Annotated in this window: 92 protein-coding genes, 17 pseudogenes and 1 riboswitch (1 of these 110 running past the window's edge); of the genes and pseudogenes, 57 read left to right on the forward strand and 52 right to left on the reverse strand. The window is 60.7% G+C overall.

The window, feature by feature from the left end; all coding sequences use genetic code 11:
- A partial coding sequence (locus ACZZZP_RS00005; RefSeq protein ID WP_463536172.1) for a glutamine synthetase family protein occupies positions 1-959 on the reverse strand: 959 nt, incomplete at its 3' end.
- Between the two features lie 277 nt (positions 960-1,236).
- Here ACZZZP_RS00005 and ACZZZP_RS00010 point away from each other — a divergent pair.
- The 8 genes and pseudogenes from ACZZZP_RS00010 to ACZZZP_RS00045 all read left to right on the forward strand — a co-directional run bounded on the left by ACZZZP_RS00010 (position 1,237) and on the right by ACZZZP_RS00045 (position 10,536).
- Positions 1,237-1,989, forward strand: coding sequence for a gamma-glutamyl-gamma-aminobutyrate hydrolase family protein (locus ACZZZP_RS00010; protein WP_463384455.1), 753 nt, complete (start codon positions 1,237-1,239; stop codon positions 1,987-1,989).
- Between the two features lie 43 nt (positions 1,990-2,032).
- Positions 2,033-3,391: a glutamine synthetase family protein gene (locus tag ACZZZP_RS00015; protein WP_108098960.1), complete on the forward strand. Its 1,359-nt coding sequence runs from the start codon at positions 2,033-2,035 to the stop codon at positions 3,389-3,391.
- Between the two features lie 54 nt (positions 3,392-3,445).
- Positions 3,446-4,813: an aspartate aminotransferase family protein gene (locus ACZZZP_RS00020; protein WP_463384456.1), complete on the forward strand. Its 1,368-nt coding sequence runs from the start codon at positions 3,446-3,448 to the stop codon at positions 4,811-4,813.
- Between the two features lie 198 nt (positions 4,814-5,011).
- Positions 5,012-6,109, forward strand: a complete 1,098-nt coding sequence (locus ACZZZP_RS00025; protein WP_463384457.1) for an extracellular solute-binding protein — start codon at positions 5,012-5,014, stop codon at positions 6,107-6,109.
- A gap of 302 nt (positions 6,110-6,411) precedes the next feature.
- Positions 6,412-7,461: a polyamine ABC transporter substrate-binding protein gene (locus tag ACZZZP_RS00030; protein WP_122497732.1), complete on the forward strand. Its 1,050-nt coding sequence runs from the start codon at positions 6,412-6,414 to the stop codon at positions 7,459-7,461.
- A 130-nt stretch (positions 7,462-7,591) separates the two neighbouring features.
- Positions 7,592-8,728 (forward strand): annotated as a pseudogene (gene potA, locus ACZZZP_RS00035) (polyamine ABC transporter ATP-binding protein); the annotation flags it as partial.
- Positions 8,729-8,758: 30 nt separating this feature from the next.
- Positions 8,759-9,640 carry an ABC transporter permease subunit gene (locus tag ACZZZP_RS00040; protein ID WP_163016725.1) on the forward strand — a complete coding sequence of 294 codons (882 nt, stop codon included), beginning with the start codon at positions 8,759-8,761 and terminating at the stop codon, positions 9,638-9,640.
- Positions 9,637-10,536: an ABC transporter permease subunit gene (locus ACZZZP_RS00045; RefSeq protein ID WP_463384458.1), complete on the forward strand. Its 900-nt coding sequence runs from the start codon at positions 9,637-9,639 to the stop codon at positions 10,534-10,536. Before ACZZZP_RS00040 ends, ACZZZP_RS00045 begins: the two co-directional genes overlap by 4 nt.
- Before the next feature lie 253 nt (positions 10,537-10,789).
- Here ACZZZP_RS00045 and ACZZZP_RS00050 read toward each other — a convergent pair.
- Positions 10,790-13,265 (reverse strand): annotated as a pseudogene (locus tag ACZZZP_RS00050) (penicillin acylase family protein).
- 47 nt (positions 13,266-13,312) lie between these two features.
- On the opposite strand from ACZZZP_RS00050, the gene ACZZZP_RS00055 reads away from it, so the two are divergent.
- Positions 13,313-14,338, forward strand: a complete 1,026-nt coding sequence (locus ACZZZP_RS00055; RefSeq protein WP_463384460.1) for an AraC family transcriptional regulator — start codon at positions 13,313-13,315, stop codon at positions 14,336-14,338.
- Here ACZZZP_RS00055 and ACZZZP_RS00060 read toward each other — a convergent pair.
- Positions 14,316-14,897 carry a DUF6436 domain-containing protein gene (locus ACZZZP_RS00060; RefSeq protein WP_463384461.1) on the reverse strand — a complete coding sequence of 194 codons (582 nt, stop codon included), beginning with the start codon at positions 14,895-14,897 and terminating at the stop codon, positions 14,316-14,318. The two genes, ACZZZP_RS00055 and ACZZZP_RS00060, sit on opposite strands and share 23 nt — an antisense overlap.
- Before the next feature lie 120 nt (positions 14,898-15,017).
- Between ACZZZP_RS00060 and bipL the strand changes: the two genes are divergently transcribed.
- Positions 15,018-15,947 (forward strand): phospholipase BipL, encoded by a 930-nt coding sequence (bipL, locus tag ACZZZP_RS00065; protein ID WP_463384462.1) that lies wholly within the window; start codon positions 15,018-15,020, stop codon positions 15,945-15,947.
- 10 nt (positions 15,948-15,957) lie between these two features.
- On the opposite strand, the gene ACZZZP_RS00070 is transcribed toward bipL, so the two are convergent.
- Positions 15,958-16,728 (reverse strand): hypothetical protein, encoded by a 771-nt coding sequence (locus ACZZZP_RS00070; RefSeq protein ID WP_463384463.1) that lies wholly within the window; start codon positions 16,726-16,728, stop codon positions 15,958-15,960.
- Between the two features lie 87 nt (positions 16,729-16,815).
- On the opposite strand from ACZZZP_RS00070, the gene ACZZZP_RS00075 reads away from it, so the two are divergent.
- Complete coding sequence (locus ACZZZP_RS00075; protein WP_463384464.1) at positions 16,816-17,442, forward strand: 2OG-Fe(II) oxygenase; 627 nt, start codon at positions 16,816-16,818, stop codon at positions 17,440-17,442.
- A 40-nt stretch (positions 17,443-17,482) separates the two neighbouring features.
- Here ACZZZP_RS00075 and ACZZZP_RS00080 read toward each other — a convergent pair whose 3' ends face one another.
- On the reverse strand, positions 17,483-18,025 hold the full coding sequence (locus ACZZZP_RS00080) for a DUF6160 family protein (RefSeq protein WP_122497658.1): 543 nt from the start codon (positions 18,023-18,025) through the stop codon (positions 17,483-17,485).
- Positions 18,026-18,345: 320 nt separating this feature from the next.
- On the opposite strand from ACZZZP_RS00080, the gene ACZZZP_RS00085 reads away from it, so the two are divergent.
- On the forward strand, positions 18,346-18,813 hold the full coding sequence (locus ACZZZP_RS00085) for a DUF4399 domain-containing protein (RefSeq protein ID WP_463384465.1): 468 nt from the start codon (positions 18,346-18,348) through the stop codon (positions 18,811-18,813).
- A gap of 268 nt (positions 18,814-19,081) precedes the next feature.
- On the opposite strand, the gene serA is transcribed toward ACZZZP_RS00085, so the two are convergent.
- Positions 19,082-20,311, reverse strand: coding sequence for a phosphoglycerate dehydrogenase (serA, locus tag ACZZZP_RS00090; protein ID WP_463384466.1), 1,230 nt, complete (start codon positions 20,309-20,311; stop codon positions 19,082-19,084).
- Between the two features lie 202 nt (positions 20,312-20,513).
- On the opposite strand from serA, the gene ACZZZP_RS00095 reads away from it, so the two are divergent.
- The 4 genes from ACZZZP_RS00095 (at position 20,514) to ACZZZP_RS00110 (ending at position 24,214) form a co-directional block, all read left to right on the forward strand.
- Complete coding sequence (locus tag ACZZZP_RS00095; protein WP_463384467.1) at positions 20,514-21,908, forward strand: FAD-binding oxidoreductase; 1,395 nt, start codon at positions 20,514-20,516, stop codon at positions 21,906-21,908.
- A 99-nt stretch (positions 21,909-22,007) separates the two neighbouring features.
- Positions 22,008-22,673 (forward strand): fumarylacetoacetate hydrolase family protein, encoded by a 666-nt coding sequence (locus ACZZZP_RS00100; protein ID WP_463384468.1) that lies wholly within the window; start codon positions 22,008-22,010, stop codon positions 22,671-22,673.
- A gap of 177 nt (positions 22,674-22,850) precedes the next feature.
- The gene (locus tag ACZZZP_RS00105) at positions 22,851-23,777 is read left to right on the forward strand and encodes an SdiA-regulated domain-containing protein (protein ID WP_463384469.1); all 927 of its coding nucleotides are present in this window, start codon (positions 22,851-22,853) and stop codon (positions 23,775-23,777) included.
- An 89-nt stretch (positions 23,778-23,866) separates the two neighbouring features.
- Positions 23,867-24,214 carry a NirD/YgiW/YdeI family stress tolerance protein gene (locus ACZZZP_RS00110; RefSeq protein ID WP_463384781.1) on the forward strand — a complete coding sequence of 116 codons (348 nt, stop codon included), beginning with the start codon at positions 23,867-23,869 and terminating at the stop codon, positions 24,212-24,214.
- Between the two features lie 72 nt (positions 24,215-24,286).
- Here ACZZZP_RS00110 and ACZZZP_RS00115 read toward each other — a convergent pair whose 3' ends face one another.
- From ACZZZP_RS00115 to ACZZZP_RS00140, 6 genes are all read right to left on the reverse strand, one after another.
- Complete coding sequence (locus ACZZZP_RS00115; RefSeq protein ID WP_463384470.1) at positions 24,287-25,318, reverse strand: histone deacetylase family protein; 1,032 nt, start codon at positions 25,316-25,318, stop codon at positions 24,287-24,289.
- A gap of 147 nt (positions 25,319-25,465) precedes the next feature.
- Entirely contained in the window at positions 25,466-26,512 is a 1,047-nt protein-coding gene (locus tag ACZZZP_RS00120) for an ABC transporter substrate-binding protein (RefSeq protein ID WP_463384471.1), read from the reverse strand.
- A 33-nt stretch (positions 26,513-26,545) separates the two neighbouring features.
- Positions 26,546-27,334, reverse strand: coding sequence for an ABC transporter permease (locus ACZZZP_RS00125; RefSeq protein ID WP_463536173.1), 789 nt, complete (start codon positions 27,332-27,334; stop codon positions 26,546-26,548).
- Positions 27,331-28,245, reverse strand: a complete 915-nt coding sequence (locus tag ACZZZP_RS00130; RefSeq protein ID WP_463536174.1) for an ABC transporter permease — start codon at positions 28,243-28,245, stop codon at positions 27,331-27,333. Before ACZZZP_RS00130 ends, ACZZZP_RS00125 begins: the two co-directional genes overlap by 4 nt.
- Positions 28,242-29,297 (reverse strand): ABC transporter ATP-binding protein, encoded by a 1,056-nt coding sequence (locus ACZZZP_RS00135; protein ID WP_463384472.1) that lies wholly within the window; start codon positions 29,295-29,297, stop codon positions 28,242-28,244. Before ACZZZP_RS00135 ends, ACZZZP_RS00130 begins: the two co-directional genes overlap by 4 nt.
- A 141-nt stretch (positions 29,298-29,438) precedes the next feature.
- Complete coding sequence (locus ACZZZP_RS00140; RefSeq protein WP_463384473.1) at positions 29,439-30,455, reverse strand: AraC family transcriptional regulator; 1,017 nt, start codon at positions 30,453-30,455, stop codon at positions 29,439-29,441.
- A 139-nt stretch (positions 30,456-30,594) separates the two neighbouring features.
- On the opposite strand from ACZZZP_RS00140, the gene ACZZZP_RS00145 reads away from it, so the two are divergent.
- The 3 genes from ACZZZP_RS00145 (at position 30,595) to ACZZZP_RS00155 (ending at position 32,879) form a co-directional block, all read left to right on the forward strand.
- A complete protein-coding gene (locus ACZZZP_RS00145) occupies positions 30,595-31,512 on the forward strand; it encodes an SdiA-regulated domain-containing protein (protein ID WP_463384474.1) in 918 nt (305 codons plus the stop codon).
- A 191-nt stretch (positions 31,513-31,703) separates the two neighbouring features.
- Positions 31,704-32,258 carry a cytochrome b gene (locus ACZZZP_RS00150; RefSeq protein ID WP_463384475.1) on the forward strand — a complete coding sequence of 185 codons (555 nt, stop codon included), beginning with the start codon at positions 31,704-31,706 and terminating at the stop codon, positions 32,256-32,258.
- Between the two features lie 30 nt (positions 32,259-32,288).
- On the forward strand, positions 32,289-32,879 hold the full coding sequence (locus tag ACZZZP_RS00155) for a YceI family protein (protein ID WP_122497631.1): 591 nt from the start codon (positions 32,289-32,291) through the stop codon (positions 32,877-32,879).
- A 196-nt stretch (positions 32,880-33,075) separates the two neighbouring features.
- Here the strand turns inward: ACZZZP_RS00155 and ACZZZP_RS00160 are convergent, their stop codons facing one another.
- The 3 genes from ACZZZP_RS00160 to ahcY all read right to left on the reverse strand — a co-directional run bounded on the left by ACZZZP_RS00160 (position 33,076) and on the right by ahcY (position 37,710).
- Complete coding sequence (locus ACZZZP_RS00160) at positions 33,076-34,995, reverse strand: DEAD/DEAH box helicase (RefSeq protein WP_463384476.1); 1,920 nt, start codon at positions 34,993-34,995, stop codon at positions 33,076-33,078.
- Positions 34,996-35,357: 362 nt separating this feature from the next.
- Complete coding sequence (gene metF, locus ACZZZP_RS00165) at positions 35,358-36,203, reverse strand: methylenetetrahydrofolate reductase [NAD(P)H] (protein WP_463384477.1); 846 nt, start codon at positions 36,201-36,203, stop codon at positions 35,358-35,360.
- 112 nt (positions 36,204-36,315) lie between these two features.
- A complete protein-coding gene (gene ahcY, locus ACZZZP_RS00170; protein ID WP_122497625.1) occupies positions 36,316-37,710 on the reverse strand; it encodes an adenosylhomocysteinase in 1,395 nt (464 codons plus the stop codon).
- Positions 37,711-37,731: 21 nt separating this feature from the next.
- Positions 37,732-37,849, reverse strand: a riboswitch (S-adenosyl-L-homocysteine riboswitch).
- Between the two features lie 178 nt (positions 37,850-38,027).
- Between ahcY and ACZZZP_RS00175 the strand changes: the two genes are divergently transcribed.
- The 3 genes from ACZZZP_RS00175 (at position 38,028) to ACZZZP_RS00185 (ending at position 39,447) form a co-directional block, all read left to right on the forward strand.
- On the forward strand, positions 38,028-38,432 hold the full coding sequence (locus ACZZZP_RS00175) for a hotdog domain-containing protein (protein ID WP_122497623.1): 405 nt from the start codon (positions 38,028-38,030) through the stop codon (positions 38,430-38,432).
- A gap of 104 nt (positions 38,433-38,536) precedes the next feature.
- Positions 38,537-38,923 carry an MAPEG family protein gene (locus tag ACZZZP_RS00180; protein WP_463384478.1) on the forward strand — a complete coding sequence of 129 codons (387 nt, stop codon included), beginning with the start codon at positions 38,537-38,539 and terminating at the stop codon, positions 38,921-38,923.
- Between the two features lie 74 nt (positions 38,924-38,997).
- Positions 38,998-39,447: a cytochrome c gene (locus ACZZZP_RS00185; protein WP_122497619.1), complete on the forward strand. Its 450-nt coding sequence runs from the start codon at positions 38,998-39,000 to the stop codon at positions 39,445-39,447.
- A gap of 6 nt (positions 39,448-39,453) precedes the next feature.
- Here the strand turns inward: ACZZZP_RS00185 and ACZZZP_RS00190 are convergent, their stop codons facing one another.
- The 4 genes from ACZZZP_RS00190 to ACZZZP_RS00205 form a co-directional block, all read right to left on the reverse strand.
- Positions 39,454-39,846 carry a DUF1090 domain-containing protein gene (locus ACZZZP_RS00190; protein ID WP_463536175.1) on the reverse strand — a complete coding sequence of 131 codons (393 nt, stop codon included), beginning with the start codon at positions 39,844-39,846 and terminating at the stop codon, positions 39,454-39,456.
- Between the two features lie 126 nt (positions 39,847-39,972).
- Positions 39,973-41,649, reverse strand: coding sequence for an NAD-dependent DNA ligase LigB (ligB, locus tag ACZZZP_RS00195; RefSeq protein WP_463536176.1), 1,677 nt, complete (start codon positions 41,647-41,649; stop codon positions 39,973-39,975).
- A 393-nt stretch (positions 41,650-42,042) separates the two neighbouring features.
- Positions 42,043-43,233: a methionine adenosyltransferase gene (gene metK / locus ACZZZP_RS00200; RefSeq protein WP_122497613.1), complete on the reverse strand. Its 1,191-nt coding sequence runs from the start codon at positions 43,231-43,233 to the stop codon at positions 42,043-42,045.
- Positions 43,234-43,252: 19 nt separating this feature from the next.
- On the reverse strand, positions 43,253-44,278 hold the full coding sequence (locus tag ACZZZP_RS00205; protein WP_463384480.1) for an ArsR/SmtB family transcription factor: 1,026 nt from the start codon (positions 44,276-44,278) through the stop codon (positions 43,253-43,255).
- 187 nt (positions 44,279-44,465) lie between these two features.
- Between ACZZZP_RS00205 and tkt the strand changes: the two genes are divergently transcribed.
- From tkt to fba, 6 genes are all read left to right on the forward strand, one after another.
- Entirely contained in the window at positions 44,466-46,463 is a 1,998-nt protein-coding gene (tkt, locus tag ACZZZP_RS00210; RefSeq protein ID WP_463384481.1) for a transketolase, read from the forward strand.
- Positions 46,464-46,635: 172 nt separating this feature from the next.
- Entirely contained in the window at positions 46,636-47,709 is a 1,074-nt protein-coding gene (gene epd, locus ACZZZP_RS00215; RefSeq protein WP_463384482.1) for an erythrose-4-phosphate dehydrogenase, read from the forward strand.
- A 49-nt stretch (positions 47,710-47,758) separates the two neighbouring features.
- Entirely contained in the window at positions 47,759-48,907 is a 1,149-nt protein-coding gene (locus ACZZZP_RS00220; protein WP_463536177.1) for a phosphoglycerate kinase, read from the forward strand.
- A 362-nt stretch (positions 48,908-49,269) separates the two neighbouring features.
- Complete coding sequence (locus ACZZZP_RS00225; RefSeq protein ID WP_463384485.1) at positions 49,270-49,473, forward strand: hypothetical protein; 204 nt, start codon at positions 49,270-49,272, stop codon at positions 49,471-49,473.
- A 44-nt stretch (positions 49,474-49,517) separates the two neighbouring features.
- Entirely contained in the window at positions 49,518-49,850 is a 333-nt protein-coding gene (locus ACZZZP_RS00230; RefSeq protein WP_463384486.1) for an MliC family protein, read from the forward strand.
- Positions 49,851-49,956: 106 nt separating this feature from the next.
- A complete protein-coding gene (gene fba, locus ACZZZP_RS00235) occupies positions 49,957-51,021 on the forward strand; it encodes a class II fructose-bisphosphate aldolase (RefSeq protein WP_122451489.1) in 1,065 nt (354 codons plus the stop codon).
- A gap of 136 nt (positions 51,022-51,157) precedes the next feature.
- On the opposite strand, the gene ACZZZP_RS00240 is transcribed toward fba, so the two are convergent.
- Positions 51,158-51,853, reverse strand: coding sequence for a polysaccharide lyase family 7 protein (locus ACZZZP_RS00240; protein WP_463384487.1), 696 nt, complete (start codon positions 51,851-51,853; stop codon positions 51,158-51,160).
- A 264-nt stretch (positions 51,854-52,117) separates the two neighbouring features.
- Between ACZZZP_RS00240 and ACZZZP_RS00245 the strand changes: the two genes are divergently transcribed.
- Entirely contained in the window at positions 52,118-52,624 is a 507-nt protein-coding gene (locus ACZZZP_RS00245) for a M48 metallopeptidase family protein (protein WP_463384488.1), read from the forward strand.
- On the opposite strand, the gene ACZZZP_RS00250 is transcribed toward ACZZZP_RS00245, so the two are convergent.
- Complete coding sequence (locus tag ACZZZP_RS00250) at positions 52,621-52,863, reverse strand: DUF2789 domain-containing protein (RefSeq protein ID WP_122451486.1); 243 nt, start codon at positions 52,861-52,863, stop codon at positions 52,621-52,623. The genes ACZZZP_RS00245 and ACZZZP_RS00250 overlap by 4 nt on opposite strands.
- Positions 52,864-53,139: 276 nt before the next feature.
- On the opposite strand from ACZZZP_RS00250, the gene ACZZZP_RS00255 reads away from it, so the two are divergent.
- Positions 53,140-54,000 (forward strand): HDOD domain-containing protein, encoded by an 861-nt coding sequence (locus tag ACZZZP_RS00255; protein WP_122497593.1) that lies wholly within the window; start codon positions 53,140-53,142, stop codon positions 53,998-54,000.
- A 135-nt stretch (positions 54,001-54,135) separates the two neighbouring features.
- Here ACZZZP_RS00255 and yccS read toward each other — a convergent pair.
- Both yccS and ACZZZP_RS00265 read right to left on the reverse strand, forming a co-directional pair.
- Positions 54,136-56,332, reverse strand: a pseudogene (gene yccS, locus ACZZZP_RS00260) (YccS family putative transporter).
- A 161-nt stretch (positions 56,333-56,493) separates the two neighbouring features.
- On the reverse strand, positions 56,494-57,672 hold the full coding sequence (locus tag ACZZZP_RS00265; RefSeq protein ID WP_463384490.1) for a BaiN/RdsA family NAD(P)/FAD-dependent oxidoreductase: 1,179 nt from the start codon (positions 57,670-57,672) through the stop codon (positions 56,494-56,496).
- A 148-nt stretch (positions 57,673-57,820) separates the two neighbouring features.
- Here ACZZZP_RS00265 and ACZZZP_RS00270 point away from each other — a divergent pair, with 148 nt between their 5' ends.
- Positions 57,821-58,612: a substrate-binding periplasmic protein gene (locus ACZZZP_RS00270; RefSeq protein WP_463536178.1), complete on the forward strand. Its 792-nt coding sequence runs from the start codon at positions 57,821-57,823 to the stop codon at positions 58,610-58,612.
- Here the strand turns inward: ACZZZP_RS00270 and ACZZZP_RS00275 are convergent.
- Positions 58,609-59,845, reverse strand: a pseudogene (locus ACZZZP_RS00275) (GGDEF domain-containing response regulator). The gene ACZZZP_RS00270 and the pseudogene ACZZZP_RS00275 sit on opposite strands and share 4 nt — an antisense overlap.
- A 117-nt stretch (positions 59,846-59,962) precedes the next feature.
- Positions 59,963-61,342: an ATP-dependent RNA helicase DbpA gene (dbpA, locus tag ACZZZP_RS00280; protein ID WP_122497583.1), complete on the reverse strand. Its 1,380-nt coding sequence runs from the start codon at positions 61,340-61,342 to the stop codon at positions 59,963-59,965.
- Positions 61,343-61,564: 222 nt separating this feature from the next.
- Here dbpA and ACZZZP_RS00285 point away from each other — a divergent pair.
- A pseudogene (locus tag ACZZZP_RS00285) lies at positions 61,565-62,814 on the forward strand (HD-GYP domain-containing protein).
- Positions 62,815-62,850: 36 nt separating this feature from the next.
- On the opposite strand, the gene mdtD reads toward ACZZZP_RS00285, so the two are convergent.
- Entirely contained in the window at positions 62,851-64,278 is a 1,428-nt protein-coding gene (gene mdtD, locus ACZZZP_RS00290; protein WP_463384493.1) for a multidrug transporter subunit MdtD, read from the reverse strand.
- A gap of 199 nt (positions 64,279-64,477) precedes the next feature.
- Between mdtD and torT the strand changes: the two genes are divergently transcribed.
- A complete protein-coding gene (gene torT, locus ACZZZP_RS00295) occupies positions 64,478-65,509 on the forward strand; it encodes a TMAO reductase system periplasmic protein TorT (RefSeq protein ID WP_463384494.1) in 1,032 nt (343 codons plus the stop codon).
- Between the two features lie 490 nt (positions 65,510-65,999).
- Here the strand turns inward: torT and betA are convergent, their stop codons facing one another.
- From betA to ACZZZP_RS00330, 7 genes are all read right to left on the reverse strand, one after another.
- A complete protein-coding gene (gene betA, locus ACZZZP_RS00300) occupies positions 66,000-67,682 on the reverse strand; it encodes a choline dehydrogenase (RefSeq protein WP_463384495.1) in 1,683 nt (560 codons plus the stop codon).
- 123 nt (positions 67,683-67,805) lie between these two features.
- Complete coding sequence (betB, locus tag ACZZZP_RS00305; protein ID WP_463384496.1) at positions 67,806-69,278, reverse strand: betaine-aldehyde dehydrogenase; 1,473 nt, start codon at positions 69,276-69,278, stop codon at positions 67,806-67,808.
- 40 nt (positions 69,279-69,318) lie between these two features.
- A complete protein-coding gene (gene betI, locus ACZZZP_RS00310) occupies positions 69,319-69,909 on the reverse strand; it encodes a transcriptional regulator BetI (protein WP_463384497.1) in 591 nt (196 codons plus the stop codon).
- Between the two features lie 199 nt (positions 69,910-70,108).
- Positions 70,109-71,335: a choline ABC transporter ATP-binding protein gene (gene choV, locus ACZZZP_RS00315; protein ID WP_463536179.1), complete on the reverse strand. Its 1,227-nt coding sequence runs from the start codon at positions 71,333-71,335 to the stop codon at positions 70,109-70,111.
- A complete protein-coding gene (choW, locus tag ACZZZP_RS00320) occupies positions 71,332-72,177 on the reverse strand; it encodes a choline ABC transporter permease subunit (protein ID WP_463384499.1) in 846 nt (281 codons plus the stop codon). Before choW ends, choV begins: the two co-directional genes overlap by 4 nt.
- Positions 72,178-72,280: 103 nt before the next feature.
- The gene (locus tag ACZZZP_RS00325; protein ID WP_122497568.1) at positions 72,281-73,222 is read right to left on the reverse strand and encodes a choline ABC transporter substrate-binding protein; all 942 of its coding nucleotides are present in this window, start codon (positions 73,220-73,222) and stop codon (positions 72,281-72,283) included.
- Between the two features lie 299 nt (positions 73,223-73,521).
- Positions 73,522-74,466 carry a choline ABC transporter substrate-binding protein gene (locus ACZZZP_RS00330; protein WP_463384500.1) on the reverse strand — a complete coding sequence of 315 codons (945 nt, stop codon included), beginning with the start codon at positions 74,464-74,466 and terminating at the stop codon, positions 73,522-73,524.
- A 353-nt stretch (positions 74,467-74,819) separates the two neighbouring features.
- Here ACZZZP_RS00330 and ACZZZP_RS00335 point away from each other — a divergent pair, with 353 nt between their 5' ends.
- Together ACZZZP_RS00335 and gbdR are read left to right on the forward strand one after the other, a co-directional pair.
- Positions 74,820-76,196: an L-serine ammonia-lyase gene (locus ACZZZP_RS00335; protein WP_463384501.1), complete on the forward strand. Its 1,377-nt coding sequence runs from the start codon at positions 74,820-74,822 to the stop codon at positions 76,194-76,196.
- Positions 76,197-76,678: 482 nt separating this feature from the next.
- Positions 76,679-77,782, forward strand: coding sequence for a choline metabolism transcriptional regulator GbdR (gene gbdR / locus ACZZZP_RS00340; protein ID WP_122497562.1), 1,104 nt, complete (start codon positions 76,679-76,681; stop codon positions 77,780-77,782).
- A 42-nt stretch (positions 77,783-77,824) separates the two neighbouring features.
- Here the strand turns inward: gbdR and ACZZZP_RS00345 are convergent, their stop codons facing one another.
- On the reverse strand, positions 77,825-79,123 hold the full coding sequence (locus ACZZZP_RS00345; RefSeq protein ID WP_463536180.1) for an NAD(P)/FAD-dependent oxidoreductase: 1,299 nt from the start codon (positions 79,121-79,123) through the stop codon (positions 77,825-77,827).
- Between the two features lie 131 nt (positions 79,124-79,254).
- Between ACZZZP_RS00345 and ACZZZP_RS00350 the strand changes: the two genes are divergently transcribed.
- Positions 79,255-79,608, forward strand: coding sequence for a YkgJ family cysteine cluster protein (locus tag ACZZZP_RS00350; protein ID WP_122497558.1), 354 nt, complete (start codon positions 79,255-79,257; stop codon positions 79,606-79,608).
- 3 nt (positions 79,609-79,611) lie between these two features.
- Here ACZZZP_RS00350 and dadR read toward each other — a convergent pair whose 3' ends face one another.
- Positions 79,612-80,100, reverse strand: coding sequence for a transcriptional regulator DadR (gene dadR / locus ACZZZP_RS00355; protein ID WP_108098017.1), 489 nt, complete (start codon positions 80,098-80,100; stop codon positions 79,612-79,614).
- Between the two features lie 156 nt (positions 80,101-80,256).
- Here dadR and dadA point away from each other — a divergent pair, with 156 nt between their 5' ends.
- The 6 genes from dadA (at position 80,257) to ACZZZP_RS00385 (ending at position 86,525) form a co-directional block, all read left to right on the forward strand.
- Positions 80,257-81,555, forward strand: a complete 1,299-nt coding sequence (dadA, locus tag ACZZZP_RS00360) for a D-amino acid dehydrogenase (protein WP_463384502.1) — start codon at positions 80,257-80,259, stop codon at positions 81,553-81,555.
- Positions 81,530-81,883, forward strand: coding sequence for a RidA family protein (locus ACZZZP_RS00365; protein WP_122497554.1), 354 nt, complete (start codon positions 81,530-81,532; stop codon positions 81,881-81,883). The genes dadA and ACZZZP_RS00365 overlap by 26 nt, the downstream gene beginning before the upstream one ends.
- Before the next feature lie 39 nt (positions 81,884-81,922).
- Positions 81,923-83,011, forward strand: a complete 1,089-nt coding sequence (gene alr, locus ACZZZP_RS00370; RefSeq protein ID WP_463384503.1) for an alanine racemase — start codon at positions 81,923-81,925, stop codon at positions 83,009-83,011.
- A gap of 100 nt (positions 83,012-83,111) precedes the next feature.
- Positions 83,112-83,660, forward strand: a complete 549-nt coding sequence (locus ACZZZP_RS00375) for a cupin domain-containing protein (protein ID WP_122497550.1) — start codon at positions 83,112-83,114, stop codon at positions 83,658-83,660.
- 110 nt (positions 83,661-83,770) lie between these two features.
- The gene (locus ACZZZP_RS00380; protein WP_463384504.1) at positions 83,771-84,199 is read left to right on the forward strand and encodes a c-type cytochrome; all 429 of its coding nucleotides are present in this window, start codon (positions 83,771-83,773) and stop codon (positions 84,197-84,199) included.
- Positions 84,200-84,398: 199 nt separating this feature from the next.
- Positions 84,399-86,525, forward strand: a complete 2,127-nt coding sequence (locus tag ACZZZP_RS00385) for an acetyl-CoA hydrolase/transferase C-terminal domain-containing protein (RefSeq protein ID WP_463536181.1) — start codon at positions 84,399-84,401, stop codon at positions 86,523-86,525.
- A gap of 28 nt (positions 86,526-86,553) precedes the next feature.
- On the opposite strand, the gene ACZZZP_RS00390 is transcribed toward ACZZZP_RS00385, so the two are convergent.
- Both ACZZZP_RS00390 and rep read right to left on the reverse strand, forming a co-directional pair.
- Complete coding sequence (locus tag ACZZZP_RS00390; protein ID WP_463384506.1) at positions 86,554-87,126, reverse strand: xanthine phosphoribosyltransferase; 573 nt, start codon at positions 87,124-87,126, stop codon at positions 86,554-86,556.
- Positions 87,127-87,141: 15 nt separating this feature from the next.
- A complete protein-coding gene (gene rep / locus ACZZZP_RS00395) occupies positions 87,142-89,196 on the reverse strand; it encodes a DNA helicase Rep (RefSeq protein WP_463536182.1) in 2,055 nt (684 codons plus the stop codon).
- 251 nt (positions 89,197-89,447) lie between these two features.
- Here rep and ACZZZP_RS00400 point away from each other — a divergent pair, with 251 nt between their 5' ends.
- Positions 89,448-91,124, forward strand: coding sequence for a putative bifunctional diguanylate cyclase/phosphodiesterase (locus tag ACZZZP_RS00400; RefSeq protein WP_463384507.1), 1,677 nt, complete (start codon positions 89,448-89,450; stop codon positions 91,122-91,124).
- Here ACZZZP_RS00400 and ACZZZP_RS00405 read toward each other — a convergent pair.
- Positions 91,036-92,474: pseudogene (locus ACZZZP_RS00405) on the reverse strand (NorM family multidrug efflux MATE transporter). The gene ACZZZP_RS00400 and the pseudogene ACZZZP_RS00405 overlap by 89 nt on opposite strands.
- A gap of 151 nt (positions 92,475-92,625) precedes the next feature.
- Between ACZZZP_RS00405 and ACZZZP_RS00410 the strand changes: the two are divergent.
- The 3 genes and pseudogenes from ACZZZP_RS00410 (at position 92,626) to ACZZZP_RS00420 (ending at position 95,716) form a co-directional block, all read left to right on the forward strand.
- A pseudogene (locus tag ACZZZP_RS00410) lies at positions 92,626-93,547 on the forward strand (LysR substrate-binding domain-containing protein).
- Between the two features lie 191 nt (positions 93,548-93,738).
- Positions 93,739-94,959, forward strand: a complete 1,221-nt coding sequence (locus tag ACZZZP_RS00415; RefSeq protein WP_463536183.1) for a Cache 3/Cache 2 fusion domain-containing protein — start codon at positions 93,739-93,741, stop codon at positions 94,957-94,959.
- A 151-nt stretch (positions 94,960-95,110) separates the two neighbouring features.
- On the forward strand, positions 95,111-95,716 hold the full coding sequence (locus ACZZZP_RS00420; RefSeq protein WP_463536922.1) for a methyl-accepting chemotaxis protein: 606 nt from the start codon (positions 95,111-95,113) through the stop codon (positions 95,714-95,716).
- A gap of 41 nt (positions 95,717-95,757) precedes the next feature.
- On the opposite strand, the gene ACZZZP_RS00425 is transcribed toward ACZZZP_RS00420, so the two are convergent.
- From ACZZZP_RS00425 to ACZZZP_RS00435, 3 genes and pseudogenes are all read right to left on the reverse strand, one after another.
- On the reverse strand, positions 95,758-95,979 hold the full coding sequence (locus tag ACZZZP_RS00425) for a SymE family type I addiction module toxin (RefSeq protein ID WP_122497534.1): 222 nt from the start codon (positions 95,977-95,979) through the stop codon (positions 95,758-95,760).
- 166 nt (positions 95,980-96,145) lie between these two features.
- A pseudogene (locus ACZZZP_RS00430) lies at positions 96,146-97,644 on the reverse strand (YifB family Mg chelatase-like AAA ATPase).
- A gap of 39 nt (positions 97,645-97,683) precedes the next feature.
- Positions 97,684-97,945, reverse strand: a pseudogene (locus tag ACZZZP_RS00435) (accessory factor UbiK family protein).
- Between the two features lie 406 nt (positions 97,946-98,351).
- Between ACZZZP_RS00435 and glnK the strand changes: the two are divergent.
- The 4 genes and pseudogenes from glnK (at position 98,352) to sutA (ending at position 101,111) form a co-directional block, all read left to right on the forward strand.
- Positions 98,352-98,690, forward strand: a complete 339-nt coding sequence (gene glnK / locus ACZZZP_RS00440) for a P-II family nitrogen regulator (RefSeq protein WP_003457590.1) — start codon at positions 98,352-98,354, stop codon at positions 98,688-98,690.
- Positions 98,691-98,726: 36 nt separating this feature from the next.
- Entirely contained in the window at positions 98,727-100,043 is a 1,317-nt protein-coding gene (locus tag ACZZZP_RS00445) for an ammonium transporter (protein WP_122497528.1), read from the forward strand.
- Positions 100,044-100,248: 205 nt separating this feature from the next.
- Positions 100,249-100,700, forward strand: a pseudogene (locus ACZZZP_RS00450) (secondary thiamine-phosphate synthase enzyme YjbQ).
- A gap of 77 nt (positions 100,701-100,777) precedes the next feature.
- Positions 100,778-101,111 (forward strand): annotated as a pseudogene (sutA, locus tag ACZZZP_RS00455) (transcriptional regulator SutA).
- Positions 101,112-101,366: 255 nt separating this feature from the next.
- On the opposite strand, the pseudogene ACZZZP_RS00460 reads toward sutA, so the two are convergent.
- The 6 genes and pseudogenes from ACZZZP_RS00460 to lptM all read right to left on the reverse strand — a co-directional run bounded on the left by ACZZZP_RS00460 (position 101,367) and on the right by lptM (position 105,916).
- A pseudogene (locus ACZZZP_RS00460) lies at positions 101,367-102,064 on the reverse strand (HAD family hydrolase).
- Positions 102,061-102,957, reverse strand: a complete 897-nt coding sequence (gene xerC / locus ACZZZP_RS00465) for a tyrosine recombinase XerC (RefSeq protein ID WP_122497522.1) — start codon at positions 102,955-102,957, stop codon at positions 102,061-102,063. Before xerC ends, ACZZZP_RS00460 begins: the two are co-directional and overlap by 4 nt.
- 39 nt (positions 102,958-102,996) lie before the next feature.
- Positions 102,997-103,698 carry a DUF484 family protein gene (locus ACZZZP_RS00470; protein WP_122497520.1) on the reverse strand — a complete coding sequence of 234 codons (702 nt, stop codon included), beginning with the start codon at positions 103,696-103,698 and terminating at the stop codon, positions 102,997-102,999.
- Positions 103,695-104,525, reverse strand: coding sequence for a diaminopimelate epimerase (gene dapF / locus ACZZZP_RS00475; RefSeq protein WP_463384513.1), 831 nt, complete (start codon positions 104,523-104,525; stop codon positions 103,695-103,697). The genes ACZZZP_RS00470 and dapF overlap by 4 nt, the downstream gene beginning before the upstream one ends.
- Before the next feature lie 5 nt (positions 104,526-104,530).
- A pseudogene (gene lysA, locus ACZZZP_RS00480) lies at positions 104,531-105,781 on the reverse strand (diaminopimelate decarboxylase).
- Positions 105,782-105,790: 9 nt separating this feature from the next.
- Entirely contained in the window at positions 105,791-105,916 is a 126-nt protein-coding gene (gene lptM, locus ACZZZP_RS00485) for an LPS translocon maturation chaperone LptM (protein ID WP_122449649.1), read from the reverse strand.
- A 159-nt stretch (positions 105,917-106,075) separates the two neighbouring features.
- Between lptM and ACZZZP_RS00490 the strand changes: the two are divergent.
- From ACZZZP_RS00490 to ACZZZP_RS00515, 6 genes and pseudogenes are all read left to right on the forward strand, one after another.
- Positions 106,076-107,115: pseudogene (locus tag ACZZZP_RS00490) on the forward strand (AraC family transcriptional regulator).
- A 62-nt stretch (positions 107,116-107,177) separates the two neighbouring features.
- Positions 107,178-107,511 (forward strand): annotated as a pseudogene (cyaY, locus tag ACZZZP_RS00495) (iron donor protein CyaY).
- A 1-nt stretch (position 107,512) separates the two neighbouring features.
- Positions 107,513-107,734 carry a DUF1289 domain-containing protein gene (locus ACZZZP_RS00500; protein WP_206000663.1) on the forward strand — a complete coding sequence of 74 codons (222 nt, stop codon included), beginning with the start codon at positions 107,513-107,515 and terminating at the stop codon, positions 107,732-107,734.
- A 182-nt stretch (positions 107,735-107,916) separates the two neighbouring features.
- Positions 107,917-108,322 (forward strand): annotated as a pseudogene (rnk, locus tag ACZZZP_RS00505) (nucleoside diphosphate kinase regulator).
- Positions 108,323-108,440: 118 nt separating this feature from the next.
- Complete coding sequence (locus ACZZZP_RS00510; RefSeq protein WP_463536184.1) at positions 108,441-108,875, forward strand: alpha/beta hydrolase family protein; 435 nt, start codon at positions 108,441-108,443, stop codon at positions 108,873-108,875.
- Entirely contained in the window at positions 108,802-109,173 is a 372-nt protein-coding gene (locus tag ACZZZP_RS00515; protein ID WP_463536185.1) for a lipase family protein, read from the forward strand. The genes ACZZZP_RS00510 and ACZZZP_RS00515 overlap by 74 nt, the downstream gene beginning before the upstream one ends.
- 66 nt (positions 109,174-109,239) lie before the next feature.
- Here the strand turns inward: ACZZZP_RS00515 and ACZZZP_RS00520 are convergent.
- From ACZZZP_RS00520 to ACZZZP_RS00535, 4 genes and pseudogenes are all read right to left on the reverse strand, one after another.
- Positions 109,240-112,090 (reverse strand): annotated as a pseudogene (locus ACZZZP_RS00520) (class I adenylate cyclase).
- 136 nt (positions 112,091-112,226) lie between these two features.
- The gene (locus ACZZZP_RS00525) at positions 112,227-112,472 is read right to left on the reverse strand and encodes a TIGR02647 family protein (protein WP_122449656.1); all 246 of its coding nucleotides are present in this window, start codon (positions 112,470-112,472) and stop codon (positions 112,227-112,229) included.
- Between the two features lie 98 nt (positions 112,473-112,570).
- Positions 112,571-113,350, reverse strand: coding sequence for a substrate-binding periplasmic protein (locus tag ACZZZP_RS00530; protein WP_463384517.1), 780 nt, complete (start codon positions 113,348-113,350; stop codon positions 112,571-112,573).
- Between the two features lie 106 nt (positions 113,351-113,456).
- Positions 113,457-113,741 carry a hypothetical protein gene (locus ACZZZP_RS00535; RefSeq protein ID WP_122497502.1) on the reverse strand — a complete coding sequence of 95 codons (285 nt, stop codon included), beginning with the start codon at positions 113,739-113,741 and terminating at the stop codon, positions 113,457-113,459.
- Between the two features lie 144 nt (positions 113,742-113,885).
- Between ACZZZP_RS00535 and ACZZZP_RS00540 the strand changes: the two genes are divergently transcribed.
- Positions 113,886-114,545, forward strand: a complete 660-nt coding sequence (locus tag ACZZZP_RS00540; RefSeq protein ID WP_122497500.1) for a glutathione S-transferase family protein — start codon at positions 113,886-113,888, stop codon at positions 114,543-114,545.
- A 54-nt stretch (positions 114,546-114,599) separates the two neighbouring features.
- On the opposite strand, the gene argH is transcribed toward ACZZZP_RS00540, so the two are convergent.
- A protein-coding gene (gene argH, locus ACZZZP_RS00545) for an argininosuccinate lyase (RefSeq protein WP_463384518.1) crosses the window boundary here: on the reverse strand, positions 114,600-114,830 show its 3' end. Its footprint extends 1,164 nt past the window's final position; 231 of the gene's 1,395 nt are visible here — the last part of the coding sequence; its start codon lies beyond the right edge, outside the window — the gene reads right to left on this strand; the stop codon is at positions 114,600-114,602.

Genomic DNA, 114,830 nt, shown 5'->3' on the forward strand with positions numbered 1-114,830 from the left:
CGGCGGTACGAGTTGACGTTGGGGCAGAGGAACGCCATCGAGGCCGGCATGGTTTCCAGCACACCGCCAATGGCGTGGCGCAGCGCATCGTTCTGTTCCGGGTCATCGCAGGCAAAGATGTTGTTGCCTTCTTTGTCCAGAATCGAAATATGCACATGCAGACCGTTGCCCGCTTGGTTCGGGTACGGCTTGGCCATGAAGGTGGTGTCCATCTCATGGTCATAGGCGATGTTTTTCACCAGACGCTTGAGCAGCAGGGCGTAGTCGCACGCCTTGATGGGATCGGCCACATGGTGGAGGTTGACTTCGAATTGCGCCGGAGCACTTTCCTTGACGATGGCGTCAGCAGGAATGCCCTGCTCTTTAGCGCCTTCGAGGATGTCTTGCAGGCATTCAGCGTACTCGTCCAGGTCATCGATGAGATAAACCTGTGTGGAGTGCGGACGTTTGCCCGACAGCGGCGACAGCGGCGGTTGAGGCCGGCCGTTCACGTTTGCCTGGTCGATCAGATAAAACTCAAGTTCAAACGCGGCGCAAATAGTAAGGCCCAGTTCGTCGAACTTCGCGACCACCTGCCGCAACACTTCTCGTGGATCGGCGAAAAACGGCTCGCCTTCCATTTCATGCATGGTCATCAACAGTTGCGCGGTCGGACGCTTCTGCCAAGGCTCATTACATAGCGTGTTCGGAATGGGGTAACAGATACGGTCGGCATCGCCGATATCCAGACCCAGGCCAGTGCTTTCCACTGTCGAGCCGTTGATATCGAGTGCGAATAAAGAAGCCGGGAGGTTGATGCCGCGTTCGTAAACCTTGTGCAGGCTCGCACGCTCGATGCGCTTGCCGCGCACCACACCATTCATATCTGCAATAAGAAGGTCGACGAACAGGACCTCAGGATGTTCCTTAAGGAACGCGTTCGCTTCGTTAAGCTGAACGGCACGCGGGGGTACCGACATGATGCAACACCTTTATTGTTAAAAATATCAATCATCAGACTGATGGGGTGTGAGTCAATCTTAATCGCCTCAGGCTGTCAATAGTGCCACATTTTGCCCTGAAACGGGGCGCAGTGGCCATTTTTAGGGCGTTTCAGGGCATCTGAACCCCCTTGGCGCCCTTGTCTGGCGCGGCGCTCAGCGAGCCGTGTTAGATTTTTTACATCACTATTGTGTAAAAAAATGAACAAGGCTAAGCTCCGGTTCAAACCCATAACAGCAATAAAACGGGTGTCCCATGTCGCGCCTGCCGTTAATCGGCGTTACCGCCTGCACCAAGCAGGTCGGCCTCCATCCCTACCATATAGCGGGTGACAAATACGTTCGGGCAGTGGCCGTCGGCGCAGGTGGCCTGCCATTGATCATTCCTTCGCTGGCCGATTTGCTCGATTTCGACGCCCTGCTGGAGAGTCTAGACGGCCTGTTGTTCACTGGCTCGCCGTCCAACGTAGAACCCCACCTTTATAGCGGCCCGGCCAGTGCGCCCGGCACGCTCCATGATCCTGAACGCGACGCCACCACGCTGCCCCTGATTCGCGCAGCGGTGGCCGCTGGCGTGCCCGTATTCGGTATTTGCCGCGGGTTTCAGGAAATGAACGTGGCGTTTGGCGGCAGCTTGCACCAGAAGGTTCACGAAACCGGCACCTTCATGGATCACCGCGAGCCGGAAAACGAGCCTGTCGAAATCCAGTATTCACCCAGCCATCCGCTGCATGTGCAGCCGGGCGGCGTGCTCGCCGGCCTTGGTTTGCCAGGCGAGATACGCGTCAATTCCATACATGGTCAGGGCGTTGAACGTCTGGCGCCGGGCCTGCGTGTTGAGGCCCTGGCTCCTGACGGACTGATCGAGTCGGTCTCGGTTGAAGGCGCCAAAAGCTTCGCCCTCGGTGTGCAGTGGCACCCTGAATGGCAAGTGGCCTCGAACCCCGAATACCTCGCCATCTTCCAGGCATTTGGAGATGCCTGCCGCAAGCGGGCGAGTCAACGCTGAGCTTAGCTATAGAGCTAAGTTTTCAATCCCCCCTGAGGTCTTTATGAGTCCCAAACTCGACCAACTCACCAGTTGGCTGAAAGAGCGCAAGATCACCGAAGTTGAGTGCTTTATTAGTGATCTAAGCGGCATTTCGCGCGGCAAGATTGCGCCCACGAACAAGTTCATCGATGAGAAGGGCATGCGCCTGCCTGAGAGCGTATTGCTCCAGACCGTCACCGGCGACTACGTGGAAGACGACATTTATTACGACCTGCTCGACCCGGCTGACATCGATATGATCTGCCGCCCGGACGAAAATGCCGTGTTCCTCGTACCGTGGGCCATCGAGCCTACCGCCCAGGTGATTCACGACACCTACGACAAGCAAGGCAACCCGATCGAGTTGTCGCCGCGCAACATCCTTAAGAAGGTGCTCAAGCTCTACGCCGAGAAGGGCTGGCAGCCTATCGTCGCGCCGGAAATGGAGTTCTACCTGACCAAGCGCAGCGACGACCCGGACTACCCGTTGCAAGCCCCGATTGGCCGTTCCGGCCGCGCCGAGACTGGCCGCCAGTCGTTCTCCATCGACGCCGCCAACGAATTCGATCCGCTGTTCGAAGACGTCTACGACTGGTGCGAATTGCAGGAGCTGGATCTGGACACCCTGATCCACGAAGACGGCACCGCGCAGATGGAAATTAACTTCCGTCACGGCGACGCCCTGCACCTGGCCGACCAGATCATCATCTTCAAACGCACCATGCGTGAAGCCGCGCTCAAACATAATGTGGCCGCCACCTTTATGGCCAAGCCCATGACCGGCGAGCCTGGCAGCGCGATGCACTTGCACCAGAGCATCATCGACATCGCCACCGGCAAGAGCATCTTCTCCAACGAAGACGGCACCATGAGCCAGCTGTTCCTGCACCACATCGGTGGTCTGCAGAAATACATTCCTGAGCTGTTGCCGCTGTTCGCGCCGAACGTGAACTCCTTCCGCCGCTTCCTGCCCGACACCTCGGCGCCGGTAAACGTGGAATGGGGCGAAGAAAACCGCACCGTGGGCCTGCGCGTACCGGATGCGTCGCCGCAAAACCGCCGCGTGGAAAACCGCCTGCCGGGCGCCGACGCCAACCCCTATATCGCCATCGCAGCCAGCTTGCTGTGCGGCTATATCGGCATGGTCGAGCAGCTGAACCCGAGCGCCCAGGTCAAAGGTCGCGGCTACGAACGCCGCAACCTGCGCCTGCCGCTGACCATCGAAGACGCCCTGGAGCGCATGGAAAACTCCAAGACCGTCGAGAAGTACCTGGGCAACAAGTTTGTCAGCGGTTACATCGCCGTGAAGCGTGCCGAGCACGAGAACTTCAAGCGCGTAATCAGCTCGTGGGAACGCGAGTTCCTGCTGCTCTCGGTTTAATCAGAGACTCACCAGGCCCGGCACACGCCGGGCTTGTTTGAATTGAGGTTTGCAATGACCAGCCCGATGAAAAACCCGCAGACACGCGCATGGCAGGCGCTGAGCAACGACCATCACCTGGCGCCGTTCAGCGACTATAAACAGCTGAAAGAAGTGGGCCCGCGCATCATCACCCAGGCCGACGGCGTGTACCTGTGGGACAGCGAAGGCAACAAGATTCTCGACGCCATGGCCGGCCTCTGGTGCGTGGCCATCGGCTACGGCCGCGACGAACTGGCCGAAGCCGCCGCCAAGCAAATGAAGCAGCTGCCGTTCTACAACACCTTCTTCATGACCGCGCACCCGCCGGTGCTGGAACTGGCGAAAACCATCGCCGAGCTGGCGCCGCCGCACATGAATCACGTGTTCTTTACCGGCTCGGGTTCCGAAGGTAACGACACCATGCTGCGTATGGTCCGTCACTACTGGCAGGTGAAGGGCAAGCCGCAGAAAAAAGTCATCATCGGTCGCCTTAATGGCTATCACGGTTCCACCGTGGCCGGCGCCGCGTTGGGCGGTATGCAAGGCATGCACGAGCAGGGCGGCATGCTGCCGGACATCGTGCACATCCCGCAGCCGTACTGGTTTGGCGAGGGCGGTGACATGAGCCCGGCCGAGTTCGGTATCTGGGCCGCCGAGCAACTGGAAGAGAAAATTCTCGAAGTCGGCGAAGACAAGGTGGCGGCGTTTATCGCCGAGCCGATTCAAGGTGCCGGCGGCGTGATTATTCCGCCCGAAACCTACTGGCCGAAGGTGCGCGAAATTCTCGCCAAGTACGACATCCTGTTCGCCGCTGACGAAGTGATTTGTGGCTTCGGCCGCACCGGCGAGTGGTTCGGCAGCGATTACTACGGCAATACGCCCGACCTGATGACCATCGCCAAGGGCCTGACCTCCGGTTACATCCCCATGGGCGGCCTGATCGTCAGCGACAAGGTGGCGCAAGTGATCAACGAAGGCGGTGATTTCAACCACGGCTTTACCTATTCCGGGCACCCGGTGGCAGCCGCCGTGGCGCTGGAAAACCTGCGGATCATTCGCGAAGAAAAGATTCTGGAGAAGGTGCGCGCCGAAACGGCACCGTATTTGCAGAAGCGTTTACGTGAGCTGGCGGATCACCCGCTGGTGGGTGAAGTGCGCGGTCTTGGCATGCTCGGCGCAATCGAGTTGGTGAAGAACAAAAAGACCCGCGAGCGGTTCGAGGGTAAGGGCGTGGGCATGATCTGCCGCGGCCATTGCTTCAACAACGGTCTGATCATGCGCGCTGTGGGCGACACCATGATCATTGCGCCACCGCTGGTAATCAGCAAAGACGAAATCGATGAGCTGGTGACCAAGGCACGTAAGTGCCTGGATCTGACCGCCAGTGCAGTACTCGGCTAAGCAGTAAATGGGCAGGCACGTTCGGGGCGAAATTTCGCTTCGAGTGCGCCGAAAAGTTGTAAACCCGCGCTGGTCCTTGCCAGACTGCACGGTGCGTTGGCCAGGCTCACCGAAGGGTGGCCGCCAAGGGAGCGGATGCAACGTTCCCCTGAGCAAACGCCACTGTTCGGATAACTACATAAAACAGGAGCTGTACGCATGAAAACATTCGGCAAGTCCTTTCTCGCGTTGTCCTTATTGGGAGTGATGGTCGGCGCGGTCCAGGCCGATGACAAAGTGCTGCACGTGTACAACTGGTCCGATTACATCGCACCGGACACCGTGGAAAAATTCACCAAAGAGACTGGCATCAAAGTCGTCTACGACGTGTACGACAGCAACGAAGTGCTCGAAGCCAAATTGCTGGCCGGCAAGTCGGGCTACGACATCGTCGTGCCGTCCAACTCCTTCCTGGCCAAGCAGATCAAAGCCGGCGTTTACCAGCCGCTCGATCGCAGCAAGCTGCCGAACTACAAGAACCTCAACCCCGAGCTGATGAAGACCCTGGAAATCAGCGACCCAGGCAACAAGTTCGCCATTCCTTACCTGTGGGGCACCATCGGTATCGGTTACAACGTCGACAAGGTCAAAGCCATTCTGGGCGACAACGCGCCGGTCGATTCGTGGGACCTGGTGTTCAAGCCAGAGAACATGGCCAAGCTTAAAGAGTGCGGCGTGAGCTTCCTGGATTCGCCGACCGAAATGCTGCCGGCCGCCCTGCATTACCTGGGCTACAAGCCAGATAGCCAGGACCCGAAAGAGCTGGCCGCAGCTGAAGCGCTGTTCCTGAAAGTGCGTCCTTCGACCGCTTACTTCCACTCGTCCAAATACATTTCCGACTTGGCTAACGGCAACATCTGCGTGGCCATCGGCTATTCGGGCGACATCTACCAGGCCAAGTCCCGCGCTGAAGAAGCGAAGAACAAGGTCAACGTTGGCTACAACATTCCGAAGGAAGGCGCTGGCGCATTCTTCGACACCGTGGCCATTCCGAAGGATGCCGCAAACCCGGAAGGCGCTTTGAAGTTCGTCGACTTCCTGCTCAAGCCGGAAATCATTGCTGAAATCAGTGACGAGGTGTCTTACCCGAACGGCAACTCCGCCGCCACGCCGTTGGTGAGCGAAGCCATCCGTAAAGACCCGGGCATTTACCCAAGCGACGACGTGATGAAAAAGCTCTACGCGTTCCCTGACCTGCCGGCCAAGGTTCAGCGTTTGATGACCCGCTCCTGGACCAAAATCAAGTCTGGTAAGTAAGCGAACCAACACCTCTGGCGGTGACAACAAACCGCTGGAGGTGTGTCCGGAACCTGGGCGTCGACGAGGCCCACGGTTCTTCTGAAGATGTATTGCTCAGTAGTTGAAGTGCCGGGCTCTCAGCAGTGGCGTTTACAGTTTTTTGCGCCCCGCGATTGCCGTTTTGCCACCTGCTCACCGTACAAACGGCGCAGATGCGGTAACCCAACTGGCCACCGTTGATGGCCATATTGATCTAACAAAATGAGGATGGACGTGTGCGAACCTCTTTGCGCAAAACCCTGATAAGCGCCGCTGCCCTGATGGGCATCAGTGCCTTGGCCCAGGCCGAGCCGACCGTGCATGTCTACAACTGGACCGACTACATCGGCGAAACCACCCTGGCCGACTTCCAGAAAGCCACCGGGATCAAGCCGGTTTATGACGTGTTCGACTCCAACGAAACCCTCGAAGGCAAGATGCTCGCTGGCCGCACCGGATACGACGTGGTGGTGCCCTCGAACAACTTCCTGTCCAAGCAGATCAAGGCCGGCGTGTTCCAGAAACTCGACCGCAGCCAGCTGCCCAATTTCAGTAACCTGGATCCCAAGCTGCTCAAGCAGCTCGACAAGGTCGATCCGGGCAACGTCTACGCCGTTCCGTACCTGTGGGGCACCAACGGCATTGGCTACAACGTGGAAAAAGTGAAGGCGGTATTGGGCGTCGACCATATCGATTCCTGGGCCACGCTGTTCGAGCCGGAGAACATCAAGAAGCTGAGCCAGTGCGGCGTCGCCTTCCTCGACTCGCCGGATGAAATGTTCCCGGCCATGCTCAATTACATGGGCCTGGATGCCAACAGCACCAACCCTGACGACTACAAAAAGGCCGAAGCCAAACTGCTCGCGGTTCGTCCTTACGTCACCTACTTCCATTCCTCGAAATACATCTCCGACCTGGCCAACGGCAACATCTGCGTCGCCGTGGGTTTCTCCGGTGATGTGTTCCAGGCCGCCGAGCGCGCCAAGGAAGCCGGCAAGGGGGTCGAGATCGCCTACAGCATTCCGAAAGAAGGCGGCAATCTGTGGTTCGACATGCTCGCCATTCCGGCAGATGCCCCGAACCCCAAAGAGGCCCACGCCTTTATCAACTACCTGCTGGACCCGGCCGTAATCTCGCCGATCAGCGAATACGTCGGCTACGCCAACCCCAACAGCAAGGCTGATGCGGTGATGGACCAGGAGCTGCGTAACGACCCTTCGATTTACCCGCCGCAAGAGGTCCTCGACCGCCTGTACGTATCGGTGCCGTTGCCGCAAAAACTGCAACGCGTGGTGACCCGTTCGTGGACCAAGATCAAGTCCGGCAAATAACGACTGAACACATAACGAGTGAAGCGCCTGGCGCTAATAACCCAGTAATCACCTGACAGCAGTCGGGTGACGATGAAAAAAGGCCGGTCCGTAGTGGGCTGGCCCTCAAAATAAAGTTGGGAGTTTTGTAATGGCAGTTGCCTCCGGCGCCTACAAGAAAGCCCTCGAGGGCGACCAGAAACCTAAAGAGGTTTTGGTCAAAATCGATCGGGTGACCAAGAAGTTCGACGAGACGATTGCAGTGGACGATGTGTCCCTGACAATCAACAAGGGCGAGATTTTCGCCCTGCTCGGCGGCTCAGGATCGGGTAAATCCACCTTGCTGCGGATGCTGGCAGGCTTTGAACGCCCAACCGAGGGACGGATTTTCCTCGACGGCCAAGACATCACCGATATGCCGCCCTACGAGCGGCCGATCAACATGATGTTCCAGTCTTACGCGCTGTTCCCGCACATGACCGTGGCGCAGAACATCGCCTTCGGTCTCAAGCAGGACCGCATGTCCAAGGCTGAAATCGACGAGCGCGTGAACGAGATGCTCAAGCTGGTGCACATGACCCAGTACGCCAAGCGCAAGCCGCATCAGCTCTCCGGCGGCCAGCGTCAGCGCGTGGCCCTGGCCCGTTCGCTGGCCAAGAGCCCGAAGCTGCTGCTGCTCGATGAGCCCATGGGCGCACTGGACAAAAAACTGCGTTCGCAAATGCAGCTCGAGCTGGTGGAAATCATCGAACGCGTTGGCGTGACCTGCGTAATGGTGACCCACGACCAGGAAGAGGCCATGACCATGGCCGAACGCATCGCCATCATGCACCTGGGCTGGATCGCGCAAATCGGCAGCCCCATCGACATCTATGAAACGCCCACCAGCCGCATGGTGTGCGAGTTCATCGGCAACGTGAACCTGTTCGAAGGCCACGTGGTGGAAGACATGGAAGGCCACGCCCTGATCGCCAGCCCGGATCTGGAGCGCGCCATCTACGTCGGCCACGGGGTAACCACCTCCGTACAAGACAAACAAATCACCTACGCCATCCGTCCCGAGAAGCTGTTGGTCACCACCGAAATGCCGACCTGCGAATACAACTGGTCGCGCGGCAAGGTGCATGACATCGCCTACCTGGGCGGCCACTCGGTGTTCTACGTCGAGCTGCCGAGCGGCAAGATCGTGCAATCGTTCGTGGCCAACGCGGAACGCCGCGGCGCCCGTCCAACCTGGGGCGACGAGGTGTACGTCTGGTGGGAAGACGATAGCGGGGTCGCGTTACGCCTCATGAAAAGTCGAAAACTAAAAGCGCTGATGCCGACCGGCAGACACGCTGTCATTGGCGTGCCGTTCCTGTGGCTGTTTCTGTTCTTCATGCTGCCGTTCTTCATCGTTCTGAAGATCAGCTTCGCTGAAGCCGACGTCGCCATTCCGCCGTACACCGAGATCTACTCCTTCGTGGAGCAGAAGCTGCAGGTGATCCTCAACCTGGGCAACTACGTGATGCTCACCGAGGACGAGTTGTACATCTCGGCCTACCTCGGCTCGTTGAAGATGGCCTTCATCAGCACCGTGCTCTGCCTGGTAATCGGTTTTCCGATGGCCTACGGCATTGCCCGCGCCAACAAGGACACGCAAACCGTTTTGCTGCTGTTGATCATGATGCCGACCTGGACGGCCATCCTGATCCGCGTGTACGCCTGGATGGGCATTCTCAGCAACAACGGCCTGCTTAACGCGGCGTTGATGGGCATGGGGCTGATTAACGAGCCGCTGCAAATCCTCAACACCAACCTGGCGGTGTACATCGGCGTCGTTTACTCGTACCTGCCGTTCATGGTGCTGCCGCTGTTCGCCAACCTGGTGAAGCACGACCTGTCGTTGCTGGAAGCTGCCTCGGACCTGGGCTCAACCAACCTCAACAACTTCTGGAAAATCACCGTGCCGCTGGCCAAGAACGGCATCATCGCCGGCTGCATGCTGGTGTTCATTCCGGTAGTGGGTGAGTTCGTGATTCCAGAACTGTTGGGCGGCCCGGAAACGCTGATGATCGGTAAGGTGTTGTGGCAAGAGTTCTTCAACAACCGCGACTGGCCGGTGGCCTCTGCCCTGGCGGTGGTGATGCTGGCGATCCTGATCGTGCCGATCATTCTGTTCAACCGTAGCCAAGCCAAAGAACTGGAGGGCAAAGCATGAAGCGCTTCAGTTTCTCGAACATCATGTTGGTGATGGGCCTGTTATTCATCTACATGCCCATGGTGATTCTGGTCATCTACTCCTTCAACGCCTCCAAGCTGGTGACGGTGTGGGGCGGCTGGTCGGTGAAGTGGTACGTCGGTTTGCTCGACAACACCCAACTGATGAACTCCGTGGGCCGCTCGCTGGAAATCGCTTTCTACACCGCGATTTCGGCGGTGGTGCTCGGCACCCTGGCGGCATTCGTGCTGACCCGTATCACCCGCTTCAAGGGTCGCACCTTGTTCGGTGGTCTGGTCACCGCGCCGCTGGTAATGCCCGAGGTGATCACCGGTCTGTCGCTGTTGCTGCTGTTCGTAGCCATGGCGCAGATGATCGGTTGGCCACAAGAGCGCGGCATTCTGACCATCTGGATCGCCCACACCACCTTCTGCGCCTCGTACGTGGCGGTCGTGGTATCGGCGCGCTTGCGTGAGCTGGACATGTCCATCGAAGAGGCGGCCATGGACCTGGGCGCCAGACCGTGGAAAGTGTTCATGCTGATCACCATCCCCATGATCGCGCCGTCGCTGGCAGCGGGCGGCATGATGTCGTTCGCCCTGTCGCTGGATGACCTGGTACTGGCCAGCTTCGTATCGGGCCCGGGTTCCACCACCCTGCCGATGGAAGTGTTCTCGGCTGTGCGTCTGGGTGTGAAGCCAGAGATCAACGCCGTGGCCAGCTTGATTCTGCTGGTGGTGTCGATCTTCACCTTCCTGGTCTGGTTCTTCAGCCGCAAGGCCGAGAAGCGTCGGTTGAAAGCGATTCAGCAAGCCATGGACGAGACCACCGGTGCGGCCAATCTGGCGGGGCCGGATAGCCGTCGGGATCCGTCGCAGAAGCATGCGACTGCTTGATTGGTTGGTTGTGAAAAACGCCCTTCGGGGCGTTTTTTTATTGAGCTAGAAATAGGCGTTGGCTCGGCCCTCACCCCTAGCCCCTCTCCCGCAAGCGGGAGAGGGGAACTCAACCACCGATTTAGCCTATTACGCGGTTAAGCCCCCTCGCCCGCTTGCGGGAGAGGGCGGGGGGTGAGGGCCAGCCCCAACGCAAAACCCACGCCCATAAAAAAAGCCCCGCATCTGCGGGGCTTTTGCCTTCCAGTCTTAGCTACTTAGCCGGCACCAACTTCAACGTCCCTTTGGTATTGGCCGCCACTTCCGACTCTTCAAAATGCTGCGGCACATACCCGCCCTGAATGTAGGTTTGCGCCTGGTCGGAATAGTGCGCATCAAACGCCACGCCGCTTTGCCCAACCGGGTTAATGCCCAGGCTGTGCGCCGCATCGCCAAAGTCGATCAGGCGACGGGTCGAAGGGCCGTACACCACGCCCCACGGCGCCGGGCCGACCGGCGCGGTGAGGTTGTTGGGCACTTCGTGGCTGCCGGGTGCGGCGAACGGGCCGACGTTGAAGAGTTTGTCCAACGGCTTCTGCGCGCCCAGCGGGTGACCGTGGGTGAGGGTGTGCAGCTTGCCCCATTGCCAGTTTTCCGGGTCGTCGCCAGCGGTGGCTTTCAAATGCGCGATGCTCGCCTGCCAGGCCGCTTTTACGGTGTCGGCGCGGGTTTCTTTGGCTGGCGTGGTGCGGTTGTCCCACCACGGCGAATTCCTCGTCGGCCGCCAGCAGCGGCAACGCCACGTCGAAGGAGCGGGTGGCCAGCAGGTTGGTGAAGAAGGCATCGCCCAATTCGTCGCGCATGGCGCTGTCGGCCAGTTGGTAAATCAGTTGGTTGAAGATCGTCGCGCTCACTGAGTCCAGCGGGTAGTCGCCTTTCCAGGTGCTCAACTGCTCCAGCAGAGGAATTTCCTTGGGGTCGGTGACCACGGTGCGCAACACCGGCAGCAGCGGTTGAAGCACGCGGCTGGCGTAGTCGGTGCCGGTGTCCAGTTGCAGCGCCTGGCTGTTTTCCAGGTTCCACTTCACGCTGTTGTCGGCCAGGTGCGCGTTGAGGCGCGCGCCACGGTCGGCCAGGTTGTAATAGCCCGGCACTTCCATGCCGGTGGGCGATACCGGCTGGAAGTTGGCCGAGACGATGTAACCGCGCGCCGGGTTTTCTTCCTGCGGGTTGGCGCTAAAGGGGTAGAAGCCGTTTTTATCCGCCTCGTGGGTGCTGCCGTCGAGGATGAACGTCGGGTTCACGCCTTCCGGGCGGATGGGCAGTTGCGCGGCGGCCCACCAGCCGATGTCGCCCTTGGCGTTGGCCCACACCAGGTTCAGGCCCGGCGACTGAATTTTCGCCCCGGCGCTGCGCATTTTTTCCACGGTGTTGGCGCGGTTCAGCTCGTAGAAACCTTGCAGCACCGGGTTCTCGGTTTCCAGGAATGCCCACCACATGGCAATCGGCGTTTTGCCGGCTGAGGCGCCCAGGGCGTCGTTGATGATCGGGCCGTGGGGCGACTGGCGCAGGGTGAGTTTGACCGGCGCGGCGTCCTTGACCTTGATCTCTTCTTCGCGGGTTTGCAGGTCGGCCCACTGGCCGTTCACCCACACTTGATTGGGGTTGTCCGGGTTGACCTTCTCGGCGATCAGATCCAGGTCATCGTTCTGGAACATGGTCAGGCTCCAGCCGAAGTCCATGTTGTGGCCCAGCGAGGCAAACGGGTTCAGCGCCTGGTGATGGCCGTACAGCTCAAAGCCCGGGGCCGACAGCTGCGCTTCGTACCACACCGCCGGCACGGCGAAGCGAATATGCGGGTCGCCCGCCAGCAGCGGTTTGCCGCTTTGCGTGCGGCTGCCGGAAATGGTCCAGGCGTTGCTGCCTTCAAACTGCGGCAGGCCGGCATCCACCAGCGCGTCGTGGCTGAGGCGGGCGATGGCGTTGAGGTCTTGCCAGTCGTTGCTCGCCAGTGCGGCCTGGCCGATGGCGCCTTGCGGCTTCCAGTTCAGGTCGAAAATTTTCAGGTAGTCCGGGCCCAGCTCATCGCGCACATAGGTGAGCACCGGTTCGGTCCGGAACGCAGCGGCGAAGCTGTAGGCCATGTAGCCGGCTACGCTCAGAGTGTCTTCGGGCGTGAAGGGACGGGGCTGGATGCCCAACAGGTCAAATTCGATGGGTTTCGGGTGGCTGGCCTGGAACTGGTTGACGCCATCCAGGTACGCCTCCAGCGCTTTGAAGGCCGGCGTGTTGTGGTCGAGCTTGGGCACGAAGGCGTCGGCGTGTTCGCGCAGGCGCAGGGTGCGGAACAGGCGGTCGGTGTCCACCAACTTGGCGCCGAGCACTTCGGCCAGTTCACCACGGGCCAGGCGCCGCAACATTTCCATCTGGAACAAACGGTCCTGGGCATGCACGTAACCCAGGGCGCGGTACATGTCGGCCTCGTTCTGCGCCTTGATATGGGGAACGCCGCGCTCGTCGTAGCGCACGCTGACCGCGCCATCCAGGTGCGCCAGTTGAACCTGGCCATCGCGCATCGGCTGTTTACTGTGGATGTACCAGGTGGCGCCAGCAGCAACGGCGGCTACCACCACGGCAAGGGCGGTCAGGGTGCGTTTCATTGTCGAGTCCTTATTGTTATGCGCAGCGACGGCGGGGCGCGCGTGCTGCATTTTGCGCAGCGTGTTGGGTGGCCGGCATTGACCAAACATTCGAACAGTGAAAATCTGCGGTCAATTCGCTTCTCGCCAGGCCGCCCATGTCCACCACCGCTGCCGTGCTCACCCATTCGCCGACCATGCGCCGCCTGTTGTACGAAGGGCTGATGAGCCTGGGTTGGGACCCGACCGACACCTACCGCCGCGCTTATCAGGGCGTGCCCCTGGCGGCGCCGTCGGTGTCCGGGCGCGAGGAGCACGACAACGCGCCGCTGTTCTGGGAAGCCCTGCAAGACCTCACTGGCGATTGCGATATCGGTCTGCACCTCGCCGAAGTCATGAAGCCACGGCCGTTGGACGTGGTCAGTTACCTGCTGCTGGCCAGCCGCGACTTACGCGAAGCGCTGCACTGCTTTGTGCGCTATCAGCACATTCTGTCCGGCGGTTTTGCCGCGCATTTCGAAGAGCACGGCGACACCGCACGCCTGGTGCTGGACCTCAACTACCGAGGCTTTGGCTCGTTGCGCCAGCAGATCGAATGCTTGGCGCTGCTGCTGATCAAGATGCTCGGCAGCGTCACCGATGAAGAGTTTCGCGTGCTGGGCGTGGAGTTCCGTCATCTCGCGCCACGTCGGCTCAGTGAACACAAACGCCTGTTCGGCCTGACCCCCAACTTTGGCCAGGCCCACGACGCGCTGCTGTTTTCCAGCAACCTGCTCAACCGCCCCTCGCGCAGCGCCAACCCTCGCCTGTTTGCCCTGCTTAGCCAGCAGGCTGAATTGGAATTGCAGGAACTGGGCGAGAACCAATTGCTCAACCGGGTGCGTTACTGGCTGCACGTGCATGTGGGCCAGCCGCTGTGCACCCTGCTCAATTGCGCCGAAGCGCTGCACCTGAGCGCGGGCGCCTTGCAGCGCGCCTTGGCGCAGCAAAACAGCAGCTTTCGCGAACTGCACGAAGAAGTCCGGCGCCAGCACGCCATGCAACTGCTGGAAGCGGGCCAGCCGATTCGGGAAGTGGCGCGCGCCTGTGGCTTCGCCGAGTTGTCGCCGTTCTACCGCGCCTTTCGCCGCTGGCAGGGCATGACGCCGCAGGCGTATCAGCTCAGGGCGCGGCCGCCGGCGTAGCCCATTGGCAGAAGCAGCCCACCGCCAGCGTGTGCGTGGCGTTTACGGCGCGGCCTTGGGCCAGTGCTTCCAGAATTGGCTCGATAAAGCTGTTGCTGGAGGTGCAGGTGGCGCCTTCGCTGTAGGGGCCGAAGTAGGCGAGGTTGCCGTTTTTATCCCAGATGCCCACCGCTGGGCTGGCCGGCAAATGTTCGGCGCCGGGGAAGGCAGTGAGCGGTTGCAGGGCGCTAAGGGTGTCTGGCAGTTGGCCGCTGCTGCCGGGTTTTTGCACGGCATAAAAGGCCACGCCTTGTGGCCCGAAGCGCGCCAGCAGCTCGGCCAGATGCTGCTGGTTGCCGACGTTGCAGGGGCAGGCGGGGTCCCAGAAATGCACGACGCGGATCGGCCCCGGCCCGGCCAATTGCGCGGGTAGCTGCAGCGGGTCGCCGGAGAACAGCGCGGTGGTTTCGGCGAACGGGCGAATGTAGCGCGCTTCATACCACCAGAAGGCGCTGAGCATGGCGCCCAGCCAGACAATGGCAAGCAAGGTGGCGAGTACGGCTTTTCGGCTGGGGCGCATGGCAAATCGTTCGGTGGCGGGTTGCTAGCTTGCCACGGAAGGCTGCGGGGCTGAAACTTCCCAGCCGTTGCGGCGCCGTTTGTTGGGCCGCCCGTTTTCCTCGACATCCACGGATGCCCCATGTCAGAACCCGTTCAGCCCGATTCCCTGCGCGCCCAATTGCACCCCTTGGCCGCGGCGCATGCCGAGCCGCCAGAGGCGCAGGTTTATCGGCAGTTCTATGGGCTGAATATTCCCGGCGCCACCTGCCGCCTCGGCGTGGTGACGGTTCACGATTACGAAGTGGTGACGCAGCTGTGGCTGCCGCCCGCGCCCACCGCCACGCTGGTGCTGCAACACGGCTATTACGACCACATGGGCTTGTATCGCCACGTAATCGCCTGGGCGCTGGGCATGGGCTTCGCCGTGCTGGCCTGCGACTTGCCGGGCCATGGTTTGTCTAGCGGCCCGCGCGCCAGCATTGGCGAGTTCAGCGAGTACCAGGCCGTGTTCAAGGCTGTGCTGGCCGAAGCCGCCAGCCTCGATTTGCCGCAGCCGTGGCACCTATGCGGACAGAGCACGGGCGGGGCGATCATCGTCGACTTTTTGCTGAACGACCCGGTGCGTGCCGAAATCGGTGAAGTGCTGCTGCTGGCGCCGCTGGTGCGCCCGCGTGCGTGGGGCTGGTCGAAGCTCAGCTACCGCGTGCTGCGCCACTTCGTCACCGAAATTCCGCGGCGCTTCAGCCCTAACTCCAATGACGCGGAATTCCTCACCTTTATTCAGGCTGATCCACTGCAACCTCTGAGTTTGCCCACAGCTTGGGTGGGCGCGTTATCGCGCTGGGTGCCGGGTATCGAACGGGCCAAGGTGATTCAGCGGCGCGTGGTGATTGTGCAAGGCGATGCGGACATGACCGTGGACTGGCGTTTCAACCTTGAGGTGCTGCGCAGCAAGTTCAGCGAGGTGACGGTGCTGATGGTGGAAGGCGGGCGGCACCACTTGGCCAATGAAAGCGCGGAGATTCGCCAGCGCTACTTTGCGTTTTTGAGTGAGCAGTTTTCGCGCTGATTGTTGCAGCTCAAATACCCGGATTGGCTGCCGGGTTCGCCACCGCTGCCGGCTGGCCCACCGCCAAGCCTGCGCGCATCGCCTCCAGCGCCGCCTGGTAGTAGGCCTTGCCGTCGGCCGATTCGGCGAACGCCACGAACTCATCCAGCTCCGGGTCGGACAAGCCGCTGTACACGTACAGCAGCGTGTTATCGACGTCGGCGCCAATCTGCTGCATCAACCGCTGGCGCTGGCTTTGCAACATGCCTTGCGCCTGGCCGCCGCCGAGCAGGCCGGGAATCATCTGGCTCAGGCTGTCGGCCGCGACCCCAGCCAGCGCCAAGCTCACTTCGGCGCCCGCTTCCTTGGCCGGCAGCGCCTGGGCCAGGTGGCGAATCAATAAGGCGCGAGTGGCTTCAGCCTGAATGCGCGGAATGCCGTTGGCGTGTTGGGCCAGTTCTTCCGGGCGGGTGGCATCAACTTCGGCCTGAACAATTTTGCGCCCCAGCGGCGACTGGAAAAACGCCAACGCCGGCGCCGGGTTGGGCAGTTTCTCGCGCAGGGTGGCTTCGCCGCGCTGGTCCATCGCCTCGGGGGCGAAGCGCTGGTTGCTGTTGTTGACCAGGGTTTGATAGACGGCGTCCGGCAGGCTGGCGCGGTAGCGTTCCTGTGCGGCTTTCAGGGCCGCGTTGAAGTGCGCGCGTTGTTGCGGCCAGCCGGCGGTTTCATAGAGCTGGCTGTGCTCGTCGGCCAGGCTTGGCAAGGTGCAAAACAACAAGACGAGGGCAAAGAGGGCGCGCATAAAGACTCCTGTCGGGCAGGCCGCTATTTTCAGCGGCATGGCGTGGGCTTGTCGAGGCGCGTGAGCGGCGCTGATAGAATCGCCGGCATGCCCACTCCATCCGAAACGCTTCTGCTCGATCACGCGCTGCTGACCACCCTTGTCGACAACCTCGCCGACCAGGGCTGGTCGCAGCACGACCTGTTTATTCCACAGGCTCTGACCGGCGAACTGGCCGCTGAGTGCCAACAACGTGCCGCCGATGGCCGCCTGGCGCGCGCGGGTGTCGGCCGGGGTGCCGCCACGCAAGTGCGCGAAGGCGTGCGCGGCGACAGCATTCAATGGCTGGAGCCGGGCGAAAGCGTGGCCACCGATGCCTACCTGAGCGTGATGGATCAACTGCGACTGGCGCTGAACCAAGCGCTGTACCTGGGCTTGGACGATTACGAAAGCCACTTCGCGCTGTACCCGCCTGGTGCGTTTTACCAGCGCCATGTCGACCGTTTTCGCGATGACGACCGCCGCACCGTGTCGGCCGTGGTGTACCTGAACGAAGGCTGGCTAGCCGAGCAGGGTGGGGCGTTGCGCATTTACCCCGCCGAGCAGGCCTACGACATCGCACCCCTGGGCGGGCGACTGGTGATTTTCATGTCAGGCGAGTTGCCCCATGAAGTGCTGCCGGCGACGCGGGAGCGGTTGTCGTTGACGGGTTGGTTTCGTCGCCGAGAGGCCTAGCTCCCCGCTGTTTTCGAAGGGCGGCCGGCGTCTGTTGCGATCAGTGCCCCCACACCTTGATCGTGCCGTGCAAATCGGTGATATCGCGCACCTCCAAACTACCCAAACGACTCTCTCCGACGAACATGTCGCTGGCTACGCGCAGGCGGATGCGTTGTGCCGGCAGACCGCTGGCGATCAGTTGCTCGTTGATAGTGGTGAGATCCGGCAGGGTGAATTGCAGCTGCTGCTGGCCGTTGGCGCCGGTCACCACGTCGACCATGAGGGTGGGCTGGTTAACGCCAAAAATTGGCAGCACCAACCCCAACTGCGCCGGGCCCAGGGCAAAGCTGCCGCCTGCACCGTTGGGGCAGTCGCTGGCGGTGACGCAGCCGTTGTCGATTTTCACGTTGCGCAGCGACACGTTGCCACCGGTGTCGCTGAAGCGGATCTGGTTGATGCGCGCCTGCAAGTCGAGGCGAATGCTGATGCCCGCTTGGCCTGCCACGTCGCTCAGGGCGGGATTGTCCAGCGGCTGCAAGTCGGCCAGGCAGGGCGTGGCGAGCAGTAGAGCAAGAGCGGCAGGTGCGATTGTTTTTATCATGGCGGCACTTCCTTGATGGGCGACCGGCAGTCTGGCCAGCGGCTTGGCAAGGCGCCAGCGGCGCGCGCGGGTTCCCGTCGAAGGATGGGCCTGAAAGCCGCGTAAACCGGGCTTTTGCAGGTTATTGCCGGCCAAGCCACACCTTCGATAGGGGCCGGTTCTGGCCGTGTTACCGGCGGTGACTTGGAACGCCCGCCAACGCTGGAGCCGGGCGCTTGAAGCGCGGGCGTTATGCCTGAACCGTCCTACACTCTGGTGGTCATTAAATGAGCAGCTCGGACAACGGGCGGTTTCTTATAAGGATCCAGGAGGGCTCAACCATGCACATGAAGTTGTTCACCCCGGCCGTTCAGGCTGCGCTGTTGATGGCCATGGCGTTGGGCGCCAGTTCCGCCAGCGTGGCCGCCACCACCCCCGAGCCCGCCGTGCCAATTGAAGTGACGCAAACGGCGCAGCTGTACTTTATCGAACCCCATGACGGCGCCACCGTGGATCGCCCCTTCGCGATTAAATTCGGCCTGCGCACCGTGACGGTAACGCCAGGCATGTCGCCGCCGGTAATGAGCGCGCCGGACAACGAAATTCACCTGCTGATCGACGCCCCGCCGGTGTCGTCCAACATGCCGGTGCTGCGCAGCGACCAGGTGCGATTGCTGTCGGAGGACAAAGCCGAGAAATTCATCCTGCCCAGCGGCCCGCACCGCTTGCAGCTGGTACAGACCGACAAGAACGGCGTGCTTGCGCCGCTGCCGGTGGTTTCGCCGGTGATTAATATCACGGTGAAATAGCGCTTATTTGGGAGCGGCTGGGCGGTATTCGGATTAGCTGCGGTGCTGTTTAAGTCAAAAAAGCATCGCGGCTGAAGCCGCTCCCACAGGGATATCTCAGGCAAAAAAAAGGGAGGCCGAAGCCTCCCTTTTCATTACAGCGATCAAGATCGAGCGAGCTAGAGTCGGGCAAGGCGAAATCGGTTTTTTAAGCGGAGTTGGCTGTAGCCAATGAGCATTCAAAAACCGATTTCAACGCAGCCCGGCCGACGCGCAGCCGATCGTTTAGTTAAAACAGAACGCGGCTGCGAATGGTGCCGGTCACGTGCTGAAGTTTTTCCAGCGCCAGGTCCGAGTACTCCGCATCCACGTCAATCACCACATAACCGACCTTGGCGTTGGTTTGCAGGAATTGACCCGAGATGTTGATGCCGTTGTCGGCGAACACCTTGTTGATTTCGCTCATGACACCCGGAACGTTTTCGTGGATGTGCAGCAAACGGTGCTTGCCCGGGTGCGCCGGCAGGGCCACTTCGGGGAAGTTGACCGAAGACACGGACGTACCGTTGTCGCTGTACTTAACCAGCTTCTCTGCCACTTCCAGACCAATGTTGGCCTGGGCTTCGGCGGTGGAACCACCGATGTGCGGCGTGAGAATGACACGGTCCAGGCCACGCAACGGGCTTTCAAACTCTTCGTCGTTGGACTTCGGCTCGACCGGGAACACGTCGATGGCCGCGCCGATCAGGTGTTCGTCTTTGATCGCCTGGGCCAGGTGGTCCAGCTCAACCACGGTGCCGCGTGCGGCGTTGATCAAAATGCCGCCTTTTTTCATCGCGCGGATTTCGGCTTCGCCGATCATCCACTGCGTAGACGGCAGTTCCGGCACGTGCAACGACACGATGTCGGCCATGCCCAGCAGGTCGTGCAACTTGGCAACCTGCGTGGCGTTGCCCAGCGGCAGTTTGGTCACGGTGTCGTAGAAGAACACCTGCATGCCCAGCGCTTCGGCCAGAACCGACAACTGGGTGCCGATGGAACCGTAGCCGACGATACCGAGCTTCTTGCCACGAATTTCGAACGAGTTGGCGGCGGACTTGATCCAGCCACCGCGATGGCACGAGGCGTTTTTCTCGGGAATGCCGCGCAACAGCAGAATTGCCTGAGCCAGTACCAGCTCGGCCACCGAACGGGTGTTGGAGTAGGGGGCGTTGAATACGGCGATACCGCGTTCGCGGGCGGCGTCGAGGTCGACCTGGTTAGTGCCGATGCAGAAGCAACCGACGGCGATCAGCTTCTTGGCATGGTCGAACACCGACTCGGTGACCTGGGTACGCGAGCGGATGCCGATGAAGTGCACGTCGGCGATCTTTTCTTTCAGCTCAGCGTCCGACAGCGCGCCTTTGAGGTACTCGATGTTGCTGTAGCCGGCCGCTTTCAGCGTGTCGACAGCGTTCTGGTGCACACCTTCGAGAAGAAGGAACTTGATCTTGCTCTTGTCGAGAGAGGTCTTGCTCATCTGAGTACCTGTTTGTCCCGGTAGAAAAGTCAGGGAAAGCCAGCGTCGCGGGCAGCCCGTTTCGGCGTCGCGCCGCTGCCGCAAAACCGAGCACAGAGCACGTTTCGCGGGGGGCGTATGCTAGCATGTCTTCCTTTTTACTTGCTCGGTTGCGACCTGAAAGGTTCTCAGGGCGACCATGAATTGCATGAGAGTTCCGTAGATGACCGACGTTGCCCTGATTGAACAACTCAAGACCCTGGTCGAGCCTGGCAAGGTACTTACCGACGCCGATTCGCTGAACGCCTACGGTAAAGACTGGACCAAACACTTCGCCCCTGCGCCTTTGGCCATCGTGTTTCCGAAAACCACCGAGCAGGTTCAGGCGATCGTCCGTTGGGCTAATGAACAGAAGGTTGCGCTGGTGCCATCGGGCGGGCGCACCGGGCTTTCCGCCGCTGCCGTGGCGGCCAATGGCGAAGTGGTCGTGGCGTTCGACTACATGAACCAGGTGCTCAGCTTTAACGAATTCGACCGCACCGCCGTCTGCCAGCCAGGCGTGGTGACCAAGCAATTGCAGATGTTCGCCGAAGAAAAAGGTCTGTACTACCCGGTGGACTTTGCCTCCGCTGGCTCCAGCCAGATTGGCGGCAATATCGGCACCAACGCCGGCGGCATCAAAGTGATTCGCTACGGCATGACCCGCAACTGGGTGGCCGGTTTGAAAGTGGTCACCGGCAAAGGCGACCTGCTGGAGCTGAACAAAGACCTGATCAAAAATGCCACCGGCTACGACTTGCGTCAGCTGTTTATTGGCGCTGAAGGCACGCTGGGTTTTGTCGTCGAAGCCACCATGCGCCTCGACCGCGCGCCGCAGAACCTTACCGCCATGGTGCTGGGAGCCGCCGATTTCGACTCGATCATGCCGGTGCTGCACGCCTTCCAGAACAAGCTCGACCTCACCGCCTTCGAATTCTTCTCCGACAAAGCCCTGGCCAAAATCATGGGCCGTGGCGATGTGCCGGCGCCGTTCGAAACCGAGTGCCCGTTCTATGCGCTGCTGGAATTCGAAGCCACCACCGAAGAAGTCGCCGAAGCGGCGCTCGCCACGTTCGAGCATTGCGTGGAGCAAGGCTGGGTGCTGGACGGCGTGATGAGCCAGAGCGAGCAGCAGCTGCAGAATCTGTGGAAGCTGCGCGAGTACATCTCTGAAACCATCTCTCACTGGACGCCGTACAAGAACGACATCTCCGTGACCGTCGCCCAGGTGCCAGCGTTTTTGCATGACATCGACGCCATCGTTGGCGAGCACTACCCGGATTTCGAAATCGTCTGGTTCGGCCATATCGGCGACGGCAACCTGCACCTGAACATCCTCAAGCCCGACAACCTGAGCAAAGACGAGTTCTTCGCCAAGTGCGCCACGGTGAACAAGTGGGTGTTCGAGATCGTGCAGAAGTACAACGGCTCGATTTCCGCTGAACACGGCGTGGGCATGACCAAGCGCGATTACCTGACCTACAGCCGTTCCGAGGCCGAGATCGGTTACATGAAGGCCATCAAGGCCGCGTTCGACCCGAACGGCATCATGAACCCGGGCAAGATTTTCGCCTTGTAAGCCGCTTTGCTCTCTGTGGGAGAGGCTTCAGCCTCGATGTTTCAAAAGCTCGAGGCTGAAGCCTCTCCTACAGGGATCGCACTTTCTGGAGATTCACTCATGAGCTACCAACACCGCTACCTCGACGGCACCACCATCCATTTCCCCATCGGCAAAGTGGTGTGCGTTGGCCGCAACTACGCCGAGCACGCCAAAGAGCTGAACAACCCGGTGCCCACCGAGCCGCTGCTGTTTATCAAGCCGGGCAGCTGCGTGGTGGAAGCCGAGGGCGGCTTCAGCATTCCGACCGACCGTGGCGGCGTGCATTACGAAGCGGAAATTGCTGTGCTGATCGGCAAGCCGCTGTCGCGTAAACCGAATCAGGAAGAAGTGCTCGACGCCATCTCCGGCTTCGCTCCTGCCCTCGACCTGACGCTGCGTGACGTGCAAGCCAAGCTCAAGGAAAAGGGTTACCCGTGGGAAGTGGCCAAATCGTTCGACGGTGCCTGCGTGCTGGCGCCTTTTGTCAGCAGCGATGCGGTCAGCGATCTGACCGAGATCGGCATTCGTCTGAGCATCAACGGTGAAGTGCGCCAAGACGGCACCAGCGCCTCGATGCTCAACCCGATTATGCCGATCATTGCCCACATTGCCGGGCACTTCAGCTTGCAGCCCGGTGACGTGATTCTCACTGGCACGCCAGCCGGCGTTGGGCCGTTGAACCAAGGTGATGAATTGCTGCTCGAACTGGTCGGCCATTCGAGCGTGACGACCCGCGTTCTGTAAGCGGCGCTGCGTACAAACGCTGTAATTACTAATGGGTGGGATAACCGCGAACGGCTGATGTACAGTTCGGCACTGCCCGCGCCGGCTTTGCGCGGGTTCGCGGTTGTTCACGGATGATCAAACCGTAATCTCCTGCTTTGGCGGCTAGCTTGCTGCTGCAGTAACAGAGAACGTCCCATGCCCACCGCTCGCTCCTTTTCGTTTCGTCGCAACTGGCCCTGGCTGCTGCTCGCCTTTGTGCTGCTCACCGTTGCGGTGCTCACCTACACCCAGCATTGGCTTGGCCAGGTGAAGTACTGGGCGGATGAAGACAACTTCGACCCGGCCGAGCGCGCAGCCAGCATCTGGCTTCCCGGCTACCGCCCGGTGATTCAAGCCAAACCCCTGAAAGACCTCGAGGACGATGAAACCTCGGACCTCACATACAACCCCGACTCCAAAACCCTGTTCACCGTTACCGGCAAAGAGCCGCTGTTGGTGGAACTGAGCCTGGACGGTGAAGTGCTGCGGCGCATTGCCCTGGTTGGTTTTTCCAACCCCGAGGGCGTGGCGATGCTGAGTAACGGCAACATGGCGATCACCGACGAGCGCCGCCGTACGCTGTCGATTTTCAAGCTCGGGCCGGTGGCGCTGGAACTGCGCGCCATCGACACCCGCGAGTTCGACCTGGGCTACGCCGAGTCCGGCAACAAAGGCTTTGAAGGCATCGCCTGGGATCCCGCGCAGAAGCGCCTGCTGCTGGGCAAAGAGCGTTCGCCAACGGCGCTGTTCAGTTGGAGCAGTGACGGCACCGCAGGATTGGCCGGGCAGATGGAGCCGCTGCCTAGCGACCAGCTGTATATGCGCAATATCTCGGCCCTGAGCGTCGATCCGCGCACCGGCCATTCGCTGGTGTTGTCGGCCCAATCCAAGTTGCTGCTGGAAATGGACGAGCACGGTCAGCCGGTCAGCTTTATCAGTTTGTACGGCGGCATGAACGGCCTGCACGACAGCATTCCGCGCGCCGAAGGCGTGGCCATCGATGAGCAGGGCACCATTTATATGGTCAGCGAGCCGAACCTGTTTTACGTGTTCCGCAAAGAGAAACCGGCCGACCCGTCTTAAGCTTCGATTAAGGCGCTATTCAGTTTCAGTTCAGGTGCGCTGCTTAACCTGACCCCGTCATTTACCAGAACGGGATTGTCCTGATGAAACTGAAAACCCAAGCACTCGCCCTGTTGTTTATTCCATTGCTGTCCGGCGCCGCTGTGGCCGCCGGCGGTTACACCGGCCCTGGCGCCACCCAGCAAATCACCAGCGTAGCCGCTGCGCTGGATGCCGCCGACGATGCGCCGGTGGTGCTGCAAGGCCAGATCGTCAAACGCCTGAAAGGTGATCGCTACGAATTCAAAGACGCCAGCGGCACCATCGAAGTGGAAATCGACGATGAAGACTGGCCGCCACAAGCCATCTCCGACAGTGCCAAGGTCAAGCTCACCGGCGAAGTCGAGCGCGATCTGATGAGCCGCGAAGTGGACGTCGATATCGTCGAAGTGATGTAAACACTGCGCCGCAAAAAGCCCGCCCTGGCATTCCACCGGGGCGGGCTTTTTTGTGGCTGACACATCGCGCGCTTAGGCGACGCTCTCGAACCCTTGCAGCACGTTGATGGCGTTGATGCCGATCTCCTCGACCGCGTAGCCGCCCTCCATAACGAACAACGTCTGCAAGCCGAGCTTGCCGACGATCTCGCCCATGCGCAGGTAATCGGGGCTGTCGAGTTTGAACTGCGAAATGGGATCGGACTTGTAGGTGTCCACGCCCAGCGACACCACCAACGCATCCGGCGCGTAGGCCTGAATTTGCCGGCAGGCGTCGGCCAGGGCCAGGCTCCACACCGACCAATCGCTGCCCTCGGCCAGTGGGTAATTGATGTTGAAGCCGCAGCCGACGCCGGCGCCTTTCTCATCGGCGAAACCGAGGAAATAGGGATACTCGAACCGTGGGTCGCCGTGAATCGAGGTGAACAGCACGTCGGCGCGCTCGTAGAAAATATCCTGCGTGCCGTTGCCGTGGTGGTAATCCACGTCCAGCACGGCCACGCGCTTGGCGCCCAGGTCGAGCAAGGCCTGCACGGCAATGGCGGCGTTGTTCAGGTAGCAATAACCGCCCATGTAGTCAGCGGCCGCGTGGTGACCTGGCGGCCGGCACAGGGAAAACACCCCGCGCGCGCCTTTCGCCAGTTCGGCCTGGCCGGTCAGGGCGACATTCGCCGAGCTCAGAATGGCCTGCCACGTACCCGCCGTAATCGGCGCACCGGCATCGAATGAGTAATAGCCCAGGCGACCGTCGATGGCGGTCGGTTCTACCTGACGCAGGCGCCGGGTCGGCCAGGCGATAGGCAGCATGTCGTGCTGGCGGCCGATGGCCTGCCAGTCGCTCCAGGCGTTCTGCAGAAAGCGCACAAAGCCTTCGGTGTGTACTCGACGAATCGGCGCCAAGCCGAAATCCAGCGGCGCGTGTACATCGCCCAGGCCCACGGCTTTGGCGCGGTCGAGCACCATGTCGGCGCGGCTGGGCATCTCAAAACACGGCGTGAACTGGCCGCCGATCAACTCGTACTTGCCGTGGTGCAGGTGATGGTCGTCGCTATAAATCGTCAGCATGGGGGTGCCCTCAGGAGCAGGCCTGTGAAAGAGGGTTTGTCGTTATGGTTTTTCCTGTAGGAGCGGCTTTAGCCGCGATGCTCTTAGATCACGAGCATCGCGGCTAAAGCCGCTCCTACAGGGATCACCGCAGGCGCGGTTTTCGGCTTATTTCTTCAACTTGGTCCACACCTTGGCGCGCAGGGCCAGGGCTTTGGGGGAGCAGAGTTCGAAGGGTTTCAGGCGGTCGAGTTTGTCGGCCGGGGTGTTGATGGCCGGGTCGTCGAACAGTTCTTTGTCCATGAACTTGTCCGAGCCTTCGATGGCGTTGTTGTACTTGGCGAAGTTGGAGGCGGCGGCGATGTTTTCCGGTTTCATCATCCAGTTGATGAAGGCGTGGGCTTCGGCCACGTTGGTGGCGTCCTTGGGAATGGCGAAGTTGTCGATAAACACCCGAATGCCTTCTTTCGGGTACACGTACGTCAGGCTCGCGCGCTGGGCCTGGGCGCGGTGGAAGGCGCCGTTCCATTGCTGGTGCATCGTCACTTCACCGGCGGCCATGCGCTCGATAGTGCCGTCGCTGTTGTACATGGCCAGGGAGGGTTTCTGCTTGAGCAGCAGATCCTGAATTTTCTGCGCGGCTTTTGGGTCTTCGGTGCACTGGTCGATGCCCAGGTAGAACGCAGCCGGCACGAACAATTCTTCAATCGAATTCAACGCCACGACTTTGCCTTTCAGTTCGGGGTCGGGCTCGAAGAAGGGCTTCCAGCTTTCTTCCAGTTTGCCGCCCGGCACCTTGGCGGTGTCGTAGCTGTAACCCGTGGTGCCCCACAGGTACGGCACGCTGTAGTCGTGGCCCGGATCGAAGCTCAGGGTTTTGAAGGTGTCTTTAAGGAGGGCGAGGTTGGTGAGCTTGCTCTTGTCGAACTTCTGCAGCAGGTCTTCCTTGACCATGATTTCGATAAAGCTGTCTGACGGCACCACCACGTCGTACGCGCCGCCGCCGGCCTTGAGTTTGGCCAGCAGGGTTTCGTTGGAGTCGTAGGCGTCGAGCGTGGCCTTGATGCCGGTGTCGGCTTCGAATTTTTTCAGCAGCTCTGGCGGGTAGTAGTCCGACCAGTTGGCGAAGTGCAGCGTGCCGGCGGCCTGAGCCGAGGAGGCGATGCCCATGGCGCATAGCAGGGACAACGCGAGCGAGGTGGTGCGAACGTGCATGGCAAAGCTCCTTGCTGGACTTTTTAGAGAGCGTTAGCGTTTGCGCTGACCCACGTAATACGACAGCGCCACAAACGCGATGGAAATCACCAGGATGATCGACGAGATCGCATTGATCTTCGGCGAGATACCCATGCGAATCGAACTGAAGATGTACACCGGCAACGTGGTGGCGCCGGCACCGGCGACGAAGTAGGTGATGACGAAGTCGTCCATGGAAATGATGAACGCCAGCATCGCCCCGGAAACGATTCCCGGGCTGAGCAGCGGAAAGGTCACTTTCCAGAACGCCTTCCACGGGGAGGCATAGAGGTCGGCAGCGGCTTCGAGCAGGTACGGGTTCATGCCTTCGAGGCGGGCGCGAATCGGCAGATACGCAAACGGAATGCAGAACACCACATGGGCGATGAGGATGGTGAACAGGCTCAGTTTCAACCCGATAAACGAGAAGAACATCAGCGTCGACACCGCCGTGACAATCTCTGGCACCAACAGCGGCAAGCCGAGCACCCCGCTCATTAAGGTTTGCCCACGAAACGCACGACCGCGCATGCCCAAGGCCGCCAATGTCGCTAGCGACGTGGCAATCAAGGTGGCGAGGGTGGCGACGATCAGCGAGTTCTTCGCCGCGCGCACCACCTCCGCATCGTTGGCGACCACGCTGTACCACTTCAGGCTGAAACCGTCCCACAGCGTTGCCGATTGCCCGCCGTTAAAGCTGAGCACCACCAGCACCACAATCGGCAGGTACAGAAAAATAAAAAAGAACCACGCCGCCGGCCGCATGCCCGCGAAGCGCCACAACGGATTGCGCGTATTCATGGATGGCCCCCCGCGCTGCCCGGCTTGAAGCGCACGCTGTACACCAGCATGGCCAGCAGCACGAAACTGAGCAGGGCAAACGACAGTGCAGCGCCGAGCGGCCAGTTATGTGAACTGCCGAATTGCAGCTGAATCAGGTTGCCGATCATCAGGGTTTTGCCGCCCCCGAGTAGCTCGGGAATGATGTAGTTACCCAACGAGGGAATGAACACCAGAATGCCGCCGGCGACGATGCCTGGCATGGCCAGCGGCACGATGATGCGTTTAAGCGCATGGAAGCGATTGGCGCCCAGGTCGAACGCGGCCTCGACCAGGCGCCAGTCCATTTTTTCCAAGCTGGTGTAAATCGGCAGCACCATAAACGGCAGGTACGTGTAGAGCAGGCCGATGATCACGGCGTTGTCGGTGTACAGCAGGCCCAAGCCATGTTGGGTAATGCCCAGGCCTTGCAGCCCTTCATCGACCAGCCCGCCATTGCGCAACAGCAACATCCACGCATAGGCGCGCACCAGCAGGTTGGTCCAGAACGGCACGGTGACCAGAAACAGCAGCAGGTTGCGTTTGCGCTCGGTCTGCAAGGCCAGGTACAGCGCAGTGGGGAAGCCGATCAGCAGGCAACCGGCGGTGGTCAGAATCGACAACCAGAACGAGCGCTGGAAAATTTCCAGGTAGTCGGTGTTGAACACCAACACGTCATCCAGATCGCGCTCGTAGAAGAAATTGCGGTACGCCTCCAGGGAATATTCGCCCCACTTCACCCCGCCGTACTCGCCCGATTGCAGTATCGACACCACAAACATGATGCCCAGCGGCAGCAGCATGAACACCAGCAACGTGAGCATGGCCGGCGTGCTGAGCAGCAGGCGGCGGCCCAGTTGGCGGCGTTCGGCCAACAGCCGTGGCGTACTCATTCGACCAGCACCTTGATGGCGGCGCTGGGCACCTGCACCCGCACCTTGTCGCCGACCTGATAACCGCCAAGTGCGCCGTCGCGGTTCTGCTGGCGCACGCGGAAGCCGCCTTGGCCGGCGACGTCCAGGTGGTACACGGTGTCGGTGCCGACATACACCACGTTCTCGACCTCGCCGAGCAACTGACCGTCGGCGGCCAGGCTCACCCGCTCCGGGCGTATGGCCAGGGTGACCGGGCCGCGATGTTCGGTGAGCGTGCTGAGCAACTGACCGTCGCTCAGCTTCACGCCGTCGTCGCTGGCCTCGGCCGTTAAGAAGTTGGTCTCGCCAATAAAGTCGGCCACGGTGCGGTTGGCCGGTGCTTCATAGATTTCAGTTGGCGTGCCCACCTGCAAGATGCGGCCCTTGCTCATGACCGCGATGCGGTCGGACATGGTCAACGCTTCTTCCTGATCGTGGGTCACGAAAATAAACGTGATGCCGGTTTCGCTCTGCAAACGCTTGAGCTCGATCTGCATGTCTTTGCGCAGCTTCTGGTCCAGCGCCGACAACGACTCATCCAGAAGCAGCACTTTGGGCCGATTGGCCAGAGCGCGGGCCAGGGCGATGCGTTGCTGCTGGCCGCCGGAAAGCTGGTCAGCACGGCGTGCGCCCACATCCGGCAGCTTTACCAGCGACAACATGCGGGTCACGGTTTCGCTGATTTCAGCCTTGCTCAGCCCGCGCATCTCCAAACCGAAGGCGATGTTTTGCGCCACCGTCATGTGGGGAAACAGCGCGTAGCTTTGGAAAACGGTATTCACCGGGCGGCGAAAGGGCGGCAAATCCTGCATGGCTTCGCCGTACAAACGGATGGTGCCGGCGCTGGGTTGTTCGAAGCCGGCGATCAGGCGCAGCAACGTGGTTTTTCCGCAGCCAGAAGGGCCGAGCAGGGTGAAGAATTCGTTGGACTGGATTTCCAGTGAAACCGTATCGAGGGCTTTGACGCCCTGACCAGGGTCGCCGAATTCCATGCTGAGCTGCTCAATGCTGATGGCGCTGGAATTTCCCATAGAGTTCTATAACCCGTTGTTATTGTTGGCTTTTATCGCATACGAAACGGCTGCCAAGCGTGTCTTCGATTCTGTCAGCGTGACCGGCAGGGCAGAACGATAGAAACGGTCAAAAGGGGATAGATGCGGCCAAGTTGGCCGCTAACGTCTATACACGCTAGGCGTCTGCCCACTCCAGCGCAAAAACGCATGGCGAAAACTGGCGGTTTCGCTGTAACCCAATTGCTCGGCGATCAGGTAAATGGGCAGGTCGGTTTGCATCAGCAGTTGGCGCGCCTTGTCGTAGCGCACTTCGTCGAGCAGGCGCTGGTAGCTGGTGTTCATACGCGTGAGGTGGCGGCGCAGGGTACGGGCGCTGCGGTGCAATTGGTTGGCCACCCGTTCCAGGCTGCTGGCTTCACGCATGTTGCTGCTCAGGTGCTGACGAATCTGCTCGAGCACATCCTGACCACTGTCCAGTTGCGCGGCGAGTTTCAGGCATTGCTGCACGCCGTAATGGCAGCTCACCGGGTCGGCCAGCGGCAGCTCGCGGTCGAGCAGGGCGGCGCTAAAGCACAAGGTGTTAACCGGCTCACCAAACTCCACCGGGCAACCAAACAACTGCGTGTAGGAGTGGGCGTGCAGCGGGGGCCGATAGGAGAAATGCACGCTGCGCGGGCGCACCGCTTCGCCCAACAGGTCGCGAATCACGGTGAGCAACGACATCAAACACAGCTCGGTGTTGAACACCGTCAGCTCTGGCGCATAGCGATAACCGCGCGCGACCAGGCGAGCCTCGTCGCCGTCTTCTTCCAGGTGCAATTTGAAATACGTGCCCAGCAGGGTCGGTTGCGCCATCGCCAGGTTTAGCGCGTCGCGCAATGTGCGGCTGGCGAGCATGCTGTAGCCCAGAATGCCGTAGGCCGACACGTGCATACGCAGGCCCATCGAGAGCCCGAGCGCTGGGTCGCGGGTGCATTGAATGGCGTTGGCGAATACGCGCAGCTCTTGCGCGGGGCTGATGAGCTTTTCCGGAGTTTCCAGATCGGCGCTGCTCAGGCCGCTGTCGTGCAGCAAACGCTGGCGAGGGATGCCGGTTTCGCTGAGCTGGCTGACGGCCAGGGCGATGGTGTGAAGGGTTGTGCGTGCGCGGTCTTCGGGAAGTAATGACAAGCCCATATTTCTGCCCTTGATGCTTCTTCTTGTAACGCCAGTGCGGCGAACTGCAACCGGCGTGCACGGTTAAGTTTCAATTCAGCATGGCTGTGCTATTTCTAGCGCCCGTTTTCTGCCCCGCCACCTTTTGCGAGAACCCCCGATGCGTCGTCTGCTGACCTTGAAGTACCTGCTGGGAGCCTTGGTGCTCGGCGCATTGATCGTCCTGGCAGCGGCTGCGCAGGAGTTTCGGCTGTTCGAACGGGCCTGGTTTCAGGTGCAAGAATGGCGCCATGGCGAAGCGTGGCAAGCGCGCTCGCTGTGGCTGCCGGCGTATCGGGTGAGCGTTGAGGCCATGCCCATCAAGGGCCTGGATGACGATGTGTCGGCCCTGACCTACGACCCCGACCGCAACACGCTTTTCACCGTGACCAACCAGCGCTCGGAAATTATCGAACTGTCGCTGGCCGGCGACGTGCTACGGCGCATCCCGCTGCTGGGCTTTGGCGACCCTGAAGCGATCGAATACATCAGCCCTGGCGTGTATGTCATCACCGACGAGCGCCGCCAACGTTTGATCAGCGTGCAGCTGGACGAAACCTCAACGCCAGTACGCGCCGACGACGCCCAGCAGCTCTCCCTCGGGCTGGGTCCCAGTGGCAACAAAGGCTTTGAAGGCCTGGCTTACGACGCCAAAGGCCAGCGCCTATTTGTCGCCAAGGAGCGCGATCCGGTGCGCATCTATGAGGTGCACGGTTTCCCCCACACCAACGTCGACCGCCCCTTCGCCGTGCACGTGGTAGACGATCCGCAACGAGACGCCGGGCTGTTTGTGCGCGACCTGTCGAGTCTGGATTTCGACATGCCCACCGGGCATTTGCTGGCGCTGTCGGATGAGTCGCGGCTGGTGATCGAACTGGACACCGACGGCAAGCCGATCAGCACGTTGTCTTTGTTGCGCGGCCAGAGTGGACTGAAGAAAACCGTGCCGCAGGCGGAGGGCATTGCCAGCGATAACGCGGGCAATCTGTACATCGTCAGCGAGCCAAATCTGTTTTATGTGTTCAAGAAGGAAGAATAAAGGCCGCCGACGCGCCGGGGGTTAACGGGCGAGCAGGGGCGGACTGACGGCCAATTGCTGCCGCTTCGACGCTTGGTTTACACGGCCGCGAACCAATCGTATTTCCCGATATTTCAAAGCAGAATTTTTCGCTTTAACTCGATAGATTAACCGCTAGTCTTAGCCCACTGCTTTTTTAGGGAACCCCTTACGTGCAACTGCGCAACTCCCCTTCCCGTTATGGTCTGGTCAGCATTGTTTTGCACTGGGGCATCGCATTAGCGGTATTTGGATTGTTCGGTTTGGGCCTGTGGATGGTCACGCTCGATTACTACAGCCCCTACAACCACTCCGCCCCGGCGCTGCATAAAAGCATCGGCCTGACCCTGCTGGGTTTGATGATCGTGCGTTTGCTATGGCGCTTTATCAGTCCGGCCCCGGCGACGCTAAGCAGTTACAGCCGCGCCACCCGCTTGGGTGCAAAAGTCGGCCACGGCGCCTTGTACCTGTTGTTGTTTGCCGTGCTGATCGCCGGCTACCTGATTTCCACCGCCGATGGCCGCCCCATCGAGGTGTTCGGTTTGTTCGCTGTGCCCGCCACTTTGACCAGCATTCCTGACCAGGAAGATCTGGCCGGCGCGGTGCACTTGTACCTGGCGTGGGCCTTGGTAATTTTTGCCGGGGTTCACGCGTTAGCAGCTTTAAAGCACCACTTTATTGATCACGATGTAACCCTGACCCGCATGTTTGGCCGTCGCGCCGACTAGCTCTCTCACTGCACAAGAAGGACTTACGCAATGTTCAACGCAACCCTGAAAAAATCCCTGGCCGCTCTGGCACTCGGCACCGCAATGCTCAGCGCTGGGCACGCCATGGCCGACGACTACGCCATCGACAAAACCGGTCAGCACGCGTTCATCGATTTCAAAATCAGCCACCTGGGTTACAGCTACATCTACGGCACGTTCAAAGATTGGGACGGCTCGTTCAGCTTTGATGCCAAGAACCCGGAAGCCAGCAAAATCAACGTAACGCTGAAAACCACCAGCGTTGACACCAACCACGCCGAGCGCGACAAGCACATCCGCACCGCCGACTTCCTCGACGTGTCGAAATTCCCGGAAGCCAAGTTCGTATCCACCTCGGTTAAATCGACTGGCGAAGGCAAGGCCGACGTGACCGGTGACCTGACCCTGCACGGCGTGACCAAGCCGGTTGTGATCAAGGCAACCTTCCTCGGCGAAGGCAAAGACCCATGGGGCGGCTACCGCGCCGGCTTCGAAGGCACCACCACCATCAAGCTGAAAGATTTCGACATCCAGAAAGACCTGGGCCCGAAATCCCAAGAGCTGGAACTGCAGATCTCGTTTGAAGGTGTAAAGAAGTAAGGTTTAACTGCCCATAAAAAACGCCGGCTAATGCCGGCGTTTTTTATGGGCGCAGCTTTTATAAAAGCTCGCGCAGAACCTGTGGGAGCGGCTTTAGCCGCGATGCTTTTTATCACACGCATCGCGCCCAATCGAAATGTCGGCCCCAAACAAAAACACCGGCACAGGGCCGGTGTTTTTGTTGTAACGCTGAGCCTTAGCCTTCGCGGTTACGGGTCAGCAATGCCGGTTTCTCGCCACGATTGCGGCTCGGCAGTTTGTCCAATTGCTCCAGCTGCTCGGGCGTCAAGGTGCGGTCTATTTTCGACTCCTTGTGCACGATCACTGGCTGGTGCTGGGGCTCACGCGGACCACGAACGGCCGGTTCCTGACGCAAGGCGTCGGGGCGGGCGCGCGACTCGTCGCGACGGGGTTGGCCGCCGCTGCGTTGCGGGCGTTTACCTTGGGCATTAGCGCCACCGCCACTGCGTTGGCCTTGCGGTTTTGCCTGCCCCTGCGGACGGGGCGATTGGCCCCGTGGCGGCTGGCCAGCGGCGCGCGGTGCGCTGGGCGCCGCGCCAGCAGCGGCCGGCTTGCGGCCACGGTTCTGCTGACGATTGCCCTGGTTCGGGCTGACGTAGTCGGCGCGGTTACCGAAGTTATCGATTTCGTCGTCGAGAAACTCATCCGGCGCGCGATCCGCTGGCACAGGTGGCACCACCGCCGCAGCGCTGCTGGTGCGTGGCTGACGGGGTTCGTTGCTGCGAGGCTGACCCTGGCGCGGCTGTTGCTGACGGCCCGGGTTGGCTGGCTTGTCGCGGCCCTGGGCGGCGGGTTTGTCTTTGCCGTCCTTGCCTTTGTCTTTACGCCCGCTGCCACGACGATCACCGCCGCCGCCACCGCCTGGTTTGTTCGGATCACGCGGGCCACGGCCACGGTTCTGGCCTTCAGGGCGCTCCCGCACTTCGGGTTTTTCCGCTTCCACGGTGCTGGCATCAAAGCCCATCAGGTCGCCGTCGGCGATTTTCTGCTTGGTCATGCGCTCAATGCCTTTGAGCAATTTCTCTTCATCCGGCGCGACCAGCGAAATGGCCTCACCGCTGCGACCGGCACGGCCGGTACGGCCGATGCGGTGCACGTAATCTTCTTCAACGTTGGGCAGTTCGAAGTTGACCACGTGGGGCAACTGGTCGATGTCCAGACCGCGAGCGGCGATGTCGGTAGCAACCAGCACACGTACGGCGTTGGCTTTGAAATCAGCCAGGGCCTTGGTGCGCGCGTTCTGGCTTTTGTTGCCGTGAATCGCCACAGCCGGCAGGCCGTGTTTGTCGAGGTACTCGGCCAGACGGTTGGCGCCGTGTTTGGTCCGGGTGAACACCAGTACCTGTTCCCACGCGCCGGCGGTGATCAGGTGGGCGAGCAGGGCGCGCTTGTGGTTGGACTGCAGGCGGAACACCCGTTGCTCGATGCGCTCGACCGTGGTGTTGGGCGGCGTCACTTCAATGCGCTCGGGGTTATGCAGCAGCTTGCCGGCGAGGTCGGTGATGTCTTTGGAGAACGTCGCCGAGAACAGCAGGTTCTGACGCTTGGACGGCAAGCGCGCCAGCACCTTTTTCACGTCATGGATAAAGCCCATGTCGAGCATACGGTCGGCTTCGTCGAGCACCAGAATCTCAACGTGCGAGAGGTCGACACTGCCTTGGCTGGCCAGATCGAGCAAGCGACCGGGGCAGGCGACGAGTACGTCGACACCGCGAGCCATGGCTTGCACCTGCGGGTTCATGCCAACGCCGCCGAAGATGCAGGTCGAGACGAATTTCAGATCGCGGGCATACAGCTTGAAGCTGTCGTGCACTTGCGCGGCCAGCTCGCGGGTGGGCGTCAGCACCAGTACGCGCGGCTGTTTCGGGCCGTGGCGGTGCTCGCGGTCCGGATGACCATTGGGGAACAAGCGCTCGAGGATGGGTAAGGCGAAGCCACCGGTTTTGCCGGTGCCCGTCTGGGCGGCAACCATCAGATCGCGACCTTGCAACACGGCGGGAATGGCCCGCTGTTGCACTGGAGTGGGCTCGGTGTAGCCAGCAGCCTCGACGGCGCGGACTAAAGCCTCGGAGAGACCGAGGGAAGCAAAGGACATGAGTAATCCTGTTTAGTGAGGGCGTGGCCCATAGGGGAAATTCTGCCGTGCATGAAACGCGTTGAGGGCGCGTTCCCGTCCGGTCCTGCGGGCCCTCTAGGGGGCCGGCGTCCGGGCGTAGCCAGGGAGCCCGGAGTATATACATCAGTGTACGGCTGCGCACTCCTGGCCGTCGGCCATGCTGCGTTGGAGCGAAATAAAAAATGCTCACGTACTTGAGTACGCTGCGCTTTTTGATTTCACTCCGCCTTGCCTGGCCTTAGTCCAGAAGCGCTCTTAATTCGTGTGCTTCGTGTTTCAGCCGCGCGGAATTGACACTTCAATTCCGCGCTTTGTTCATTTGAAGCGCTGCAAACTTTTGCTTAGCGCGGCAGTTTGAGGTTGTTCCACACGGCCAGGCTCGGTTCTGCCTGGTTCAGGGTGTAGAAGTGCAAGCCCGGTGCGCCACCTTGCAGCAGGCGGTCGCACATTTCTGTGATGACCTGCTCGCCGTACGCCTGAATGCTCTCGATGTCGTCGGCGTAAGCCTCCAGCTGTTTGCGAATCCAGCGTGGAATTTCAGCGCCGCAGGCGTCGGAGAAACGCGCGAGTTTGCTGTAGTTGGTGATCGGCATGATGCCCGGCACGATCGGAATGGTGACGCCCATCTTGCGGACGCGCTCGACGAAGTAGAAGTAGCTGTCGGCGTTGAAGAAGTACTGGGTGATCGCGCTGTCGGCGCCGGCTTTGGCCTTGCGCACGAAGTTGGCGATGTCGTCTTCGAAGTTGCGCGCTTGTGGGTGCATTTCCGGGTAGGCGGCGACTTCGATGTGGAAGTGGCTGCCGGTTTCTTCACGGATAAAGCTGACCAGGTCATTGGCGTGACGCAGCTCGCCGCTGGCCATACCCATGCCCGATGGCAGGTCGCCGCGCAGGGCGACGATGCGTTTGATGCCCGCATCCTGGTATTGCTTGAGCAGGGCGCGCAGTTCGGCCTTGCTGTCGCCCACGCAGGACAGGTGCGGTGCGGTGGGCACCTTCACGTCGCTGTCCAGTTGCAGCACGGTGTTGATCGTGCGGTCGCGGGTCGAACCACCGGCACCGTAGGTGCAGGAGAAGAAATCGGGGTTGTAGCCAGCCAGCACGCGGGCAGTGGCTAACAGTTTTTCATGCCCAGCGTCGGTCTTGGTCGGGAAGAACTCGAAGCTGTAGCGACGTTCTTTGCTCATTTAAAAGTGCTCTCGGAAACGCTGGCGAATGGTCGACAGGCCCGGCTTCCAATGGGAAAGCGCGAACCTGTACTTCGCGGCAAAGCGCCCGCGGATGCGGGCGCCAGGCACATCAGTAGCGGTAGGCGTGTGGCTTGAACGGGCCTTCCTGCGGCACGCCGATGTAGTCGGCTTGCGTTTTGGTCAGCTTGGTCACAACGCCGCCGAAACCCTTGACCATTTCCAGGGCCACTTCTTCGTCGAGTTTCTTCGGCAGCACTTCCACGGTCAGACGCTCGGCTTTTGCAGCGGCCGACAGGTCGGCGTACTTCTGGCCGAACAGGAAGATTTGCGCCAGAACCTGGTTGGCGAACGAGCCGTCCATGATGCGGCTCGGGTGGCCGGTGGCGTTGCCCAGGTTAACCAGGCGGCCTTCGGCGAGCAGAATCAGGTAGTCATCGTTGTGCGGATCGAAGCTGCCAGCGCCGGTGCGGTGAACCTTGTGCACCTGTGGCTTCACTTCTTCCCATGCCCAGTTTTTGCGCATGAAAGCGGTGTCGATCTCGTTGTCGAAGTGACCGATGTTGCAGACCACAGCGCGCTTTTTCAGGGCGGTGAGCATGTTGCTGTCGCAGACGTTGACGTTACCGGTGGTGGTGACGATCAGGTCAATTTTGCCCAGCAGCAGTTTGTCGATGCTAGCGGCGGTGCCGTCGTTGTTGCCATCGATAAACGGCGAAACCACTTCAAAACCGTCCATGCACGCTTGCATGGCGCAGATCGGGTCTACTTCGGTGACCTTGACGATCATGCCTTCCTGACGCAGCGACTGAGCCGAGCCCTTACCTACGTCACCGTAACCGATGACCAGCGCTTGCTTGCCGGACAACAGGTGGTCGGTGCCGCGCTTGATGGCGTCGTTCAGGCTGTGACGGCAACCGTACTTGTTGTCGTTCTTGCTCTTGGTCACCGAGTCGTTGACGTTGATGGCCGGAATTTTCAGCTCGCCCTTGGCCAGCATGTCCAACAGGCGGTGAACGCCGGTGGTGGTTTCTTCGGTCACGCCGTGAATCTTGTCGAGCATGGCCGGGTATTTCTTGTGGATGATTTCGGTCAGGTCGCCGCCGTCGTCGAGAATCATGTTGGCGTCCCACGGCTGGCCATCTTTGAGGATGGTTTGCTCGATGCACCACTCGTACTCTTGCTCGGTTTCACCTTTCCAGGCGAACACCGGAATGCCGGCAGCAGCGATGGCAGCGGCGGCTTGGTCTTGAGTGGAGAAAATGTTGCAGGACGACCAGCGTACTTCGGCACCCAGGGCAACCAGGGTTTCGATCAGCACGGCAGTCTGAATGGTCATGTGGATGCAGCCGATGATCTTCGCGCCTTTGAGCGGCTGCTCGCCGGCGTACTTGTGGCGCAGGCCCATCAGGGCTGGCATTTCGGATTCGGCGATGATGGTTTCGCGACGGCCCCAAGCGGCCAGGGAAATATCGGCGACTTTATAGTCGGTAAAAGCAGCGCTCATGCTGTAACTCCATTCGTGGTGTGCGAATGGGCGCCGTTGATGCGTTTTAACAGCCAGCGAGTGGCTGTTCTCTACGCCCTGCTCGAGCCTGACAGGCCACTTCGCGACGGAAGAACCTGCTGCAGCGCCCCTCGAACAGGTGGCGGGAGCGACCCACAATCCAGGGGGCCGCTTTGAAGCTGGGGGATTATAGCTGCGCCGGCGAGCTTGCCCAAGGCTTTCTGTCGCAATGGGCTATAGCCACTATTAACAGCGTTGTTGCGACAGCCTCGCATCGCTTCTGCCATGCTGCGGGCGTTCTAACACGAGGAGCAGGTATGAACTTCCACACACGCAAATGGGTGAAGCCCGAAGACCTCAACCCCAACGGCACCTTGTTCGGCGGCAGCTTGCTGAAGTGGATCGACGAGGAAGCGGCGATCTACGCGATCATCCAGCTGGGTAGCCAACACGTGGTGACCAAGCTGATTTCGGAAATCAACTTCGTGTCGTCGGCGCGCCAGAGCGACATCATCGAGCTGGGCATCACGGCCACCGCTTTCGGCCGCACGTCGCTGACCATGCGCGCCGAGGTGCGCAACAAGATCACCCGCAAAAGCATCCTGACCATTGACAAGATGGTGTTCGTCAATGTCGATGCCGACGGCAACCCGGCGCCCCATGGCAAAACCGAGATCACCTATATCCGTGACCAGTTCAAGGAAGAGGGCGGTTCGGCCTAAGCCGAGCGATTGACTGATATGCCATTGGCCAGCGCCCGGCTGGTCATGGATTCGGCGCGCGCATCAAGGCAAGCTGCTCGGAACAAAAAAACCGAGGAGTTGCTATGACCGTTGCTTACTGGTGCGTGCTGATTGCGCTGTTTCTTCCCTACCTCTGCACAGGCCTGGCCAAAGGCTTGGGCGGTGGCTTCACACCCAAGCACAACCACGACCCGCGGGCGCTGCAGGCGACCATGAATGGTCCGGCCAAGCGCGCGAACAATGCCCAGCTCAATGGCTTCGAGGTGACGCCGGCATTCGCTGCTGCGGTGATCATCGCCCATCAAATTGGCCATGCCGCGCAGACCACCATCGACCTGCTGGCGATCTGGTTTATCGTCAGCCGCATCCTGTACATCATCTGCTACCTGGCCGACTGGGCGCCGATTCGCTCGCTGATATGGGGCGTTGGTATGGCACTGATCGCGAGCTTTTTCTTCGTCAGCGTCTGACCTCGAAGGTTGGTAATCGCAAGCAAGGCGAGGATACTGGCGGCCGCCGTTGAACAGCCAAAAGTAGCCTCGCCATGATTTCGAAAAAAGCCGCTCTCATTATTTTTGCCTGCCTGGCCATCGCCGCTTGCGGTGGCGTTGACCCTAACTCGCCGCAGGGCAAGCGCCAGGCCATCTTCAAACAGATGCTCAAAACAGGTGAAGACCTGGGCGGCATGTTGCGCGGCAGGGTGCAGTTCGACAGCGAGAAATTCGCTGCCGGCGCGGTAAAGCTCGACGAGTTGTCCAAGCAGCCTTGGCAGTATTTCCCGCAGGTGCAGGAAACCGACAAAAGCAGCGCCAAGCCCGAAGTTTGGGAAAACCAGGCGCGCTTTCAAGAACTAGCGAAAAATCTGGAAGCCGCGACGGCAGCCCTCGTCGTCGCCAGCCGGGATCCGGCACTGGACGCGAAGAAGCTCGACGCGCCCGTACAGGCCGTGGAAGACGCCTGTGAAACCTGCCACAAGGCCTTCCGCAATCACTGAGTGTGACTAGCGCTCCAATTGCTTCTTGGCTTCGTCGAGTTCTTTGCGCGCTTCGGCCAGTTTGTTTTTGCGTGAGTCGATTTTCTCAGGGTCGCCTTTGGCCATGGCCTTTTGCAGATCGCTTTCGCGGCGTTTCACCTCATGCTGAGCGTCCAACACTTTTTGCTCGCGTGATTTCTCCAACTGCTCATCGGTGCAGTTGTTTTTAACCTGGCTCAACGCCGTTTCCAAACCCGCCTGCTGCGCACTGTTGCCGGCGGCTTTGGCGTGTTCAATTTGCTGTTGGATTTCGTCGCGCTTGGCGGCGCAACCGGTCAGGGTTTTAGTGCTTTCTGCAGCCACAGCCGAGGCGGCGAAAAAGACCAAGCGCGGCCGCTGTGACAAGGTGACGTAAGGCATGTAAAGACAACATTGCAACGCTCCGTTGGCAGTGAAAAAGTCGGCGACCGGACGCTTGCCCGAGGTCGCGATAGCCAGAAGTCTATCCGATACAAACCGGTCTGTTGGGGTGGCGGGCTCGGGTCATCAGAAGCCACCCACACCCGCCGCCTGCAATTTTTCCCGAAACGCATGCACCTGCGGATCGCGGAAAAAAGACGTCAGTTGCTGGGCGCGCGTTTTGCCAATGCCGGGCTGGTCGAGCCAATCCCGTTCGCTACGCTGCGCCAGTTCCTCCCAGGTTTCAGCCAGACTCGCTTCGCCCGTCGGCGGCATGCCCAGCGCTTTCAACCAGATTGGCAGCGGCTGCTGCAACGCGCGTTGGAAGCTGCCATACAGGTTGCTGGCGCTGCGTTTACCCAAGCCTGGTAGGCCCGCCAGTTCTGCTTCGCTTAAGTCCAACCAATCGAGCAGCCCGCTAACGCGGTTGGCGTTCATTAATTTTTCCCACGTGCCCGGACCAACGCCCGCCATCGCCAGGCCTTTTTTGCTGCTCAGCCACTCCAGTCGGGCGCGAAACTGGCTGGCGCAGTCTGGTTCCGGCGTCCAGCAACTCAGCAGGTGATAGCGACTCGCCGCAGGTGGGGCGAGTTCTTCACGGGTTTGCGTATGCCAGGTCACACCTTCAAGGCGCGGAATGGTCAGGCCGGCCAAGGCGATGGCCACCTGATCGCCGGGGCGAATATCCAGGCGGCTCCAGCGCCGTAGGGAGCCGACGCTCACGCGACGGATGGTGCGGTCGTCCAACTGCACCGGTTCCAGGTGCAACACGGGGGTGACGCGGCCGGTGCGGCCGACTTTGAACTCCACCCGCCGCACTTCGGCCAACGCCTGGGCGTAGGGGTATTTCCACGCCACCGCGCTTGCCGGCGGCGCGCTTCGCCAGCCCTTGCCGGCGGGCCGGGTTCCCTGGCGGATGACGATGCCATCGCTGGCAAACGGCAGCGGGCTTTGGTACCAGTGCTGGCGCCACTGCTCTATATCGGCGAGGGAATAGGCCGGGTGGGTCAGCTGCACAGTATCGGTAAAGCCCAGGTCAATCAGGCGGTCTAGCCGGGACGGCATATCCAGTGGGCCGTTTGGCAGCTCCCACACGAACAAGCCGATGCGCTGACCGTCTGTATCCGACAGCTGTTTGCGATTGAGCAGCCCCGCCACCGTCGCCCTCGCACCCATGCCGCCGCGCTTAGCTTGCACATGGCCAGCGGCCTGCAAATACAGCTCGCCTTGAACCAGCGTCTGCGCTTCGCTGGCATTCAAGCGGGGTGGGATGGCGGGAATGTGTTGCGCGTGGTCGGTCCAGTCCTGGCCGTTGAGCCCGTCGCCGCGGCTGATAACGCGCTGCAGCTGCCCATCGGCATAGATCAGGGTGACCGCCACGCCGTCGACCTTGGGCTGCACCCAAATATCGCTGCGGTGCTTCAACCATTCGCCAACCGCCTGCGCGTTGGGCAGTTTGTTGAGCCCGGTGTGGGCGACCGGATGCTCAAGCGGTCCCCCTTGAGTCGGCGTGGTCGCCGGTTCGGCCACCTGAATGGCTGAGAAGCAGGTTCGCCAATCCTGAAGTCGCAGGAGTGTTTGGTCGTAAAGCTCATCGGCGACCGTGACGCGGCCCTGGCGGTAATCCTCGTTCCATTGGCCAATCTGGTCGCTAAGGGCGTTGAGTTCAAGGGCGGCGCGCTCCGGTGGCCAGGACGGGCAGGGCGCGGCAGAACACAAGAGAGGAAGGGTGGAGCAAAGCAGTATGGCAATCCGTCGCAACATGGCGAACGTCCTGTTCGGATGAGGGCACCCGGCAGGTTACGGATTGGGGAAATTGTGCCAAGCAGAGCGGGCTGGCGGAGTTGTAGGTTATGGCTGGAAAAGAGTCTGTCGTTGCCGCTTGCGGGGGGGACGTGGTGTTGAGAAAAACCTCCGTCATCCTCGCGAAAGCGGGGATCCAGAATCTTTCGGCGGGCAGAGGACTTGGGACCGCCGACCATTTCACTTCGGTCCGCAAGCCTGGTTTCCCGCCTGCGCGGGAATGACGGTAATTGGGACAGATCCCCCGCCACCTTTGCGGCCATGACGCGTTGCTTGAGGTGGGCTCGAATCCATCCCGTCCTGCACACAAAAAAGCCCCGCACAAGGCGGGGCTTTTTCATTTCACCGAAGCACTCACAAACCGGCGTTAGCGCGCAGTTGTTCGGCCTTGTCGGTTTTTTCCCAGGTGAACGTGGTGAAGGTGTCATCACCGACAGTCAGTTCTTCCGGCGTACGACCGAAGTGGCCATAGGCCGCAGTTGGACGGTACATCGGGTGCAGCAGGTCGAGCATTTTGGTGATGGCGTATGGACGCAGGTCGAACGTGTCGCGCACCAGTTGGATGATCTTCTCTTCACTGACCTTGTTGGTGCCGAAGGTGTTAATCGAAACCGACGTTGGCTGCGCTACGCCGATGGCGTAGGACACCTGAATTTCGCAGCGCTCGGCCAGACCGGCAGCGACGATGTTCTTGGCCACGTAACGACCGGCGTAAGCGGCCGAGCGGTCTACCTTGGATGGGTCTTTACCGGAGAACGCGCCGCCGCCGTGACGGGCCATGCCGCCGTAGGAGTCGACGATGATTTTGCGGCCGGTCAGACCGCAGTCGCCCACTGGGCCGCCGATCACGAAGTTGCCGGTCGGGTTGATGTGGAACTGGGTGTCTTTGTGCAGCCATTCAGCCGGCAGTACGTGCTTGACGATCAGTTCCATCACGCCTTCGCGCAGGTCTTTGTAGCTGACTTCCGGGTTGTGCTGGGTAGACAGAACCACGGCATCCACGGCGACGGGCTTGCCGTTTTCGTAGCGGAAGGTCACTTGCGATTTGGCGTCCGGGCGCAGCCAAGGCAGCAGGCCGGATTTACGCGCTTCAGCCTGACGCTCAACCAGACGGTGGGCGTAGCAGATTGGCGCTGGCATCAGCACGTCGGTGTCGTTGCTGGCGTAGCCGAACATCAGGCCCTGGTCGCCGGCGCCCTGGTCTTCCGGCTTGCTGCGGTCAACGCCCTGGTTAATGTCGGGGGACTGCTTGCCGATGATGTTCATCACGCCGCAAGTGGCGCCGTCGAAGCCGACGTCCGAGCTGGTGTAGCCGATGTCGGTGATGACGTTGCGGACGATTTCTTCCAGGTCGACCCAGGCGTTGGTGGTTACTTCGCCGGCGATGATGGCAACACCGGTTTTCACCAGGGTTTCGCACGCCACGCGAGCGTGTTTGTCCTGGGCGATGATGGCGTCGAGGACGGCATCGGAAATCTGGTCGGCGATTTTGTCTGGATGTCCTTCAGACACGGACTCAGAGGTGAAAAGAGAGTATTCGCTCATCTCGACGGGTTCCTGTTTATCAAGTGTTCGGCAGCGTTGTGGCTGCTGATGGGTCCGGGCTACCAGGGGCGCGCTGAAAATGGCGCACCTGAATCTGGAAACCATTGCGTAAACCAATGTAGAGGCTTTCACCGGGTTCAAGCCCTGCGGCTTGGGCCCAGTGGGCCAGGTCGTCCTGTTCGAAGCCAAGCCAGAGGTCGCCACAGGCCTCACGGGCCCAGCTCTGGTTGTGGCGGCACAACTCGGTAATCAACAAGCTGCCGCCGGGTTTGACCCGCTGCGCCAGTTGCTTCAGCGCGTCGGCCGGGGCGGCCAGGTGGTGCAGCACCATGTTCAACACCACGCAGTCGGCGGTCAGCCGCGCGCTTTCTTCATTTAAGGCATCGGCCAGTTGCAATTCAACGTTGCTCAGGCCGTCTTGCTCACAGCGCACGCGGGCCAGTTCGAGCATGGCGGGGCTGTTGTCCAGCGCCGTAACGCGAGCGAAACGCTTGGCCAGCTCGGGCAGAAAACCACCATCGCCCGGGCCGACTTCCAATGCCGTGGCCTCGCAGTTGAAGCCCAACGCATCGAGCAGGGCGAGCACGCTGTCGCGGTATTGCGGCAGGCCGGCGATCAAGTCCTGCTGGGCCTGGAAGTTCTCGGCCATGCGGCTGAAAAAGTCCTGGCTGGCGGCGGCGCGTTGGCCGTGAACGGCGGCGATGCGGATTTGTACGTCGGCCGGCAGTTCCAGGTTGTCGACTTCATCCAACAACGCGCTGTGCAACAGGCCGCCCAGGCGTTCGGCCGGAGCCAGGGCGCGGCGGTAGAAAATGGCGTTGCCTTCGCGGCGCGTGGCAACCAGCCCGGCCTGGGCCAGCACCTTCAAGTGATGGCTCATGCCGGACTGGCCGGTGGCGAAAATTTGCGCCAGCTCCAGTACGCCAAACGAGTCGTTGCTCAGCGCGCGCAACACGTTCAACCGCAGCGGATCGCCGCCGGCCTTGCACAGGGCGGCCAGCTCATCGGCGGGTTCGAAACGCAGTTGGGGGACGCGCATATTCATAGGGTGCGCAGTCTAGTCGGTCATTTTTTATCCAGCAACACCAATATCAAAAAGTTTTGATATTGCGCGCCGAGGGTCATCGAGGGGACAAAAGCGGCCCGGTTCGACCATCTGTGATTGCCCCGCACTACCGGCCTGGGCGAAAATGGCCGCCTTTTTGTGAACAGCCCTACCCAGGAGATTAGCGATGCCCAGCCGTCGTGAGCGTGCCAATGCCATTCGTGCCCTCAGCATGGATGCCGTGCAGAAAGCCAACAGCGGCCACCCCGGTGCACCGATGGGTATGGCGGACATCGCCGAAGTGCTGTGGCGCGACTACCTCAAGCACAACCCGAGCAACCCCGAATTCGCCGACCGTGACCGTTTTATTCTGTCCAACGGCCACGGCTCGATGCTCATCTATTCGTTGCTGCACCTGACCGGTTACGACCTGTCCATCGACGACCTGAAAAACTTCCGCCAACTGCATAGCCGCACCCCGGGCCACCCGGAATACGGCTACACCCCTGGCGTAGAAACCACCACCGGCCCACTGGGCCAAGGCCTGGCCAACGCCGTGGGTTTTGCCCTGGCGGAGAAAGTGCTGGGCGCGCAGTTCAACCGTCCTGGCCACAACGTCGTCGACCACCACACCTACGTGTTCCTGGGTGACGGTTGCATGATGGAAGGCATTTCCCACGAAGTGAGCTCCCTGGCCGGCACCTTGGGCCTGGGCAAGCTGATCGCCTTTTACGATGACAACGGCATCTCCATCGACGGCGAAGTGGAAGGCTGGTTCACCGATGACACGCCCAAGCGTTTCGAGGCCTACGGCTGGCAAGTGATCCGCAATGTGGACGGCCACGACGCCGAAGAAATCAAGATCGCCATCGACACCGCGCGCAAGAGCGCGCAGCCGACGCTGATCTGCTGCAAAACCGTGATCGGCTTCGGCTCGCCGAACAAGCAAGGTAAGGAAGACTGCCACGGTGCTCCGCTGGGCGCTGACGAAATCGCCCTGACCCGTGCCGCGCTCGGCTGGAACCACGGCGCCTTCGAAGTTCCCGCCGACATCTATGCCGAGTGGGACGCCAAAGCTGCAGGCGCTGCCGCCGAAGCCGAGTGGAACAGCCGTTTCGACGCCTACGCTGCCGCTCACCCGGAACTGGCAAGCGAGCTGAAACGCCGCCTGGCCGGCGACTTGCCTGCCGACTTCGCCGACAAGGCCGTTGCCTATATCAATGAAGTGGCGAGCAAAGGCGAAACCATCGCCAGCCGCAAAGCCAGCCAGAACGCCCTGAATGCATTTGGTCCGCTGCTGCCGGAATTCCTCGGCGGTTCGGCTGACCTCGCCGGCTCCAATCTCACGCTGTGGAAAGGTTGCAAAGGCGTGAGCGCTGAAGACGCCGCCGGCAACTACATGTTCTACGGCGTACGCGAGTTCGGCATGAGCGCCATCATGAATGGCGTGGCCCTGCACGGCGGCTTCGTGCCGTATGGCGCCACCTTCCTGATCTTCATGGAATACGCTCGCAACGCTGTGCGCATGTCGGCGCTGATGAAAAAGCGCGTGCTGTATGTGTTCACCCACGACTCCATCGGTCTGGGTGAAGACGGCCCGACGCACCAGCCAATCGAGCAGCTCACCAGCCTGCGTACCACGCCGAACCTCGACACCTGGCGCCCAGCCGACGCGGTTGAATCGGCCATCGCCTGGAAGCACGCCGTTGAACGCAAAGACGGCCCGAGCGCGCTGATTTTCTCGCGCCAGAACCTGCCGCATCAAAACCGCGACGCCGAGCAACTGGCCAACGCCGAGCGCGGTGGTTATGTGCTGAAAGATTGCGCGGGCGAGCCTGAGCTGATTCTGATCGCCACCGGCTCGGAAGTTGCCCTGGCCGTTCAGGCTTACGACAAGCTCACCGAGCAAGGCCGCAAGGTGCGCGTAGTGTCCATGCCGTGCACCAGCGTGTTCGACGCCCAAGACGCCGGCTACAAGCAGGCCGTGTTGCCGCTGCAAGTGGGCGCGCGTATCGCCATCGAAGCCGCCCACGCGGACTACTGGTACAAGTACGTCGGCCTGGAAGGTCGCGTAATCGGCATGACCAGCTTCGGCGAGTCGGCTCCGGCGCCGGCCTTGTTCGAGCACTTCGGCTTTACCGTGGAGAACATCCTCGAGCAGGCTGGCGAGTTGCTGGAAGGTTAAAAGCCTTAACCTTTACTCCGTCATTCCCGCGCACGCGGCGGTCCGACGATTCGGAATCCAGAATCGTCGATCAGACGGCAATTCTGGATCCCCGCCTGCGCGGGGATGACGGTGCTAGAGGTTAGGACGAATTCGCCGCACCCCCTCCGCTTCACCCGACGTGAGCCTGTCCATGTCCCAACGTCCTTACAAAGTTGCCCTTAACGGTTATGGCCGCATCGGCCGTTGCGTGCTGCGCGCGTTGTATGAGCGTGGCGCCAAGGCCGGTTTTCAGGTGGTGGCGCTGAATGATCTGGCCGATCTGGCCAGCATCGAATACCTCACGCGCTTCGACTCCACTCACGGGCGTTTCCCCGGCGAGGTGCGTATCGAAGGCGATTGCCTGCACGTTAACGGCGACAACCTGCTGGTGCTGCGCAGCGCCACGCCTGAGGGCATCGACTGGAAGGCGCTGGATGTCGACTTGGTGTTGGAATGTTCCGGCGTCTACAACACCCGCGCCGACGGCCAGCGCTTTATCGACGCCGGCGTGCCGCGTGTGTTGTTCTCGCAGCCGATGGCGAGCGAGGCGGATATCGACGCCACCATCGTCTACGGCGTTAACCAGCAGCGCCTGACCGGCCACGAGACGTTGGTTTCCAACGCTTCATGCACCACCAACTGCGGCGTGCCGTTGCTGAAATTGCTGAATGAAGCGGTGGGTCTGGAATATGCATCCATCACCACGATTCACTCGGCCATGAACGACCAACCGGTAATCGACGCTTACCACCACGAAGACTTGCGTCGCACGCGGTCGGCGTTTCAATCGGTGATTCCGGTGTCCACCGGCCTGGCTCGCGGTATCGAGCGTTTGTTGCCGGAACTTGCCGGACGAATTCAGGCCAAAGCCGTGCGAGTGCCGACGGTGAACGTCTCGTGCCTGGACATCACCCTGCAAACTGCGCGTGATACCGATGCACACGAGATCAACCGAGTGCTGCGCCAAGCGGCGGAAAGTGGGCCATTGAAGGGTTTATTGGCCTACACCGAATTGCCGCACGCCAGCTGCGATTTCAACCACGACCCGCATTCCGCGATTGTCGATGGCAGTCAGACCCGCGTTTCCGGCCCACGGCTGGTGAACCTGCTGGCCTGGTTCGACAACGAATGGGGTTTCGCCAATCGCATGCTCGACGTGGCTCAGCATTATCTGGACGTCGCTGCTTCACCTGTTTCTGTTGCACCTGTTTCCAAGCCCCTTTGATCAACCAGCCCGGGAAGGACTGCGCCATGACCACCCTCTTGTACAAAAAATGAGCGATCTGGATCTGAAAGGTAAGCGCGTGCTGATTCGCGAAGACCTTAACGTGCCCGTCAAGGACGGCGTGGTCACCAGCGATGCGCGCATTCTCGCCTCTTTGCCGACCATTAAACTGGCCCTGGAAAAAGGCGCGGCCGTCATGGTGTGCTCCCACCTGGGGCGTCCGACCGAGGGCGAATTCAGCGCCGAGAACAGCCTCAAGCCAGTGGCCGACTACCTGAGCAAGGCCCTGGGCCGCGACGTGCCGTTGGTGGCCGACTACCTCGGTGGCGTTGACGTGGCGCCGGGCGACATCGTGTTGTTCGAGAACGTGCGCTTCAACAAGGGCGAGAAAAAGAACGGTGACGAGCTGGCCCAGCAATACGCCGCCCTGTGCGACGTATTCGTGATGGACGCCTTCGGCACCGCACACCGCGCCGAGGGTTCGACCCACGGCGTAGCCAAGTTCGCCAAAATTGCCGCTGCCGGTCCGCTGCTGGCCGCCGAGCTGGATGCACTGGGCAAAGCCCTGGGCGCGCCGGCCAAGCCGATGGCCGCGATTGTTGCCGGCTCGAAAGTGTCGACCAAACTCGATGTGCTCAACAGCCTGAGCCAGATTTGCGACCAGTTGATCGTCGGCGGCGGCATTGCCAACACCTTCCTCGCCGCTGCCGGTTACCCGGTGGGCAAATCGCTGTACGAACCGGACCTGCTCGACACCGCCAAAGCCATCGCCGCCAAGGTCAGCGTGCCGTTGCCGGTGGATGTCGTGGTCGCCAAGGAATTCGCGCAAACCGCCGAAGCCACCGTTAAAGCCATCAGCGACGTGGCCGACGACGACATGATCCTCGACATCGGCCCGCAAACTGCCGCGCTGTTCGCCGACTTGCTGAAGTCGTCGAAAACCATTCTGTGGAACGGCCCGGTTGGCGTGTTTGAATTCGACCAGTTCGGCCACGGCACCAAGGCGCTGGCCCTGGCGATTGCCGAGAGCCAGGCGTTCTCCATTGCTGGCGGTGGCGACACCCTGGCGGCCATCGACAAATACGGCGTGGGCGAGAAGATCTCCTACATTTCCACTGGCGGCGGTGCGTTCCTCGAATTCGTGGAAGGCAAAGTTCTGCCTGCGGTTGAAGTGCTCGAGCAGCGCGCCAAGGCCTGATGCGAACCATGCGCCTGCTCGCTCCGTTGTCGGTCTGCGCGGTTTTTGGCCTGGTGCTGCAAGGGTTGCAGCAGCTCGCCTGAGCAAAAGGTCACGCCGGATAAACCCGAGCAGACGCAGCAGGCTGGCGAGCCGAGCTGTTATCAAACCAGTTGGTGGGCGGAAACCTCAGCGGTGATCTACCGTCGATTCGACGAAGAGCACCGTCCGCAGCCGGCCCAGGGCGATAATCAGCCGGCGGCAGCGATGGAGGAATGCCCGTAGCGAGCTTGTGAGCGGCCTGAGCCGTTACGTAGGAGCAACTATTTCAACGGCCCAACGGTCATTGCTAATACCCCCTCCCGCGTAAAGGAAGACCCGCCATGAACCGCTACTGCGCCACGCTGTTGTCCGCTTCGTTGTTAGTGCTGTTGACCGGCTGCGCCGGCGGCGGCTCGACCAGTACCTGCGAAGTGTTGAGCCCCGCTCAGATCAGTCTGCCGACCAATCAGAACGATCAACGGGTTGAGGCGCAAAGCACCGGCGAACCACCAATGACTGACAGTCACGAGCAAAACTGCCCCTGACCGAACGAACCCGGGCAAGCAACGCTGGCCCATAAGGAGTGTGGATGAAAGGCGTTATGGGCCGATTGGCCCTCGTATTGCTTGCTGCCAGTGCTGCATTGACCGGCTGTGCCAGCTCGCCATCGGCTGAGCAGTGGACCACCTGGACCTGCGACAGCCAAGCCAAAGTCCAATGGCGTTATGCCGATAGCCAGCAGAAGGCTGTCGACGTGCGCCTGGGCGGCAGTGATGTGGTTTATCAGTTGCAACAGGAACCAGTCGAGACCGGGGCTTTCTATAGCAGCGATGTGCTGGCCTTTCACATAAAAGGACAGGAAGGCCTGCTTTACTGGGTCGCCAACGACGACTTGATTGGCCGGGGCTGCAAAGCCCAGTGAGATTTCACACGGCAAGAGGGCCTAACGCAGCGCCTTCTTCGCCTATACAATGCCCGCAGTTGCAGGCTTGCACGATTAACTAGCGAAACCGGGAGATAGTTAAACCATGGCACTTATCAGCATGCGCCAGATGCTGGACCACGCCGCCGAATTCGGCTACGGCGTTCCAGCTTTCAACGTCAACAACCTGGAACAGATGCGCGCCATCATGGAAGCGGCTGACAAGACCAATTCCCCGGTGATCGTTCAGGCTTCGGCCGGCGCACGGAAATACGCAGGTGCACCGTTTCTGCGTCACCTGATCCTCGCGGCAATCGAAGAGTTTCCGCACATTCCGGTGTGCATGCACCAAGACCACGGCACCAGCCCTGACGTGTGCCAGCGCTCCATTCAACTGGGCTTTAGCTCGGTAATGATGGACGGCTCGCTCGGCGAAGACGGCAAAACCCCAACCGACTACGACTACAACGTACGCGTTACCCAACAGACCGTCGCCATGGCTCACGCCTGCGGCGTGTCGGTTGAAGGCGAGCTGGGCTGCCTGGGTTCGTTGGAAACCGGTATGGCCGGCGAAGAAGACGGCATTGGCGCTGAAGGCATGCTCGACCACAGCCAGATGCTCACCGACCCGGAAGAGGCCGCTGACTTCGTCAAGAAGACTCAGGTCGATGCCTTGGCCATCGCCATCGGCACCAGCCACGGCGCGTACAAGTTCACCAAGCCGCCTACCGGCGACGTATTGGCCATCGACCGCATCAAGGAAATCCACAAACGCATCCCCAACACCCACCTGGTGATGCACGGTTCTTCCTCGGTGCCGCAAGAGTGGCTGGCGATCATCAACCAGTACGGCGGCGACATTAAAGAAACCTACGGCGTGCCGGTTGAAGAAATTGTTGAAGGCATCAAGCACGGCGTGCGCAAGGTCAACATCGACACCGACCTGCGTCTGGCCTCGACCGGCGCCATGCGCCGCCTGATGGCAACCAACCCGAGCGAATTCGACCCACGCAAATTCTTTGGCGAAACCGTCAAAGCCATGCGTGACGTGTGCATCGCCCGTTACGAAGCCTTCGGCACCGCCGGCAACGCCTCGAAGATCAAACCGATCTCCCTCGAAGCGATGTACCAGCGCTACGCCAAAGGTGAGCTGAACGCCAAGGTGAACTGAGTTCGCTGATGCGTTAGCCGCTTGATGAAGAGCCCGCCGTCATGGCGGGCTTTTTTTGTGGGCGGCAATCGCGGCTAAAGCCGCTCCTACAGGAACTGCGCAATACCTGTGGAAGCGGCTTTAGCCGCGATGCTTTTTACTTTTTGGCCGCCACCGCCGGCGCCTCGCCCACGTGATCAATCTTCAACACATAAAACGTCGCCGCGCCGGCCTCGGTTTCGTAGCCGCTGTTGTCTTGGGTATAAACCCCAGCCTTGAAATACAGCGGCTTCGGCGCCCAGGTCGGGTCCAGCTTGGTCGACCACTGCGCGCCGTTCACCGTTACCGACAACGAGCCCTTGGGCGTCAGGTGCAAGGTGTAGGTGAAGCGCTGGTCTAGCTTCACGCCGCTCAGGACGGTGATCACCTGGCCTTCTTCATCGGTCGGCGCGGTGCGAACTTTGGCGACGATGTTGGCGGTCGCGGTTTTGGTCTTGTACTGGAATTCCAGCTTCACCATCGGCTTGGAAATGCCATAGGCGTGAATTTGCCCGATCACCACTTTGCCGGTCGATGGCACTTGGCTGACGGCCACGGCGGCGCGCAGGAAGTTGTCGGCGCTGGGGTAGGTCCAGTTGCGCAGATTGCCGTCGGCATAGGTTTCACGCAGTTCGCTGCGTGGATAGCTGGCGCTTTCAGTCACGGTGCCGTTGACCGGCGCCCAGAAAATTATCGAACCGTTGTCCGACTTGAAGTAGTAGTCCTGATAGCCGCCCACCAGCAGTGGAGTCTGGATGGTGGTGGCCGGAACGCCAACGGGAATGGACAGGTTCCAGGTTGCAAGGTCGATCATCATGTTCTCCGCGGGAGCGGTGGTTTCGGCGCAACTCAACGGTGTTGCGCGGGTGTCCCGCGGCCTGTTTATCGTGCGGCGTGTGGTGCCCTTGAATGCCTTTCGTCGTGCCCGCGCTGCCATGAAAACGACGGCCGTTTCGCTCGCCCGGCACGCAGTGGGGGCAAGTGCTTGATGCGCTTGATCGCGGAGCAAAAAGCTGGCGTTTTGCCGCGCCAGTCGCCTCCGTTAAACTGGCGATCCGCCGCCGACGAACAACCCGCCATGCCGCCGCTCAAATACCTGCAAGCCTACCCGCCCAACCTGCAAGAACAGGTTCGGCAGCTGATCGCCAGCAATCGCTTAGGGGATTATTTGCAGCAGCGGTATCCGGGCAAGCACGCGGTGCAGAGCGACAAGGCGCTGTACAGCTACACGCTGGAACTGAAGCAGGAACATCTGCGCAACGCGCCTGCGATCGACAAGGTGCTGTATGACAACCGCTTGGACCTTACCCACCGTGCGCTCGGTTTGCACACCGCCATTTCGCGGGTGCAAGGCGGCAAGCTCAAAGCCAAAAAAGAGATTCGCGTCGCCTCGCTGTTCAAAGACGCGGCGCCGGAATTTCTACGCATGATCGTGGTGCACGAGCTGGCCCATCTCAAAGAGTCAGACCACAACAAAGCGTTCTACAAGCTCTGCGAATACATGCTGCCGGGCTACCACCAGCTCGAATTCGACTTGCGCGTGTACCTCACCTGGCGCGACCTCGCAGGCCGCGAAGCCAGCTAAGCTTTGTGTTCGTGCAGCAGCACGTTGAGCTGGTCGACGTAAGGCGCCCAATCCGCATCATCACGAATGCCCTCGAGCAAAAACGCTTTCTGCGCGGGGGTCCAGAAACTCGCTTCCGACACTTTTACTTCATCCGGCAGCGGTGAATGGCTGGAGATGAATGCGGCAATTTCCTGAGGCTCGGAGGGCAAGCCCAGTTGTTCGAACAGGGTGGGCAGGCTGTGCACTGGCAATTCCATGAGATGTCCTCTCGTAGCGAAGCGTTGTAAAGGTGGGACTGCCTGGGTCGGGCGCCGGTTCAACCTGCGTTAAGACCATGGGGTAAGCGTTTCTAGGAATCGAGGCTGAAGCCTCTCCTACAGAAATGCGCTGTCTTGTGGGAGAGGCTTCAGCCTCGATGGTTTGGAGTCAGCGGTAGTTGCGAAAAAACACGTCGACTAGACGGGCGGCCAATGGGCAAACCCCGTGATAGCGATTAGCCTGTATTGCCTGAGGTTCGCGCGGAGTAGGGTTTCATGTCGGCAGTGATGATGAGTAGCTACGCCCGCTATCGCCAGGTGGTGACGGAGTTGATGTCTGGCGAAGAACAACTGCCGAGCCTGCCGGCGCTCACCTTGGAAATCCGCAAAGCCCTGCGCAGCCCGGACATCAGTCTGGAGGTGCTGAGCAAACTGGTCAGCCGCGACCCGGCGCTCGCCGCCTTGCTGATCAAATACTCCTCCAGCCCGCTCAACCGCACCCGCCGCGGCCCGAAAACCCTCAAAGACGTGATGCAGGTATTGGGCGTCGGCCAGGTGGACCGCATCACGATGGTCCACAGCATTCAAAGCCTGTTCACCTTGCACAGTGCCGCGCACAAAAAACTGTTTCTCGAAGCCTGGGAACGCCTGATTTTGCAGGCCTGCATCTGCGCGTTTCTGGCCTCACGCGCCAGCCATATCCAACCCGAGCAGGCATTGCTGGCGAGCTTGATGAGTGAGCTAGGCTCGTTGGCGATTTTGTCCGCGTTCAAAGAAGATGCCGTGCCGTCGCGCGAGCTGTACCTGGAGCTGTGCCGCGAGTACAGCAAGTCGCTGGGCATCATCCTGTTGCGCAAGTGGGCGGTAGACGCCGAACTGGTGGAGATCGTGCGCCACAGCGGTGACTGGAGCGAGCGCAGCACGGACTACCACATGGAACTGATCGACTTGGTCAACCTGGCGCGGTATCACCGCCTCAAAGGCTTCGACCACGTCAGCGACCTGCCACCGCTGCAAAGCCTGACTGGCTTTGGCAAGTTGCTGCCGCCCTACAACCAGCTCGACATCAATGGCGGCCTGCAACTGATCAGCGTGCACCGCCAGGAGATCGATGCGCTGGCGGATATGTTGCGGTAACTCACTTTCACCGTCATCCCCGCGAAGGCGGGGATCCAGTATGGCTCTGCAAACACGTCTTTCGAAAATTCCGCGGTTCCCGGCGGACCGACGCCTGCGTGGAAATGACGGTGGCTTGCTGAGTGGGACCGTTAATCAGCCCGGCGCGTTAATGCTCACCGGATCACGCAGCACATGCGCCGCCAAGGTGCGCAACGGGCTCAACTGGCGGCAAATCAACGCCAATTCGCTTTGCACCAACCGCTCACGGTCGTCCATTTCCTCCGGCAATTGCTCCAGCTCTTTGGCCAGGTTTTCCTCGGCATCGCTGTGCACCACCACCGGCGTTTTCTGCGCCAGGTTCTGCGCCACTTCGTCCAGGCTGGCCGCCAGCGTGGCCGCGGCCCTGGCTGATCAGCCCCGGCTCGGCCGCGCCCGGCAGCGGTTCGCCACGGTGCGCGCCCAGGGCCGACAGGTAGCTGAGCAAGGTGTGCGAGAGCACCAGAAAGCGGAAGCCCACGTCGGCTTCCTTACGGAAATGCCCGGGCTCCATCAACATGTTGGCCAGCGTGCTCGACAGCGCCGCGTCGGCGTTGTGGGCGTTGCGGCGCGCCAGGCGATAGGTGAGGTCGTCGCGCTTGCCACCGGCGTACTGCAGCATGATTTGTTGCAGGTAACGGCTGTTGCAAATCAGCGTGTTGGCCACCACCTGGTTCAGGCGTCGGCCCTGCCAGTCCGGCAAGATCAGGAACACCGCCAGGCCGGCGATCAGCGCGCCGAGCAGGGTGTCGACCAGGCGCGGCACGATCAGGCCGTAGCCGTCGCCCACCTGGTTGAAACAGAACATGATCATCAGCGTGATAGCGGCGGTCGAGAGCATGTAGCGCGTGGCCCGGTTGACGAAGAACACCACGCCGGCCACCACCGCGAACATCGCTTGAATCAGCGCGCCGGGGAACAGGTCGAACAGCGCCCAGCCGAGGACCAGGCCGATCACCGTGCCGCCGATCCGCTGCATGAGTTTTTTGCGCGTGGCGCCGTAGTTGGGCTGGCACACGAACAGCGTGGTGAGGATGATCCAGTAACCTTCTTCCGGGTGAATCAGATGCAGCATGCCGTAGCCAACGCTCAGGGCGATCGATAGGCGCAAGGCGTGGCGAAACAGCAAGGACGTGGGCGTGAGTTGCAGGCGGATGCGGCCGATGATGTCTTTGAACGAACGCGGCGATCGGTCGAGCAAACTGCTGTCTTGCTCGTCGGCCAGGGCGTCGGGGTTGTTGGCGTTGCTCAGCAGATTGTTCAGCGTGCCCAGGTTGCTCGCCAGTGCGCGCAGCGAGCGCAACAAGCTGCGCCAGGCCGGGTTGCTTTGGATGCGCAAGTGTTCCAGCGAGGCTTGCAAGTCGGCCAACGCCTGGCTGGAGTGGCCGCCGTAGTCGAAGCTCTGGCGCAACTGAATGGCCTGGCCCAGGCGCTGGCAGGCTTCGCCTTGCTGGCGCAGCAAGCGTTGGCAGCGGAACAGCACGTCACTGTGGAAAAACGCTTCGGCCAGTTCGTTGTACGGGTAGTGCGAAGAACTGGCGCGTTCGTGGATGTCTTGCGCCATGAAGTAGAGCTTCAGGTAGCGGCTGATTTTCTGCCCCGGCCGCGCGCTGTCGACACGGTTCAAAATGATCTCTTTGCTGGCATTCAGCGCCGCCACCACCTTGCCGTTTTGCTTGGCCAGAGCCAGGCGTTTGTCTTCCAGATCCACACCGCGCAGCGGCTCGAACAGCGCCGACTTCAGCTTGAGAAAACGCCCCAGCTCACGGAACAGCACGGCCAGGCTTTGCTGCACCGGCTGATTGGAAAACAGCGCCTGCCACACCACCGACAACAGCCCGTACCAGGCGGCACCGGCCACCAACAGCATGGGTTCATGCCAGAAATTCACCTGGGCGCCGTCGCGCTGATCCACGCCGATCATGGTGTACACCGACAAAATCAGCGTGGCCTGAGCAATACGCGCATAGCGCTCACCCAAGGCGCCGAGCATGGTCAGGCAGAAACTGGCCACCGCCATCGAGGCGGCGAACACCCAGGGCAACGGAAACAGCAACTCCACCGCCACCGAGGCCACGCTAAAACACACCAGGGTCACCAGCAGCGCATTGAGACGGCCCTGCCAGCTGTCGTCGGTTTCAGCCAGGGCGCTGGCGATAACGCCGAGGAACAGCGGAATCAGCTGGTGCATGGCGTCTTGGGTCCAGCACAACGCCATGATGCCGGTGAGGGCGATAAAGGCCCGCACGCTGTAGCTGAATTTGTCCTGCGCCCAGAGACGGCGGAGGGTTTGGCGAATAGTGGACGCTGGCATCGTGGGCAGACAACCTGACTGGCGATACGTTGATTAGAACGGATAAGCCCGGCTGTGCGAACCGCCGTTACGATTTTTTAGCGAAAACGGCAGTGGTCACACAGCGCTGTGGCGCGTGAAGAGTGGTTGGACTCTCGCCACGCCATGAAGTCACGTCGCGCCTAAACGAATTGCGCCGCCGCGTAGGCTGAGGCCCATGCCCACTGAAAATTGAAGCCGCCCAAGTGGCCGGTGACATCCAGCACCTCGCCGATAAAGTACAGCCCCGGCGACTTCAGCGACTCCATAGTTTTTGACGACACCTCTTTGGTGTCGACGCCGCCCAAGGTCACTTCTGCGGTGCGATAACCCTCGGTGCCCGCTGGCACCACTTGCCAGTTGGCCAACTGCTCGGCGATCTCTGCCAGCTCGGCCGGCGTGTATTGCTTCATCGGTTTGGACACGAACCAGTGCTCAGCCAACAGCGTCGCCATCTTCTTGGTAAACAGCTCGCCGAGCAGGGTTTTCAATTCGCTGTTGGGGCGTTCTGCCTGTTGCTCGCTGAGCCAGGTCGGCACGTCGTGGTCGGGCAGCAGGTTGATGCTGATGGCCTGGCCCGGTAGCCAATACGAGGAGATCTGCAAAATCGCCGGCCCGCTGAGGCCGCGATGGGTGAACAGGATATTTTCCCGGAAGCTTTCGTCGTTGCAGCTCACCAGGCAATCCACCGAGGTGCCCGACAGTTCGGTGCAAAGGGTCTTGAGCTGGTCGGTAATGGTGAACGGCACCAGGCCGGCGCGGGTGGGCAGCAGGTTATGACCGAACTGCTTGGCCACTTGGTAGCCGAAGCCGGTGGCGCCCAGCGTAGGAATCGACAAACCGCCCGTGGCGATCACCAGCGAGGTGCACGTCACCGCGCCAAGGCCGGTTTGCAGCAGGTAACCGGCGTCGCTTTTTTCGATTTGCGTGACGGCGGTGTTCAGCTGCAACTGCACGCCGCTCTGGTCGCATTCGCTGAGCAGCATCTCGAGAATGTCGCTGGCCTTGTTATCGCAAAACAGCTGACCGAGTTTTTTCTCGTGGTAAGGCACGCCGTGCTTGCTCACCAGCTCGATAAAATCCCACTGGGTGTAACGCGCCAGGGCCGATTTGCAGAAGTGGGGATTCTGCGAAAGGAAATTCGCAGGCTCCGTGTACAGGTTGGTGAAGTTGCAGCGTCCGCCGCCCGACATCAGGATTTTCTTCCCGGCTTTGTTCGCGTGGTCCAGCAGCAACACCGAACGGCCTCGTCCGGCCGCGTGCAAGGCACACATCAAACCGGCAGCGCCTGCGCCAATAATCACCACGTCCGAACCTTGCACCGCGCACCTCGAAAACAATTGAGCCAACCCACCGGGGCCGCAGTTTAGCGTAAGCGCCGCACAAACTTGGCGTTTGCTCACTGGTGTTGTTGGCGCTGGTCTGACTAAGCTGCTTGTATAAACGGGTCAGACTGAGAAGACGCCAGGCATGAAGTTATTCCCGCGCCTTATGTTGTGGCTGGTTATAGCCTGTAGCGCATCGACGAGCGCCGAGTCGCTGCGCTTGGTGGCCAATACCTGGCCGCCGTTCAACGATGTGAACCTGCTCAATAACGGGTTATCCAGCGACCTGGTGATCACCGCGCTCAAGCGCGCCGGTTACTCCAGTGCCTATTTCCAAGTGCCCTGGGCGCGGGTGCTGTACGGCCTACAAGCGGGCGACTACGACATTGTGCTGAGCGCCTGGTACGACGCCGAGCGGGCCCAGTACGGCGTTTTTTCCGAGCCCTATTTGGTTAACCGCATCCGCTTCTTGCGGCGCAAAGGCAGCGACATCCACTTCAAAGCCTTGAGCGATCTGGCCGACAACAGCATCGCCGTGGTGCGCGGTTATTCGTATCAGCGCGAGTTCGACAACGCCCCGTCGCTGCTCAGGGTGCCGGTGGTGGATTTCGCCATGGGCGCACGCATGCTCGCGGCCGGCCGCGTGCAAATGACCCTCGAAGATGAATTGGTGGCGCGCCACTACTTTCAGCACGAGCTGCGCGGCATCGAAGACCAAGTGGAATTTTTGCCGAAACCGTTAAGCGAAAACGGTTTGCACATTCTGGTGCGCAGCAATCACCCGCACGCGCAAGAGATCGTGACCGGCTTTAATAAAGCCATGCAGGCCATGCGTGAAGACGGCACCTACGCCAAAATTTTCGCCGCTCATGGTTTTGCGGCGGCGAGTGATGCAGTGGGCCCGACCGGGCAAGACCCGGGCGAAATCCTGACCTAGCTGCTGACCGTGCGGCCGCGACCCTGATGCTTGGCCTGGTACAAACGACCGTCGGCGTGATGCAGCAGACTTTCCAGATCCTCGGCCGCGCCCTGGTACACGCCCGCGCTGAAATTCAGCGGCGGTGCGTCGGTGGCATAGCGCAAACCTGCCGCCACCTGGCGCAACTGTTCCAGGGCCACGTGCAACGCCGGCGCGTCCTGGCGGCTGATCAACGCAAACTCCTCGCCGCCCAAACGCCCGAGCAGGGCGTCGGGGGAAGACTTGCAACAAGGCGCGGGCAAACAACACCAACGCCGTATCGCCGCTGGCGTGGCCGTAGTCGTCGTTGATGCTTTTGAATAAATCCAGATCGAGCATCGCCACGCTCAGATCGTGGCCACCGCGTTGCGCCAGCTTGCACATTTGCGTGCCTTGCTCGTAGAAGGCGCGGCGGTTGTAGAGGTTAGTCAGCGAATCGAACAAGGCCGCTTGCTTGAGCGCTTGCATCAGGTCGCGACGTTCCAGGGTCGACATCACGCGGCAGTTGAGTTCTTCCGGGCAAAACGGTTTGCGCAAGAAGTCGTCGGCGCCGTGTTTGATAAACAGCGCGCTGAGCGAGCCTTTGGTGTCTGCCGACAGGCCAAGAATGATCAAGTCGGAACGCTTCATTTTTTGGCGCAGCAACTTCACCAGATCGAAGCCGCTGATACCCGGCATGCTGTGGTCGACCAGCAGCAGGTCGATGTCGGGCTGCTCTTTGAGAATTTGCAGGGCCTGGTTGCCGTCTTGCGCTTCGATGATCTGGTACAGGTGGGACGTGAGAATGCGCCGGATGAAATTGCGCGTGGCCTCGGAGTCTTCAGCCACCAGAATCTTCACCTGGCTGTTGCTCTCCAGACGGTGCAGCAGGCGGAACGCGTATTCGTAGGAGTGCTGACTTTCCTTCAACACGTAGTCGACCACGCCCTTGAGCAACAACTCGTCGCGGCGCTGCTCGTTGTACGAGCCGCTGAGCACGATGCACGGCAGGTTGAAGCCCAGCACCAGGTCGACGATTTCACCGTCCATGGCATCGGGCAAGTTGAGGTCGACGATGGCGGCGAAGAACAGCTCGGCGGAGGTTTCCAGCATCACCTGGGCTTCACCCAGCGAGGCGCAGAACACCGGTTGCAGATTGGCTTCCTGGCGGAACAGGTGCTCCAGGATTTTGAGCACGAGCGGGCTGTCTTCGACGACCAGAATATTCCTCACCTACAACTCCTTGTAATCGCGGTGGCCGGCACCGTACGGCGTGTTCCCGATCGCGGCTAAAGCCGCTCCTACAGAAAACCGATTTCCTGTGGGAGCGGCTTTAGCCGCGATACTTTCTTACAACATTCTTACCCGAATCGACTTGCCCTTGATCTTGCCGCTATTCAAGCGATTCAGCGCCTGGTTTACCACGTTGCGATCCACTGCCACGTAGGCCTGGTAATCAAAAATCGCAATCTTGCCGACCTTGTCACCGGCGATGCCGGCATCGCCTGTCAGCGCGCCGAGAATGTCGCCGGGGCGCACTTTGTCTTTGCGCCCAGCGGCGATGCACAGGGTCACCATCGGCGGTTGCAGCGGGCCGCCGGGTTGCGGTTTCAGGTTGTCGAGCTGGTCCCAGTGCAGCGGCGCTTGCTGGCGGGTTTCGATGGCTTGCGCGCGGTGCCCTTCGGCGGGGGCGACCAGGCTCAAGGCCAGACCTTTTTCGCCGGCGCGACCGGTACGGCCAACGCGGTGAATGTGGATTTCCGAGTCGCGCGCCAGCTCCACGTTGATCACTGCGTCGAGGGCGTCGATGTCCAGACCACGCGCTGCCACGTCTGTGGCCACCAGCACGCTGCAACTGCGGTTGGCAAACATCGCCAGCACCTGATCGCGGTCACGCTGTTCCAAATCGCCGTGCAGGCTCTGCGCCGAAAAGCCCTTGGCGGTGAGGTGATCGACCACTTCCTGACACTGTTGCTTGGTAAAGCAGAACGCCACGCACGATTGCGGACGGAAGTGCGCCAGCAGTTTTGTGACTGCCTGCATGCGTTGGTCCGGATCAATCTCGTAAAAACGCTGCTCAATCTGGCTGTCGGCGTGCAGCGCCTCGGCCTTGACTTGCTGCGGATTGCGCATGAACGCGGCCGACAGTTGCTTAATGCCGGCCGGGTAGGTGGCGGAGAACAGCAGCGTCTGACGCTTGCTCGGGGTCTGACCAATGATGTCGGTGATGGCGTCGTTGAAACCCATGTCGAGCATGCGGTCGGCTTCGTCGAGCACCAGTGTGTTGAGGCCGTCGAGCTTCAACGTGCCTTTACGAAGGTGCTCCTGAATCCGACCCGGCGTGCCGACGATGATGTGCGCGCCGTGCTCCAGCGAGCCGATTTGCGGGCCGAAGGGCACGCCGCCGCACAGCGTCAGCACTTTGATGTTGTCGGCGCTGCGGGCCAGGCGGCGAATTTCTTTGGCCACTTGGTCGGCCAGCTCGCGGGTCGGGCACAGCACCAACGCCTGACAGCCGAAATAACGCGGGTTTAGCGGGTTTAGCAGACCGATACCAAAGGCAGCCGTTTTGCCGCTGCCGGTTTTGGCCTGGGCGATCAGGTCCATGCCCTTGAGAATCACCGGCAGGCTTTGTGCCTGAATCGGCGTCATTTCGGCGTACCCCAGCGACTCGAGGTTGGCCAACATGGCGGCGGACAGGGGCAACGAATTGAACGCGGTGGAAGTCACGGCACAGACCTGCTAAACGGAAATGGCGTGCAGTGTAACAGGGGCGCCGCGCGGCGCGGCATGGGCCGTACCGGCGCGCGACAGACTGCGTTGAAAAACTGCGTTGCAGCCGACGGATTACGGCTAAAGTCTGGCGCAGAACTGGCCATTTGCTGGTATTACTTCTTTGTCGGGCTTGCGCTCATGCATGCCCGTTACCGAAGACCGTTTCCGGGTGCCACCGTGCTGAAACGAATCGCCGTTACCGACCTTTGCCTGGGCATGCACATTCACGAGTTTTGCGGTTCGTGGATGGAGCACCCATTCTGGAAGGCCAAGTTTCTCCTTACCGAAGACAAAGACCTCAAGCGAATCCTCGACAGTGGCATCGAGGAAGTGTGGATCGACGCCTCCAAAGGTCGCGATGTCGCTGACGGCAGCGCTGCGTTAAGCCAGGCGGAGGTGGCGGCTGAAGTGGATAACCTGCTGGTGACTGAAGCCCAGGCGCCGCAGAAGCCGATCAGCGCTTCGCTGGATGACGAAGTCAAACGTGCACAAAAACTATGCGCCCGCTCGAAAAAGCGGTGGTCGCCATGTTCGGCGAAGTACGCATGGGCCAGGCCATTAACGCGGAGCACGTGGCCGAGTTGGTGGAAGAAATCGCCGATTCGGTGGCCCGCCACCCTGACGCCATGATCAGCCTGGCACGCCTGAAGACCTGTGATGAATACACCTACATGCATTCAGTGGCCGTGTGCGCGCTGATGATTGCCCTGGCGCGTCAGCTTGAACTGGCGGAGGAACAGGTTCGCGAGGCGGGCGTCGCCGGTTTGCTGCACGACATCGGCAAAATGATGATCCCCGACGCCATCCTCAACAAACCCGGCAAGCTCACCGACGCCGAATTCATCACCGTGCGCCAACACCCGGAAGCCGGCGTGCGCTTGCTGGGCGTGAACCAGCAAGTGAGTGATGCGGTGATCGACGTGTGCCTGCACCACCACGAAAAAATCGATGGCAGCGGCTACCCGCATCGTTTGAAAGGCGACGAAATCAGCCTGTTCGCCAAGATGGGCGCGGTGTGCGACGTGTATGACGCCATCACCTCCAACCGCCCGTACAAAGCCGGCTGGGACCCCGCCGAATCCATTCGCAAAATGGCCGAGTGGAGCAAAGGGCATTTTGATCAGGCGGTGTTTCAGGCCTTCGTCAAATCGGTCGGCATTTACCCCACCGGTTCGCTGGTGCGCTTGGAAAGCGGGCGGCTGGGGCTGGTTATGGACCAACACCCCACCTCACTGCTGACGCCCCGGGTAAAAGTGTTTTTCTCGGCCAAGTCGAAAACCCCGATCCCTCAGCAAATCGTCGACTTATCCAAGCTGGTCGGCCGGGAAAAGATCGTCGGCCGCGAGGCGCCGGAGGACTGGAACTTCCCCCGGCTGGAAGAATTGTGGAGCGGGCTGCCGACCAAGAACGGCAGTTACTTCGGCTAGGCCCTCAGCGGCGTTGCCTTTAGTTGAGCACCTCATTTAGTCGTGCACCTCAGTTGCGATCCGGTTCGCCTTGCGCCCATCCTCCGGCGATAGCTGCAGAAATATTCCCGCCGCCAGCAGCGTCAACACGCCCACACACAGAAACGTCAGCTGAAACGCACCGAGGACGCTGTCGATTTCGCCCGTGCCGATCTCACTGGTAAACCCGCCCAATAACGCCGCGCCGGAAGCGATGCCAAGGCTGATCGCCAGTTGCACCACCACCGACAGCAGGCTGTTGCCGCTGCTGGTGCTGGCGTCGTCCAGATCAATCAGGGTGACGGTGTTCATGGCCGTGAATTGCATGGAATTCACCGCGCCGAGAAAGCCCAAATGCAGCAACAACAGCGCGTAAGGCGTGTCGGCGCTGACGGTGCCCAGGCTGGCCAACAGGGCGCCGAGCAGCAGGGTGTTGCCGGTGAGCACGGTGCGGTAGCCGAAGCGGTCGATGATGGTTTTTGCCACCGGCTTTACCGCCATCGCCGCCAGGGCCAGGGGAATCATGCTCATGCCTGCCTGGGCGGGCGAATAACCCAGCGCCACTTGCAGCAGCAGCGGCACCAGAAAGGGCAACGAGCCGCTGCCCAGGCGGGCGAACAAATTACCCAGAATGCCGACCGCAAACGTGCGCGTGCGAAACAGCCGGGGCGAGAACAGCGGCTCGTCCACCTGCCCGGCGCGCAGCCAATAAGCGGCCAGACAGGCCAGGCCGCCGAGCAGCAGCACCATCACGCGCATATGCGCCAGGTGCAGCTCACCCAACCCTTCGAGGGCAATGGTGATCAACACCATGGCGCCACCAAACAGGAGAAAACCCAGGGTGTCGAAGCGGCTGCGTTGCGGCCCGCGCAGGTCTGGCATCACGCGGTATACCGCGATGCAGCCGATGATGCCGACCGGAATGTTGATCAGAAAAATCCAATGCCAACTGGCGTACTCCACCAGCCAGCCGCCCAGCGTCGGGCCAATCAGCGGACCCAGCAAACCGGGCAGGGTGATGAAACTCATGATGCGCACCAGTTCCGTGCGCGGGTAGGCGCGCAGCACCACCAAACGCCCGACCGGCATCATCAACGCGCCGCCCAACCCCTGCACGATGCGCGCGCCCACCAACTGCGGAAGGCTGACGCTAAGGGCGCAGAGCAACGAGCCGAGGCTGAATAACAAAATCGCGCCGAAGAAAATCCGCCGTGTGCCGAAGCGATCGGCAATCCAGCCAGAGGCCGGAATCAGCAGCGCCACCGTCAGCATGTAAGCGATGACCACCGACTGCATGCGCAGCGGGTCTTCGAGCAGCTCGCGGGCCATGGCCGGCAGGGCCGTGTTGAGAATGGTGCCGTCCAGGGTCTGCATAAAAAATGCGATGGCGACAATCCAGGGCAGCAAACGGGCAGTGCGGGCATCCAGCGCGGGTTGTACGGGCATAACAGGTCTCGACTTCTGAGCGACACGGGCAACGCTGCACGGACTCTAGGCCCAAGCTTTGCAACTGACCAGCAGCTATGGCGCAAATGGCCTCGGTTCAGACCTGATTTTGCCGCCGGCGGGTTGGCATTATTCAAATGCGACTGCCACGCTTGTACCGGCGTTCCATTGTGCTAATTCACTGGTTAAGGCTTGCCTCATGCGGCTGATGTGTTGCGTAACGATGTGCTTGCTGTTCGCGCTGCCCCTGCGCGCCGAGGAGTGGTTCCCGGTGCCCGTGGTTAGCGATGGGCAACCCGCCAGTTATCGGCCGCAACTCAAAGCCAGCAAGCCGTGGCGTATTTGCGCGATGGTGCCGCAAGGCGTCGGCCGTTACTGGTGGGCGATGTCGTGGGGCTTGTCGCAAGAGGCCAATCGCCAGGGCGTGCGGCTGGGCATTTACGATGCTGGCGGCTATGCAAACGCCACGGTTCAGAGCGGCCAATTCGCCCGCTGCGTTGATCGCGGCGCCGACGCGTACATCATCGGCGCCGTCAGCGACACGGCATTGTGCGGGCAAATCAAAGCGGTCGCCGATCAGGGCGCGCCGGTGATTGACCTGGCCAATCGGCTCGACTGCCCCGGCGTCAGCGCTCATTCGCGGGTGGACTTCGCCACCATGACCGAGGCGGCCGTCGCCTACATGCTGGCCAACAGCAAAGGCCGCGCGATTCGCGTCGGCTGGTTCCCCGGACCGCAAGGCGCGGGCTGGTTGAAAGATGCCGAAGCGGGTTTGCACAAGGCGCTTGAAGGCACCCCGGTTACATTGATTCATGGCGGCTACGGGCCGGCGGATATTTCCGGGCAGGCACCGTTGATTCGCGGCTTGTTGGAGCGCGAGCCCACGCTCGATTACATCGTCGGCAACGCCGAGGCAGCGGCATTTGCCTCGCGCCTGCGGCACAACAGCGGGCCGCGTTATCACTTCGAGACGTTGTCGTTTTATACCAACGAGCGGTTGCTGGAGCCGATTGCACAGGGGCAGGTGCTGGCGGCACCGACCGATTCACCGGTGGTGCAAGCGCGCATTGCGGTGGATATGGCGGTGCGGTTGTTGGAGAAGCAGACGGTGGCGAGATGGGTGAGTCCGCAGATCATCATGTTGGATCGCGATACGGTAGGCGGGCTGGATTTGAGTGTGCTGGTGCCGCCGAATGGGCAGTGGATGATTCGTAGGAATTTGCCGGACTAGTCTGCTCGTCGCCAGCGCCTGGCGATCGCAGTTTTCATTCGTTACCGCGGGTGCTGAACGTTTTGTTTCGCCCCTTACGGGCGAGTCACTTTTCTCAGTCGCCAGAAAAGTAACCAAAAGCGCTCGCCCCGACCTCGGCCCTACGCTGCGCTTCGGGTCCCCTCGCTTCGGTGATGCTCCCGGCGGCGCGCCGCGATGGGCCATCCGTGGCCCACCGCGTCTCGCTCGGCTTCCTGCCTCGCGTCCACCTACGCATCACCTGCGCTCGGCCTTCGCCAACGGGGCGGGAGGATCAAGATCAAAAGCCCGATCAAAAGCGATAGATCACACGCTAAATCAAAAGCATCGCGGCTAAAGCCGCTCCTACAGGTTGTGTAATCTGTGGGAATGACTTCAGTCGCGATGGGTAGGTCAAGATCAACCCAGATCAAAAGCAAAGGCACGTTCCCCTGTGGGAGCGGCTTTAGCCGCGATGCTTTTGACCTTTTGCTCAGCGCAACGGCGTGCCTCTAACCGGCGCCCCATTGGCGACGTAGTAGGGCGCGGTACTGCGTGGCAGCGGCGCGCGACCGCGGATTTTGTCGGCGATTTTCTCCGCGATCATGATGGTCGGCGCGTTGAGATTGCCGGTGGTGATCAGCGGCATGATCGAGGCATCCACCACGCGCAATCCCTGCACGCCATGCACGCGGCCTTCGCCGTCGACTACGGCCATGTCGTCGGTGCCCATCTTGCAGGAGCAGGAGGGATGGAACGCCGTTTCGGCATGCTCGCGCACGAATTGGTCGAGCTGCTCGTCGGTCTGCACCTCGGGGCCAGGGCTGATTTCGCGGCCGCGGAAGGGGTCGAGCGCCGGCTGGTTCATGATTTCGCGGGTGATGCGAATACCGTCGCGGAATTCTTGCCAGTCCTGTTCGGTGGCCATGTAGTTGAACAGGATGCTCGGGTGTTCGCGCGGGTCTTTGGATTTGAGCTGAATACGCCCGCGGCTCGGTGAGCGCATGGAGCCCACGTGCGCCTGGAAGCCGTGCTCTTTAACGCCGTTGCTGCCGTTGTAGTTAATCGCCACGGGCAGGAAGTGGTATTGAATATTCGGCCATTCGAACTCGGCGCGGCTGCGGATAAACCCGCCCGCTTCGAATTGGTTGCTGGCGCCGATGCCTTTGCCCAGGAACAGCCATTTCGCGCCAATCGGCGGCTGGTTCCACCACAGCAACGACGGGTACAGCGACACCGGCTGGGTGCAGGCGTATTGCAGGTACATTTCCAGGTGGTCTTGCAGGTTTTCGCCAACGCCGGGCAGGTCGTGCACCAGGGGAATGCGCAGTTTTTTCAGCAAGGCCGCCGGGCCAACGCCGGAGCGCTGCAAGATTTGCGGTGAGGCGATGGCGCCCGAGCATACGAGCACTTCGCGGCGTGCCATGGCTTCCACGGGAATCGAGCTGGTGCCCTTCATGTACGCTACGCCCACGGCTTGTTTGCCTTCGAACAGCACGCGGTCGGTGAGGGCGTGGGTGACGATGGTCAGGTTTGGCCGACCGCGCGCTTGGTCGAGATAACCGCGCGCCGTGCTGGAGCGCCGGCCTTGTGGTGTGACGGTGCGGTCCATGGGCCCGAAGCCTTCCTGCTGGTAACCGTTGAGGTCTTCGGTGCGCGGGTAACCGGCTTGCACGCCTGCTTCGACCATGGCTTTGAACAGCGGATTATTGCCGGCCTTTGGCGTGGTGACGCTCACCGGGCCGTCGCCGCCGTGGTAGTCGTTGGGGCCGATGTCGCGGGTTTCGGCTTTGCGGAAGTAGGGCAGGCAGTCGAGGTAGCTCCAGTCTTCCAGTCCTGGGTTTTTTGCCCAGCCGTCGTAGTCCATGGCGTTGCCACGGATGTAGCACATGCCGTTGATCAGCGACGAGCCGCCCAGGCCTTTGCCGCGCCCGCATTCCATGCGGCGGTTGTTCATGTGCGGTTCGGGGTCGGTTTCGTACGCCCAGTTGTAGCGCCGGCCTTGCAGCGGAAAGGCTAACGCGGCGGGCATCTGGGTGCGAAAGTCGAGGCGATAGTCCGGGCCGCCCGCTTCGAGTAGCAGCACGGTGACGTCGGCATCTTCGGTCAGGCGCGTGGCCAAGGTGTTACCGGCCGAGCCGGCGCCGACGATGATGTAATCGAATTCTGTGTTCATGATTGGTCCTGAATCAGACGCGGCAAACCGTATGAATGCGGCCTGTGGGAGCGGCTTTAGCCGCGAGTTGTTGACCTTGAAGAGCATCGCGGCTTAAGCCGCTCCCACAGGAAGTTGCAATGCCTAGAACACCGACGTATACCCACCCAACTCCACCTGCACCGATTTAATTCGCGTGTACTGCGCCAGCGTCACCAGGCCGTTTTCGCGCCCAACGCCGGACTGTTTGTAGCCGCCCACCGGCATTTCGGCCGGCGACTCGCCCCAGGTGTTGATCCAGCAAATGCCGGCTTCCAGTTGGTGAATCACGCGGTGGGCGCGGTTGAGGTCCTGGGTGATGATGCCGGCCGCCAGGCCGAACTCGGTGTCGTTGGCGCGGCGGATCACTTCGGCTTCGTCGTCGTACACCAGAATGCTCATCACCGGGCCGAAGATTTCTTCGCGCACGATGCTCATGTCGTCGGTGCAGTCGCTGAATACGGTGGGGGCCACGTAGGCGCCTTTGCCGAATTCGCCTGTGGTCACGCGTTCGCCGCCGATCAATAGACGCGCACCTTCTTCCTTGCCTTTGGCGATGTAGCCGAGCACGTTTTCCATGTGCGCGAAGCTCACCAGCGGACCGAAGTTGGTGCTGTCGTCGGTGGGGTCGCCGAGGCGAATGCGCTGCACGCGCTCCAGCACTTTGGCTTCGAAGCGTGCCTGCAAACTGCGCGGCACGAACACGCGGGTGCCGTTGGTGCACACCTGGCCGGAGCTGTAGAAGTTGGCCATCACGGCGATGTCGGCGGCGCGGTTGAGGTTGGCGTCTTCGAAGATGATCAACGGGCTCTTGCCGCCCAGTTCCATGGTCACTTCTTTAAGCGAAGAACTTGACGCGCTGGCCATGACTTTCTTGCCGGTGTCGGTGCCGCCGGTGAAGGAAATTTTCTCGATGGCCGGGTGTTCGGTGAGCCAGGTGCCGACTTCACGGCCACTGCCGGTGAGTACGTTGAACACGCCATCGGGCAGGCCGGCGGCGGTGTAGATTTCCGCCAGCTTCAGCGTGGTCAGCGAGGTGACTTCGCTGGGTTTGAAAATCATCGCGTTGCCCGCCGCCAGCGCCGGTGCGGATTTCCACAAGGCGATCTGAATCGGGTAGTTCCACGCGCCGATGCCGGCAACTACGCCCAGCGGTTCGCGGCGGGTGTAGACGAACGAGGTTTCGCGCAGCGGAATCTGCTCGCCTTCAATGGCGGGCACCAGGCCGGCGTAGTACTCGAGCACGTCGGCGCCGGTGACGATGTCGACGTAACGGGTTTCCGACAACGCTTTGCCGGTGTCCAGGGTCTCCAGTTCGGCCAGTTCGTCGTTGCGCTCGCGCAGAATGTCCACGGCTTTGCGCAGGATGCGCGAGCGCTGCATGGCGGTCATTGCCGCCCACACTTTCTGCCCCTTCTGCCCGCTCGCCACCGCGCGCTCCACATCTGCCTGCGAAGCCCGTTGCACCTCGGCCAGCACTTCGCCGTTGGCTGGGTTGATGGCCTGGAACGTGGCGCCGCTGGTGGCGTCAACGTAACCGCCGTGGATGTAGAGTTTTTGCAGGGGGAAACGGGCCATGGTGTCCTCGCGAAATTCGGGTGAAGGGAAGGGCGAGCGCTTAGCCCGCCTGCCTGGCCAATTGTTGGTCCAGGTAGTCGAAAGCGATTTGCAGCGCTTGCTGGGTATCGAACGCCTCGCCACTCAGGGCGCCGCGCAACCACAAGCCATCAATCAGTGCCGCCAGCCCACGGGCGGCCAGGCGCGCCTCGTTAACGGGCAATACGCGGCGGAATTCGCAGCAGATATTCGAATACAGACGGTGGTCGTTGATGCGTTGCAGGCGACGCAGCGAAGGCTGGTGCATGCTGCTGGCCCAGAACGCCAACCAGGTTTTCATGGCCGGGCCGTTGACCTGGCTATCGTCGAAGTTGCCTTCAATGATGGTGCGGATGTGGGCGCGCGGGCTGGCGTCTTCCAGCAACGCGCGACGGTCGCGCACCGACAGGCTGAGGGCCGTCATCAGGTGACGCATGGTGGCCTCGAGCAGGCCGTTTTTGTCTTGGAAGTAATGACTGATGATGCCGTTGGACACGCCAGCCAAACGGGCGATCAGTGCGATGCTGGCGTCCATGCCCACTTGGTCCACGGCTTCCAGGGTGGCGTGAATAAGCTGTGAACGGCGGATGGGTTGCATCCCTACTTTGGGCATTGGTGTACTCCTGCATCCAGACGCGACGGGCTTTACAGCAGTCTAGTGAGTTTTTATTGAACGCGGAATCAATAAAAACGACCGGCTGTAGCTGGGAGCGACATAGGGGAGTCGGTGTGGTGTGTTCGCGACATGGGAACGGGACGCCGATTCTGTAGGAGCGGCTTCAGCCGCGATGCTTTCATCAAGAACATCGCGGCTAATCGGATGCCGCCCAGCCATTCCCACAAGAATCTGCGTAGGCGGTTAGCCCAGATTTTTTACCCAACAACGCGTGATACAACTCCGTATCCCCCAACACCCCCACCACCCGATTGGCATCGTGAAGCACCAGTTTGTGCCCGGTCTGGTAGCGGATTTGCAACGCGTCGCGCATGCCGATGTTGGAGTCGACCAAGGTTGGGCGGCGGGTCAGGCTTTCTACGGCATCGCCCGGTGCCCAGTTCTGCAAGGTGATGGCATCGGCGCCTTGGCGAGCGCCCTGGTACATATTGCCTTCGGCCAAGCCGAGCCAGGAATCGTTGCCAGGGTCCAGGCACACTTCGCCGTTTACCCGCGTGCATTTGTCCAGGCTGCGCATCAGGCTGCGACCGCACAGCACGTTGAGCGGGTTGGTGTGGGCGACGAAGGTGCGGACGTATTCGTCGGCCGGGTTGAGTACGATCTCTTCCGGCTTGCTGTATTGGATGATCCGACCGTCTTTCATGATGGCGATGCGGCTACCCAGTTTCAGCGCTTCGTCGAGGTCGTGACTAACGAACACGATGGTTTTGCTCAGCTTGCGTTGCAGTTCCAGCAGCTCGTCTTGCAAGCCTTGGCGAATCAGCGGGTCGAGGGCGGAGAACGGTTCGTCCATCAGCAGAATGTCGGCGTCCATGGCCAGCGCGCGGGCCAGGCCCACACGTTGCTGCATGCCGCCGGAAAGCTCATCCGGGCGCTTGTTGCGCCACTGCGTAAGGCCCACCAGTTCGAGTTTCTCATCCACCAGCTTGGTGCGCTGGGCGCTGGGGCGGCCCTGCATTTCCAGGCCGAAGCTGATGTTCTCGCGCACGGTCAGCCAGGGCATCAGGGCGAACTTCTGAAACACCATGGCGATGCGTTTGGTGCGCATGTCTTTGAGGGTGGCGGGCGAGCAATTGGCGATGTCCACTTCCTGGCCTTCGTGCTCGATCAGCAAGCGGCCACGGCTCACGGTGTTGAGGCCGTTGATGCAGCGCAGCAGGCTGGATTTGCCCGAGCCCGACAAGCCCATCATCACGCAGATTTCCCCGCGCTCGATGTCCAGGCTGGCTTTCTCGACGCCGACCACCAGGCCGGTTTTCTTCAGGATCTGGTCGCGGGTCATGCCCTGGTCAAGCAGCGCCAAGGCTTCCTTGGGGTACTTGGAGAAGATGACGTCGACGTTATCGAAACGAATCATGCTCATTGTTCAACCTTCACTTTCGCTTCGGGTTGTTTGCATACCCGGTCGAGGATGATGGCCAGCAGCACAATGGCCAGGCCGGCTTCGAAGCCGAGTGCGATGTCGGCTGTGTTCAGTGCGTTGACCACCGGTTTGCCCAGGCCATCGGCGCCGACCAGGGCGGCGATCACCACCATCGACAGCGACAGCATGATGCATTGGGTAATGCCCGCCGCGATGCTCGGCATGGCGTACGGCAGTTCGATGCGGGTCAGCAGTTGGCGGCGCGAGCAGCCGAACGCTTTGCCGGCGTCCATTAGCTCGTTAGGCACATCACGAATGCCCAGGTAGGTCAGGCGAATCGGTGCGGCCACCGCGAACACCACGGTGGAAATCAGCCCCGGCACAACGCCCAGGCCGAACAGGGTCAGGGTAGGAATCAGGTACACGAAGGTCGGTACGGTTTGCATCAGATCGAGGATCGGTTGCAGCACCGTGTAAAAGTGCGGGCGGTGCGCGGCCATGATGCCCAGCGGCACGCCAATCAATACGCAGATGAACGTGGCGAACAGCACTTGCGCCAGGGTTTCCATGGTCTCTTGCCAGTAGCCCAGGTTGAGAATCAGCAGAAACGAAAGGATGCAAAACAGGGTCAGGCCCCATTTGCGTTGAATCAGGTGGGTGAGCAAACCGAACAGGCCGATCAATACCAGCGGATTGAAAAAGGTCAGGCCATTGGTCACCCCATGGATCATGAATTCCAGGGCCGAGGCGATGGCATCGAAATACGACGCGCCATGCTGGGTCAGCCACTCTACGAATTCGGCGATTTTCTCGCCCAGAGGGAGTTTTTCAAAAGTCGGCATGGTAGAGATTATCCACGTGGGTCGGGATGGGCACAGGCTGCCGGGCGCGCCATCACGGCTGTGTGCGCGCCCGGTTACTGCTACTGTCTTTGGACGTGAAGGCTTACTTGGCGAGCGCAGCTTTGGCTGCGTCCAGGCCCGGCTTACCGTCGAGGGTGGTAACCCCGGCCAGCCAGGTGTCGAGCACTTGCGGGTTGGCTTTGAGCCAGGCTTTGGCGGCATCGCGGGGTTTCTGGTTTTCGTTGAGCACGGCGTCCATCAGGTTGTTTTCCATCTCCAGGGTGAAGGAGAGGTTGGTCAACAACTTGCCGACGTTGCCGCACTCTTGCACATAGCCTTTGCGCACGTTGGTGAGCACGGTGGCCTGGCCGAAGTTGGGGCCGAAGTACTCATCGCCGCCGGTGAGGTACTTCATCTTGTTGCGGGTGTTCATCGGGTGCGGTTCCCAGCCCAGGAACACCATGAACTCGTTCTTGCGGCTGGAGCGTTTGAGTTGCGAGAGCATGGCCGCTTCGCTGGACTCCACCACCTTGAAGCCCTTCAGGCCGAAGGCGTCTTTGTCGATCATGCTCTGGATCAGACGGTTGCCGTCGTTGCCAGGCTCGATGCCGTAGATTTTGCCGTCGAGCTTGTCTTTGAATTTGGCGATGTCGGAGAAATCTTTCAGGCCCGCCTCGTAGGCGTAGTCCGGTACGGCGAGGGTGTACTTGGCGCCTTCGAGGTTGGCGCGCACGGTTTCCACGGTGCCGGCATCACGGTAGGCCTTGATGTCGTTTTCCATGGTCGGCATCCAGTTGCCGAGGAACACGTCGAGGTCTTTGCCTGCGGCCAGTGATTTGTAGGTCACGGGCACGGAAATCATGGTGGTCTTGGTTTTGTAACCCAGCGACTCCAACACTTCACTGGTCACCGCGGTGGTCACGGTGATGTCGGTCCAGCCCACATCGGAAAAACGCACGGTGCTGCATGACGCAGGCTCGGCAGCGCTAGCCAGCAAGGGCAGGCTAAGCGTGGCGAGCAATAACAAGGGTGTGGACATTTTCATGGACTGACTCCTTTTAAAATTATTGGTTGGCAGTGCAGTACGCGCTTAGCCGCTTGTTGTAGTCCTGCTTATAGGGTCGGCCTCGGGTCGGGCAAGCGCGGGAAAGTCCCGGCATTGGCGCAACGAAGCCTAGCGGTCATGTCGAGAACGATCATGTAGCAGGACAATTCAAACGCCTACAGGGTGGGTCGCAACCAGTGCAGAGGGCGTCGTATCCAGCATTGATCAGGTCGTTTACGACGTTTTGCCCCTGAGCGCGAGCCTGCTTATTGCGAGGTTTTGCGCTCAGGGAATGATGCTCAGGGCGCCAGTTCGAGCTTTTCGCGCACCACCGCCAGTGCGGGTTTGCCGTCGCGCGTGGTCACGCCGTGCAGCCACTTATCGAGCACTTCGGGGTGCGCGTAGAGCCAGTCTTTGGCCGACTGGCGCGGGTTGGCGGTTTTGTTGATGACCTGGTCCATCAGCTCGTTTTCCATGCCCAGGCTGAATTCCAGATTGCTGAGCAAGGTGCCGACGTTCGTGCATTCCTTGCTGAAGTTTTTCCGCGTTAGCGAGTACACGGTGGCGCCGCCGTAGTCGGGGCCGAAGAACTCGTCGCCGCCGTCGAGGTATTTCATTTTCAGGTGGTTGTTCATCGGGTGCGGTTCCCAGCCGAGGAACACGATCCACTGCTGCAAATGCTCGGCGCGGGTCACGCTGGCGAGCATCTTCTGTTCGCTGCTTTCCACCAACTCGAACTGCCCACTGCCGAACGAGTTGCCTTTGATCATTTTCTGAATCAGCGCGTTGCCGTCGTTGCCGGGCTCGATGCCGTAGATTTTGCCGTCGAGTTTTTCGCGGAATTTGCCCAGGTCGGCGAAGCTTTTCAGGCCGCCGTCGTAGACGAACGTCGGCACCGCCAAGGTGTATTTGGCGCCGTGCAAGTTGGCCCGCACGCTCTCGATGCTGCCGGCGTCGAGGAAGGGTTTGATCTCATTTTCCTGGGCCGGCATCCAGTTGCCGAGGAACACGTCGATCTGTTTGGTTTCCAGGTTCTTGAAGGTGTCGGGCACCGACAGGCGCTTGGCATTGGTGGTGTAGCCCAGCGAGCCCAGCAGGTAGCGGCTGACGGCCGTGGTGACGGTAATGTCGGTCCAGCCCACGTCGGCAAAGCGCACCAGTTTGCAGCTTTCCGGTTCAGCGGCAGTGGCCAATACGGGCGTCGCCAGGCAGAGCGCCAGGCAAACAGAGGTCACGAGTTTCATGGGATGCTTTTCCTTAGCTGGACGGGTATTCACTCCAAACTTCCGTGTCTGCCGCGCGGGCGCACACCTGGAAGTCGCCGGTTGCCAAATGGCAGGCCCATACACTCGCAGGAAGCATGCCGGGCGCGGCGACTATGCGCGTGGGACGTGACCGCGGCCACGCTGGAGGTCGCGTTTAGAGTGGCCGAGGTCGCATTCAGCGCGGGGGGTGTCGCTGCCGGTCTCAAGGCAGCGCAGCGGCGACGTTGCTGGGCATGATCAAGTCGGTGTCAGACCCCGCACAGCGCACTAAAAGCCTGATGATCCGCGCAAGTTGGGCGCGCTTGCTGCCCTGTACCGGTTGAGGAAATACCATGGCCATCAGCGTGTTCGACCTATTCAAAATAGGCATCGGCCCCTCCAGCTCTCACACCGTTGGGCCGATGCGCGCCGCCGCCTTGTTTCTGCAAGGCCTGCGCGAACGCGGACAACTGCAACACGTGCGCCGCGTTGAAGTGCGCCTGTATGGCTCGTTGTCGGCCACCGGCGTCGGCCATGGCAGCGACAGCGCCGTCATCATGGGCTTGATGGGCGATTGGCCAGATGCGATCGACCCGGCGGCCATCGCCCCGCGCATGGCGGCGCTGCACGAAAGCGGTTGCCTGCTGCTCGACGGGCATTTCGAAGTGCCGTTCCAGTGGCCGCGCGACATGCTGCTGCTCGACGAAAACCTGCCATATCACCCCAACGCCATGACGCTGATTGCCGAAGGCGAGGGCGGCGAGCTGCACCGCGACACTTATTACTCCGTGGGCGGTGGATTCGTGGTGGACGCCGAGCAGGCTGCCAGCGGCCTGCTGGATCAGGACCACACGGCGCTGCCGTACGATTTCTCCAGTGCCGAAGAACTGCTGCAGTTGTGCAAAACCCACAACCTGCGCGTGTCGGAGCTGATGATGGCCAACGAAAAGGCCTGGCGCAGTGAAGCGGAAATTCGCCAAGGCCTGATGCGCCTGTGGAAGGCCATGTGCGAGTGCGTCAATAACGGCCTCAAGCACGAAGGCATTCTGCCCGGCGGCTTGAACGTGAAACGCCGCGCCGCCAAGTTGCACCGCAGCCTGCAGGAGCTGGGCAAGCCCAACGTGATTGGCTCGACATTGAGCGGCATGGAGTGGGTGAACCTGTTCGCCCTGGCCGTGAACGAAGAAAACGCAGCGGGCGGGCGCATGGTGACCGCGCCTACCAATGGCGCGGCCGGCATCATTCCCGCCGTGCTGCATTACTTCGTGCGCTTCAGCCCGGCGGTGACCGAAGCGGACGTGTGCGATTACTTCCTGGCCGCTGCCGCCATTGGCATTTTGTGCAAAAAGAACGCGTCGATATCCGGCGCTGAAGTCGGCTGCCAGGGCGAAGTGGGTTCAGCGTGCGCCATGGCCGCTGCGGGCTTGGCGGAGATTCTGGGCGCTACGCCAGGCCAGTTGGAAAACGCCGCCGAGATCGGCCTGGAACACAATTTGGGTCTGACCTGCGACCCGGTGGGCGGGCTGGTGCAAGTGCCCTGCATCGAGCGCAACGCCATCGCCGCGGTGAAAGCCATCAACGCCGCGCAAATGGCGCTGCGTGGCGATGGTGAGCACTTCATTTCCCTTGATCGAGTGATCCGCACCATGCGCGACACCGGCGCCGACATGCATGACAAATACAAAGAGACCTCGCGCGGCGGGCTGGCGGTGAGTGCGATTGAGTGCTGAGGTGGCTTTGGCGATCACCGTTTGCAGGAATCGAGGCTAAAGCCTCTCCTACAGAAGCTATGCGGTCCTTGTGGGAGAGGCTTTAGCCTCAAGTTTTTGATCTCGCCGTGAAGCCAGCCGTCTGTGCAAAACGCTGCACACTTTTTGATCGCTGTACTTCCCCCACGCCATGTTTTGGCGCGGTGTAACGGCCAGCGATCTGCCAGCAGTGACAGTTTCCAGGCCCATCGCGAAGGCGCCCGCCTAAGTGCTACGAAACTGCTCAGTCACGCTGGCGCAGACGCCGTGGCTCCCCCGACCCCGTCTCGTTAACCCGCGCTGAATAGAGCCTCAGCGACGTCGTTTTCAGTTTTTTTTGAATGCCCGTTCAATTTAGGCATGGGCTTTGCGTTAGGCCTGCTATAGCTCGAAGGTGTGAACGCACCCGAGTCATAAAAATAAAGAGTCCCGACTGGGGCCACACCTGCGTGAGGAGAACCGTGATGACGCCGTTCAACCAAGGGGCACAACCCCAGAACCGTGCTCCACAATCCATCGGCTTTCTGCTGTTGGACAATTTCACTCTGATTTCCCTGGCCTCGGCTGTGGAACCCCTGCGGATGGCCAACCAGCTTTCGGGCCGCGAGCTGTATCGCTGGACCACCATGACCCTGGACGGCAATCAGGTGTGGGCCAGCGATGGTCTGCAAATTACTCCGGACTGCGCGGCCAGCAAGGCGCCGGCGTTGGATATGGTGATTGTCTGCGGTGGCATCGGCATTCAACGCAGTGTTACCCGCGAACACGTGTTGTGGCTGCAAACCCAGGCGCGCCAGTCGCGCAAGCTCGGTGCCGTGTGCACCGGCAGCTGGGCCCTGGCGTGCGCCGGGCTGCTCGATGGCTTCGATTGCAGCGTGCACTGGGAATGCCTGGCGGCGATGCAGGAGGCTTTCCCCCGTGTGGTCATGAGCACGCGCTTGTTCACCCTCGACCGCAACCGCTTCACCAGCTCGGGCGGCACCGCGCCGTTGGACATGATGCTGCACGTGATATCCCGCGAGCACGGCCGCGAGCTGTCGGCGGCGATTTCGGAAATGTTCGTGTACGAGCGCATCCGCAACGAGCAAGACCACCAGCGCGTGCCGCTCAAGCACATGCTCGGCACCAACCAGCCGAAGCTGCAGGAAATCGTGGTGTTGATGGAGGCGAATCTGGAAGAGCCCATCGACCTCGACGAGCTGGCGGTCTACGTCAACGTCTCCCGTCGTCAGCTTGAGCGCCTGTTCCAGAAGTACCTGCATTGCTCGCCATCGCGCTACTACCTGAAGCTGCGTCTGGTGCGCGCGCGCCAGCTGCTCAAGCAGACGCCGATGTCGATTATCGAAGTGGCTTCCGTGTGCGGGTTTGTATCGACGCCGCACTTCTCCAAGTGCTACCGCGAGTACTTCGGCATTCCGCCGCGTGACGAACGCATGGGCTCCAATACCGCCCAGCAAGTGGCGCTGATGCCGATTCCACAAGCGTTGGTGTTGGCGTCGACGCCGGGTGCGATGTCGGCGCTGAGTCAGGCGCGCAGCGAATCGACCTTCGCCAGCGTGCGCCTGTAACGTCCAGGGCGGGAAACTGGCCGCGTGCTGCGGCCAGTTCGGTTACAGCACTTCTTTCAAGCGATGCCAGAGCATGCCCATGGCCAGCAGCGGCGAGCGCAGGTATTTGCCGCCCGGGAAGGTGACGTGGGGCACGCTGGCGAACAGGTCGAAACCGCGACTTTCCTGACCGGCGATCGCCTCGGCGAGCAGTCGCCCGGCCAGGTGCGTGGCATTCACGCCATGGCCTGAATAGGCCTGGGCATAAAACACGTTTTGCTGGTCTTTGAGTCGGCCAATTTGCGGCAGCCGGTTGGCGCCGATGCCGATCATGCCGCCCCACTGGAAATCGATGTTCACCTTGTCCAGGTGCGGGAACACCTCAAGCATTTTCGGCCGCATATAGGCGGCGATGTCTTTTGGATCCCGCCCGGAGTAATGGCAGGCGCCGCCGAACAGCAAGCGGCGGTCGGCAGACAAACGATAGTAATCCAGCGCCACACGCTGGTCGCAGAGCGCCATGTTCTGCGGGATCAGCGTGCGCGCCTGCGCCGGGCTCAAGGGTTCGGTGGCGATGATGTAGCTGCCCGCTGGCAGCACTTTGCCGCCCAGGCTGCTGTTCAGCCCGTTGAGGTAGGCGTTGCAGGCCAGCACCAGATTGGTCGCGCGCACCTTGCCGCTGGCGGTGTGCACCACCACCTCGTTGCCATAGTCGATACGGGTAACGGCCGAGTGCTCGAACAGCTGCACGCCGAGCGACTGCGCGGCAGCCGCTTCACCGAGCGCCAGGTTGAGCGGATGAAGATGGCCCGAGCCCATGTCGATCAAACCGCCGACGTAGCGACTGGAACCGACCACCTGATGCATGTCGTCGGCTTGCAGCAGACGCAGTTCGTGGCGATAGCCCAGCCCGCGCAATTCGGCGAGGTCGTCGGCGAAGCCTTCGAGGTCGTCGGGTTTGTTGGCGAGGTCGCAGTAGCCCCAGGTGAGGTCGCACTGAATGTTGAAATGCTCGATGCGCCGGCGAACGATTTCCACCGCTTCCAGACCGAGCAACTTCAGTTCGCGCACACCGTCGGCACCGACCACGCCGGCAAAGCGCTCAACGTCATGACCGACGCCTCGAATCAGCTGACCGCCGTTGCGCCCGCTGGCGCCCCAACCCATTTGATTGGCTTCCAGCAGCACGACGCTGAAGCCACGCTCAGCCAGTTCAATGGCCGTGTTCAAACCGGAGAAACCACCGCCGACGACGCACACATCCGCGCGCACTTCGCCGGCCAACGGCGCGAAGCTGAGCTGGCGGTTGGCGGTGGCGGCGTAATAGGAAGGAGCGTGCGTTGGCTGAACGCTGGCGTGCATGTGTGAAATCCTGATTTTTATGTTTGGTAAATTTTACGCAGAATAAGCGGGGCGCTCAGGCAGCGCCAAGGGGCCGCGGGAAAAAACCTTCGTCGATTGTTACCATGCCGGCTCATTCAAGGATTGCCCCGATGAGTTGCAACAACCGCAAGATTGATCACCTGCGCCAACGCATCCCCAGCTTTGCCTGTGTGCCAGGCTGCCACGACTGCTGTGGGCCGGTGACCGCATCGTCGGAAGAAATGTCGCGCTTGCCGGTGAAGTCGGATGCCGAGCATGACGCGGCGCTGGCTGAGTTCAACTGTGTGCACCTCGGACCGCAAGGGTGCGAGGTGTATGAAGAACGGCCGCTGATTTGTCGGCTATTTGGCACCACGCCGCGCCTGCCATGCCCGAACGGTCGCCGCCCGGAGCAATGGATTGATGAGCGCGTGGAGAAGGGCGTGCATCAGTTGATTGCCAGCACGCGCCAGGTGTTGGTTTAAGGCTCAGTCCGGCACCGGCAAGGTCAGGCTTTCCTTCACCTCTTCCATGACGATGTAGCTCTTCGATTCGCGCACGTGGGGCAGCTTCAGAAGGATGTCGCCGAGCAGCTTGCGGTACGACGCCATCTCGGAAATACGCGCTTTCACCAGGTAGTCGAAGTGCCCCGACACCAAGTGGCATTCCAGTACGTGCGGCAGCTTCAGCACGGCCCGTCGGAACTCTTCGAAAGTATCGCCAGATTTGTAGTCCAAACTAATCTCAACGAATACCAACAAGCTGGCCTTGAGGTGTTGCGGATTCAGCCGGGCGTTGTAGCCCATGATGATGCCTTCACGCTCCAGGCGCCGAACCCGCTCGGTGCACGGCGTGGTGGAAAGCCCCACGCGCTCGCCCAGTTCGGTGAAGGACAGACGACCGTCTTCCTGCAGGATTCGTAAAATATTACGGTCGATTTTGTCCAGTTCACGACGGCTCTGGTGCTGGGTCCGCATGGGGAATCCGCCTCTGTAATAACGGGTTTTGCCAAGAATTCTCATCGAATATAGCCAGCAATACAGTGAAATGCACTGGCAACGGCTCAATATACTGCGCGGAATTTCGATCAAGATATCAAACGTCAGCGAGAAATCGCGGCAAGGGAGCAAACCATGCGAGTTCTGGTGTTGGGCAGCGGTGTGATTGGTACGACCAGCGCCTACTATCTGGCCCGTGCCGGCTTCGAAGTGGTGGTTGTGGATCGCCAGGCCGCGCCGGCCATGGAAACCAGCTTCGCCAACGCCGGCCAGGTTTCGCCAGGCTATGCCTCGCCCTGGGCCGCACCGGGCGTTCCCTTGAAAGCCATCAAGTGGCTGCTGCAACGCCACGCCCCGCTGGCCATTAAAGCCACTGCCGATATCGACCAATACCTGTGGATGCTGCAGATGCTGCGCAACTGCACTGCCAGCCGTTATGCCGTGAACAAAGAGCGCATGGTGCGGTTGTCGGAATACAGCCGCGATTGCCTCGATGAACTGCGTGCCGAAACCGGCATCGCCTACGAAGGCCGTAGCCTGGGCACCACCCAACTGTTCCGCACCCAGGCACAGCTCGATAACGCCGCCAAAGACATCGCCGTGCTGGAGCAGTCCGGCGTGCCGTATGAACTGCTGGACCGCGACGGCATTGCCCGCGTTGAACCGGCGCTGGCTGGTGTGACCAATATTCTCGCCGGCGCCCTGCGCCTGCCGAACGACCAGACCGGCGACTGCCAGATGTTCACCACCCGCCTGGCGCAAATGTGCGTGGATCTGGGCGTCGATTTCCGCTTCGGCCAGAGCATTGAAGGCCTCGACCACGCTGGCGACCGCATCAACGGTGTGTGGGTCAACGGCAAGCTGGAAACGGCTGATCGCTACGTACTGGCGCTGGGCAGCTACTCGCCGCAATTGCTCAAGCCGCTGGGCATCAAAGCCCCGGTGTATCCGCTCAAGGGTTACTCGCTGACCGTGCCGATCACCAATGGCGACATGGCACCGACCTCGACCATCCTCGATGAAACCTACAAGGTTGCCATCACCCGTTTCGACAACCGCATCCGCGTGGGTGGCATGGCGGAAATTGCGGGTTTCGACTTGAGCCTGAACCCGCGTCGGCGCGAAACCCTGGAAATGATCGTCAACGATCTGTACCCACAAGGCGGCAACCTGGCCCAGGCCGAGTTCTGGACCGGCCTGCGCCCGACTACGCCGGACGGCACGCCGATCGTGGGCGGCACCTCGTACAAGAACCTGTTCCTCAATACCGGCCACGGCACCCTCGGTTGGACCATGGCCTGTGGCTCTGGTCGTCTGTTGGCTGACTTGATGGCGAAGAAACGCCCGCAAATCAGCGCCGAAGGTCTGGATATCTCCCGTTACGGCCATTCCAAAGAGAGCCACAAACATGCCCATCCAGCGCCTGCACACTGAAACCCGCTACAGCGAAATCGTCATCCACAACGGCACGGTCTACCTGGCCGGCCAACTGGCTGACAGCTATGCAGGCGATGCCGCGCAGCAGACCCGCGAAACGCTTGCCAACATCGACCGTTTGCTCGCCGAGGCGGGTACCGACAAGAGCCGCATTCTGTCGGTGACCATCTACCTCAAAGACATGGCCAGCGGTTATGCCGGCCTCAATGCCGTGTGGGACGCCTGGGTAACGCCGGGCACTGCGCCGGCTCGGGCGTGCGTTGAAGCCAAGCTGTACACCGACGAAGCCTTGGTGGAAATGACCGTTATCGCGGCGCTGCCGTAACACCGTTTCTAGCCCTCGACCTTTAGAAGACTCACTGCCATGCGTCCCGCTCGCGCCCTGATTGACCTCGCTGCCCTGCGTCACAACTACCGCCTTGCCCGTGAACTGACCGGGGCCCGCGCCCTGGCCGTGATCAAGGCAGACGCCTACGGGCATGGCGCCGTGCAGTGCGCGCAGGCGTTGCAAAGCGAGGCCGATGGTTTTGCCGTGGCAGCCATTGAAGAGGCGCTGAGCCTGCGCGCTGCGGGAATTTCCGCGCCGATTTTGTTGCTCGAAGGGTTTTTCGAGGCCGATGAGTTGGCGTTGATCGTCGAGCATGATCTTTGGTGTGTGATTCACGCGCCGTGGCAGTTGGAAGCGCTGGAACGTACGACGCTGCGCAAACCGTTGCAGATTTGGCTGAAGCTTGACTCAGGCATGCACCGCGTTGGCTTCTTTCCCGAGCAGTACCAAGACGCTTACCGCCGCGTGCAAGCGAGCGGCAAGGCGGAAAAAATCGTGCTCATGACGCACTTCTCTCGCGCCGATGAGCTGGAAAATCCGCGCAGCGAGGAGCAAATGGCCGCTTTCGCCCAAGCCCGCGAAGGGCTACAGGCCGATGTCAGCCTGTTTAATTCGCCGGCGATTCTTGGCTGGTCGTCACGTTTTCCCACGCTGCAAAAGACCGACTGGGTTCGTTCCGGCCTGATGCTCTACGGTGCCAGCCCGTTCGAAACTCCGCACGATCACGCCGCGCGCTTGCAGCCGGTGATGACGCTGGAGTCGAAAATAATCAGCGTGCGCGAATTGCCAGCCGGCGAGCCGATTGGCTACGGCGCCCGGTATGTCACCGAACAACCGACGCGGGTCGGCGTTGTGGCCATGGGGTACGCCGATGGCTATCCGCGCCATGCGCCGAGCGGCACGCCGGTGTCCATCGACGGGAAACTGAGCCGGCTGATCGGTCGGGTTTCCATGGATATGTTGACCGTCGATCTCACAAACATGCCCGAGGCCGGTGTAGGAAGCCGGGTGGAACTGTGGGGAAAACAAGTGCTTGCCAGCGATGTTGCCGCTGCGTCTGGGACGATTCCGTATCAGCTTTTCTGTAATGTGCGCCGCGCGCCACTCGTCTATTCCGGGGCCTAGCGCCAGGCCTGAACAGGATTGCCCTGCAAGTGTTGTAAATACTGAACGCTGTTGCGATGATGCGCCCTCAAATCGGAATTTTCCCAAGGGGGCTCTATCATTGGACGTCGGCGTTCGACTGCAATCTATTCGCAAGCTTAAAGGCCTGTCTCAGCGTGAACTCGCCAAACGTGCGGGCGTCACCAACAGCACCATTTCCATGATCGAGAAGAACAGCGTGAGCCCCTCGATCAGTTCGCTGAAGAAGGTGTTGGCGGGCATACCCATGTCGTTGGTCGAGTTTTTCTCCCTCGAAGTGGAACAGGACAACCACACCCAGGTTGTTTACAAAGCGAGCGAACTGGTCGATCTGTCCAGTGGCGCGGTCACCATGAAATTGGTCGGCAAGGCGCACCCCAGCAGGGCCATCGCCTTTCTCGACGAAACCTATCCGCCAGGCTCTGACACCGGTGACGAGATGCTCACCCACGAAGGTGAGGAGTCGGGTCTGTTGGTGGACGGCCGTCTGGAACTGACGGTGAGCGGCGAGATTTATATCCTCGAAAGCGGCGACAGCTACTACTTTGAAAGCAGCAAGCCACATCGCTTCCGTAATCCGTTCGAGGAGCCGGCGCGGCTTATTTCAGCCACCACGCCCGCCAATTTCTAAGAAACTGCGACAGGATGGCGTGTTTCGACACGCCGACCTAATCGGTATACTGACGCCCGCTCGCGCAACCGTGGCCGCGAGCGTGACTAGCCACGATAGAGGGTGTACGCGTGAACCTAATTAAGAAAATGCTGGCGGCGCATGTCGCTGTGTTGGCCCTCTGGGCGGTCAGCGCTCAGGCTGCGACCACCAATGACGACATCGCTGCGCGACTGAAGCCAGTAGGTGAAGTCTGCATCCAGGGCGAAGAATGCAAAGGCGTTGAAGCCGTTGCGGCTTCTGCTGGCGGCGGCGCAAAAACGCCGGACGACATCATCGCCGCTCACTGTGGCGCCTGCCACACCGCTGGTGTACTGGGTGCTCCGAAAATCGGTGACACCGCCGCCTGGAAAGACCGCGCCGACCACCAAGGCGGCCTCGACGGCCTGCTGGCAAAAGCCATCACCGGTATCAACAGCATGCCGCCTAAAGGCACCTGCGCTGATTGCAGCGATGATGAGCTCAAAGCCACCATCCAAAAAATGTCCGGCCTGAAGTAAGGTTTGGCATTCAAAAAAACCGCCCTCTGGGCGGTTTTTTTTATTGCTGCGAAAAGCATCGCGGCTAAAGCCGCTCCTACAGAATTTCGATGTTTGTGGGAGCGGCTTTAGCCGCGATGCTTTTTTGTTTAAACGAAACGGGCGTCATCCCAGCGATTTTGCAGTCACACTCCACAAGCCAACTTATGGAGACTGACCTGTGGCTCTTAGCTCTCTGGACTATGCCGTCGAACAGATTCTGCAGCGCATCGAGGGGCCGATTCATCTCGGTCTGCCACTGGGCTTGGGCAAGCCGAATCGGCTAGTCAACGCGTTGTATCAGCGCGTCAAGGCGATGCCCCATCGCTCGTTGACCATCTACACCGCGCTGTCGCTCGGCCGCCCCCACGCCAGCAGCGATCTGGAGCAGCGCTTGATGGCGCCGTTTCTGGAGCGGGTGTTTGGCAATTATCCAGAGCTCGATTATCTGAAAGACCAGCGCCGCGGCGAGCTGCCGGCCAATGTTCAGTTGCAGGAGTTTTATCTGCAGCCGGGCAGCCAGCTGCAAAACACAAAAGCGCAGCAGGCATACGTCAGCCTCAATTACAGCCAGGTGGCGCGAGACCTCAATCGCAAGGGCATCAACGTCGTCGCGCAGTTGGTGGCCGCAGATGTTGCCCGCCCGGGCCACGTCAGCCTGAGCTGCAACACCGATATCACCCTCGATTTATTACCGATGCTGCACGCGCGCAAGCAGGCCGGCGAGACGATTGTCTGCGTGGGTCAGATTCATGCTGATCTGCCGTATATGCCGGGCGATGCCGAGCGGCCGCTGGATGACTTCGATGTGCTGGTCGAAGCTGGCGAGCCCAGTACCTTGTTCTCCACGCCGAATATGCCGGTGGGCGTCGCCGATCACGCCATCGGCCTGTACGCCAGCAGCCTGGTGCGCGATGGCGGCACCTTGCAGATTGGCATTGGCTCGATGGGCGACGCGGTGACCGCCGCCTTGCTTAATCGCCAGGGCAACAATGGCGGTTACCAGGCGGCGTTGCAGGCCCTTGATATCGGTCGTTGGGGCGAGTTGGTGGAGCGCTTCGGTGGGCTGCAGCCTTTTGCCAAGGGCCTGTATGGGTGCAGTGAAATGTTGGTGCCGGGCCTGGTGGCGCTGTTCGATGCAGGCATCGTGCGGCGCCCGGTATTTGCTGATGAGCGCTTGCAGCAATTGGCGAACGCGGGAGTGGTGGATGAGCACGGTCATCTCAACCTCGCCGTGTGGCCAAAGGCCGAGCCGGCCATTGTTCTCGATCAGCCGCTGGTCTCCTGGTTGCAAGAGCAGGACATGCTCGAAGCAGGCGTACGCGTCGAAGAGCAACGGGTGCGCTTGCCCGACGGCCGTACCGTGTCTGCCGATCTAACCGATCCGGCGTGCGTGAATGCGTTGCAGGAATACCTGAAACCGACCCCCGCTGGCGTGTGCATTCACGGCGGTTTCTTCCTCGGGCCACAAGCGTTTTATCGGCGCTTGCAGCAGCTCAACGACGAGCGCCGCTCGCGTATCGGCATGACCGGCATCAGCTACATCAACCGGCTATACGGCCAGGAAGATCTGAAACGCTTGCAGCGCACCCAGGCGCGGTTTATCAACAGCGCCTTTTGCGTGACCTTGCTGGGCGCCAGTGCGGCCGATCAGTTGGAAGATGGCCGCGTCATCAGTGGCGTTGGCGGGCAATACGACTTCTTTGCCCAAGCCCATGAGCTGGACGACGCGCGCGCCATTCTGATGCTGCGCAGTTGGCGCGAAGCCGATGGTGAGGTGAGCTCCAATATCCGCTGGGAATATGGCCACACCACCATTCCCCGGCACCTGCGCGACATTGTTATTACCGAATACGGCATCGCGGATCTGCGCGGGAAAAACGACAGCCAGGTGATTGCGGCGCTGCTGCAAATCGCCGACTCGCGTTTTCAGAATGAGCTGATCGAGCAGGCGCAGGCGGCGGGCAAGTTAGCGGATGATTTTGTGCTGGACGAGGCGTTTCGCGATAACACGCCGGAGCGTTTGCAGGACTGTTATGAGGAGCACAAAAACCTGTTCGCGGAATATCCGCTGGGCTGCGATTTCACCGACGAAGAACAGGATTTGCTGCGCGCGCTGCGCTGGCTGAAGAGCAAGCTCAAGCTCAGCGAAGTGTTGGAGTTAGGCAAGGCGGCGTTGTTTGATCAGCCGGAGCCGGGGGCGTTTGACGCGCACCTGGAACGTTTGCAATTGGCGCAGCCGGAAGGAATCAGGGAACAGCTTTATCAGAAGCTGGTGCTGGCGGGGTTGCAGGCCACCGCGCCTTAACGCGGTGCCCCGTTTTGAGCGGCAATGGTTATTCGAGAAACTCGACCTTGCCGCCTTCCAGCGATTTGATCCGCGCGAGCGACTCGATCCAGTAACCCTGCGAATCGAGTTCTTCGCGGCCTTTCTGGAAGGATTTTTCGATCACCACACCAATGCCGACAATGGTCGCGCCAGACTGCTTGATCAGGTCGATCAAACCGTGTGCGGCGCGGCCGTTGGCGAGAAAGTCGTCGATCAGCAACACGCGGTCGGTAGGCAGCAAGTGCTTGGCCGACACGGCGATGGTGCTTTCAGTCTGCTTGGTGAACGAGAACACCTTGGAAACCAGCAGGTTGTCGGTCAGGGTCAGCGACTGGTATTTGCGCGCGAAAATCACCGGCACCCCCAGTTCCAGACCGGCCATGATCGAGGGCGCGATGCCCGACGCTTCGATGGTGACGATTTTGGTGATGCCCTGATTTTTGAACAGGTCCGCAAACGCCTGGCCGATTTGCTGCATCAGGCGTGGGTCGATCTGGTGGTTGAGAAAGGCGTCGACCTTGAGCACTTGCTCGGACAGCACCACGCCTTCTTCAATAATCTTCGTTTTCAGCGCTTCCATCTCAAGGCTCTCGTGTTAACAGTGCAGGTTAGTAAAGGCAGGGGCACTCGGCAGCGCCCGATTATTTTTCATCATGGCGCGGATGTCAGCCAGAGCCGCGTTGCCGCGTACCGCTTTGACTTCCACAGGCGTGTCTTCCAAGCCTTCCCACGACAAATCTTCGGGCGGCAATTCGTCGAGGAAACGACTTGGCGAGCAGTCGATGATCTCGCCGTATTGTTTGCGTTTGGCCGCGAAGGTGAACGCCAACGTCTGCCGCGCGCGGGTGATGCCCACGTACGCCAGGCGGCGTTCTTCCTCGATGGTGTCGGCTTCGATGCTGGAGCGGTGGGGCAGAATTTCTTCTTCCATACCAATGATGAACACGTACGGAAATTCCAGGCCTTTGGATGCGTGCAACGTCAGCATTTGCACGCCTTCGGCGCCTTCTTCCTCTTCTTGCTGACGTTCCAGCATGTCGCGCAACACCAGCTTGCCGATGGCGTCTTCAATGGTCATGTCGCCGTCTTCGTCGCGCTCAAGGGTGTTCTTCAGCGCATCGATTAGGAACCAGACGTTGCCCATCCGCGCCTCGGCCACTTTGTCGCTGGAGGCGTTCTGGCGCAGCCAGTTTTCGTAATCGATGTCCATGACCATGCTGCGCAACACGGCGATCGGCTCGTTCTCGGCGCACTGCTGGCGAATCTTGTCCATCCAGTGTTTGAACCGTTGCAGGCGTTCGCTGTAACGGCTGTCCAGGTGCTCGCCCAGGCCCATTTCGTCGGCGGCGTTGTACATGGAAATCTTGCGCTCGGTGGCGTAGTTGCCGAGCTTTTCCAGGGTGGTGGAACCGATTTCGCGACGCGGCACGTTGATCACACGCAAGAAGGCGTTGTCGTCATCGGGGTTCACCAACAGCCGGAAGTAGGCCATCAAATCCTTCACTTCCTGCCGCGCGAAAAAACTGGTGCCGCCCGATAAACGATAGGGAATCTGGTGGTGCTGAAGTTTCAGCTCCATCAGTTTTGCCTGGTAGTTGCCGCGATACAAAATTGCGAAATCGCTGTACGGCCGGTCGGTGCGCAGGTGCAGGCTGAGAATTTCCATGGCCACGCGTTCGCATTCGGCGTCTTCGTTTTTGCAACGAATCACGCGGATTTCATCGCCATGGCCCATCTCGCTCCACAGCTGTTTTTCGAAGGCGTGCGGGTTGTTGGCGATCAGCGTGTTGGCGCATTTGAGGATGCGGCTGGTGGAGCGGTAGTTCTGCTCAAGCATCACGACTTTGAGCGAGGGAAAGTCCTCTTTCAGCAGCATGAGGTTTTCCGGTCGTGCGCCGCGCCAGGCATAAATCGACTGGTCGTCATCACCCACCACGGTGAACTGATTACGCATGCCCACCAGCATTTTCACCAGCAGGTATTGGCTGGCGTTGGTGTCCTGGTATTCGTCCACCAGCAGATAGCGGACCTTGTTCTGCCACTTTTCCAGAATGTCGGCGTGGTCTTGGAAGAGTTTTACCGGCAGCAAGATCAGGTCGTCGAAGTCCACCGCGTTGTACGCCTTGAGCGTGCGCTGGTAGTGCATGTAGACGATGGCCGCGGTTTGTTCTTTGGGGTTGCGCGCGTTTTCCAGCGCTTCGGGCGGCAAGATCAGGTCGTTTTTCCACGAGCCGATGTAGCCTTTGATCTCATCGATGCCGTCGTCGCCCGAGTACTCTTTTTGCATGATGTCGCTGAGCAGCGCCTTGATGTCGCCGTCATCGAAAATCGAGAAGCCGGGTTTGTAGCCCAGGCGGGCATATTCCTTGCGGATGATGTTCATGCCCAGGTTGTGGAAGGTGCAAACGGTCAGGCCGCGTCCTTCCACGCCTTTGAGCAAGGTGCCAACGCGCTCTTTCATTTCGCGCGCGGCCTTGTTGGTAAAGGTCATCGCCACGATGTGTTGCGCGCGGATGCCGCACTGTTGAACCAGGTGCGCAATTTTGCGGGTGATTACGCTGGTCTTGCCAGAACCGGCGCCAGCGAGCACCAATAGTGGGCCGCCGACGTAGTTCACGGCTTCTTGCTGCCGGGGATTGAGTCGGGACATGTCGTTGTATCGCAGGAAAGTGGGCGCGCATTTTAGCAGGCCTGATGCACAATGCCTTAACCGTCTGGATACTGTGACGCACGCCATACTGGCCGCGTGATGGTCTTGGTTATTTCAGACAATGCAGTACGCTAGTGCCTCATCAGCGGGGGCTGATGGGGAATACATCGCACAGGATGTGCGCAAGAGACGCCGATAACGGCGCGAAAGGGCGGTAGAACCGCCATGTGGATTGTTTTGGGGGAAGTCGTTTGTCCGCGCATGTTGAAATCTTGCGTATTGTCCTGCTGGCCGAAACGCCAGAATGGGCGGCGCTGTTGCGCGAGCATTTGGCGGCGATGGGCAACCCGTCGGCGCTGATTACCGCACCTTCCTGGGCGGCCGCCAGTGGCCTGTTTGACGATCACGTCCACGGCCTTCTGTTAACCACACCGGGCCTTCAGCCTGCTCCCGGCAGTTGCCCGTTGCCCACCGTTCTGTTGCTCGAACACGAGCCGGCCGAGCCGCCGGTTGGCATCAGCGATTGGCTGGTGCGCGAGACGTTGAGCGCCGATACCCTGCGCCGCTGCCTGCGTTATGTGCGCGAGCACGGCGTGCTTAAAGACACGCTTCAGCGCCTGGCCGAGCAGGATCCGCTCACTGGCATCGCCAACCGCCAAGGCTTTCAAACCCTGCTCACCGCGCAATTGGCTGAATTCAAAGGCCGTGGGCTGGCGCTCGGGCATCTGGATCTCGACAACTTCCGCCACGCCAACGATGCGCTCGGTCACCAGGCCGGGGACCGCCTGATTTTGCAGGTAGTGGCGCGGCTCAAAGCGCAGCTATCCGTGGATGATCATCTGGCCCGTTTAGGCAGTGATGAATTCGCCTTGCTGTTGGATATCCGCCGCGACCCCAAGCGCGCCGAGCGCATGGCCGAACGCATTACCGAAGCGCTGTCCGAGCCCTACTGGGTCGATGGCGAAAGCCTGCTGATCGGCTGCAGCCTAGGTGTGGCGCACGCCCGTGCCGACGCCGGCGCCGATCCGCTGATGTGGCATGCCCATATCGCCATGCAGCAGGCCAAGAGCCAGCAGGGCTGCACCTTTCACGTTTTTGACGAGCGCATCAATCGCAATGCCCGCAGTCTTGCCGACCTGGAAAGCGAACTGCGCCGCGCCTTGCGCCGCGATGAACTGGAGCTGCATTACCAGCCGCGCCTGTGCCTGAAAACCGGGCATATTCTGGGCCTTGAAGCGCTGGTGCGCTGGCGCCACGCCGAGCGCGGGTTGCTGGCGCCTAACGAGTTCGTACCATTGGCCGAAGAGAGCGGGCTGATTGTGCCGCTGGGTTACTGGGTTATTTCGCGCGCGTTGCGCGATATGCAGTGGCTGCGCGGGCGCGGTTTGCCGGCGCTGCATATGGCGGTGAACCTGTCGTTTCGCCAGTTCCAAGACAGTCAGTTGCTGAGCACCCTGGCGCGCCTGATCGAGGAGCGCGGCGTTGACGCGCAGTGGCTGGAATTCGAATTGACCGAAACCGCCGTGATGCGCCGCAGTGATCACGTACAACAAACCATGAAGGCGCTGGGCAAGCTCGGCGTGCGTTTTTCCCTCGACGATTTCGGCACCGGTTTTTCATCGTTCGTGCACCTGAACAACCTGCCGATCACCATGTTGAAGATCGACAAGAGCTTTGTCGGCGGCATGGATAACCGCCCCGAGAATCGTCAGTTAGTCCGGGCAATGATCAACCTGGCGCATAACCTGGAACTGGCCGTGGTGGCCGAAGGCGTGGAAAACGCCGAGCAGCTGGCGCTGCTGCGTCAGTTTGGCTGCGATCAGGTGCAGGGTTACTTGGTCAGCAAGCCTCTGCCCCTGGCCGACCTGGCGCGCTTTCTGGTGTTTGGCAGTCGTCAGGCGATGCTGTCGGGGCCACTGTCGGGCTGAGTGCCAGCAGTCGCGCGGTTTTCCATTCAAACCCCAGCGTCAGACCCAGCGCCGCGCAGGCCAAGCCGGCGGCTAAACCCCACCACACGCCTTGCGCGCCCCAGCCGAAGTGAAATGCCAGCAACCAGGCGGCTGGCGCACCGACAGCCCAATAACAAACCAGCCCAACAAAAAACGTGGTTTTGGCGTCTTTCAAACCGCGTATCGCGCCCATGGCGATGGTTTGAACGCCATCGAATAACTCGAACCAGGCGGCGATGGCCAACAAACTCACCGCCAGGGCGACGATGCTGGCGAATTCGGGATCGCTGGCATCCAGAAACAGATCAACAACCGCGTAGGGCGCCAGCCAGAACAGCAGCGCGAAACCGAGCATGCAACAACCGCCAATGGCGATGCCCAGGCGGCCGGCCCGACGTGCATCGGCCAGCCGACCTGCGCCGAAGTGTTGCCCAATTCGGAAGGTCACCGCGTAGGAAATGCCCACCGGCACCATAAACGCCACGTACACCGACTGCAGCGCAATTTGGTGCGCCGCCAGTTGCGTACTGCCCAGTGCGCCCATGCACAACGCGGCGAAGGCAAACAATCCGGACTCCACCGCGTAGGTGCCGCCAATCGGCAGGCCCAGGCGCAGCAGCTCTTTCATCGCCGCCCGATCCGGGCGCAGCAGTCCGACAAACACCGGATACAACCGATAAGCCCGATGGCGCATCACATGCAGTGCCAGCAGTAGCGCCATAACGGTGCTGACGATGGCAGTTACCAACCCGATTCCCGCCAGACCCAAATGCGGCAGGCCAAACAGGCCGTGAATCAGCGCGTAGTTCAGGCCCAGATTTGCCAGCGCGCCGCCAATGCTGATCGCCATCACCGGACCTGCTCGGCCCAAGGCGCTGGTAAATCCGCGCAGCGCCATAAAGGTCATGTAACCGGGCAGTGCGAACGCCAATGTCGAAAGAAACTGCTCGGCGCCGTGCACGCTCTCGGGCGACTGACCAAACATCAACAGAATCGGACTCAGGTTCCACAGCAGCACACCCGCCGCTATTGCCATGGCCCAGCCGAGCCACAAGCCGTTCTGGCTGATGTGCACCACGCCGCTTGCGTCGTTGCTGCCGTGGCGAATCGCGACCAGATTGCCCACGGCGGCAATAACGCCAACGCAGAAGATTGAAACGAACGAATAGCTCGCCGCGCCAAGCCCGCCGCCTGCCAGTTCCGCAGGGCCGAGCAGGCCCATCATCACGGTGTCGGTGAACACCATCATCACGTGCGCCAGTTGCGCGGCGATCAAGGGCCGGCCAAGCGCAGGATGGCTTTTAATTCGGCTTGGGTGGCATTGGGCATGATGAGTCTGACTCAAACTGAAAAAGGCGCCCGCTTTACGCTGGCGTTATGAAGAGCCGCTATCTTGCGAGAGAAAACTTGACGCCACAAAAGGATAAAAACGATGCCAGGCATGACTTAAACTCATGCCTTGTCGATAAGGAGTTGCGCGATGACTCAGCGTCTTCCCGGTTTGTATGCCTTGCGCGCCTTTGAGGCGGCCGCCCGTTACAGCTCGTTCACACAAGCGGCGCAAGAATTGGCCATCACTCAAAGCGCCGTGAGCCGGCACATCCGTACGCTGGAAGAACATTTTGGCTGCCGTCTTTTTCAGCGTGCCGGGCGGACGTTACAGCTCACGGAAGCGGCTCGCCTGTTACTGCCTGGCATACGCGACGGTTTCGCTGCGTTTGAGCGGGCATGCGCCACGTTGCGGACCGACGAAACGACGCTGCGACTCAAGGCCCCTTCAACGTTGACGATGCGATGGTTACTGGCGCGGTTGTCGCGTTTTCGAATACTCGGCGACGGCTTGGAAGTGCAGCTGACCAGCGCTTGGATGGATGTCGATCGGGTGGATTTTCAGCAAGAGCCCTTCGATTGCGCGGTATTGCTGGGTAAGGGCGAATTTCCCGAGGATTAGGGAAAGCGTGCCGCTATTTGCTGAGTGGCTTATTCCTGTTTGCGCACCGGAAGCGGTGGGCCAGGCGCCTTGGGATGTGCCGCGATTGCAGCAGGCGCAACTGCTTCATCCCACTCCCGACCGTCGCGACTGGCGGCGTTGGCTGGAAGCGATGGGGTTGGCCGAGCAGATTCCGCTCAAGGGCGGGCAAGTATTCGACACATTGGAGCTGGGCATGGTCGCCGCGGCGCGGGGCTACGGCGTTTCGATTGGCGATCTGGTGATGGTGGCTGAAGACGTCGCCCATGGCCGGCTAGCGTTGCCATGGCCCAGCGCAGTGGCCAGCGGCGACAGTTATTTCCTGGTGTGGCCTAAGGCCCGGCGCGGCCAGGCGCGCTATCAACGACTGCGCGATTACCTATTAAATGAGGTGCACGCCATGCAGTTACCTGACGTCGTACATCTTCTGTAATCTTTGTTCGGTAAATATGCGACGGAGTGCTGGCTAAATGCCGCTTTTTATTTGACGCACGATTTCACTCAAGTATTCTTCGCGCCCCGCCGAACACCTATGTAAGCAGGCTGCCTTCCACAAGCGGGCGGCCTTTTTTCTGCTTTTATAAGGAAGCGGTTCCACAGCCGTATTACCCCACGGAGATGTACATGTCCCAGCCCCGCTCTCGCATTGCCTGGCAGCTCGCGTCTGCTTTGGCCGTGATTCTGGTGTTGTTGATTGGTCTGAGCACCTTGTTTGCCCTGCGCTCATTGAGTAACGCGACGCTGGCAACCCGCGAAGAACACCTTGGCAGCGAAGCGCGTTTGCTGGCCGACCAATTAAGCACCTTCCATGACAGCCTTCGAGAAAGTACCCAGCGTTTGGCCGGGCTGTTCGAGCAGCGTTTTCGTGAGGGGCTGAACGTGCACGCCGATGAGCGTGTAGCTGTCGGTGCGCTGCAGACGCCTGCGCTTTATCTGGGCGATGTGCGCCTGAACAACGAATTCAACGAGGTGGACGAGTTCCGCAACCTCACCGCCGGCGTGGCGACCGTATTTGTGCGCGACGGCGACGAGTTCATTCGGGTCACCACTTCCCTGACCAAGCAGGACGGTAGCCGCGCAATCGGCACCGCGCTCGATCACGCACACCCCGCATACCAACGTTTGCTCGGCGGGCAAAACTATGTGGGCCGCGCCCTGTTGTTCGACCGCTTCTACATGACGCAGTACACGCCTGTGGCTGATCCGTCGGGCCGCGTGATTGCTGTGTTGTTCGTAGGCTTCGATTACACCGCCGCGCAAAACGCGCAGTTCGAAAACCTCAAGCGTTTCCGCATTGGCGCTACCGGTTCGTTGGCGTTGCTGGATGAGCAGAAACATTGGCTGGTGCCGCCAGCGGGTGCTCAGCAGCCCGAGAAAGCCATCGAGACGATTGCGTCGCTGGCAACCAAGCCTGGCGAAGGCGAGTTTTGGGACGACGGTGAGCAGTCGTTCTACAGCGTTGCCATGCCTTTTACTGGCGGGCCGTGGACGGTATTGGCCAGCATGCCCAAGGCCGAAATCGAAGCGGTGACCTGGCACGTCGGCAGCCAACTGGCTATCGGCAGCCTGATTACGTTGCTGTTGGCCGTTGGCGCTGTGATCTGGTTGCTGCGCCGCAAGCTGCGTCCTTTGGGCGACTTGGTTGAGCAGGCGCAAGCCCTCGGCAACGGTGACCTCAGCGTGCGCCTGAATATCACCAGTCACGATGAAATTGGCGAACTCGCTCGTAACTTCAACCAGATGGGCGAAGCCCTGTCGACCATGGTCGCGCGTATTCGCGGCGCAGCTGAAAAACGTCAGCAGCCGGGCGCAAGCGTTGGCTGGGTTGTCGTCCGGCGCTTATGAAGGCATCGAGCAACAGTCCGGCGAAATCAGCAGCATGGCCGGCGCGGTCGAAGAGTTCAGCGCCACCTCGCTCAACATCGCCGACAACATGCGTCACACCGAACGCCTGGCTAACGAAAACTCGCAGCAAACGCGCATTGGCCGCACTTCCATGGAGGAAGCGTCTAGCGCGCTGGAGCAGATTTCCAGTTCCCTGAATGGCACCGCCGACGTCATCAACACCCTCGGTCAGCGCTCGCAGGAAATTGGCGGCATTGTCAGTGTGATTACTTCCATTGCCGACCAAACCAACCTGCTCGCACTCAACGCCGCGATCGAAGCGGCGCGGGCTGGCGAGCAGGGCCGCGGCTTTGCTGTGGTCGCGGATGAAGTGCGCAGCCTAGCGGGTCGCACCCGTGACGCGACCAACGAAATCTCCGCCATGATCCAGAGCATTCAGGGCGAAACCAGCAGCGCTATCGCCACCATGGAGCAAGGCAAAGTGCAGATGCTCGACGGCTTGCAGCGCAACGCCAAAGTCGCTCAGGCCCTTACGCAGATTGCCGAGCAAAGCCAAGCAGCCGGTGAGCAGTTCGCCGCCATCACCACGGCTACCAGCGAGCAGAGCAGCACCGCCACCATGCTGAGCAGCAATCTGCAAAGCATTGCATTGGCCAACAGCGAGCAGCACGAAGTGATCACCAACCTCGCTGAAACTGCCAGAGAGCTGGATCAGTTGGCCGCCGGATTGCGCGCAGAGGTCGGGCGATTCCAGTAACGCAACGCATGAAAAATCCCCGGCATTGTCCGGGGATTTTTTTATGCGGCGGTTATTACCAGACAACCTTGAATGATGCGCACGCGGATCATGCTGTTCGCCTCGAAACCTGCCTGCTGCAACCAGAGGCCTTTAAGTTGAATCCAGGGTATTTGCTTGGGTAGCGCATAGATGCTCTCGCGCTTACCGGGCGCCACGTAATCCGCAGAGATTTTGAGCTGCCGCTCGGTGAATTGAGGAAGCATTACTTGTTGAATAGTCATGGGCAGACTCCTGCTCTAGAGGCATTGGCCAGCCGGGGTGCGGGATTGCACGCGACGGACCCTGAGCCTCACTGTGGGCGTTCGGATGCTGTATATCCATACACTATTGCTGGGCGTGCGACCGGCTGCGGCTGAAGTGCGGCAGGGATAAATCCTCGAAGTTCGCTTATTCCTGAGGAGCGCCTCTGTATTGCAGGGCTTCAGCGAGGTGTTCGCGGGCGATGGCTGAAGCGTTTTGCAGGTCAGCCAGCGTGCGAGCCACTTTTAAAATCCGATGAGCCGCGCGCAACGACAAGCCGAGGCGCTCGCATGCAGTTTCGAGCCAGGCCTGATCGCTTTGCAGCAACCCACAATGTTCGCGCAAGCCAGGCAGGTCGAGAAACGCGTTGGCAATGCCTTGCCGCTCTGTCTGGAGGGTTCTGGGCGCGCGCCACCTGAGCGGCGGCCGTGGCGGTTGAAGTATTGGACGAGGTCGTGGCGTGCAACACCGTGGTTTCACGAGCCACCTTTACATGCAGGTCGATACGATCCAGCAGCGGTCCGGACAGTTTTCCTCGGTAGCGTTGCAGTTGCTCCGTACTGCACCGGCAGCGCCCGCTTGGGTCGCCAAGGTAGCCGCACGGGCAGGGATTCATGGCGGCTACCAATTGAAAGCGCGCCGGGAAGTGCACTTTGTCTTTGGCTCGGGCGATGACGATATGGCCGCTTTCTAGAGGCTCGCGCAGCTTCTTCGAGTACGCGTCGATCAAATTCAGGAAGCTCATCCAGAAACAGTACGCCATGGTGCGCCAGAGTGATTTCGCCGGGCTGGGGGCGACTGCCTCCGCCGACCAATGCCGGCCCCGACGCTGTGTGGTGGGGATGGCGAAACGGCCGTTGCGGCCAGGCGCTCATCGGCGTGTGGCTGGCGACCGATTGAATGGCCGCCACTTCGAGCGCTTCCTGCTCATTCAGCGGGGGTAGCAGCCCTGGGAGTCTGCTGGCGAGTAGCGTCTTGCCAGTGCCCGGCGGACCGCTTAGCAGCAGATTGTGAGACCCCGCAGCAGCCACCAGCAGCGCCCGTTTTGCGGCGATCTGGCCTTGCACTTCGCAAAGATCCGGGTAGGGCGCGCATTGGCGCAATAGTCCCTTTGCCTGATAAGGCGCGATGGGGGCGAGCCCATTGAAGTGGGCGGCCAGCTCCAGCAGGTGATCGGCAGCCAGCACTGTCAGGCCTGACGCCAAACTGGCTTCTTCGGCGTTGCAGCGCGGCACTACCAAGGTGCGCCCCGCGGCACGCACGGCAAGCGCTGCCGGCAATACGCCCTGTACTGGGCGTAAGGCGCCTGAGAGCGCCAGCTCCCCGAGGCATTCGATATGTTCCAGCGCGGCCAATGGAACCTGGCCGCTGGCGGCGAGTATTCCAAGCGCGATGGCCAAATCGAAGCGGCCGCCGTCTTTAGGTAAATCGGCTGGAGCGAGGTTTAAGGTGATACGACGTTGGGGAAATTCGAAGGCGCAATTCAGAATCGCGCTACGCACGCGGTCCTTGCTTTCTTTGACGGCGGTTTCAGGCAAGCCCACCAGGGTCAACGAGGGCAGGCCATTGGCCAAGTGCGCTTCGACGATTACAGAGGGTGCTTGGACGCCGACTTGGGCGCGGCTATGGACGATAGCCAAAGACATGGATCACTCCTTGATCACATGCCGCTCAGTCCGAGTGGATTACTCGCTGGGCGGCGTTAACTTTTTCTTCCAACTCAGCGACCTTCGCCTCAAGCGCTTCAAGGCGCGCACGGGTGCGGGCAAGCACGGCCATCTGACTGTCAAACTCTTCGCGGCTAACCAAGTCGAGCTTGCTGAAGCCACTTTGCAGCAGCACTTTAAATTGGCTTTCGAACTCGCTGCGCGGCAAGGGGGTTTCGCCATTGAACAAGCGCGAGGCGTGGGTGCTTAGGGCGTCAAGTAGGGCTTTAGGCGGCAGCATAAGAAGGTTCCAAATTGGTCGGCCGGCAGTGTAACACGCAGCATTAGGACGCCAGGCCGAGGGGTTTTGCACGGTTTTGGCGCGTAGCCGAAGTGAGGCTTGCACCGTTGTTGAGCGTGACTCGCCCGGGCGCTTTGGTCACGGCGCAGCTTTGACCCCATAACTCGCTGAATTCCAAGCTTTTCCCTGAGCTGGCAAGCTTTCTGCTTAGTGGGCTATGACGCATGCACCGATGCAGTTCGGCTGCGTAAGGCGAAGCGGGGGGAGTCGTTTCGTCAGGAGCGATTGGTTGTGTCGAGAGCCCTCCCTGAGGACGTTCGATGCGTTACAAAGCCAGACACTGCGCTTAGACTTGAACCGGGTTCGTTTTTCCTGGGGCAAGTCCACCAATACGGGAGAGAGTTTCATGAAGTTAGTAACTGCCATCATCAAACCGTTCAAGCTGGACGATGTGCGCGAGTCGCTATCGGAGATCGGCGTGCAGGGCATTACTGTCACTGAAGTCAAAGGCTTCGGTCGTCAGAAAGGCCATACCGAGTTGTATCGCGGCGCCGAATACGTGGTCGATTTCTTGCCCAAAGTGAAGATCGACGTGGCCATTGCTGATGATCAGCTGGACCGCGTTATCGAAGCCATCACCAAGGCGGCCAACACCGGCAAGATCGGTGACGGCAAGATCTTCGTGGTCAATCTGGAACAGGCCATCCGCATCCGTACCGGCGAAACCGGCACCGACGCAATCTAAAAAGCCGCCGAACCCAACGCCCCAGGAGAAAACAATATGACTCTGCGTAAGCTCGCAGGGCTAGGAGCCCTTTTGTCCCTCGTTACCCCAGGCTTGGCCATGGCGGACGAGGTTGTGTTGAATACCGGCGACACGGCGTGGATGCTGACCGCTACCGCCTTGGTGCTGTTTATGACCATCCCGGGCCTCGCGCTGTTCTACGGCGGCATGGTTCGCTCCAAGAACATCCTTTCGGTGATGATGCAGTGCTTCGCCATCACCGGCCTGATCAGCATTCTGTGGGTCGTTTACGGCTACAGCATGACGTTCGATGTCACTGGCATGGAACAGGGCGTTGTTAACTTCAATTCGTTTGTAGGCGGGCTGTCCAAAGCCTTCCTGGCCGGCGTCACGCCAGCCAGCCTGACCTACGCGGTCCCGGAAGCTGTGTTCATCACCTTCCAAATGACCTTCGCCATCATTACTCCTGCTCTGATCGTCGGCGCTTTCGCAGAACGCATGAAGTTCTCCGCCATGCTGATCTTCATGGGCGTGTGGTTCACGCTGGTTTACGCGCCAATCGCCCACATGGTGTGGAGCGGTAACGGCGGTCTGATGTGGGACTGGGGCGTACTGGACTTCGCTGGCGGCACCGTGGTGCACATCAACGCCGGTATCGCCGGTCTGGTTGCCTGCATCGTGATGGGCAAGCGCAAAGGCTACCCCACCACCCCAATGGCACCGCACAACCTGGGCTACACCCTGGTAGGTGCTGCCATGCTGTGGATCGGCTGGTTCGGCTTCAACGCCGGCTCCGCTGTTGCCGCCAACGGCACCGCCGGCATGGCCATGCTGGTTACTCAGATTGCCACCGCTGCTGCGGCGCTGGGCTGGATGTTCGCCGAGTGGATTACCCACGGTAAGCCAAGTGCCCTGGGCATCGCTTCGGGTGTAGTCGCCGGTCTGGTGGGCATTACTCCGGCTGCTGGTACCGTAGGCCCAATGGGCGCTCTGGTAATCGGTCTGGCTGCTGGCGTGATCTGCTTCTTCTGCGCCACTACCCTGAAACGCAAACTGGGCTACGACGATTCCTTGGATGCCTTTGGTGTTCACGGTATCGGCGGCATCGTCGGCGCAATTCTCACCGGCGTATTCGCAGCACCTGCACTGGGCGGCTTCGGCACCGTTGAAGACATCGGCGCGCAAGTGATCACTCAGATCAAAGGCGTCGGCTTCACCGTGATCTACACTGCGGTCGTCACGTTTGTGATCCTGAAAGTGCTGGACCTGGTGATGGGCCTGCGTGTTAGCGAAGAAGAAGAGACGGTTGGTCTCGACTTGGCGCAACACAACGAGCGTGGCTACAACCTGTAAGCTTTTTACAGGCAACACCCGCAGAAAAAAAATGCCCGGCTTTTGCCGGGCATTTTGCGTTTTGCGCTAGCGTGATTTACGACCATTGTCGAGCGCCGCGGGCTTGAAAAGATGGTTCGCTTAAATAAACTCAAACGCTCTGGCCTGCGCCCTTTGCTTTTTCCACGAGCACGCTAGAATGCGCGCCGAACGAGCGGAGATGCTTATGTGGCAACAACGCGAATTCACCTTGCGGCACGCCCGCGAGGCTTCCATTTGGTGACCGATGACGTGACGGCGAAATTGCCTGAACTGGCTGGCTACCGCTTGGGTCTGTTACATCTGTGGCTGTTGCACACCTCGGCTTCACTGACCATTAACGAGAATGCCGACCCGGCTGTGCGACGCGACTTTGAGCGGTTCTTCAATCGTCTGGTCCCTCAAGTTGGCAGTGCGTATGCCGACATCAACGACCAGGACGTTTACGAACACAACGACGAAGGCGCGGACGATTTGCCCGCGCACTTCAAGGCCAGTTTGTTGGGGTGCCAGGTGACGCTGCCGATACGTGCGGGTCGTTTGGCCTTAGGCACCTGGCAAGGGATTTACCTGGGTGAGCACCGTGATCACGGTGGCCCCAGAAGAGTGCTTGCGACCCTGCAGGGCGAGACTCTTTGAATTTTTTCTGGCAATGCGCGACAGCGTGTATTGCTGGGCTATAACTAACCTGCTTTTCGCAAGTCATGAGGTTAAACATGAGCGACGAAGATCTGGAACAAGACGAACTGGAAGGCGGTGCGGAAGACGACGGCGAAGAGCTGGCGGCTGCTGACGATGGCGTGGCGGATGACGCTGACGACACCGACAGTGACAGCGATGTCCCCCGTAAAAGCTGGCAAGAAAGCCAAGGCGGCTGTCGACATCGACGAGCTTCCTAGCATCGAAGCCAAGCAAAAGGAACGCGATGCGCTGGAACGCGCCATGCAGGAATTCTTGTCCCGTGGTGGCAAGGTGCAGGAGGTCGAGCCTAATGTGGTTGCCGATCCGCCCAAGAAGCCGGACAGCAAATACGGCAGCCGCCCTATTTAGTGTTTAGCCCAACAAAAAAGCCCGCCATTTTGGCGGGCTTTTTGTTGGGCTTATCGATCGGCTGCGCGTCGGCGATGCTGCGTTGAATTTTGATTTTGAATGCTCATGGGCTACAGCCCACTGCGCTTCAAAATCAAAATTCGCCTTGCCTCGCTCTAGCTCGCTCGATCTCGACCGAGTAAAGGCAGACCGCGTATTCCGCAATCCTGTAGGAGCGGCTTTAGCCGCGATCGGATCGCTGACTTGTCGCCGATCTCAACCCCACTGCGCCAATACCCCAGGCAACTCCGCCAACGCTTTTATCTGCGCATCCGGCTGCCCGTCACCTTCCCAGTCTTTCCCCTGCGGATTAAACCAAACCGCCCGCATGCCCGCGTTCTGCGCGCCCTGGATATCGTCGGCAGGATGATCGCCAACATGCACGCCGGCGGCAGCTGCAATGCCAGCGCGTGTTGCAGGGCGGTGATAAAGGGCAGCGGGTCCGGTTTGCCGACGCCGAGGTCTTCGGCACACAGGGCGAAGCGAAAATAATCGGCCAAGCCAAGCCGGCGAACATCGGCGTTGCCGTTGGTGATCACGCCGAGCATGTAACGCTCGGTCAGGCGCTCCAGCGTGGGCACGGTGTCGTCGAAAAAGGTGATGCGATGGCGCGCGTCGAGCATGGCGTGGAATGCGAGCTCTGCCATTTCCTTCGCGCGCTCCGCGTCGTAACCAACGCCTTCGAGTGCCTGAAAAAGCGTGCGCCGCCGCAGTTCGCTCAGGCGGTAACGTAGCCCAGGCTCGGCGGCGAGCACCTGGCTGCGGATGGTCCACAAATGTTCAACGGGCTGCGCAGCCAGTAGTGGCGCGTTCTTACTCAGCCAGTCACGCATCGCCGCCTCGGCGCCGGTGATGACAGGGAGGTTGTCCCATAGCGTGTCGTCTAGGTCGAACGTGATCAGTTGGATACTCATGGTTCGCTGCTTTTACGTTTGGCGCGGGGATGGGCACTGTCGTAAACGGTGGCCAAATGCTGGAAATCCAGATGGGTATAAATCTGCGTGGTGGCGATGTCGGCGTGGCCGAGCAGCTCCTGCACGGCGCGAAGGTCTTGTGACGACTCAAGCATGTGACTGGCAAACGAATGCCGGAGCATATGCGGATGCAGGTGTTGCCCCAGCTCGCGTACGCCGGCTTGGCCGACGCGCAATTGAATGGCGCGCGGGCCAAGGCGCTTGCCCTTGGCGCTGATAAAAACCGCGTCGTCCGCTGGGTTGGCCGAGGCGCGCTGCGGCAGCCAATTCTCCAACGCTTCACGCGCCTTGCGGCCCAGTGGCAGCACCCGCGTTTTGCTGCCCTTGCCGACTACTTCGACCAAGCCGCCAGGTAAATCCAGCTGCTGCACATTCAGGCCAGCCAGTTCGGCAAGGCGCAGGCCCGAGGAGTAAAACAACTCGAGCATGGCGTGATCGCGCCGGCCGATGAAGTCATCTTCCACCGCGCCGTCGAGCAACTGGGAGGTGCGGTCGGCGTCCAGCGTGCGCGGCAGGCGACGTTCACGTTTGGGCGGCGCGATGCCGGTTGCGGGATCGTGTTGGCAAACGCCCTCGGCGATCAGGTAGCTGTACAAGCCGCGCGTGGCGGAGAGAAGACGCGCCAGGCTGCGTGCCGACAACCCTTGCTGATGCAAGCGCGCCACGAAGCTGCGCAGCCTGCGCACGTCGAGCGCAGCCCAGGAGTCGATCCCTTGAGTGCCGCATAACTCAATGAGTTTGAGCAGGTCGCGCTGATAGGCGTCGAGGGTGTTGGGCGACATCTGCCGTTCGCTGCGCAGATGTTTCAGGTAGGCGTCGAGGGCAGCTTGCATCAGGCGACGCTCCTGGCTAACGGCGAACTGCCCGGACGCTTAGCGTACCGAGCGAAGCGGCGTGGCGAAGCGCGGTAAAACGCGGGCAAGCACTTCGGCGATATAGCCAAGGAACAACGTGCCGAGCGAGCTCTTGTAATGCTGCGGATCGGGGCTGCCGATGGCGAGTACGCCATGCAAACCCTGGTGACTGAGGGCTACCACGGCTGCAGAACCGACGCTCTCGCGTTCTTCTTCACCAAACAAAAACGCCAGCTCATGGCTGCGCAGCACGCCGCAAATGGTTTTGCCGTCGGCCAACAAGCCACCGATGGCTTGATGCGCTTCGGCAAAACTCACCGAGCGGCCCACGCCGGTTGGCGTTTCGCTGAACAAGGTGAGGCTGACAAAGGGCACCTGAAATTCGTGGCGCAGGCTGTCTTCAACGGCGCTGACGACTTCTTCCAGCGTGCCGGCGTCGAGCAGGTCGAGCACCAGGCGGCGAGTCTTATCGAATAATCGATCGTTGTCGCGGGCGACGTCCATCAGTTGCGAAAGACGGTGGCGCATCTCGATGTTGCGCTCACGCAGCAGCTTGACCTGGCGCTCGACCAGCGACACCGACTCGCCGCGCTGATGCGGAATACGCAGCTCGGGAATCAACTCGTCGTGGTCGACGAAAAACTCCGGATGCGCGCGCAGAAATGCGGCCACCGCTTCGGCGTCCAGAGGGGTGCTCTCGTCTTGCTGCTTATCGGTCATAGGCGAACCTGCCCTTCATAAACCCGGACGGCGGGTCCGGTCATCATTACGGGTTGCCCGGCGCCGGCCCATTCAATAAACAGGCGACCGCCAGGCAGTTCGAGTTGCAGAGGCGAATCCATCCAGCCCTGGCTGATGGCGGCAACAGCGGCGGCGCAAGCGCCGGTCCCGCAGGCCTGGGTTTCTCCGGCGCCGCGTTCCCAAACGCGCAGCTTGGCGTGCTGGCGATCGGTAATTTCAAGAAAGCCCACGTTCACTCGCTGAGGAAAGCGCGGGTGATGTTCCAGCTTAGGGCCCAGGGTGTGCACCGGCGCTTCGGCGACGCTGTCTACGCGCAGCACCGCGTGCGGATTGCCCATGGACACCGCCGCCAGCGTGACCGCTGTACCCTCGACATCGACCTGATAATTCAGCGCCTGGCTCTCGGCCTGGAACGGAATGCGCGCTGGTTCAAGAATCGGCGCGCCCATGTTCACACTGATTTGGCCGTCGGGGCGCACGTCCAGCTCGATGATGCCGCCAGAGGTTTCCACGCGAATCTGGCGTTTCATGGTCAAGCGCTTGTCCAGCACAAAGCGGGCGAAGCAGCGTGCGCCGTTGCCGCATTGCTCAACTTCAGAACCGTCGGAGTTGAAAATCCGATAGCGGAAGTCGACGTCGGGATTGCTCGGCGGCTCTACCAGCAATAGCTGATCAAAGCCCACGCCGGTGTGGCGGTCGCCCCACTGTTTGGCGTGCTTTGGCTGGATATGCGCGTGCTGGCTGACCAGGTCAAGAACCATGAAGTCATTGCCCAGGCCGTGCATTTTGGTGAATCGCAGCAGCATGACCGTTACTCCGGCAGCAGGCTTTCGCCAGCATAGAGTTCTTGCACGGTCTCGCGGCGACGCACTTCATAAGCCTGTTCGCCGTCGACCAGCACTTCGGCGCAACGGCCACGGGTGTTGTAGTTAGAGCTCATGGCAAAACCATAGGCGCCCGCCGAACACACCGCCAGCAAATCACCTTCTTCCAAGGCCAGTTCACGACCTTTGGCCAGGAAATCACCGGTCTCGCAAATCGGCCCGACGATGTCGTAAGCGCGCGCGGCGCCTTCGCGCGGCTGCACCGGCACAACGTCCATCCACGCCTGATAAAGCGCGGGGCGAATCAGGTCGTTCATCGCCGCGTCGACGATGGCGAAGTCTTTGTGTTCGGTGTGCTTGAGGTATTCCACCTGCGTCAGCAACACGCCGCCGTTGGCGACGATGTAGCGGCCGGGTTCGAACACCAGTTTCAGGTCGCGCCCAGCGGTACGCTCGCGCACGGCCTTGATGTAATCGCTGACCAGTGGCGGCGTTTCGTCTTTGTAACGCACGCCAACGCCACCACCCAGGTCGAGGTGGTGAATCTGAATGCCGCGCGCTGAAAGACGGTCGATCAGCGCCAGCAGGCGGTCGAGGGCATCAAGGAACGGCGGCAGGCTGGTCAGTTGCGAACCGATATGGCAGTCCACACCCAGCACTTTCAGGTTCGGCAACTCATGGGCGCGGGCATACACCGCTTCGGCGTCGGCAATGGCGATACCGAATTTGTTTTCTTTGAGGCCGGTGGAAATGTACGGGTGGGTGCCGGCATCAACGTCGGGGTTTACGCGCAGCGAAATCGGCGCAATGACGTCTTGCTCGGCGGCCACCAGTTGCAGGCGTTCCAGCTCATCGGTGGACTCGACGTTGAAGCAGTGCACGCCCACTTCCAGCGCGCGGCGCATGTCGTCGCGGCTTTTGCCCACACCGGAAAATACGATTTTGCCCGGCTCGCCACCGGCGGCCAGCGACGCGCTCCAACTCGCCGGAGGAAACGATATCGAACCCGGCGCCCAGGCGGGCCAGCAGGTTCAGTACAGCGAGGTTGGAGTTGGCTTTGACGGCGTAGCACACCAGATGCGGGACGCCTTGCAGCCGCGTCGGCATAGGCATTGAATTGCGCGCTGATGTGCGCGCGGGAATACACGTAGGTAGGCGTACCAAAACGCTCGGCAATGGCGGACAACGCCACACCCCTCCGCAAACAGTTCGCCTGTGCGGTAATTGAAGGCGTGCATACCGCCTCCTTAATGGGTGTGTTCAGCGGAAGGTTGGTCTTCGCCTGGCAGATACAGCGGGCCTTTCTGGCCACAGCCGGTAAGCAGAGACGAAATGGCGACGAGCGCGATAAGGGCAGTCAGTAGCCGCTTCATGGCGGATTCCTTGTAAAAGCAGTGATTGCGCCGGAGTATACCGGCCGCCCGGCGCCTTGCCTATGCGCCGGGCGATAGACCGGAGCTCCCGCGCAGCGGGCCCTGACGCTATCGTAAAAGCGTCTACGTTTGTCCCTTCAAGCCCCAACAGGAGCTCTGATGCACACACCTGCGCCACCGGCCGGTTCGGTTTCGGTCGCCTATTTCCAAGGCCTGTTGGACTACCTGGCGCGCCAGGGAATCGCCACCGAAACGTTGCTGGCGCCCTTGCACGTAAGCCCCGAGCTGTTGGCCCAGCGTGATCAACGCGTGGCCGCCTCGGTGTATCTGGCAGTGATGGAAAAGGGCGTTGAGCTGACGGGCGATGTGCACTTCGGGCTGCACCTCGGCGAAGCGGTGCGGCCGGGTTACTACGGCGTGCTCGGCTATTTGCTGATGAGCTGCGCGACCCTGGGCGACGCCCTGCACCGCCAGGCGCGCTACGCCACTTTGGTCGGCAGTCTTGGGCACGTTGACCTGGCCGACGAACCTGAGCGCCCCGGCCTGGAGCCGCAGGTGGCCCACGAGTTGGCAGCCGTTATTGGCGCAGCAACAACGGCACCTGTGTGAGGAGACGCTCGCGGGCTGGACCACCTTTGGGCATTGGATAAGTGGCCCAGATATTCCGCCCACCGAAGTGCGCTTCCAGCACGCAGCGCCTGCCGACACGGCCGAATACCAGCGCATCTTTCGTTGCCCGGTGCTGTTTTCCCAACCCGACAACGCGCTGGTCTTCCCCAAGCGCCTACTGCTTGCGCCGCTTGGCCAGGCCGATGCGCAGGTGCGCAAGATGCTCGACGGTTACGCCGACCGCCTGCTTACCGAAATGCGCCAAGAGCAGCACGTGCTGGACCGCGCCCGCTTGGAACTGGCCAAGCAACTTGCTGAACAGGGACCGGACCTGGAGCGCCTGGCGCAGACTTTGGGGCTCAGTCCACGCACCTTGCAGCGCCGTCTGCGCGAGACCGGGTTATCATTCAGCCAACTTGTCGAACGAAACTCGCCAGCAGTTGGTGCTCAATTACCTACGCGATCCGACGCTCGAGCTGGCTGACATCGCGTTTTTTGTTGGCTTCAGCGAAGCCGGTTCCCTGGCCCGCGCGTTTCGCCGCTGGACCGGACAGAGCCCCGCCGAGTATCGCCGCACGCTAGCCGGCTAATGCCTACAACTTGTCGCAACGCACCTGCGTCGTTGCCTTAATTTTTGCCTGAGGTGCCCGTTATGAGTTTGACCGAAGCGCGTTTTCACGACTTGGTGGATGCCACCCAGGAATCGGTAGAAGACATTTTCGATGACAGCGGCCTGGACCTCGACTTGGAAAATTCCGCCGGCATTCTCACCGTGCGTTTTGCCAATCGGCTCGCAGTTGATCCTCAGCCGGCAGGTGCCGATTCGCCAACTGTGGGTGGCGGCTCGCTCTGGCGGTTTCCACTTCGATTACGACGGCGCCACTGATCGCTGGATCTGCGACACCAGCGACGAGCTGCTCGGCGAAATGCTCGCGCGCATCACCCTTGAACAAGCCGGCGAAGCGATCGAGTTCGATGAGCTCTGACATGAATGCTCCGCAAATTTTCCAGCCACAGGCGCAAGACGCTGACGTGGTGCTGTCGCCATGTCGCCGCGAATGCTGCCTGGATGACGACGACGTGTGTTTGGGCTGCGGGCGTTTGCTCGCTGAAATCCGCGAGTGGAAAGCCGCTGATAGCCCGCGTCGCCGGCAAATAATCGAGTTGGCCCAGGCACGCGTAAAGCCGTCGCCTTTTCGGCAGTCTTGACCAAGCAGTCATGTCTTGTGCTACGGTCGGCACTCGCCTCACCAGAATGAGGCGCCTGCAAACCCCGGCTTCGGTCGGGGTTTTTCTTTAACTGCCGCCTGGAATTTGCTGCGGCCCTCATTGGGTTGCGACGTTCCGCTGGTAGCCGCTGCCTGGCTGCCACTGACTATGAGTACTGCGTTATGACCGCTCCAGCCATCACCATCACCCGTCTGGACCTGCAACGCCTTGAGCGTCTGCTCGAAAGCCTCGACGATTTCGGCCCAGGCGCCCAAGCCCTCGAAGAGGAGCTGGCGCGCGCCAATGTGGTCGGCCATGACGAAGTGCCGGCCGGCGTGGTGACCATGAACTCGCGAGTGGTTTGCCGGGAAGAAAAGCAGCGGCAAGGAATACCACCTGACGCTGGTGTATCCGAACGAGGCGGGCGGCGAGGGCACCGTATCGGTTCTGGCGCCCGTAGGCAGCGCGCTGTTAGGGCTGTCGGTTGGCCAACACATCGACTGGCCGACCCCGGCTGGAAAACTGATTCAGCTGACATTGCTGGCAGTCGAGTACCAACCAGAAGCCGCCGGTGCCTATAGCCAGTAATCGCCAGGCGCTTTTAGAGTAGGCGTTCATTCAGTGGCAAGGAGGCCGAGATGCCCAGCCTACCGATGTACTTCCCGCCTGCGTTTTCCTGCCTCAAGCGTTGCTCTGCGCCCAATTGGTGAACTGCGCTTATCAGCAGTACGACCAATGGATGGCGCAGCAGCAGCCGCGAAAGCCTGAAGACTTCCATTGGCAGCTCCCCGACATGCCCGGCTGGCGGTTTTCAACGCCGGTGTGGAGCGTGCTCAGCGAATTGCATTTTCTCAATGAGTCCGAGCCGTTCGGCTTTGCGGCGCGCGACCCGCAAGGCGCCGTTTACCTGGTGTTTCGCGGCACCGACACGGCGCAAGACTGGCTGGATGATCTGGATGTGCCGCAGCGCAGCTACCCGTGGAAAAGCGACGTTGGCCTGGTGCACGACGGCTTTTTGAAGCCTCTACACCTCACTGCGCGACCTGGCCTTGCAAGCGCTCGACGATATGCGCCCCGAAGGTGCGCTGTGGGTATGCGGGCACAGTTTGGGCAGCAGTTTGTCGACGCTGGCGGTTCCTGATATGCGCGAACGCTGGCCCGGCTTAGCGCTGCAACACTACAACTTTGCCAGCCCGCGCCTGGCGTCTCCCTCGTTCGCCGCGTACTACAACGGCCTGCAGGTGCCGACCTTTCGGGTTGTGAACGACAGCGACCTGGTTCCCGAAGTGCCGCCGGGCGTCAGCGGCACGTGGCTCTACCAGCATGTTGGCCAGGCGATTACGTTCACCGCCAGCTACGCCAGCGTGCTGGGCGACCACAGCCTGGCAGGCAGCTACCTGTACGCGCTGAAAAACCCACAGGCGCCCATGAAGGCGTAAGCCGAGACTCACTGTTTTTCACTGCGGCAGCGGCTTCAGCCGCGATGGGCCAAACGGGCGAGCACGTTACGCACGTTGCAGCGCGCTATTGAGCGCAGCTCTCCAGCCGGGTTTTGTAGCGCAGGTAATGGATGGTCTGCGTTTGCCCCTCACCAAGCACCCGCGACAGATCCAGGTCGGTGATGTAGCACGGATAACGCTCGTGGCCGCTACGTTGCGAAAGGATGTGGCGGGCCACGGCGCTGAACAGTTCATTGCCGTATTCCAACTCGGAGAATTCCCGGTGGTTACAGAACAGGGTGACGTGCACCCGTCCTTGCTCGGCGGGTTCGACAATCGCCTGAACGTCGTAAAACGGATGGCTGACCGCCGACTGCGGCGCCGCGCGGCGCTCCAGAAATTGCGCCCGGGAAGGCGCCGGCGGCAGCACTTCCGTAATACAGAATTTCCAAGTTGTCGGCCAAAACCGGGTCGGTATCCAGCGGCAGCTGCGCGTTGCGGCGGTACAGCACCGACTGTAGAAAACGGTGCAGCGGCGTCAGCAAGCTTTGCTCATCCCGGAACGGAAGACGCTGGCGCCAGAGCGCGTTGCGTTCATCCAGCGCGGTCAGCTCGGCGGTGTCTTCGTGCAAGCGATAGAACACCTGAATGCAGTCCGGACGGCCCAGCGGCAGAATCATCGCCAGGTCTTCGCCTTCCAACGCATGGCGATCCAAGTGCAGCGGACTGTAGCTGTTCAGCTCGCTGCCCAACTGCTCCAGCAATGCCGGCAGGTTGTTTAGCGCCACATGGTCGACATGGCCGGGCGTTAATTGCAGCACGTGGTATTGCTGCTGAATCTGCACTAAATAGCGTTGGCCGCGTTCGCCCACGAAGTGCGAAAGAATATCGCGGAATAATTCTTCAACACGCTCGGCAATGGCCTGGGCACGGTTGCGACAGAAGCACCGCACTTTCAATACCGGCAACGCCCCGCCGGGCGGCAGGCTATTGAGGAAGTCACGCAAGCAGTCGAGCAGCGCATGGGTGCCGTCGTAACGACTGACTGACAACTCGTTCCAGCTGTTCAAACTCACCTGGTCGAGGGTCAGCACCAGATTCTCGCGCACACCCGAATAGCCTAGGGAATCCGTGCGGCCCGTGGTCATGTGCACGTTGAGCTGGCTGTGCTGTTTGAGCGGGTCGATGCCGACGTTAACCAGCAACAACACCTCGCTCGGCGCGCTGCTGTGCAACAACGCTTCTTCGCTCACGCTCGGCAATGGCAGCGGCACGGCTTGTTGCAAGCTGGTGAGCAGATTGGCCAGCTCGAATTCGGTGAGGTCGCTGTCGCCAGGGTGCAGGGCGATGCGCGTGCTGCTGTCGATCACGCCATTGCGGTGACACCAGGCCAGCAGCTCAATCAGTTCGCGCGCCCGTTTCAGTGGGGCAAAATCACGCCATTCCTGGCCGCTGAGGCTGCCGTTGAACAATGCCCATTGGCTGTCATCGGTGCTGTCGCTGTTGAACACCAAGGTCAGGTTGTCTTCGGCCAGGTCCGGGGCAATGCCGGGGTTGATGAATTCGATTTTGCCGGCCTTGCGCTCGAAGGCGGCGTACAGGCGCCGGCCTAACACGCCAAGGTCGCGGCTGTTAAGGGAGCTGGCGACCTGTTGGGTGCGGGCGAACTGCGAGAGGAAGCGGTAGCTGTAGGTCAGCTCGTTGACCAGCACGCGGCGTTCTGCGCTGACCTGCCGAACCTTCCATTGGCTGCGGCTATCGAGCATCGCCAGTTGCCGCTGCTGCCAGCCCCAGCCTGCAGTGAGTTTCTCCAGCAACAGACGCTGCCAGCTTTTGCGCCGGTTGCGCGGCGGGTTGCTGATTTTCTTGTTCACCTTGAGGTACAGGCAGCGCCGGATCAGTTCCAGGCGCTCGGTTTCGCCGCGGCCACTGAGGGTATTCCTCGAGGCGGCGGTACACCACGACGTACGGGTCGAGCTCGTCGAGGTCGAGCTGGTTGCTGAACACCGCTTGTTTGAAACGCAGGCTCAGACATTCAACGTTCGGGTGTTCGCTGGCGTACACCTCGGTCAGGCAGCAATTTGAGCGCCGACTTGTAAGGCGACTCGATGCCCTTGAACAACTGCCACATGCCAGCGCCGATAAATTCGCCCGGCGGAATGGTGGCCAGATGGCCAAGATCCAGCACTTCATCCGCACGAATAAACCGTTTGCTCAGCAACTGATGGGTGTATTCGGCATAGCGTTTCTCTTCGTACACCGGCACCAGCCACCACAGCGGCGTGCGCCCTGCCAGCCAGATGGCGGTGCGGTAGAACTCGTCCAGCAACAAGTAATGTTGCGTGGTGCCGCAATCGTCGGAGGTCAGTTGGGCTTCGCGGTCGCCCACGGTGAAGCGCGCCGGGTCGATCAGAAAGAAATGCGCCTCGGCGCCTTGGGTCGCCGCCCATACTTCCAGCAGCGTGCATTTGCGCGCCAGCTCTTGCAGTTCTTGAGCGCTCAGGTTCGGCGCATGGCACACCCACACGTCCATGTCGCTCTGCTCGGCCTGCGCCACAGTGCCGAGGCTGCCCATCAGAAACAGACCATGAATCGGCAACGGCGGATTGCCGCGCCGCGCCTTGTACACGAACGAGCGGGTCAGGCGTTGGGCTTCGCTCAGCAGTTCGTCGTCGGGTTCATAACCGGATACGCCGGCCGGCGTCTGGCCGGAGACGTAGCCCGGAAGCAGCGGGTGGTTAACGTGGAACAACAACGGCAACAGCTTGAGCACCAATTGCTGACGCGTCGACAGCCCTTGCATGGCGCGGTCCAGACGGCCGCTGTTGACCTTGAGAAAGCGCGCGCGCAGCTGCGTCAGCACCTTGCGGTCGATACCCTCGTCGATGTCGGGACGAATTTCCTGGGTGCGCGTCATAGCTAACTCTTGCCGGTTGGTGGGGCTAGATTAGCAGCCGCGAAACGCCGGGGGCAGGGGCTGTGGCTTGATTTACGGCGGTGAGGCGGAGCAGGCAAAAGCAGCGGGGCGCCGCCTTTGCCTGAGTCACAGAAGGTTAGGCCGCTTCTTCAACGGTGAGAATGGTCAGCAGGTCTTGGGCATGTTGCGCGGCGTCTAGCCCGAGGCTGGTCAGGTAGCCGCCATCGGGCAGCGTCACCAGGCCTTTTTCGTGCAGGCGCTGGGTCGCGGCAATGGCCGTGGGCGAGGCGATATGGTGAACCTTGAGGCCTTCCTTGGTGTTGGAAAGGTTGTACAGGGCAAGAATTTCCAGCTCAGCAATCAGTTCGGGTGTAAATGACATGTTTGCTCCAGATTTCTTGTAGTGCGCCAACGCTCAGCATTGAGTCGGTGGCAGCGTGACCCCAACTAGCGGGCAGGGGGTGGTGGGGTGGTTGCCGCTTACTTCGCGGCGTTCTGTTTGTTCCTCCAGGTGTCGATGATCTGTTGATAGCGTCCGTCGCTTTCGATTACGCGCATTCCTTGATCGAAACGTTTGAGCAGGTTTTCAGCGTCTGGATGGTGTCGGGAAAAGGATAGATAAAGATCAGGGCGGTGCACGGTCATGACCGGGATAAATTGCCCACGCAGCTCCGGGTGCTCCTCGAACAGCTGCAGCGCGGTTCCTCGAAATGCCAGCATGTAATCGACGCGCGAGCGTTGCAACATCAAAAACCCGTTGAGGTCTTTGCGCACCATGATGCGGGTCAGGCGCGTGTCATTGTCGAAGTCGGCGCCATATTCGTAGCCATTGGTGACCGCCACGGTTTTGCCCACCAACTGGTCCAGATTGCTCACCGGCTTGGCGCTGTCATTGCGCGCCCACAATAAAACCGACTCGCTGAACAAGGGGTGAGTGGGCAAGCGGTAGTCGGCAGCGATTTGCGCATTGGGCGAGGTGTTGAAGCACGCCACAATTTGCCCGCGCAGCGCCAGTTGCATGCAGCGGGTGTAGGGGAAGGAAACGAGTTGAATGTCGGTGCCGGTCGCGGCGAATGCCGCTTTGACGATGTCCACCGACATACCGGCAATTTCACCATCGCGAAGCGCCGTGTAGGGATACCAATCGTCTTCGGCGCCGATCTGGATGGGTTCGGCCTGAGCGCGGGAAATGCCGAGGGCGGCGACCAGCAGGGCCGCACACAAGGTTGTCCAACTGCTGAAATAGACGCGATGGGTCATCGATTCAGGCTCGGGGACCGCCCAGGAGGTGGGCGGGACCATGGCAGGATGCTATGACCACGAGGCTAATCCGCTGCGCTGAGTCAAGGCAAGCGCTGCTTAGGTATTAGTCAGTGTCTTCCGAACCTTCAGGTAATTCGGGCAGTGCGCGAAGGGCTTGTTCGTACCAGGCGGTATCGAACGGGCGGTCTTCATCCAGCATGGCGTCAATTTCGAAGGCCAACACCAGCGCCATCAAACGCAACGCCTCTTCACGCGGATAGCCCACCAGCGTCAGCTTGTTGAAGGCGGCGTTAGCGGCAGGCGGGGTGTCGGTTTCGAGCTGATTTTCAATGGCTTGGACCAGGGTTGCTTCAGCGAAGGATTCTTCGCTCTCATCAATGTCGCTCATGGCGCACTCCTCGGAAAACAAGGCCGCAGTGTGCCATGGTCCGTGCGCAATGGCGTACGCATTCATGGGGTGGATTCGGCTGGGCGCCTGGCTCGTCACGGTTTATAAGGTGCAACGCCCACTCCACCAGGAACGGAGATTGTCATGCTCAAACTGCACGGTTTTTCGGTCAGCAACTACTACAACATGGTGAAACTGGCCTTGTTGGAAAAAGGCATCCCCTTCGAAGCGGTCGCCGTTCACGGCGGCCAGCGCGAAGAGTTTCTGGCCATCAGCCCGCGCGGCAAAGTGCCGGTGCTGCAAACCGAGAAAGGTTTCATCAACGAGACCAGCGTCATTCTCGAGTACCTGGAAGAAACCCACCCCGCCAAGCCTTTGCTGCCGAGCGACTCGCAGGCGCGCGCCTACGTGCGTTCGCTGATGCGCGAGATTGAGCTGTATATCGAGCTGCCGGCGCGCGCCTGTTACCTGGAGGCGTTTTTCGGCGGCAAAGTGGATCCGGCGATCAAAGCCAAAAGCTTGGAAGATTTGAACCTTGGGCTGGCCAGCCTGAAACGTCACGGCGCGTTTTCGCCGTACCTGGCCGGTGACACCTTGAGCCTGGCTGACCTTTATTTTCTGTACAGCCTGGACTTGGCGAGCACGGTTATGGGCAAGCTCTTCGCCACGGATGTGCTGGCCGATTTCCCGCAGGCGGCCGCGCTGTTCAAGCTGCTGAACCAGAATCCGAATGTGCAGAAGGTGGCGGCCGACAAAGACGCCGAGATGGAGCAGTTTTTGGCGATGGCGCGGGGCAAGAAGTAAACCAACCGCTCGCGGCGGATCGGATTGCCCGATCCGCCGCGATGGGAAATGCGGTTAGCGGCTGGCCAACAGCGCCTTGCCGCGAACAACTGCAGCCTTGACTTGATTCGGCGCTGTGCCACCGATATGGTCGCGGGCGTTCACCGAACCTTCGAGGGTCAACACGGCGAACACGTCCTGCTCGATTTGCTCACTAAACGTGCGCAGCTCCTCGAGGCTCATTTCCGCCAGGTCTTTACCGGTTTGCACGCCGTACTTCACCGCATGGCCAACAATTTCATGGCA

It is taken from the genome of Pseudomonas sp. AC211, from assembly GCF_979258055.1.

Coding starts and splice junctions, on each gene's coding strand:
- ACZZZP_RS00010 (WP_463384455.1), top strand. CDS start 1,237: ATGTCGCGCCTGCCGTTAATCGGCGTTACCGCCTGCACCAAGCAGGTC.
- ACZZZP_RS00015 (WP_108098960.1), top strand. CDS start 2,033: ATGAGTCCCAAACTCGACCAACTCACCAGTTGGCTGAAAGAGCGCAAG.
- ACZZZP_RS00020 (WP_463384456.1), top strand. CDS start 3,446: ATGACCAGCCCGATGAAAAACCCGCAGACACGCGCATGGCAGGCGCTG.
- ACZZZP_RS00025 (WP_463384457.1), top strand. CDS start 5,012: ATGAAAACATTCGGCAAGTCCTTTCTCGCGTTGTCCTTATTGGGAGTG.
- ACZZZP_RS00030 (WP_122497732.1), top strand. CDS start 6,412: ATGGGCATCAGTGCCTTGGCCCAGGCCGAGCCGACCGTGCATGTCTAC.
- ACZZZP_RS00040 (WP_163016725.1), top strand. CDS start 8,759: ATGCCGACCGGCAGACACGCTGTCATTGGCGTGCCGTTCCTGTGGCTG.
- ACZZZP_RS00045 (WP_463384458.1), top strand. CDS start 9,637: ATGAAGCGCTTCAGTTTCTCGAACATCATGTTGGTGATGGGCCTGTTA.
- ACZZZP_RS00055 (WP_463384460.1), top strand. CDS start 13,313: ATGTCCACCACCGCTGCCGTGCTCACCCATTCGCCGACCATGCGCCGC.
- ACZZZP_RS00060 (WP_463384461.1), bottom strand. CDS start 14,897: ATGCGCCCCAGCCGAAAAGCCGTACTCGCCACCTTGCTTGCCATTGTC.
- bipL (WP_463384462.1), top strand. CDS start 15,018: ATGTCAGAACCCGTTCAGCCCGATTCCCTGCGCGCCCAATTGCACCCC.
- ACZZZP_RS00070 (WP_463384463.1), bottom strand. CDS start 16,728: ATGCGCGCCCTCTTTGCCCTCGTCTTGTTGTTTTGCACCTTGCCAAGC.
- ACZZZP_RS00075 (WP_463384464.1), top strand. CDS start 16,816: ATGCCCACTCCATCCGAAACGCTTCTGCTCGATCACGCGCTGCTGACC.
- ACZZZP_RS00080 (WP_122497658.1), bottom strand. CDS start 18,025: ATGATAAAAACAATCGCACCTGCCGCTCTTGCTCTACTGCTCGCCACG.
- ACZZZP_RS00085 (WP_463384465.1), top strand. CDS start 18,346: ATGCACATGAAGTTGTTCACCCCGGCCGTTCAGGCTGCGCTGTTGATG.
- serA (WP_463384466.1), bottom strand. CDS start 20,311: ATGAGCAAGACCTCTCTCGACAAGAGCAAGATCAAGTTCCTTCTTCTC.
- ACZZZP_RS00095 (WP_463384467.1), top strand. CDS start 20,514: ATGACCGACGTTGCCCTGATTGAACAACTCAAGACCCTGGTCGAGCCT.
- ACZZZP_RS00100 (WP_463384468.1), top strand. CDS start 22,008: ATGAGCTACCAACACCGCTACCTCGACGGCACCACCATCCATTTCCCC.
- ACZZZP_RS00105 (WP_463384469.1), top strand. CDS start 22,851: ATGCCCACCGCTCGCTCCTTTTCGTTTCGTCGCAACTGGCCCTGGCTG.
- ACZZZP_RS00115 (WP_463384470.1), bottom strand. CDS start 25,318: ATGCTGACGATTTATAGCGACGACCATCACCTGCACCACGGCAAGTAC.
- ACZZZP_RS00120 (WP_463384471.1), bottom strand. CDS start 26,512: ATGCACGTTCGCACCACCTCGCTCGCGTTGTCCCTGCTATGCGCCATG.
- ACZZZP_RS00125 (WP_463536173.1), bottom strand. CDS start 27,334: ATGAATACGCGCAATCCGTTGTGGCGCTTCGCGGGCATGCGGCCGGCG.
- ACZZZP_RS00130 (WP_463536174.1), bottom strand. CDS start 28,245: ATGAGTACGCCACGGCTGTTGGCCGAACGCCGCCAACTGGGCCGCCGC.
- ACZZZP_RS00135 (WP_463384472.1), bottom strand. CDS start 29,297: ATGGGAAATTCCAGCGCCATCAGCATTGAGCAGCTCAGCATGGAATTC.
- ACZZZP_RS00140 (WP_463384473.1), bottom strand. CDS start 30,455: ATGGGCTTGTCATTACTTCCCGAAGACCGCGCACGCACAACCCTTCAC.
- ACZZZP_RS00145 (WP_463384474.1), top strand. CDS start 30,595: ATGCGTCGTCTGCTGACCTTGAAGTACCTGCTGGGAGCCTTGGTGCTC.
- ACZZZP_RS00155 (WP_122497631.1), top strand. CDS start 32,289: ATGTTCAACGCAACCCTGAAAAAATCCCTGGCCGCTCTGGCACTCGGC.
- ACZZZP_RS00160 (WP_463384476.1), bottom strand. CDS start 34,995: ATGTCCTTTGCTTCCCTCGGTCTCTCCGAGGCTTTAGTCCGCGCCGTC.
- metF (WP_463384477.1), bottom strand. CDS start 36,203: ATGAGCAAAGAACGTCGCTACAGCTTCGAGTTCTTCCCGACCAAGACC.
- ahcY (WP_122497625.1), bottom strand. CDS start 37,710: ATGAGCGCTGCTTTTACCGACTATAAAGTCGCCGATATTTCCCTGGCC.
- ACZZZP_RS00175 (WP_122497623.1), top strand. CDS start 38,028: ATGAACTTCCACACACGCAAATGGGTGAAGCCCGAAGACCTCAACCCC.
- ACZZZP_RS00180 (WP_463384478.1), top strand. CDS start 38,537: ATGACCGTTGCTTACTGGTGCGTGCTGATTGCGCTGTTTCTTCCCTAC.
- ACZZZP_RS00185 (WP_122497619.1), top strand. CDS start 38,998: ATGATTTCGAAAAAAGCCGCTCTCATTATTTTTGCCTGCCTGGCCATC.
- ACZZZP_RS00190 (WP_463536175.1), bottom strand. CDS start 39,846: ATGCCTTACGTCACCTTGTCACAGCGGCCGCGCTTGGTCTTTTTCGCC.
- ligB (WP_463536176.1), bottom strand. CDS start 41,649: ATGTTGCGACGGATTGCCATACTGCTTTGCTCCACCCTTCCTCTCTTG.
- metK (WP_122497613.1), bottom strand. CDS start 43,233: ATGAGCGAATACTCTCTTTTCACCTCTGAGTCCGTGTCTGAAGGACAT.
- ACZZZP_RS00205 (WP_463384480.1), bottom strand. CDS start 44,278: ATGAATATGCGCGTCCCCCAACTGCGTTTCGAACCCGCCGATGAGCTG.
- tkt (WP_463384481.1), top strand. CDS start 44,466: ATGCCCAGCCGTCGTGAGCGTGCCAATGCCATTCGTGCCCTCAGCATG.
- epd (WP_463384482.1), top strand. CDS start 46,636: ATGTCCCAACGTCCTTACAAAGTTGCCCTTAACGGTTATGGCCGCATC.
- ACZZZP_RS00220 (WP_463536177.1), top strand. CDS start 47,759: ATGAGCGATCTGGATCTGAAAGGTAAGCGCGTGCTGATTCGCGAAGAC.
- ACZZZP_RS00225 (WP_463384485.1), top strand. CDS start 49,270: ATGAACCGCTACTGCGCCACGCTGTTGTCCGCTTCGTTGTTAGTGCTG.
- ACZZZP_RS00230 (WP_463384486.1), top strand. CDS start 49,518: ATGAAAGGCGTTATGGGCCGATTGGCCCTCGTATTGCTTGCTGCCAGT.
- fba (WP_122451489.1), top strand. CDS start 49,957: ATGGCACTTATCAGCATGCGCCAGATGCTGGACCACGCCGCCGAATTC.
- ACZZZP_RS00240 (WP_463384487.1), bottom strand. CDS start 51,853: ATGATCGACCTTGCAACCTGGAACCTGTCCATTCCCGTTGGCGTTCCG.
- ACZZZP_RS00245 (WP_463384488.1), top strand. CDS start 52,118: ATGCCGCCGCTCAAATACCTGCAAGCCTACCCGCCCAACCTGCAAGAA.
- ACZZZP_RS00250 (WP_122451486.1), bottom strand. CDS start 52,863: ATGGAATTGCCAGTGCACAGCCTGCCCACCCTGTTCGAACAACTGGGC.
- ACZZZP_RS00255 (WP_122497593.1), top strand. CDS start 53,140: ATGTCGGCAGTGATGATGAGTAGCTACGCCCGCTATCGCCAGGTGGTG.
- ACZZZP_RS00270 (WP_463536178.1), top strand. CDS start 57,821: ATGAAGTTATTCCCGCGCCTTATGTTGTGGCTGGTTATAGCCTGTAGC.
- mdtD (WP_463384493.1), bottom strand. CDS start 64,278: ATGCCCGTACAACCCGCGCTGGATGCCCGCACTGCCCGTTTGCTGCCC.
- torT (WP_463384494.1), top strand. CDS start 64,478: ATGCGGCTGATGTGTTGCGTAACGATGTGCTTGCTGTTCGCGCTGCCC.
- betA (WP_463384495.1), bottom strand. CDS start 67,682: ATGAACACAGAATTCGATTACATCATCGTCGGCGCCGGCTCGGCCGGT.
- betB (WP_463384496.1), bottom strand. CDS start 69,278: ATGGCCCGTTTCCCCCTGCAAAAACTCTACATCCACGGCGGTTACGTT.
- betI (WP_463384497.1), bottom strand. CDS start 69,909: ATGCCCAAAGTAGGGATGCAACCCATCCGCCGTTCACAGCTTATTCAC.
- choV (WP_463536179.1), bottom strand. CDS start 71,335: ATGAGCATGATTCGTTTCGATAACGTCGACGTCATCTTCTCCAAGTAC.
- choW (WP_463384499.1), bottom strand. CDS start 72,177: ATGCCGACTTTTGAAAAACTCCCTCTGGGCGAGAAAATCGCCGAATTC.
- ACZZZP_RS00325 (WP_122497568.1), bottom strand. CDS start 73,222: ATGAAAATGTCCACACCCTTGTTATTGCTCGCCACGCTTAGCCTGCCC.
- ACZZZP_RS00330 (WP_463384500.1), bottom strand. CDS start 74,466: ATGAAACTCGTGACCTCTGTTTGCCTGGCGCTCTGCCTGGCGACGCCC.
- ACZZZP_RS00335 (WP_463384501.1), top strand. CDS start 74,820: ATGGCCATCAGCGTGTTCGACCTATTCAAAATAGGCATCGGCCCCTCC.
- gbdR (WP_122497562.1), top strand. CDS start 76,679: ATGACGCCGTTCAACCAAGGGGCACAACCCCAGAACCGTGCTCCACAA.
- ACZZZP_RS00345 (WP_463536180.1), bottom strand. CDS start 79,123: ATGCACGCCAGCGTTCAGCCAACGCACGCTCCTTCCTATTACGCCGCC.
- ACZZZP_RS00350 (WP_122497558.1), top strand. CDS start 79,255: ATGAGTTGCAACAACCGCAAGATTGATCACCTGCGCCAACGCATCCCC.
- dadR (WP_108098017.1), bottom strand. CDS start 80,100: ATGCGGACCCAGCACCAGAGCCGTCGTGAACTGGACAAAATCGACCGT.
- dadA (WP_463384502.1), top strand. CDS start 80,257: ATGCGAGTTCTGGTGTTGGGCAGCGGTGTGATTGGTACGACCAGCGCC.
- ACZZZP_RS00365 (WP_122497554.1), top strand. CDS start 81,530: ATGCCCATCCAGCGCCTGCACACTGAAACCCGCTACAGCGAAATCGTC.
- alr (WP_463384503.1), top strand. CDS start 81,923: ATGCGTCCCGCTCGCGCCCTGATTGACCTCGCTGCCCTGCGTCACAAC.
- ACZZZP_RS00390 (WP_463384506.1), bottom strand. CDS start 87,126: ATGGAAGCGCTGAAAACGAAGATTATTGAAGAAGGCGTGGTGCTGTCC.
- rep (WP_463536182.1), bottom strand. CDS start 89,196: ATGTCCCGACTCAATCCCCGGCAGCAAGAAGCCGTGAACTACGTCGGC.
- ACZZZP_RS00415 (WP_463536183.1), top strand. CDS start 93,739: ATGTCCCAGCCCCGCTCTCGCATTGCCTGGCAGCTCGCGTCTGCTTTG.
- ACZZZP_RS00420 (WP_463536922.1), top strand. CDS start 95,111: ATGGAGGAAGCGTCTAGCGCGCTGGAGCAGATTTCCAGTTCCCTGAAT.
- ACZZZP_RS00425 (WP_122497534.1), bottom strand. CDS start 95,979: ATGACTATTCAACAAGTAATGCTTCCTCAATTCACCGAGCGGCAGCTC.
- glnK (WP_003457590.1), top strand. CDS start 98,352: ATGAAGTTAGTAACTGCCATCATCAAACCGTTCAAGCTGGACGATGTG.
- ACZZZP_RS00445 (WP_122497528.1), top strand. CDS start 98,727: ATGACTCTGCGTAAGCTCGCAGGGCTAGGAGCCCTTTTGTCCCTCGTT.
- xerC (WP_122497522.1), bottom strand. CDS start 102,957: ATGCAAGCTGCCCTCGACGCCTACCTGAAACATCTGCGCAGCGAACGG.
- ACZZZP_RS00470 (WP_122497520.1), bottom strand. CDS start 103,698: ATGACCGATAAGCAGCAAGACGAGAGCACCCCTCTGGACGCCGAAGCG.
- dapF (WP_463384513.1), bottom strand. CDS start 104,525: ATGCTGCTGCGATTCACCAAAATGCACGGCCTGGGCAATGACTTCATG.
- lptM (WP_122449649.1), bottom strand. CDS start 105,916: ATGAAGCGGCTACTGACTGCCCTTATCGCGCTCGTCGCCATTTCGTCT.
- ACZZZP_RS00500 (WP_206000663.1), top strand. CDS start 107,513: ATGAATGCTCCGCAAATTTTCCAGCCACAGGCGCAAGACGCTGACGTG.
- ACZZZP_RS00515 (WP_463536185.1), top strand. CDS start 108,802: ATGCGCCCCGAAGGTGCGCTGTGGGTATGCGGGCACAGTTTGGGCAGC.
- ACZZZP_RS00525 (WP_122449656.1), bottom strand. CDS start 112,472: ATGTCATTTACACCCGAACTGATTGCTGAGCTGGAAATTCTTGCCCTG.
- ACZZZP_RS00530 (WP_463384517.1), bottom strand. CDS start 113,350: ATGACCCATCGCGTCTATTTCAGCAGTTGGACAACCTTGTGTGCGGCC.
- ACZZZP_RS00535 (WP_122497502.1), bottom strand. CDS start 113,741: ATGAGCGACATTGATGAGAGCGAAGAATCCTTCGCTGAAGCAACCCTG.
- ACZZZP_RS00540 (WP_122497500.1), top strand. CDS start 113,886: ATGCTCAAACTGCACGGTTTTTCGGTCAGCAACTACTACAACATGGTG.